We start from the raw sequence: 115,343 nt of genomic DNA, 5'->3' as shown, positions 1-115,343 counted from the left end.
GCGATTGTAACGCCTAAGAAACCAGATGGAACAACTTACCCATCAGGTAGCAGGGTAGAAATTCCAGGAGAAAATGGAACAACAATCACAGTAACAATTGGTGAAAATGGTTCAGGTGAAGTACCAAATGACAACCTTCCTAAGACAAATGTCCCAGGTACAGGAACAGTAACAGAACCTAACAAGAAACCATCACAACCAGTAGATGTAACAACACCAGCTCGTAAGACACCAACAATAGAGTTGGATCAAGATCCTAAGACAGGTGACGTTACAGTAACACCGAAGAAACCAGATGGCTCAACATACCCACCAGGAACTACGGTAGAAATCCCAGGTAAAGATGGAAACCCAATTATCGTTACAATCGATAAAGAAGGTAAAGGTAAAGTACCAAACAGTGAATTACCAGACGGTAAAGTTCCAGGAACAGGTAAGATTACAGAACCAGGTAAACCAGCTGTAGAAGTTCCAGTAGAAACTCCAGCGAAGGTAACACCAGCAACACCAACAGATACAATTCCAGTTGCACCAGTGACATCTGATACGCCAGTCAACCCTGACACTAATGGAGGTTCTGGTCAAGATACACCAGCACCAGCTACTCCAACTCCAAATGCAGTTACTCCGAATGCGGATCAGGTAGATCCTCAGACTACTGTTGATAATGGAGCTAAGTCAAATGATTCTCAAAATGTATTGCCAAATACAGGAACAGAATCAAATGCTGCTCTTGCCTCTCTAGGACTTCTTGGACTATTGAGTGGATTTGGACTTGTAGCTCGCAAGAAAAAAGAAGACTAAAAATTTAGTCAAATGAACATTCATTCTTTTGTATTTTAACAACGAACTAGATTGATTCTGATAGTTGTGTTATCCATAAAATACAAAGAATGTTTAGATAAAGAAAGCGAACAATGCTAGGATTTTGTTAAACGGAATTCTAAGTATTGTTCGCTTTTGTGGTATAATAATTACTATGCAGAAAAAACCAACGTCAGCCTATGTGCACATCCCATTTTGTACCCAGATTTGTTATTATTGTGACTTTTCAAAAGTTTTTATCAAGAATCAGCCGGTAGATAGTTATTTGGAGCATCTGCTGGAAGAGTTTCGTTCTTATGACATTCAAAAGTTACGAACCCTTTACATTGGTGGTGGGACACCGACAGCTTTGTCAGCTCCGCAACTGGAGGTGTTATTGAAGGGCTTGACTAAAAAATTGGACTTGTCTGTCTTAGAGGAGTTGACCATTGAGGCTAATCCAGGCGACTTGGACGCGGATAAGATTGCTGTTTTGAAGAACTCGGCTGTTAATCGTGTTTCGCTAGGTGTGCAAACCTTTGACGACAAGATGCTGAAAAAGATTGGGCGCAGTCATTTGGAGAAGGATATTTATGAAAATATCGACCGTCTGAAACTGGCTGGTTTTGACAATATCTCTATTGATTTGATTTATGCACTGCCTGGTCAGACCATGGAGCAGGTCAAGGAAAATGTGGCTAAGGCCATTGGACTTGATATTCCCCATATGAGTTTGTATAGCTTGATTTTGGAAAATCATACGGTCTTTATGAACCGTATGCGACGAGGGAAATTGCCTCTGCCTAAGGAGGAACTGGAAGCTGAGATGTTTGAGTACATCATCGCAGAGCTAGAGCGAGCTGGTTTTGAACATTATGAGATTTCCAATTTCTCCAAACCCGGTTTTGAAAGTCGTCACAATCTCATGTACTGGGACAATGCTGAATACTATGGTATCGGTGCTGGGGCATCTGGTTATGTAGATGGAGTACGCTATAAGAATCATGGTCCCATTCGTCATTATCTCAGTGCAGTTGAGGAAGGCAACGCTCGCATCACAGAAGAACACCTGAGTCAAAAGGAGCAAATGGAAGAAGAAATGTTCTTGGGCCTCCGCAAGAAATCAGGAGTCTCCATGGTGCGATTTGAGGAAAAATTTGGACGGTCTTTCGATGGACTTTATGGAGAAATTGTCAAGGACTTGGTACAACAAGGTCTCATGCAAATAGAGGGTGACCGAGTTCGTATGACAAAGAGAGGTCTCTTTTTGGGAGACACTGTAGCAGAACGATTTATTTTGGAGTAGGATGATGGGCTTAACTTATCAAATGAAAATGAAAATTCCTTTTGATATGGCTGATATGAACGGTCATATCAAACTTCCAGATGTGATTTTGCTTTCCCTACAAGTTTCAGGGATGCAGTCCATTGAGTTGGGAGTTAGTGATAAGGCTATTTTGGAAGACTATAATCTGGTCTGGATTATCACAAACTATGATATTGAGGTAGCTCGTTTGCCTCGTTTTGCGGAAGAAATCACTATCGAAACGGAAGCCCTGAGCTACAATCGACTCTTTTGCTACCGTCGCTTTACCATTTATGATGAAGCAGGACAGGAACTCGTCCACATGATGGCGACCTTTGTTCTCATGGACCGAGACAGTCGAAAAGTTCATGCAGTAGAACCTGAGATTGTGGCTCCTTACCAGTCTGATTTTGATAAAAAACTTATCCGTGGACCAAAGTATGAGTCCTTGGAAGATTCAATCAGCAAGGATTACCATGTCCGTTTTTACGATTTAGATATGAATGGTCACGTCAATAATAGTAAATACCTGGACTGGATTTTTGAAGTCATGGGAGCTGATTTTTTGACCCACTATGTTCCCAAGAAAATCAACCTCAAGTATGTCAAGGAAGTTCGACCAGGTGGGGTGATTACATCGGCTGTTGAGCGGAGTGGACTCGAAAGTAAGCATGAGATTACAAGCGACGGTGCTACTAATGCACAGGCTATTATTACTTGGCAAGAAATAGAAAAGGATTAGGGAGAAATAGATGAAATATAAAGGCTATTTAATTGATCTAGACGGAACTATTTATAAGGGCAAAGATAGAATTCCAGCAGGAGAGGCTTTTGTTCATGAATTGCAAAAGCGGGACATTCCCTATCTCTTTGTGACCAACAATACAACTCGCACTCCAGAGAGTGTTCAAGAGATGTTGGCTCAGAATTTTAATATTGATACGCCCCTATCGACTGTCTACACAGCTACTTTGGCCACTATCGACTATATGAACGACTTGGGGCTTGAAAAGACCGTCTATGTCATCGGAGAAACAGGGCTCAAGGAAGCCATCAAGGCGGCTGGTTATGTGGAAGACAAGGAAAATCCTGCCTATGTGGTAGTAGGGCTGGACTGGCAGGTCGACTATGAAAAATTTGCGACAGCAACTCTAGCTATCCAAAAGGGAGCTCATTTTATCGGAACCAATCCTGACCTCAATATCCCGACAGAGCGTGGTCTTTTGCCAGGTGCTGGTTCACTGATTACCTTTCTTGAAGTGGCAACACGAGTGAAACCTGTTTATATCGGGAAACCAAATGCCATCATTATGGATAAGGCGGTTGGGCACTTAGGTTTGGAACGTGAAGAGTTGATCATGGTCGGGGACAACTACCTGACAGATATCCGAGCAGGGATTGACAATGGCATTCCAACGCTCTTGGTGACGACAGGTTTTACCAAGGCAGAAGAAGTGGCAGACCTGCCAATCGCACCGACTCATGTGGTTTCTAGCCTTGCGGAGTGGGATTTTGATGAAAATTAAACTGACCTTTTGGGGCTCTATGCTCTTTCTCTTCTCTCTTTCAATCCTTCTGACCATTTATCTGGCTTGGATTTTTTATCCGCTGGAGATTGAGTGGCTGAATTTCACGGATCGGGTCTATTTAAAGCCAGAAACTATTCAGTACAACTTTCATATCTTGATGAATTATCTGACCAATCCTTTTAGTCAGGTCTTGCAGATGCCAGATTTTCGTTCGTCAGCAGCTGGGCTACATCACTTTGCGGTGGTCAAGAATCTCTTTCACTTTGTTCAGCTAGTTGCTCTAGTGACACTACCAAGTTTCTATTTCTTTGTCAAAGGGATTGTGAAAAAAGACTTCTTGTCTCTATTTAGTAAAGGGCTTTTGGCTCTAGTGGTTTTGCCTTTACTGATTGGGCTTGGAGGAGTTTTGATTGGTTTTGACCAATTCTTTACTCTTTTCCATCAAATTCTCTTTGTGGGAGATGATACCTGGCTTTTTGACCCAGCCAAGGATCCTGTTATACTGATTTTGCCAGAGACCTTCTTCCTTCATGCCTTCCTCCTCTTTTTTGCCCTTTATGAAAGCTTCTTTGGCTATCTTTATCTAAAAAGTCGTAGGAAGTGAAACGAAAGATGTTCTTATTTCACATGTATAAATTAGGTGTGTGATTCGAAACTATCGTTAAGAGTGAATTAACTAATTCAGAAATGTATTAATCGTTCGCAAACAGTCTATTTTTCTGGAAAAATAGGCTTTTTTTCTAAAAATCTCTAGTCAAGCGCTTTATTTTTTTGTATAATAGAGGTAGCAAAGTATAGATAAGAAGAGAAAAGCATGATTACACTATTTCTATCACCGAGCTGTACTTCATGTCGTAAGGCAAAGGCCTGGCTAGAAAAACATAAGGTGCCCTTTGAGGAACACAATATTATGACCAGTCCCTTAACAAGAAAAGAATTGCAACACATCCTTTCCTTGACCGAAAATGGTACTGATGACATTATTTCAACTCGTTCAAAAATTTTTCAAAAATTAGATATTGATGTAGAAAGTATTTCGGTATCAGAATTGCTTCATTTGATTGAGCAGTATCCTAGTCTTTTGCGTCGTCCCATTATTATTGATGCCAAACGTATGCAGATCGGTTTTAATGAAGATGAGATTCGTGCTTTTCTCCCTCGTAGTTACCGTAAGCAAGAACTAAAAGAAGCAAGAATGAGAGCTGGTATTAGTTAATGAACAAACAGTATAGTTACCCACTAGATTTGTCGTGGAGCACTGAAGAACTTGCTTCAGTGCTTTCTTTTTTTAATGATGTTGAAGCTGCCTATGAGGGCAAGGTAGAGGCTAAAAAGTTACTGGACTCCTATAAGGGATTCAAGGCGGTCGTGCCAAGTAAGAGTGAAGAGAAACGTTTGGGACGAGAATTTGAAACAGTTAGTGGCTATTCGCTTTACCGAGCTGTTCAGGCTGCCAAGGAAAAAGGGGAAGGAAAGATTTCTCTTGGAAAGTAAATTCGAATTTGCCAAAGAGCTAATTAAGAAAGCAGGCCAGTACATCCTTGACCACATGCAGGAAGACTTGTGTGTTGAAACCAAGTCCTCTCCAACAGATTTGGTGACCAGACTGGACAAGGAAGTTCAGAAACTCTTGGTTAGTGAGATTTTGTCCCATTATCCCGAGGATAAGATTTGTGCTGAAGAAGGGTGTTTGCGAGCCTCGGTTCAAGAGGGAAAGGTTTGGGTTATTGATCCGATTGATGGGACCAATAATTTTGTCGCCCAGCAGGAAGATTTTGCTGTCATGATGGCTTATTTTGAAAATGGTCAGGGACAGTTTGGCCTGATTTATGATGTGGTCAAAGGGGATTGTTACCACGGTGGTGGAGCCTTTCCAGTTTGTCGAAACGATAAGCCCCTAGCTCCTTTTAAAGCAAAACCACTTGGAGATTTTCTCATTGCAGGGAATAGTGGCATGTTGGAAACCAATGAATGGGGGCTGGCTGATTTGAGTCGAGCAGTGCTCGGTGTTCGTGTCTATGGGAGTGCGGCTATTAGTTTTGCCAAGATTTTGTCAGGGCGTTTGTTGACCTATGTCACTTATCTGCAACCATGGGATTATGCTGCGGCTAGTATTTTAGGGGAAAGTCTGGGCTATCGGGTTGTGACCCTATTTGGTGAAGCTCCTGATTTTCAAACCAGACAGCCGGTCATGATGCTACCTCTTGAGATGCAGGAGGAAATTCAGTCCTATATTTACGAAAGGAAAAGAACTTAAATGCAATTTCCAGAAGGATTTGTTGAAAAATATGAAGAGATACTAGGAGATGAGGCAAGAGATTTTCTTGCCTCTTTTGAGGAGGAAGCGGTTTCTGCCTTTCGGGTCAATCCTTTAAAAGAAGAGCAACTTTCCTTTCCTGATGCCATTCCTCAAACCCCTTGGGGCCACTATGGTAAGGTTTCAGGGAAATCGCCTGAACATGCTACTGGTTTGGTTTATTCGCAAGAACCTGCTGCTCAGATGGTTGCTCAGGTAGCCCAACCCAGTCCTGGCATGAAGGTCTTGGACCTAGCTGCTGCACCGGGTGGTAAATCAACTCAACTAGTAGCCTATTTATCAGGAGAAGGTCTCCTGGTTTCCAATGAAATTTCAAGCAAACGGGCTAAGATTTTAGTAGAAAACATGGAGCGCTTCGGAGCGACAAATGTCGTGGTGACCAATGAATCTGCTGACCGTTTGGCCAAGGTCTTTAAAGGCTATTTTGACTTAATCGTTCTTGATGCCCCTTGCTCTGGTGAAGGGATGTTTCGTAAGCAACCAGATGCTATGGACTATTGGAGCTTAGATTATCCAAGTCAATGCGCCAGCTTGCAAAGAGAAATTCTAGCAGATGCAGTGACCATGCTGGCAGAGGGAGGTCGTCTGGTTTATTCAACCTGTACCTGGGCACCTGAGGAAAACGAAGAGATTGTTAATTGGCTGCTGGAAGAGTATGATTTTGACTTGCTACCAGTAGAGCATATCAATGGAATGGTAGCTGGTATTGACTTGCCAGAAACGGCTCGGATGTACCCTCATCATTTTAAGGGAGAGGGGCAGTTTGTCGCCCATTTACAATTTAAGGGTGAAAATCCAGCCCCTAAATGTAAGGCAAGTAAGAGCAATCTCAGCCGAGAACAAGTTGCCTTGTGGCAAGAATTTGCCAAAAAACACTTGAAGGTCAATCTAAGAGGAATCTTGCAGACTTTTGGGGACCAACTCTATCTCTTGCCAGAACTCTTGCCAGATTTAGGTAAACTCAAGATTGCTCGCAATGGACTGCATCTGGGTACCTTCAAGAAGAAACGCTTTGAGCCTAGTTTTGCTCTTGGTCTAGCCTTGAAACCAAGTCAGGTCAAGCAGTCGGTTGAAATTGACCAAGAAGAGTTTGTTAAGTATGCGGCCGGAGAAACCGTTCAGCTGGCGGAAAGTCTGCCAAATGGTTGGTACCAAGTTTTGGTTCAAGGCAATGGTTTGGGCTTTGCTAAGGTGACTGGAAATGTTTTGAAAAATTATTTTCCAAAAGGCCTCAGATTCAAGTGAAAATGCTAGTCAAAGTAGCTTGTCTATGTTATAGTGGAAGTATGGATTTTTTCAAATTGTCTTTTATTTTCAGTCAAAATTGGTGGCGAAAGCAGCTGAGCAAATTTCTAGTAAAATTAAGCTAGCAACTTCAGTTGGCTCCCAATTTTCAAAAGAAAAACATAAATAAATAGTTGAAAAAATTCACAGCATTCACCATTATTTTCAAGGAGAAAAAACAGTGAAAAAAAGGAAAAAACTCGCTCTATCCCTTGCGGCTCTTTTGCTTGCAGGTTCTTTGGCGGGATGTGCTAGCTGGATTGATCGTGGAGAATCCATGACAGCTGTTGGTTCAACGGCTCTTCAGCCCTTGGTCGAAGCAGCAGCGGATGAATTTGGTTCTATGCACGTTGGAAAAACAGTCAACGTCCAAGGTGGAGGATCTGGCACAGGTCTGTCTCAGGTTCAATCTGGAGCTGTTGACGTAGGAAATTCAGACGTATTTGCCGAGGAAAAAGACGGTATCAACGCATCTGCTCTAGTGGACCATAAGGTAGCCGTAGCTGGCTTGGCAGTGATTGTAAACAAAGAAGTTGACGTTGAAAATCTGACAACTGAACAACTCCGTAGCATCTTCACAGGTCAAGTAACCAACTGGAAAGAAGTCGGTGGGAAAGACCTAGCCATTTCCATTATCAACCGCGCGGCAAGTTCTGGTTCGCGTGCAACCTTTGATAGTGTTGTCATGGATGGTCAATCTGCCGTGCAGAGTCAAGAACAGGATTCAAATGGGATGGTCAAAAACATTGTTTCCCAGACACCAGGAGCCATTTCTTACCTAGCCTTTGCCTATGTGGATGACTCAGTTAAACGTATGAAGTTGAATGGCTATGAGCCGATTGCAGAAAATGTTACAAGCAATAACTGGCCTTTGTGGTCTTATGAACACATGTACACCCTAGGTCAACCAAATGAATTGGTGGCAGAATTCCTCAACTTTGTCCTCTCTGATGAAGCGCAAAGTGGAATCGTTAAGGGGATGGGATATATTTCTGTCAAGGAAATGAAGGTTGAAAAAGATGCTGTAGGAACGGTGACAGCACTAGAAGGGAGTCACTAATGAATCAAGAAGAATTAGCTAAAAAATTACTTTCTCCCTCAAAGAACTCCCGTCTAGAGAAATTAGGAAAAGGATTGACCTTTGCCTGTCTGTCTTTGATTGTTATCATTGTGGCTATGATTTTGATTTTCGTAGCCCAAAAAGGTTTGTCGACCTTCTTTGTCAATGGGGTCAATATCTTTGATTTCCTCTTTGGCCAAACATGGAATCCTTCAGGTAAACAATTTGGTGCCCTTCCAATGATTTTGGGTTCCTTTATTGTCACAATCCTATCAGCCCTTATCGCAACTCCTTTTGCCATTGGTGCGGCAGTCTTTATGACTGAAGTCTCGCCAAAAGGTGCTAGAATCTTGCAACCAGCCATTGAATTGCTGGTCGGAATTCCTTCAGTCGTCTATGGATTTATCGGTTTGCAGGTCGTAGTTCCTTTTGTCCGTAGTGTCTTTGGTGGAACTGGTTTTGGAATCTTGTCAGGGATTTTCGTTCTCTTTGTCATGATCTTACCAACTGTAACCTTTATGACAACCGATAGCTTGCGTGCGGTGCCTCGTCACTACCGCGAAGCCAGTTTGGCTATGGGGGCTACTCGTTGGCAAACCATCTGGCGCGTGACCTTGAAGGCAGCGCGTTCAGGGATTTTCACAGCAGTTGTCTTTGGGATGGCGCGTGCCTTTGGAGAGGCTTTGGCCATTCAGATGGTGGTCGGAAACTCAGCCGTTGTCCCAACTTCATTGACAACACCTGCCGCGACCTTGACCTCTGTTTTGACCATGGGTATCGGAAATACCGTTATGGGAACAGTTGATAATAACGTTCTTTGGTCACTGGCCTTAGTCTTGCTCTTGATGAGTTTGGCCTTCAACAGTGTGATTAAATTGATTACGAAAGAAAGAGGAAAGAAAAACTATGCACGCTAAGAAATTAGATAAAATTGCAACAGCTGTCCTCTACTCGATTGCAGGAATTATCGTTGCCATCTTGGCATCCTTGATTCTTTATATCTTGGTTCGTGGTTTGCCCCACATCTCTTGGTCTTTCTTGACTGGCAAATCATCTTCTTACCAAGCAGGCGGAGGGATTGGAATTCAGCTCTATAATTCCTTCTTCCTTTTGGTCATCACCTTGATTATCTCTGTTCCCTTATCTATGGGGGCTGGGATTTTCCTAGCTGAATACGCCAAAAAAGGTCCTGTGACCAATTTTGTCAGAACCTGTATTGAAATCTTGTCTTCACTGCCATCAGTGGTTGTGGGTCTCTTTGGTTACTTGATCTTTGTAGTTCAGTTTGAGTATGGATTTTCAATCATTTCAGGTGCCTTGGCCTTGACGGTCTTTAACCTGCCTCAGATGACGCGTAATGTTGAAGACAGCTTGAAACACGTTCACCATACGCAACGTGAGGCTGGCTTGGCCCTTGGAATTTCTCGTTGGGAGACTGTGGTCCATGTGGTCATTCCAGAAGCCCTTCCAGGGATTGTCACTGGGGTTGTCTTGGCCTCTGGTCGTATCTTTGGTGAGGCGGCTGCTCTTATCTATACAGCAGGACAATCTGCTCCAGCCCTTGACTGGTCTAACTGGAACATTCTCAGTGTGACCAGCCCAATCTCTATCTTCCGTCAAGCAGAAACCTTGGCTGTCCACATCTGGAAAGTCAATAGTGAAGGAACCATTCCAGATGGAACCATCGTATCAGCAGGTTCTGCGGCCGTGCTCCTCATCTTTATCCTCATCTTTAACTTTGGAGCCCGCAAACTCGGAAGCTACCTACATAAGAAATTAACCGCTGCCTAAAGGAGAAGCCATGTCAAAATATAATTGGGATGAAAAGCATATCATCACCTTTCCTGAAGAGAAAGTGGCCCTCTCTACTAAGGATTTACATGTTTACTACGGTAAAAAAGAATCCATCAAGGGCATCGATATGCAATTTGAAAAAAATAAAATTACAGCCTTAATTGGCCCATCTGGATCAGGGAAATCAACCTACCTCCGCAGTCTCAACCGTATGAATGATACCATTGATATTGCCAAGGTCACAGGTCAAATTCTCTACCAAGGGATTGATGTCAACCGTCCAGAAATCAACGTCTATGAGATGCGCAAGCACATCGGAATGGTCTTCCAACGACCAAATCCATTTGCCAAGTCTATCTACCGCAACATCACTTTTGCTCATGAACGTGCAGGGGTTAAGGACAAGCAAGTCTTGGATGAAATTGTGGAAACCTCTCTTCGTCAAGCTGCCCTTTGGGACCAGGTCAAAGACGATTTGCACAAGTCAGCCTTGACCTTATCAGGTGGTCAGCAACAGCGTCTCTGTATCGCTCGTGCTATTTCGGTTAAACCAGATATCCTCTTGATGGATGAACCTGCGTCAGCCTTGGATCCGATTGCGACAGCCCAGCTGGAAGAAACCATGTTGGAATTGAAGAAGGACTTTACTATCATCATCGTGACCCACAGCATGCAGCAGGCTGCGCGTGCTAGTGACTACACAGGATTTTTCTACTTGGGTGACTTGATTGAGTACGATAAGACCTCTAATATTTTCCAAAATGCCAAACTACAGTCAACCAATGACTACGTAACAGGACACTTTGGATAGAAAGGAAACAGTATGACAGAAGCGATTTTACAGGTGTCAGACCTGTCCGTTTACTACAATCAAAAAAAGGCCTTGAATAGTGTTTCCCTATCTTTCCAACCTAAGGAAATTACAGCCTTGATTGGTCCATCTGGATCAGGGAAGTCAACCCTTCTCAAGGCAATCAACCGCATGGGGGATCTTAATCCAGAGGTGACTACAACTGGTTCAGTAGTTTATAACGGTCATAATATTTACAGTCCGCGTACAGATACAGTTGAATTGCGTAAAGAAATCGGTATGGTTTTCCAACAACCAAACCCTTTCCCTATGTCTATCTACGAAAATGTTGTTTACGGGCTTCGTATCAATGGAGTTAAGGATAAGCAGATTCTGGATGAAGCAGTAGAAAAAGCCCTACAACGAGCTTCTATCTGGGATGAGGTCAAGGATCGCCTGCATGATTCAGCTATCGGGCTTTCAGGTGGACAACAGCAACGTGTTTGCGTTGCCCGTGTTTTGGCAACTAGTCCTAAAATCATTCTCTTGGATGAACCGACTTCAGCCTTGGACCCTATCTCTGCTGGGAAGATTGAGGAAACCTTGTATGGTCTAAAAGATAAATACACCATGCTCTTGGTTACACGTTCCATGCAACAAGCCTCTCGTATCTCTGACAAGACAGGATTTTTCCTTGATGGAGATTTGATTGAGTTTAACGATACCAAGAAGATGTTCCTCAACCCACAACACAAGGAAACAGAAGATTATATTTCAGGAAAATTTGGATAAGGAGATAAATGATGTTACGTTCTCAATTTGAAGAAGATTTAGAGAAATTGCACAACCAGTTCTACGCTATGGGACAAGAAGTGCTATCCCAAATCAATCGTACGGTGCGTGCCTTTGTTACGCATGACCGTGATTTGGCCAAAGAAGTCATCGAAGACGATGCAGAAGTAAACGAATATGAAGTGAAATTGGAGAAGAAATCATTTGAAATGATTGCCCTGCAACAACCCGTTTCTCAGGACTTGCGTACAGTTCTAACAGTCTTGAAGGCTGTATCTGACTTGGAACGTATGGGTGACCATGCCGTTTCTATTGCCAAGGCGGCAATTCGTATGAAGGGTGAGCAACGTATCCCAGCTGTTGAAGAAGAAATCAAGAGAATGGGTCGCGATGTTAAGAATTTCGTTGAAGCAGCCCTTGAACTCTATCTGAATGGTTCAGTGGATCAGGCCTATGAAGTAGCAGCCATGGACGAAAAAATCAACCATTATTTTGATAGCATTCGTGACTTGGCTACAGAAGAAATCAAGAAAAATCCAGATGCCATCGTTACAGGTCGTGATTACTTCCAAGTAATTGCCTTCTTGGAACGTATTGGAGACTATGCCAAGAATATCTGTGAATGGGTTGTTTACTTTGAAACAGGTAAGATTGTCGAACTATAAAATAGATTCATTCTGTATAAAAAGGAGCTTGAAATCAACTGATAGCTCCTTTTATTGAATGAAAAAAATATTTTTAAGATAAAAATTCTAAAAACACTTGACAAGTAGCTTGGATAGCGTTATAATTATACAAAATTAACAGAGAGGTTGTTTATTTATGAAATCAAAAAAATGGATATTTGTTTTATGTAGTTTTCTTGCAAGTTTCCTCTTAGTAGCTTGCCAGTCGGGTTCTAATGGTTCTCAGTCAGCTGTTGAGGCCATTAAGCAAAAGGGGAAATTAGTTGTGGCGACTAGTCCTGACTATGCACCTTTTGAATTTCAATCCTTAGTTGACGGAAAAAACCAGGTAGTCGGTGCGGACATTGACATGGCCCAAGCTATCGCTGATGAACTTGGGGTGAAGTTGGAAATTTCAAGCATGAGTTTTGATAATGTCTTGACCAGTCTTCAAACTGGTAAGGCTGACCTAGCAGTTGCGGGAATTAGCGCTACTGACGAGAGAAAAGAAGTCTTTGATTTTTCAATCCCTTACTATGAAAACAAGATTAGTTTCTTGGTTCGTAAGTCTGATGTAGAAAAATACAAGGATTTAACTAGCCTTGAAAGTGCTAATATTGCAGCTCAAAAAGGGACTGTTCCAGAGTCTATGGTTAAGGAACAATTGCCAAAAGCTCAATTGACTTCCCTAACCAATATGGGGGAAGCAGTCAATGAATTGCAGACTGGAAAAGTAGATGCTGTTCACATGGATGAGCCTGTTGCCCTTAGCTATGCTACTAAAAACGCTGACTTAGCTGTCGCAACTGTCAGCTTGAAGATGAAGGACGGCGAAGCTAATGCAGTTGCCCTTAGAAAAAATAGTACTGATTTGAAAGAAGTGGTGGACAAGGTTATCCAAAAACTCAAGGATGACGGCACCTACCAAAAATATCTTGAAAAAGCAGCAAGTCTAACTGAGGTTGAAGAATAATACTCAATGAAAATCAAAGAGCAAACTAGGAAGCTAGCCGCAAGCTGTACTTGAGTACGGTAAGGCGACGCTGACGTGGTTTGAAGAGATTTTCGAAGAGTATAAGAAAAAAGCAGAGTTGGAAGTCATTCCAATTCTGCTTTTAAATAGTTTAAAACATTTTCCAGATTGTCTAAGGATACCTTGGCAAATTGATAAGGGCAGGCGCTCAAATAGGCCTTTTCAAAGAAGTCCAAGTCCAGTTGGCTATGTTTGAGACTGGCAATTTTAGGATACTGTCTCAGATCTAGTAATAAACCATCGTATAGGGGAAAATGAGGAAGGGGACAAGGAGTGTTAGCTAATCTTTCCTCGAGTTGTTTTTGGTAAGATTCCTGATTGGATAAGCGAGCCAGACGGTTTTTCTCAAATAGTTGACTGTCAATATAGAGTGACAGGGCCTTTTGCATGATAAGGTTGCTATCGTAGTCTAGGATATTTTTGTAGGCCACAAAGGCTTCTTTGATAGCATTTGGAAGGATGAGTGCTGTTATCCTCAGGGCTGGAAAGAGGCTGGTTGAGAAGGACTTTATGTAAATAACGCGTTCCTCTGTATCCAGATAGTGGAAGGTCTGGCCCTTTTTAGAGTCCAAATCCCCCAGATAGTCGTCCTCTACGATATAGACTCCATACTTGGCAGCTAAGTCAAGAATAGCCCGTTTGTCCTGTTCTGAATAGGAATGCCCCAGAGGATAGTGAAAACGAGGAATGGTGTAGAAAAACTTAATCTTTCCTGTTTTGAAGTGGCCTTCCAGCTCCTCCAAGTCAATCCCATCAATGCCTCGTTCAATCGTTTGATAGGCTAACCTCTGAGCAATCAAGAGACGATTCATCCGATGGTAGGTCGGCTGTTCCACCAAGATTTCCTTTGCTTGGCTAGGAAAGGATATTTGCGAGAGAATAAAAAGGGCTTGTTGGGTTCCAGAAGTCAGTACCAGTTGGTCAGCCTTGCAGTAGAGAGCTTGGTCAAAGAGGAGTTGGTGAATGGACTGTCTTAGGTCTTCTAAACCTTCTTGATTTTCATAGTAGTTGAAGAGGTAGTTTTCCCGGCCAATCAAGGTTTCATTGACACAGAGTCGGAAATCGTCATAGGCGCTGGCGTGTTCGTCCGTAACCTCAATTTCTAGGTCTTGATGTTGCCCTTGTTCTAGGACATAGTAACCACTCTTGGGCTTGGCATAGAGGTATTGTTCGTGCCGTAATTCCAGTAGGGCGCGTTGAATGGTGTCCTTGCTACAGTGAAAGTCAAGGCTCAGTTGACGGATAGAAGGTAGGCGACTTCCCGTTGGAAAACGTCCAGACTCGATACCGTTTTTCAGATAAGATACGACCTCTTGGTACTTGCTTTGTTTCTTCATTCCAGATCTCCCTTGATTTTGTTACATTGTACTCTTTTTTTTCCTTCTTGGCAATGTATAGAGTGTTTCTCTCGTTCACATCTAGGGGCAAATGTGGTATACTTAGGAGTAACATTTATAGAATAACAGACAAGAAAGTGAATGGATAAGAACGTGCAGGAACCAGTGAAATTATTTCAATACAATACCCTTGGAGCCTTGATGGCAGGCCTTTATGGTGGTACCATGACAGTAGGAGAATTGCTAGAGCATGGTGACCTTGGTTTGGGAACCTTGGATTCCATTGATGGAGAATTGATTGTCTTGGATGGCAAGGCTTATCAAGCCAAAGGCTCAGGAGAGCAACCGGAAATTGTAGAAGTGTCACCAGATGCCCTTATTCCTTACGCAGCAGTGGTACCGCATCAGGCAGAGGTCATTTTCCGCCAGCGCTTTGAGATGACAGACAAGGAATTGGAAGAGCGAATCGAGTCTTATTATGACGGGGAAAATCTTTTTCGCTCAATTAAGATTCGTGGCGAATTTTCACATATGCATGTACGCATGATTCCTAAGTCGACACCAGATACCAAGTTTGCTGAGGTCGCAACCCATCAACCGGAATATAGTCGCGACAATGTAGCAGGGACCATCGTTGGTTTCTGGACGCCAGAGATTTTCCATGGGGTCAGTGTGGCAGGCTATCATCTACACTTCATCTCAGATGATTTGACCTTCGGTGGGCATGTTATGGACTTTGTCATCAAGGAAGGCATTATCGAGGTGGGAGCGGTTGACCAGTTGGACCAACGTTTTCCAGTCCAAGACCGTCAATACTTGTTTGCTAAGTTCAATGTTGACGAGATGAAAAAAGATATTGAAAAGGCAGAATAGGAGAAGAAAATGACCATTCATATTATCATTACCATGGTGCTGTTGCTGGCTTTCTTGATAGGGAGCATTTGGTATGCCAAAAAGAAATACCAGATTAATCTAGCTGTTTTGGGCTTGGGAGCTGTAGCCTTCTTTGTCTCTTCACAGATTTTGGAAAAACTGGTGCATATCTTGGTTTTGCATCCTCAAAAAGACGGTAGTATTGCCCTCTTGCAAGATCATCCAATTGTCTATATCATCTATGGCCTAGCCATGGCAGCATTTTTTGAGGAAACTGCTCGTCTTGTTTTCTTCAAATGGTTGGAGAAAAAGAGAAGTTTGGAAAAGGCAGACGCCTTGGCCTATGGGTTAGGGCATGGTGGTTTGGAATTAATTTTCCTAGGCCTTGCTAGTTTACTCAATCTCTACATCGTGCTTTCGGCGGTTCAAACGCAGGATCCACAGGTCATGCAATTACTGTCTGAAAATATGTTGAAAACTATCCAGTCGCTATCAGTCTGGCAGATTTATTTGCTTGGTTTTGAGAGAATCTTGGCCCTAGGTTTCCAATTACTCTTGACTGTTTGGGTTTACCAAGCTGTTTGCCAGAAGAAATGGATTTATCTCCTAGCAGCCTATGGCCTACATGCCTTCTTTGACTTAGCACCATCTCTAGTCCAAGTTGGCTGGTTGACAAATCCAGTCTTGGTTGAAGTTGTCCTAGTACTAGAGATCGTTCTGGTTGCCTATGGAACAAAGGCTATCTTTTGTAAAAAATCATAAGAAAAGGGGGAAACCTCTTTTTCTTATGCAAAATCCAAACAAGGTCTTTTTAGGGTCGTCAAATGGTCTTAAAAATGGTATAATGGAATGAATTTTGTAAAAGGAAGAGTGACATGTCTGTAAGAGAAAAAATGCTTGAAATCTTAGAAGGAATTGATATCCGTTTTAAGGAACCCTTGCATAGCTATAGTTATACAAAAGTAGGTGGAGAGGCCGATTATTTGGTCTTTCCACGAAATCGTTTTGAGTTGGCGCGCGTTGTTAAATTTGCCAACCAAGAAAATATTCCTTGGATGGTTCTTGGCAATGCTAGTAACATCATTGTTCGTGACGGTGGGATTCGTGGATTCGTCATCTTGTGTGACAAGCTCAATAATGTTTCTGTTGATGGCTATACTATTGAAGCAGAAGCTGGGGCTAATTTGATTGAGACAACTCGCATTGCCCTTCGTCATAGTTTGACTGGTTTTGAATTTGCTTGTGGCATTCCAGGGAGCGTTGGTGGCGCTGTCTTTATGAATGCAGGAGCCTATGGTGGCGAGATTGCCCACATCTTGCAGTCTTGTAAGGTCTTGACCAAGGATGGAGAAATCGAGACCCTGTCTGCCAAAGATTTGGCTTTTGGTTACCGCCATTCAGCCATTCAGGAGTCTGGTGCAGTTGTCTTGTCAGCTAAATTTGCCCTAGCCCCAGGAACCCATCAGGTTATCAAGCAGGAAATGGACCGCTTGACGCACCTACGTGAACTCAAGCAACCTTTGGAATATCCATCTTGTGGTTCGGTCTTTAAGCGTCCAGTAGGGCATTTTGCAGGTCAATTAATTTCAGAAGCTGGCTTGAAAGGCTATCGTATCGGTGGCGTAGAAGTGTCAGAAAAGCACGCAGGATTTATGATCAATGTTGCAGATGGAACGGCTAAAGACTACGAAGACTTGATTGAGTCTGTTATCGAAAAAGTCAAGGAACACTCAGGTATCACGCTTGAGAGAGAAGTCCGTATTTTAGGTGAAAGCAAGTAGGAAGCTTTAGCTAAAAAGCTGCTGCTATGTCATGGAAAGGGGGTGAAAGCCTATCGTTAGTGCAGAAGAATGTAGGCAGTTCAATCTCCTACACGAGGTAGTGGCGGCCTGACAGAGCCCTGATCTGTTAATCTATGAAAAAGAAGGAATAAATGACAATTGAAAAAACCAATTATTGAATTCAAAAACGTCTCAAAAGTTTTTGAAGACAGCAACACCAAGGTTCTCAAAGATATCAACTTTGAGTTGGAAGAAGGGAAATTTTATACCCTTTTAGGCGCATCTGGGTCAGGGAAATCAACCATCCTAAATATTATCGCAGGTCTACTGGATGCGACGACAGGAGATATCATGCTAGACGGTGTCCGAATTAATGATATTCCAACCAACAAGCGAGACGTCCATACGGTCTTCCAATCCTATGCCTTGTTCCCACATATGAATGTGTTTGAAAATGTTGCCTTTCCACTTCGCTTGCGTAAAATTGACAAGAAAGAAATCGAGAAACGCGTAGCGGAAGTTCTCAAGATGGTTCAGTTGGAAGGTTACGAAAAACGTTCTATCCGTAAACTTTCTGGAGGACAACGTCAGCGTGTGGCAATTGCCCGTGCCATCATCAACCAACCCCGTGTGGTCTTGCTGGACGAGCCTCTGTCAGCGCTGGACTTGAAATTAAGAACAGATATGCAGTACGAACTGCGTGAACTGCAACAACGATTGGGCATTACCTTTGTCTTTGTCACTCACGATCAGGAAGAAGCCTTGGCTATGAGTGACTGGATTTTTGTCATGAATGATGGCGAGATTGTCCAGTCTGGAACACCTGTGGACATCTACGATGAGCCGATTAACCATTTTGTTGCGACCTTTATCGGTGAGTCAAATATCTTGCCAGGAATCATGATTGAGGACTACTTGGTTGAGTTCAACGGCAAACGCTTTGAAGCGGTCGATGGTGGGATGAAGCCAAATGAACCTGTTGAGGTCGTGATTCGTCCAGAGGACTTGCGGATTACCCTTCCTGAAGAAGGCAAGCTCCAAGTTAAGGTGGATACCCAGCTCTTCCGTGGGGTTCACTATGAAATTATCGCCTATGACGAACTTGGGAATGAATGGATGATCCACTCGACTCGTAAGGCCATCGTGGGTGAGGAAATCGGTCTGGACTTTGAACCAGAAGACATCCATATCATGCGTCTCAACGAAACTGAAGAAGAGTTCGATGCTCGTATTGAGGAGTACGTAGAAATCGAAGAGCAAGAAGCAGGTCTGATCAATGCAATCGAGGAGGAAAGAGATGAAGAAAACAAGCTCTAAACTCTTTGTAGTGCCCTACATGCTCTGGATCGCCCTCTTTGTGTTGGCACCCTTGGTCTTGATTTTCGGACAATCCTTTTTCAATATTGAAGGACAATTCAGTTTAGAAAACTATAAATCTTACTTTGCGTCACAAAACTTGACCTACCTCAAAATGAGTTTCAACTCAGTGCTTTATGCAGGAATTGTGACCTTTGTGACCTTGCTTATCAGCTATCCGACAGCCCTCTTTTTGACCCGTCTCAAGCACCGTCAACTCTGGCTCATGCTGATTATCCTGCCTACCTGGATCAATTTGCTCCTTAAAGCCTATGCCTTTATCGGAATTTTTGGTCAAAATGGCTCCATTAATCAATTCTTGGAATTTATCGGAATTGGTTCACAACAGTTGCTTTTTACCGATTTCTCCTTTATCTTTGTCGCAAGCTACATCGAGCTTCCCTTTATGATATTGCCAATCTTTAATGTCTTGGATGATATGGACAACAATCTCATCAATGCCAGCTACGACCTCGGTGCGACCAAGTGGGAGACCTTCCGACATGTCATCTTCCCTCTGTCTATGAATGGTGTGCGAAGTGGAGTTCAGTCGGTCTTTATCCCCAGCTTGAGTCTCTTCATGCTGACCCGTTTGATTGGTGGGAACCGTGTTATTACGCTGGGAACGGCTATTGAACAGAATTTCCTAACCAATGACAACTACGGTATGGGTTCAACCATCGGTGTGATTCTCATCCTGACCATGTTCATTACCATGTGGGTGACTAAGGAAAGGAGAGAACGATGAAAAAATTTGCCAACCTTTATCTGGGACTGGTCTTTCTTGTCCTCTACCTGCCGATTTTTTACCTGATTGGTTATGCTTTTAACGCAGGCAACGACATGAATAGCTTTACAGGTTTTAGCTTGAGCCATTTTAAAACCATGTTTGGCGATGGTCGCCTTATGTTGATTGTGACTCAGACCTTTTTCTTAGCATTTTTATCAGCCTTGATAGCGACCATTATCGGGACTTTTGGTGCCATTTACATCTACCAGTCTCGTAAGAAATACCAAGAAGCCTTTCTATCACTCAATAATATCCTCATGGTTGCGCCTGATGTTATGATTGGTGCCAGCTTCTTGATTCTCTTTACCCAACTCAAGTTTTCACTTGGCTTTTTGACCGTTCTTTCTAGTCACGTAGCCTTCTCCATTCCTATCGTGGTCTTGATGGTTTTGCCTCGTCTTAAGGAAATGAACGGTGACATGATTCATGCGGCCTATGACCTTGGTGCCAGTCAATTTCAGATGTTCAAGGAAATCATGCTTCCTTACCTGACTCCGTCTATCATTGCAGGTTATTTCATGGCCTTCACCTATTCGTTAGATGACTTTGCCGTGACCTTCTTTGTGACGGGAAATGGCTTTTCAACCTTGTCAGTCGAGATTTACTCTCGTGCTCGTAAGGGGATTTCCTTAGAAATCAATGCCCTGTCTGCCCTTGTCTTTCTCTTTAGTATTATCCTAGTTGTTGGATATTACTTTATCTCACGTGAGAAGGAGGAGCAAGCATGAAAAAACTCTATTCATTTTTAGCAGGAATTGTAGCCATTATCCTCGTCTTGTGGGGAATTGCGACGCATCTAGACAGTAAAATCAATAGCCGAGATAGTCAAAAACTGGTCATTTACAACTGGGGTGACTATATCGATCCAGAACTCTTGACTCAGTTCACAGAAGAAACAGGAATCCAAGTCCAGTACGAGACTTTTGACTCCAATGAAGCCATGTATACCAAGATCAAGCAGGGTGGAACGACCTACGATATTGCCATTCCTAGTGAATACATGATTAACAAGATGAAGGACGAAGACCTCTTGGTACCGCTTGATTATTCAAAACTTGAAGGTCTTGAAAATATCGGACCAGAGTTTCTCAACCAGTCCTTTGACCCAGGCAATAAATTCTCTATCCCTTACTTCTGGGGAACCTTAGGAATTGTCTACAATGAAACCATGGTAGATGAGGCTCCTGAGCATTGGGACGACCTCTGGAAACCAGAGTATAAGAACTCTATCATGCTCTTTGATGGGGCGCGTGAGGTATTGGGACTGGGTCTCAACTCCCTCGGCTACAGCCTCAACTCCAAGGATACCCAGCAGTTGGAAGAAACAGTGGATAAGCTCTATAAATTGACGCCAAATATCAAGGCCATCGTTGCCGACGAGATGAAGGGTTACATGATTCAGAATAACGCTGCTATCGGAGTGACCTTCTCTGGTGAAGCCAGCCAAATGCTAGAAAAAAATGAAAACCTACGCTATGTGGTACCGACTGAGGCCAGCAACCTTTGGTTTGACAATATGGTCATTCCAAAAACCGTGAAAAACCAAGATGCCGCCTATGCCTTTATCAATTTTATGTTGAAACCTGAAAATGCTCTCAAAAATGCAGAGTATGTCGGCTATTCAACTCCAAACCTACCAGCTAAGGAACTGCTCCCAGAGGAGAAAAAAGAAGACAAGGCCTTCTATCCAGATGCTGAAACCATGAAACACCTAGAAGTTTACGAGAAATTTAACCATAAATGGACAGGCAAATACAGCGACCTCTTCCTACAATTTAAAATGTATCGGAAGTAGGAGTTAGAAGTCACGGAACGAATCAGTCAAGCTGGTTCGTTTTTTTATGTAAAAGGCAATTTTTGTAACTGTATGTTTTTCTATGATAGTTGCTGTGTTTAGTAATATGAAAATTGAGGATAAAAATAGTGATAAGTGAAATAACGGCGCATTTATTTCAAGATTTTTTTATTTGTTGAATTCTATCTCCTTCATTAAAATTGCTTCATTAAAATTTTTAAAATTGACTACTAGCTACATACGCTTTTACCTCCTTTTATGCTATAATATTCTCAATAGAATCTTTAATCTTCAAATAAATATTCCTTATGGAATAATTCCGTTTTATACCGTTTAGAATATTTAAGAGGATACAATGTTTAATAATGATTCTTTTGGAGCTCGTCTTAAGGAACTGAGAAAGATCAAGAAGTTAACTCAGGTACAAATTTCTGAGATGATTGGTGTATAACAAGGTACTTATTTTCGTTGGGAGAATGGAACTTTAGAACCTAATTTAGACGCCGTTATCAAATTAGCAAAATTATTTGATACCACGACAGATTATTTACTAGGAAAAACGATTTATAGTACTCTAGATGGTATTTCTCATCCAATCACTAGAATTGATATGAAGAAGTTAAAAGAGTTTAATAAAACTGAACTTAATGATTTGAAATTTGTGCTTGTTATGAATGGAATAAAAAAACATTTCACTGTATTTAACTATATGGATGAGCTAGTTTCTGAATATAATTTAGACAAAGAAGAGCAAGGAATATTGCCGACACTCTTTAAAGAGGTTTATGATTATTTTAATGCAGATTAATAGTTTATAAGATTAATCCTCAATAGATAGAGAATAATATATTCTTGTTGAGTGATTCTATTTTATGAAGGTTGTTTGTAGTTGAAGGGGGAAATAGATGGACTCTAAAATTGATACAGCTTGGAACTTGTTTCTGGAAGGAAAAATATCAGAAGCTAAAAAGTTAGTTGAACAAGATTTTTCCATTGATACCTGTACGGATTTTAGTCTTTTAAATTTGATGGGATATTTATTGTTAGCAGAAAAAGACTATGTTTCATGTACCCATATCTTTGAGAAATACATTTTATTGGCGCAACAAAATGAAGATAAAGATAATGAACACATTGGCTTACATCAATTAGCTATGATTTACAGAGATCAGGGGGATTTTCATACGGCTTTAAAACTTATTGAAGATGAAGAGAAGATAGTTGAAGAGTATTTTCTAAATGATAATCTAAAGAAAGCTGTGAATAACTACGAACAGGGCTATGTGAGATTTAAATTAAACAATCTTGATGAGGCCCTTACATTCATGAATCTGTCATTGGAACAATCTTTAGAGACTGATGATGTAATTTCTCAAGCTTGTAGCCATAGAGGGTTAGGTGAAATCTATTTAGCCTTGGAAGATACGGAATTATCCAACACACATTTCAAACAAGCTATAGAACTTTTCGAAAGTGCTGGAGAATTTGAAGGGATAAAGGAAATTGAGGAATTGATTAATGAATGATTTTACATTTAGATTTTGTTATTAGTTTGCTTTATCTTAAAGAATGTAGATATGCAATTGACAGTCTAGATAATATTAAAGCGAGAGAGTGATATGTTATTTTGGATTTGTTTAATATCAACAATTATATTGGCTAATTTTGTTCTCCTGAAAGAGTAATCAAAGATACAGGAAATTGCTCTGATTCAACGGAGATGATTTCCAGTTGACGCAAGCTTAAAAAAACGTTATAATAAGAAAGTTGAGAATTGATTTTCAGTTGTCTTAGTCCAGAGAAATGGCGGTGCTGCGAGCCATCTAAGCTAGGAAGTCATGCTACTCAATCATACAATTGCATAAGAATAAGAGAATGACAAGTTCATTGAATGAAGGTGGTACCGCGGTTTTTCGCCCTTCGTGATATGAACTTGTCTTTTGATTTTTTGGAGGTGTTGATGAAAACATTTCTTGTCAAACAAAAGTTTCGTCTTGGGGGCGAACGCTTCACTATCAAGGATGACAGGGGAGAAATCGCCTATCAGGTAGAGGGATCATTTTTTAAAATTCCCAAAACCTTTACTATCTATGATGCATTTGGTAACCAAGTCAGTGAGATTAGTAAAGAGATTTGGACTTTATTTCCTCGTTTTGAGATTCAGCTTCAGGACGGATCGAGTTTTGTCATTCGTAAGAAGTTGACCTTCTGGCGAGATAAGTATGAGTTTGATAATCTGGGGCTTCGTATCGAGGGCAATATCTGGGATTTGAACTTCAAATTGCTGGATGATCGTGATCAGTTGATTGCGGAAATCAGGAAAGAACTCTTCCATCTTACCTCTACCTCTACCTATACCGTAACGGTTCTTGAGGACGCTTATGCAGACCTAGTCATTTCTCTCTGTGTCGCGATTGACTATGTGGAAATGCTGGAAAGCCAATCACATTAAACAAGTAAATAAGGAGACAATATGAAACAACTATCTAGTGCACAAGTACGCCAAATGTGGCTTGATTTCTGGGCGACTAAAGGTCACTCAGTAGAACCATCAGTGAGTTTGGTTCCTGTAAATGATCCAACTCTTTTGTGGATCAACTCTGGGGTAGCAACCCTTAAGAAATACTTTGACGGGACTATTAAACCTGAAAATCCACGTATCACCAATGCGCAAAAAGCTATCCGTACCAACGACATCGAAAATGTCGGAAAAACGGCTCGCCACCATACTATGTTTGAAATGTTGGGGAACTTCTCTATCGGGGATTACTTCCGCGATGAAGCTATCACCTGGGCTTATGAGCTTTTGACAAGCCCAGAATGGTTTGATTTCCCATCTGAAAAACTTTACATGACTTACTATCCAGACGATAAAGATTCTTACAACCGCTGGATTGAAGTGGGAGTGGATCCAAGTCACTTGATTCCTATTGAGGACAACTTCTGGGAAATCGGTGCGGGACCTTCTGGACCTGATACAGAGATTTTCTTTGACCGTGGAGAAGCTTTTGACCCAGAAAATATCGGTCTTCGCCTGCTTGCAGAAGATATTGAAAACGACCGTTATATCGAAATCTGGAACATCGTTTTGTCACAATTTAACGCAGACCCTGCTGTTCCTCGTAGCGAGTACAAGGAATTGCCACACAAGAACATTGATACGGGCGCTGGTTTGGAGCGTTTGGTGGCGGTTATCCAAGGGGCTAAGACAAACTTTGAAACAGACCTCTTCATGCCAATCATCCGTGAAGTTGAGAAATTGTCTGGTAAGGTCTACGATCAAGATGGCGACAACATGAGCTTTAAGGTCATCGCTGACCACATCCGTTCTCTTTCATTTGCTATCGGTGATGGTGCCCTTCCAGGAAATGAAGGTCGTGGTTACGTCCTTCGTCGTTTGCTCCGTCGTGCTTCAATGCATGGTCAAAAATTGGGTATCAACGAGCCTTTCCTTTACAAACTCGTTCCAACTGTTGGAAAAATCATGGAAAGCTACTACCCAGAAGTGCTTGAAAAACGTGACTTTATCGAAAAAATCGTTAAGAGCGAAGAAGAGTCATTTGCTCGTACTCTTCACTCAGGTCAACACTTTGCCCAAGGCATCGTAGCTGACTTGAAAGAAAAAGGTCAATCTGTCATCGCTGGTTCAGATGTATTCAAACTCTATGATACTTATGGATTCCCAGTTGAATTGACTGAAGAAATCGCTGAAGAAGCTGGTATGACTGTAGACCGTGAAGGTTTTGAAGCAGCCATGAAAGAACAACAAGAGCGCGCGCGTGCGTCAGCTGTCAAGGGTGGCTCAATGGGGATGCAAAATGAAACCCTTCAAAACATCACTGTAGAAAGTGTCTTCAACTACAATGCTAGCCAATTGTCTTCTAAATTGGTAGCTATCGTGGCTGACAATGCAGAAGTAGAAGCTGTATCAGAAGGAACTGCCTCACTTATCTTTGCGGAAACGCCATTCTACGCTGAAATGGGTGGACAGGTAGCTGACCACGGACAAATCTTGGATGAGTCAGGTAAGGTTGTGGCTACTGTGACAAATGTTCAAAAAGCACCAAACGGACAAGCTCTTCATACAGTTGAAGTCCTTGCACCACTTGCCTTGAACCAAGAATATACCTTGGCAATTGATACAAATCGTCGTCACCGTGTTATGAAAAACCACACTGCGACTCACTTGCTTCACGCTGCCCTTCACAACATCCTTGGAAACCACGCAACACAAGCAGGATCTCTTAACGAAGTCGAATTCCTTCGCTTTGACTTTACCCACTTCCAAGCAGTAACTGCAGAAGAATTGCGTGCCATTGAACAGCAAGTCAATGAAAAAATCTGGGAAGCTCTTGAAGTGAAGACAGTTGAAACGGATATTGACACTGCCAAGGAAATGGGAGCGATGGCCCTCTTTGGTGAGAAATACGGCAAGGAAGTTCGTGTTGTCACTATCGGTGACTACTCTATCGAGCTTTGTGGTGGTACCCACGTTGGCAACACTTCTGAAATTGGTCTTTTCAAGATTGTCAAAGAAGAAGGGATTGGATCAGGAACTCGCCGTATCTTGGCGGTAACTGGTAAGGAAGCCTTTGAAGCCTACCGTGAACAAGAAGACGCTCTGAAAGCTGTGGCAACAACTCTTAAAGCACCTCAACTTAAGGAAGTTCCTCACAAGGTGGAAGGACTTCAAGAACAACTTCGTCAATTGCAAAAAGAAAATGCTGAGTTGAAAGAAAAAGCCGCAGCTGCAGCCGCAGGCGACATCTTCAAGGATGTTAAGGAAGTCAACGGTCACCGTTACATTGCTAGTCAAGTGTCTGTATCAGATGCCGGTGCCCTTCGTACCTTTGCGGACAACTGGAAACAAAAAGACTACTCTGACTTGCTTGTCCTAGTTGCTGCTATCGGAGACAAAGTCAATGTCCTTGTAGCAAGCAAGACAAAAGACCTTCATGCAGGGAACCTTGTCAAAGAATTGGCACCAATCGTTGATGGACGTGGTGGTGGTAAACCAGACATGGCCATGGCAGGAGGAAGCAATCAAGCTAAGATCCAAGAATTGTTGGATGCAGTAGCAGGTAAATTGTAATTAAGCAAAGATCTATCCATTTGGGTAGGTCTTTTTGTGAATACAAAAAAGCCAAATCCGTTTGGACCTGGCTTAATAATCATTGGCTATTAGATAGTATTGGCTGCCCAGACACTTACCGAAGCAGTTGAGACAGGGAATTGTCCGTAACCTTCCTCATCGATTGTAACTTGACCTTGGTGGTTTCCAAGTAAATCTACAAAGGTTTGGTTAGTCCACTCTTGACCAATAAACATAGACTTGCTGTTTTCTTGGTCATTGGAAATCAAGACTGCGATTGGGGATTGATTTTCAGCACCTGAACGTACCCAACCGATACAGTTAGGGTCATCAAAGTAGTCTTTTTGTTCTCCATAGGCCAAATCTTTTCGGATAGCTAGGAGGCGGTCAAGGACTTCTTTGAAATCTTGTTGAGCATATTGTCCTGAAATACCATAGTAGTCTCCGTAAAAGACACATGGAAGACCATCTTGGCGTAACAGAATGAGGGCATAGGCTGCTGGCTTGAACCATTCTTCAACGGTAGACTCAAGAGCTTGTCCTCGTTGGGTATCGTGGTTGTCGACAAAAGTCACAGCCTTGTCGGGCTTGAGTTCAACCAAGCTATCTGTGAAAATGCCACGAAGGTCGTAGTTGGAACCTGCTCGGCTAGCATCAAAGAGATTTTGGTGGAGACGAACATCGACAAGGTCAAAGCGTTCTTCCGTTTTTTCAAGATAGTCTAGATTGGCTTCCTTGTCTGGATTCCAAAATTCACCAAAAACATAGAAATCTTGACCATATTTTTCCTTCATATCACGGATGAAATTACGCATAAAGAAAGAGTCAATGTGTTTGACGGCATCCAAGCGGAAACCAGCTACACCAGTCGTCTCTATGAACCAGTCAGCCCAGTCATAGATATTTTTGATAACTTCAGGATGTTTAAAGTCTAGGTCGGCATACATGAGGTAGTCGTAGTTTCCGTTTTCGTTATCGACTAATTCCTCATTTGCCCAGCCCTTGTTGTCACCTTGGATCAGATAAATCCCAGACTTACGGCGTTTTGCATCATAGTCAGTACCGGTGAAGTGGTACCAGTGCCAGTGGAAGTCATTGTAGGTATCTTGGCGACCATCGAAGGTAAAACTAGTCCAGCCATTGATGGTGAAGGGTTCCCCAAGTTCAACTGTACGGTCTACAGGGTCCACTTCGATGACCTGAAAGGCTTCCATGTGATCGGCTGCAGCCTTGTGATTGAGCACTACATCGGCCATAGGTTGAATTCCCTGTGCTTTTAGGGCTTGAATGGCTTGAAGATAGTCTTCTTTGAAACCATACTTGGTGCGGATAGTACCTTTTTGGTTAAACTCTCCTAGGTCGAATAAGTCATAGACCCCATAGCCGACATCTTTTTCATTGGTTGCCTTAAAAGCTGGTGGCATCCAGACGTGGCTAATCCCCAGATGAGCTAGGTGTGGAGCATCTTCAGCCAGACGCGTCCAGTGCTGACCGTCGTGGGGCAGATACCATTCAAAGTATTGCATGAGTGTTTGATTTTGCATGATGTTTCCTCTTACTTGTCAATCTTGTTCTTTATTCTATCATAAAGTATTGGTTAGCGCCAACGTTTGCATAAGATAGAAGGAAACTATTTTAACTACTTAAAATAAAGTATTGATTTTTTTGTATCAAAGTGCTAGTATAATAGTATGTAATATAGATAAAGATAGGAGTCATCCCATGATTGAATTTCAAAATGTTAGTAAGTTGTATGGTGATAAAGAGGCTTTGAGCAATCTCAATTTGCAGATTGAAAATGGGGAGATTATGGGCTTGATTGGCCATAATGGGGCTGGGAAATCGACCACCATAAAATCCTTAGTCAGTATCATTTCGCCCAGCAGTGGTCGTATTTTGGTAGATGGTCAGGAGTTATCGGAAAATCGCTTGGCTATTAAACGAAAGATTGGCTACGTAGCAGACTCGCCTGACTTATTTTTACGCTTAACGGCCAATGAATTTTGGGAATTGATTGCTTCATCCTATGATCTGACTAGCTCTGACTTGGAGGCTAGTCTAGCTAGGCTATTGAACGTTTTTGATTTTGCTGAAAATCGCTATCAGGTTATTGAAACCCTTTCTCACGGAATGCGTCAGAAAGTCTTTGTCATCGGAGCACTCTTGTCCGATCCCGATATTTGGGTCTTGGATGAACCCTTGACTGGTTTGGATCCCCAGGCTGCCTTTGATTTGAAGCAAATGATGAAGGAACATGCACAAAAAGGCAAGACAGTCTTGTTTTCAACCCATGTCCTAGAGGTGGCTGAGCAAGTCTGTGATCGGATTGCCATTTTGAAAAAGGGACATTTGATTTATTGTGGTAGCGTAGAGGACTTGAGAAAAGACCACCCAGACCAGTCTTTGGAAAGTATCTATCTTAGCCTTGCCGGTAGAAAAGAGGAGGTTGCGGATGCGTCTCAAAGTCATTAAAAAATTAGTTGATATCAATATCCTCTATTCATCTCAAGAAGCTAATCTGGCTAATCTACGAAAGAAGCAGGCTAAGAATCCTGGGAAAAAAGTAAATGTTTCCGCTAGAGTCCTAAGTTCTTACATTTTTTCTAGTCTCTTGATGCTTTTCATGTTTATAAATATAGCCTTTCGTTTTCCTTTTGAGGAAATGCCAAGTTTTTTTAGTAGCATGGTTGCTATTTTACTGGTGCTTGCCTTTTCAACTTCTTTCACTGCATTTTACAATGTCTTTTATGAGAGTAAGGACTTGGCATCGTATAGGCCCTATGCCTTTAAAGAATCAGAGATTATAATTGCTAAAGGACTGTCTGTTCTCTTGCCAGCTCTAGCTGGAATTGTACCAATCCTAGCTTATTTTCTAGTCCTCTATATTAGGCTAGCTCCTTCTCTTTGGCTGGGCTTGCCTTTGATGTTGCTGTCCTTGGCCTTATTATTTGTCTCTGTTACTTTAGTGATGGTAGTGGCAGTACATTTCTTGGCTCAGACTAGGGTCTTCAGAAAGTATCAGTCTATTTTTTCGAATGTGATGATTGGGATAGGGGTTCTCATACCTTTAATATTTGTCCTCTTTCTACAGTCGACTTTTGGAAGTATTGTTGACAAAGTTAGAGACATTCCATTTCTCCTTTATCCTCTTCATATCTTTTACAAAATAGCAGTGGAGCCTTTTTCGACAGAAGCCATACTGGGTCTGTTAGCTTGGATAGCTTTAACTGTTTTCTTGCTTTACCTGACCAAAAAGAAGGTTCTTCCTCATTTTTATGACGTGATTCTGCTTAACAGTGAGGAGAAGGTCAAGAAAGAACGTCGCAGTAAGGAGAGAATTTCAACTACTAATAAAAAGGGCTTTTTCCGTATGGTTTTACGCTACCACCTCACCCTCTTGGGACAGGGAACTGGCGTGATTACAGTGCTTTTTACAAGTGCCTTTCTTCCTTATCTCATGATGATCGGTCTGATTTCCAAAATTCGAGATTCTCAGATAGTTCCAGACATTCATCCTCCATACTGGTTACCCTTGTTTTTTATAGCTCTCTTTATAGCAGTTGTCAATAACAATATCACCAGCCTGCATTCAATTGCCTTGTCCTTGGAGAGGGAAAATGTTGATTTTCTTAAGAGTTTACCCTTTGACTTTGCTCGTTATGTGAAAGTGAAATTTTGGATTATATTTGCTGTCCAGTCCTTTTTACCAGTTCTGACTTTACTTGGCCTTTCTCTATATCTAGGCTTGCCCATCCTTTCGATGATTTATCTTCTTGTAGTCTGGATCCTTGCCAGTGTCATCCTTTCTTGCCACCATTACCTTAAGGACGTGAAAAATCTGTCAACAAATTGGAGTAACATTACGGACCTGGTGAATCGTTCAAATCGTATAGTAGCAATAGTTTTGATTTTGGTTTATAGTGTAATCTTAATGGCCCTTGTAATAGGGAGCTTATTCTTGGTTCGGTCTCTCGCCCCTGTCCTTGCCATCAGCTTGGGAGTAGGAGTTCTTATCCTCTTGCTTGCTCTTGCTATTTTTGGCTATCATTACTACCTGTCACGCATATTGACAGAAATAGAAAAAAGATGAGCTAGTTGGTCGCCTGCTTGATAAATTTTATAAAAAGAAATGAAGCTGAGCAAAAAACCACTTCTAACTATCAAAAAACGAGTATTTCCGTAGATGGAGATACTCGTTTTTCTAGGTCATTTTTGTTATCATAACAAAAAAACGACTAGAAATTTATAACAATGTATAAATCCTATAGCATCAATTGCTTAAATTTTGGACTAGATTTTATCTATGATGTTTTGAAGGTTAATGGAGCTTGAGATGTTTGCTATTTATGGATAGTGTACAAAGTAAATTGTTACTGGCGAGCTCTCTCATGCTTTTGGGTTTGCCTTTCATCTAGTTATTCTTATAAAAATCCGTTTTATACTCAATGAGAAACAAAGAGCAAACTAGGAAGCTAGCCTCAGGTTGCTCAAAGCACCGCTTTGAGGTTGCAGATAAAGCTGACGTGGTTTGAAGAGTATTAGACTAATTCCCACTTTGGTAAGTCAAGTGGAAGTCACTTTGAGAAATTAGCCTGAAATAATTCCTATTTGTAAAACTCTGATAAGTCTTGGCTGATTTTCCAGAAATGTGGTATAATTTTTCTTATGGAAAAGATTATCATTACAGCAACTGCTGAAAGTATTGAACAAGTTAAACAACTGCTCGAAGCTGGCGTAGACCGTATCTATGTCGGTGAGAAAGATTTTGGCCTTCGTCTGCCAACAACCTTTAGTCATGACCAATTGCGTGAAATCGCTAATCTGGTTCATGATGCTGGTAAGGAATTGATCGTTGCAGTCAATGCCCTTATGCACCAAGACATGATGGACCGTATCAAGCCTTTCCTCGATTTCTTGGAAGAAATCCATACAGACTACATTACGATTGGGGATGCAGGTGTCTTTTATGTGGTCAATCGCGATGGTTATTCCTTTAAGACCATCTACGATGCTTCGACTATGGTAACTAGCAGTCGCCAGATTAACTTCTGGGGACAAAAGGCTGGTGCATCTGAGGCTGTTTTGGCGCGTGAAATTCCATCAGCTGAACTTTTCAAAATGCCAGAAATTTTGGAAATTCCTGCTGAAGTTTTGGTGTATGGTGCTAGTGTTATTCACCATTCCAAACGTCCGCTCTTGCAAAACTACTATAACTTTACGCATATCGATGATGAAAAGACCCGTAAGCGTGACCTTTTCTTGGCTGAGCCAAGTGATCCTGAGAGTCATTACTCTATCTTTGAAGACAATCATGGAACCCACATTTTTGCCAACAATGATCTTGATTTGATGACCAAATTGACAGAATTGGTAGAGCATGGTTTTACTCACTGGAAATTAGAAGGTCTCTATACACCTGGTCAGAACTTTGTTGAGATTGCAAAACTCTTTATCCAAGCGCGTAGCTTGATTCAAGAGGGCAACTTTAGCCATGACCAAGCCTTCTTGCTGGATGAAGAAGTGCGTAAACTTCACCCTAAAAACCGTTTCCTTGATACAGGATTTTATGACTACGATCCTGACATGGTTAAATAAAGTAAATGATTCGTTGAGAGAAGGAAGATGCAAACATTTCTTCTCTCAATTTTTCTTATTTCTTCACTATTTTTAAAAAATCAGTAGGCTATGATGCTTTGTTTGCTGGGATTTTTAAGAAAAGTAACCTTCTTGAGTTTGAAAATTATCCCATGTTTGCAGGTGCCAAATGGCCCTTTTTTTGGTATAATTTTTTATAATGAAAACGATTGGTAATCGCTATGTTGTGGTTGATTTAGAGGCAACTAGCACAGGTAGTAAGGCTAAAATTATCCAAGTGGGAATTGTCGTGATTGAGGACGGAAAAATCGTTGATCACTATACGACGGATGTCAATCCACATGAACCCTTGGATGCTCATATCAAAGAACTGACAGGATTGACAGACCAACGTCTGGCGCAAGCACCTGATTTTTCGCAGGTTGCCAGAAAAATCTTCGACTTGGTGGAGGATGGGATTTTTGTAGCCCACAATGTTCAGTTTGATGCCAATCTTTTGGCGGAAAATTTATTTTTTGAAGGCTATGAACTAAGAAATCCTCGTGTTGACACGGTCGAATTGGCCCAAGTCTTTTTCCCAGAACTGGAAAAGTATAGTTTGCCGATTTTGTGTCGAGAATTAGGAATTCCTCTAAAACACGCTCACACAGCCCTTTCAGATGCCCAAGCTACAGCGGAATTACTCTTATTTCTACGGGAAAAGATGGCCCAGCTTCCTAAAGGTCTCTTGGAACGCTTGCTGGAAATGGCTGACGCTCTCTTATATGAGTCCTACTTGGTTATTGAGGAAATTTATCGCAACCAATCTATCCTGAATTCTTCAGATTTGGTCCAAGTTCAAGGACTATATTTCAAGAAAACTGGAGCTACCCTGGAGCCACGAAAACTATCCCAAGATTTTTCTAAAAATATTTCTCTGTTGAACCTTGAAGTGAGGGAACGACAAGAAAGTTTTGCTAAAGAGGTTGGCTTGCTATTGAAAGATGAGCCTGTCTCTTTGATTCAAGCGCCGACAGGGATTGGGAAAACTTATGGCTATCTCTTACCCGCTTTATCTCAAATGAAAGAGCGTCAAATTGTTCTTAGTGTTCCGACAAAGATTCTTCAAAATCAAATCATGGAAGAAGAAGGTAAACGTCTTGAGGAAGTGTTCCATATAGATATTCATAGTTTAAAGGGGCCTCAAAATTATTTGAAGCTGGATGCTTTTTATCGTTCCTTGCAGGAAAATGATGAAAATCGCTTATTTAGACGCTTTAAGATGCAACTCTTGGTTTGGTTGACAGAGACTGAGACAGGAGATCTGGATGAAATTGGTCAACTTTACCGTTACCAACATTTTCTAGCAGACCTTCGTCATGATGGGAATTTATCATCCCAGAGCTTATTTATGACGGAAGATTTCTGGAAACGTAGTCAAGAAAGAGCACAAACCTGCAAGCTTTTAGTGACCAATCACGCCTATCTTGTAACCAGACTTGAAGATAATCCTGAATTTGTCAGTGACCGTTTATTGATTATTGATGAAGTTCAAAAGATCTTGTTGGCTCTAGAAAATCTGCTTCAAGAGACTCACGATATCCAGTCTATTATTGATTTGCTTGATAAGGCTTTACTGGAGGAGCAAAATAAAGTCCAGCAACGAATACTAGAAAGTATTCGCTTTGAGTGCCTCTACTTGATCGAACAATTTCAGTCTGGAAAATCTAAGAAAAATATCTTAGATTCTCTTGCCAATCTCCACCAGTATTTTTCAGAATTAAAAGTAGAAGGCTTTGAAGAACTGGTTCGCTATTTTACAGCTGAAGGTGATTACTGGCTCGAAACAACTGAAACGAGTCAAAAGAAAATTCAGATTTCTTCTACGAAATCAGGTCGTATTCTTCTGTCCTCTTTAGTTCCTGAGAGTTGCCAAGTCTTGGGAGTATCGGCTACTCTTGAGATTAGTCAGAGAGTTTCTTTGGCCGACCTTTTAGGCTATCCTGAAGCCAAATTTGTCAAGATTGAAGCTGGTAAAAAACAGGACCAAGAAGTGGTCTTGGTCAAAGATTTCCCTCTGGTGACAGAAACTTCCTTAGAAGTCTATGCCAAAGAGGTAGCTGATTTGCTGATGGATGTTCAAGCTTTCCAACAACCGATTTTAGTTCTCTTTACTTCTAAAGACATGCTTCTAGCAGTATCGGATTTACTTCCAGTTAGCCACTTGGCCCAGTATAAAAATGGGGATGTTCATCAGCTTAAGAAACGCTTTGAAAAAGGTGAACAACAAATCTTGCTTGGTGCAGCAAGTTTCTGGGAGGGAGTTGATTTTTCAAGCCATCCTTTTGTGATTCAAGTTGTACCAAGGCTTCCTTTCCAAAATCCCCAAGAACCCTTGACGAAAAAGATTAATCAAGAACTGAATCAAGAAGGAAAAAATGCCTTTTATGATTATCAATTGCCGATGGCTATTATTCGTTTAAAACAGGCTTTGGGAAGAAGTATGAGACGCGAACACCAACGTTCCTTAACTCTCATTTTGGATAGGAGAATTGTCGGAAAGAGATATGGCAAACAAATAGTAGCATCTCTAGCAAAAGAAGCGAGCGTTACAACGATCGCTCAATCTGAAGTTAATGAGGCTATTGATAGATTTTTAAATGAACTTTGATAAATAGTATTGTATGAAAGTATAAGGTTAGTGTATATGAAACGTTCTCTCGACTCTAGAGTCGATTATAGTTTGCTATTGCCAGTATTTTTTCTACTGGTTATTGGCGTGGTGGCTATCTATATAGCCGTTAGTCATGATTATCCAAACAATATTCTGCCCATTTTAGGGCAACAGGTCGCTTGGATTGCCTTGGGGCTTGTGATTGGTTTTGTGGTCATGCTCTTTAATACAGAATTTCTTTGGAAAGTGACCCCCTTTCTGTATATTTTAGGCTTGGGACTCATGGTCTTGCCTATCGTCTTTTATAATCCAAGCCTAGTTGCATCAACGGGTGCCAAAAACTGGGTATCAATAAATGGAATTACCCTATTCCAACCGTCAGAATTTATGAAGATATCCTATATTCTCATGTTGGCTCGTGTGATTGTTCAATTTACAAAGAAACATAAGGAATGGAGACGCACAGTTCCGCTGGACTTTTTATTAATTTTTTGGATGATTGTCTTTACCATTCCAGTCCTAGTTCTTTTGGCACTTCAAAGTGACTTGGGGACGGCTTTGGTTTTTGTAGCCATTTTCTCAGGAATCGTCTTACTATCAGGAGTTTCTTGGAAAATTATTATTCCAGTATTTGTGACTGCTGTAACAGGAGTTGCTGGATTCTTAGCCATTTTTATCAGTAAGGGCGGTCGTGCTTTTCTCCATCAATTGGGGATGCCGACCTACCAAATCAACCGTATTTTGGCTTGGCTCAATCCGTTTGACTTTGCCCAAACAACCACTTACCAGCAGGCTCAAGGGCAAATCGCGATTGGAAGCGGTGGCTTATTTGGTCAGGGGTTTAATGCTTCTAATCTGCTTATTCCAGTTCGAGAGTCGGATATGATTTTCACGGTCATTGCAGAAGATTTTGGCTTTATTGGTTCTGTCCTTGTTATCGCCCTTTATCTCATGCTGATTTACCGTATGTTGAAGATTACTCTTAAATCAAATAACCAGTTCTACACCTATATTTCCACAGGTTTGATTATGATGTTGCTCTTCCACATCTTTGAGAATATCGGCGCTGTGACGGGCTTGCTTCCTTTGACTGGGATTCCCTTGCCATTCATTTCTCAAGGGGGATCGGCTATTATCAGTAACTTGATTGGTGTTGGCTTGCTTTTATCGATGAGTTACCAGACAAACCTAGCTGAAGAAAAGAGTGGAAAAGTCCGATTCAAGCGGAAAAAGGTTGTATTAAAACAAATCAAATAAGGAGAAAATCATGGTTAAAGTAGCCGTTATGTTAGCTCAGGGCTTTGAAGAAATTGAAGCTTTGACAGTTGTAGATGTCTTGCGTCGGGCCAATATCACTTGTGATATGGTTGGTTTTGAAGAGCAAGTAACAGGTTCGCACGAAATCCAAGTAAGAGCAGATCGTGTCTTTGATGGTGATTTATCAGACTATGACATGATTGTCCTTCCTGGAGGGATGCCTGGTTCTGCACATTTGCGCGATAATCAGGCCTTGATTCAAGAATTGCAAAATTTCGAACAAGAAGGGAAGAAACTGGCGGCCATTTGTGCGGCGCCAATTGCCCTCAACCAAGCAGGGCTATTGAAAAATAAGCAGTACACTTGCTATGATGGCGTTCAAGAGCAAATCCTTGATGGTCAATATGTCAAGGAAACAGTAGTGGTAGATGGTCATTTGACAACCAGTCGAGGTCCCTCGACAGCTCTTGCCTTTGCCTATGAGTTGGTGGAGCAACTAGGCGGAGATGCAGAGGGTTTACGAACAGGAATGCTCTATCGAGATGTCTTTTGTAAAAATCAGTAAAACGGGAGTCAAACTCTCGTTTTTTATGTGGAAAACTCAGGGAAATCATCGCTTTTTTCATAAAAAAATGCTATAATGAAGGGTATGAAATATCACGATTATATCTGGGATTTAGGTGGAACTTTACTGGATAATTACGAAACTTCAACAGCTGCATTTGTTGAAACATTGGCACTGTATGGCATCACACAAGATCATGACAGTGTCTATCAGGCTTTAAAGGTTTCTACTGATTTTGCGATTGAGACATTCGCTCCCAACTTAGAGAATTTTTTAGAAAAATACAAGGAAAATGAAGCCAGAGAACTTGAACATCCGATTTTATTTGATGGAGTTTCTGATTTATTGAAAGACATCTCCAATCAAGGTGGGCGTCATTTCTTAGTTTCTCACAGAAATGATCAGGTCTTGGAAATTTTAGAAAAAACCTCTATAGCAGCCTATTTTACAGAAGTAGTGACTTCTAGCTCAGGTTTTAAGAGAAAGCCAAATCCTGAGTCCATGATTTATTTAAGAGAAAAATATCAGATTAGCTCTGGCTTAGTCATCGGTGATCGGCCGATTGATATCGAAGCAGGGCAAGCTGCAGGACTCGATACCCACTTGTTTACCAGTATCGTGAATTTAAGACAAGTATTAGACATGTAAGAAAAAGGAATAAGATGACAGAAGAAATCAAAAATCTGCAGGCACAAGATTATGATGCCAGTCAAATTCAAGTTTTAGAGGGCTTAGAGGCTGTTCGTATGCGTCCAGGGATGTATATCGGGTCAACCTCAAAAGAAGGTCTTCACCATCTAGTCTGGGAAATCGTTGATAACTCAATCGATGAGGCCTTGGCAGGATTTGCCAGCCATATTCAAGTTTTTATTGAACCAGATGATTCGATTACTGTTGTCGATGATGGGCGTGGTATCCCAGTCGATATTCAGGAAAAAACAGGTCGACCTGCCGTTGAGACTGTCTTTACTGTCCTTCATGCTGGAGGAAAGTTTGGCGGTGGCGGATACAAGGTTTCAGGTGGTCTTCACGGAGTGGGGTCCTCAGTTGTTAACGCCCTTTCCACTCAACTAGATGTTCATGTCCACAAAAACGGTAAGATTCATTACCAAGAATACCGTCGTGGTCATGTTGTTGCTGATCTTGAGGTGGTTGGAGATACGGATAAAACTGGAACAACGGTTCATTTTACACCAGACCCAGAAATCTTTACTGAAACAACAACCTTTGATTTTGATAAATTAAATAAACGAATTCAAGAGTTGGCCTTTCTAAATCGTGGTCTTCAAATTTCAATCACAGATAAGCGTGAAGGTTTGGAACAAACCAAGCATTACCACTATGAAGGTGGGATTGCTAGTTATGTTGAATATATCAACGAGAACAAGGATGTAATCTTTGATACACCAATCTATACAGACGGTGAGATGGATGATATCACAGTTGAGGTAGCCATGCAGTACACAACTGGTTACCATGAAAATGTCATGAGTTTCGCCAATAATATTCATACACATGAAGGTGGAACGCATGAACAAGGTTTCCGTACAGCCTTGACACGTGTTATCAACGATTATGCTCGTAAAAATAAGTTACTGAAAGACAATGAGGACAACCTAACAGGGGAAGATGTTCGCGAAGGCTTAACTGCAGTTATCTCAGTTAAACACCCAAATCCACAGTTTGAAGGACAAACTAAGACCAAACTGGGGAATAGCGAAGTGGTCAAGATTACCAATCGCCTCTTCAGTGATGCCTTCTCTGATTTTCTTATGGAAAATCCACAGATTGCCAAACGTATCGTGGAAAAAGGAATTTTGGCTGCCAAGGCTCGTGTGGCTGCCAAGCGTGCGCGTGAAGTTACTCGTAAAAAATCTGGTTTGGAAATTTCCAACCTTCCAGGGAAACTAGCAGACTGTTCTTCTAACAATCCTGCTGAAACAGAACTCTTCATCGTCGAAGGAGACTCAGCTGGTGGATCAGCCAAATCTGGTCGTAACCGTGAATTTCAGGCAATCCTTCCGATTCGCGGTAAGATTTTGAACGTTGAAAAGGCAAGTATGGATAAAATTCTAGCCAACGAAGAAATTCGTAGTCTTTTCACAGCGATGGGAACAGGATTCGGTGCAGAATTTGATGTTTCAAAAGCTCGTTACCAAAAACTCGTTTTGATGACCGATGCTGATGTCGATGGTGCTCACATTCGTACCCTTCTTTTAACCTTGATTTATCGTTATATGAAACCAATTCTAGAAGCTGGTTATGTTTATATCGCCCAACCACCAATCTATGGTGTCAAGGTTGGAAGCGAGATTAAAGAATATATCCAGCCAGGAGCAGATCAAGAAATCAAACTCCAAGAAGCCTTGGCCCGTTATAGTGAAGGTCGTACCAAACCGACTATTCAGCGTTATAAGGGTCTAGGTGAAATGGACGACCATCAGTTATGGGAAACAACCATGGATCCTGAACATCGCTTGATGGCTAGAGTTTCTGTGGATGATGCTGCAGAGGCAGATAAAATCTTTGATATGTTGATGGGGGATCGAGTAGAGCCTCGTCGTGAGTTTATCGAAGAAAATGCCGTCTATAGTACACTTGATGTCTAAAAAATAGGGAGAAGTAGTTCCCTTGGTCTAAAAAATATGATATAATCGTTACGATTGTTTCAAGTAAAAAAGGAGTTTAATATGTCTGCTAGCCTAGTAATTTATTTAATAATTGCAGTTGCAGTTTTATTGGTCATTGCCTATGCTATCGCAATCTATGTAAGGAAGCGCAATGAAAGTAAATTAGCAATTTTAGAAGAGAAAAAAGAAGAGCTTTATAATCTTCCGGTTAATGATGAAGTTGAAGCTGTAAAAAATATGCACTTGATTGGACAAAGTCAGGTGACTTTCCGTGAATGGAACCAAAAATGGGTTGACCTATCTCTTAACTCTTTTGCAGATATCGAAAATAATCTTTTCGAGGCAGAAGGCTATAACAACTCATTCCGTTTTTTCAAAGCCAGTCATCAAATTGATCAAATTGAGAGCCAAATTACCTTGATTGAAGAAGATATTGCGGCAATTCGCAACGCCTTGGCAGATTTGGAGAAACAAGAGTCTAAAAATAGTGGACGTGTTCTTCATACCTTGGACTTGTTTGAAGAGTTGCAACACCGAGTTGCTGATCATTCTGAAGAATATGGACAAGGTTTGTCTGAAATCGAAAAACAATTGGAAAATATCCAATCAGAGTTTTCTCAGTTTGTAACTTTAAATTCGTCTGGTGACCCAGTAGAAGCTGCTGTGATTTTGGATAATGCTGAAAATCATATCTTGGCTTTGACACATATTGTTGATCGTATCCCAGCAATTGTAGCAACATTATCTAAAGATCTACCTGATCAACTGGAAGATTTAGAAGATGGCTACCGTAAGCTTTTAGATGCCAACTATTATTTTGCTGAGACAGATATTGAAGCGCGTTTCCAACTGCTTTATGAAGCTCTCAAGAAAAATCATGAGAATATTGCGAAACTAGAATTGGATAATGCAGAGTACGAAAATACTCAAATCCAAGAAGAGATTAATGCACTTTATGATATCTTTACAAGAGAAATTGCGGCACAGAAAGTAGTAGAAGGTTTAGTAGCAACACTTCCTACTTATCTTCAACACATGAAGGAAAATAATGCTTTATTGATAGAAGACATTGAGCGTTTGAGTAAAAACTATTTACTTTCTGAATCAGATGCAAGTCATGTTCGCCGTTTACAGTCCGAATTAGAAAGCTTTGAGACTGCTATTATTGAAGCGATTTCGGATCAGGATGAAGCAACTCAAGCATATTCAATTCTTGAAGAAAAACTTGAATCTCTGCAGGAAAATCTTAAAAAGATTGAAGATGAACAAATTGCAGTTAGTGAGCGTCTTGCACGAGTTGAGAAAGATGATATCAATGCACGTCAAAAAGCAAATGTATATGTTAATCGTCTCCATACAATCAAGAGATATATGGAAAAACGGAACCTACCTGGTATTCCACAAAGTTTCTTGAAGTTATTCTTTACAGCAAGTAATAATACGGAAGATCTCATGGCTGAATTAGAACAAAACTTAGTCAATATAGAATCAGTTAATCGTATTCTTGAAATTGCAACGAAGGATATGGAGGAGCTTGAGGCGGAAACTTATAATATTGTACAGTATGCAACCTTGACAGAGCAACTCTTGCAATATTCTAACCGCTATCGCTCATTTGATGAACGTATCCAAGAAGCATTTAACGAAGCTTTAGATATTTTTGAAAAAGAATTTGATTATCACGCTTCATTTGACAAGATTTCTCAAGCATTGGAAGTGGCAGAGCCTGGTGTAACTAACCGCTTTGTTAGCTCATATGAGAAAACACGTGAAACGATTCGTTTTTAATAACAGAAAAAGATTTGATTGTGTGAGAAGCAGAATCAAATCTTTTTTATTTATTAATTACCTATAAAATCGTGTATGATAGGATTTTAAGATAAAAAATTGGAGAGATTAAAAAGCTTTTTGAACCTTGTGAAACAAAATTAGGTTTATTTTGCTTTTTAAATCATCTCCAATTTTTTATTTGGTTGGAATCGAAATTCCAATTAATTTCTCTGAGTAGAGTGTCTTGATATTGGCTTCATCAATAGAGTCCTTATTAATTTTACGTCTCAAGAAAAAGTTTTGAATGGCTTCAATTTCAGACTCGCGAATAGCGCGGTGTTTGTTTGAGATGAGGATTTCATAGTGAAGCGGAGCTTGGGTAAAAATAACATCGGTATTCCCTGCAGAATAAACCTCAACAAGGGTTGCATCAGTACTTTCTAGCTGGCTTTTTACAAGTTGCGAGTGTGAGTTTGTCGTATTGATAAGCTTCATAATATTTCCTCCAATTTTCTAATTCTATTATAGCACTTTTTGAATAAAGTAGCTTGATTTAGTCAATCTTATGCTGTTTTTTCCAAGATTGGATTGCCCATTTATGACTACCACGTTTGAGGTTTTCAATAGCCTCGTCAATAGGGAACCAGGCAATATGATTAAAGTCCTCTAGTGGTTTTTGTACCTCTTTGAAAGAAGTCGCTTCATAGAGGTAGGCAGGATTGTAGTAGTAGGTGTCACGATGACGAGAGTAGAAATATTCGTCAGCTTGTCCGTAATAGGTACCAATTTCAGCTGTGAAGCCAAGCTCTTCAATCAATTCACGCCTTAGGGCTTCTTGATGGTTTTCACCTACTTCAATTTCACCACCTGGTAAGAACCAAGCGCCATTAGGTGCTTGAACAAGAACAATTTGTTTTTGCTCAGCGTCAGGGATAACTGCATATACGCCATAACGGTTCTGGTAGGTTACATTCTCTTTTTTTTCTCCAAAAGTTGGGTTTGCCATTGCATTTTCCTCATTATCTAGTATCTTTATTATTATCATAATGGACAAAGGCCGAGCTGTCAAGAACTTATAGTTATTTTAGTAAAAAGGAGCAGAAAATTTTCATTTTCTACTCCTTTTCTATAGGATTTATACTTCTTTTTCAGAAGTTTTAACTTCAGCTTTTTTGGCAGACTTAATTTGAATGTTTCCCTTGCTGGTCATAACTGCCTTGAGATCTTTTTCACTTGGATTTTCAAGGTAGTAGTCAGTGATTGCGTCTTCAATATAGTCTTGAATAGTGCGGCGAAGTGGGCGTGCTCCCATTTTTGGATCATAACCGAGGTCAACTAATTTTTCCTTGACCTTGTCTGTTACATCTAAATGAATGTTGTTGCTAGAGAGGCGCTTGTTAACATCTGCTAGCATAAGCTCGACAATCTGAAGGAGGTTGTCCTTGCTGAGAGCCTTAAATTCGATAATACCATCAAAACGGTTCATAAACTCTGGGCTAAAGAAGTTACCGAGTTCACCGAGGACGGAGTTTGTCCGTCCTTCTCTAGCAGCACCAAATCCAACGCTTGCTTCAGCCTTACCTGTACCTGCATTTGAGGTCATGATAATGATGGCGTCCTTAAAGCTAACAGTTCGACCTTGACCATCCGTTAAACGGCCATCGTCCAAGACTTGAAGGAACATGTGCATAACATCAGGGTGAGCTTTTTCTACTTCATCGAGAAGGATGAGAGAATATGGATTGCGGCGAACTTTTTCCGTTAACTGACCAGCCTCGTCATAGCCAACATAACCTGGAGGGGCACCGACCAACTTAGCCACGCTGTGTTTCTCCATATATTCACTCATATCAAAGCGAATCATGCTATCAGCAGAACCAAAAAGTTCGATAGCTAGTTGTTTGGAAAGTTCTGTCTTACCGACACCCGTTGGCCCGACAAAGAGGAAGCTTCCAATTGGACGGTTAGGCGTACCAAGTCCAACACGATTACGGCGAATAGCCTTGGCAATCTTATCGACTGCATCATCTTGACCAATAACATGAGACTTAAGATCTTCGGCTAAATGGATGAGTTGAGATTGTTCTTTCTCTTTTAAATCACCAACAGGGATATTGGTTTTCTGCTCGATAATGTACTCAATGGTTTTCTCGCTGATGATAGGAGTATCCTGGTCTGTGACCTTTTTCTTTTGCATTTCCTTATACTTGGCAATCTGGTCGCGGAAATAGGCGGCCTTCTCAAAATCTTCCTCCCGTGTAGCTTGAGATTTGAGATTTTCAGCCTCAATCAAGCGTTGATCAATGACTTTAGGATCGACAAAATTCAAGATCAAATTCATCTTAGAACCAGCTTCATCTAGGAGGTCAATGGCCTTGTCAGGTAAGAAGCGATCTTGGATGTAACGATTGGAAAGAGTTGCTGCTGCTTCAATTGCAGCATCGGTATATTGAACGTGGTGGTAGTCTTCGTATTTCTTTTGAATTCCTTTGAGGATAATAATCGTTTCCTCTACCGTTGGTTCATCAACCTTAACAGGCTGCATACGACGTTCTAGGGCAGCATCCTTTTCAATGATACGGTATTCATTGAGGGTAGTAGCACCGACCAGTTGCAGTTCGCCACGAGCAAGGGCGGGCTTGAGGATATTTCCAGCATCCATATTGCCATCGCCTGCAGAACCTGCACCGACAATTTCATGGATTTCATCGATAAAGAGGATAATATCCTCACGTTTGCGAATTTCTTCCATGAGCTTTTGCATGCGTTCTTCAAATTGTCCTCGGATACCTGTTCCTTGAACCAGGCTAACCACATCCAGACGGATAACTTGTTTACCTTGGAGTTTATGGGGAACATCGCCATCAACGATTTTTTGAGCTAGACCTTCGACAACGGCCGTTTTTCCGACACCTGGTTCACCGATAAGAACAGGATTATTCTTAGTTCTACGATTGAGAATTTCGATGACACGGATAATCTCATCATCTCGTCCAATAACGGGGTCGATATCGCCACGACGAGCAATCTCAGTTACATTAATACCAAATTCTTCCAGCAGGCCTTTTTCTTGGCTTGGTGGTGGAGTTTGAGCAGGTCCACGATTTTGGGAACCATAACCGCCGTTACCACCGTAACCTCCACCTGATTGGGTTGGGGGAGTAGGAGGAGTGTTGTTAGAAGGTCTAAAATGGTTTAAGTCATTGAAGAAATCACCAAAAGGATCAAAGTCACGATTATTCAAATCTGTCATACCTTTAAAGAGGCTATTGTTAGGATCTGTTTTGATAATCTTGTAGCAGTTTTGACAGAGGTCAATTTGCTTTTGTTTTCCATTGAGATTGGTATAAAGATGAATTGTTGAGTCGTTGATTTTACAGTTTTGACAAAGCATACATCTACCTCATTTCTTTCTTTAGCTGGACCTATCTAAAGGTCAAAAATAGTCAAATTTCTATACTCTCATTATAACAGGATTGGGGTGTAAAGCAAGTAAAAAGATTGAAGCTTTGAGAAGTTGTTACAATGAAAATCTTCGTGGATTTGGACTATAAAAAAATCCTATTTGTGAGACAAAAAGGATTTTGGTTAGACATGCAGGGTGTAATCCCAGCTTGTTTTGTATTAGTAAAGGAGTTCGTAAATCTCCATTGCAATCAAGTCAATGCTGTCAAACGTATAAGTTTCGCGAGCTTCGACATCACGCAGGGTAAAGATTGAGCCGTTTTCTTCGTCGTGGCTGTATGCAACTTCTGCAACAACAACTCCTTCGCGTTCAAAATTACGTTTTAAATTTCCGCCGTCTTTTGCCATTGCTTCAAGGCGGTTGATGATTCTAACCAAATGTGATTCCATTTTGATTCTCCTTCATTTCTTATCGTTACTATTTTACCATAAAGGAGGCCAACTTGACTAGAAAAAACTAAGATTTCTCGCTAATTCTAGCAGCTGAAAGTTTTTTTTGAATAAATCGGATAAAAAGTTTGAATTTTAATTCAATACATGTTATAATCATACAGTATTCTATTTTAGAAAGCAGTGTGACTATGAATTTTTCTTTTTTACCTAAGTATTTACCTTATTTTAACTATGGGGCTGTTGTGACGGTTCTCATTTCTATCTGTGTTGTCTTTTTGGGAACTATTTTGGGTGTTGTCTTGGCTTTTGGGCAACGTTCAAAGTTTAAACCGCTTGTTTGGCTCGCCAACTTGTACGTTTGGATTTTCCGTGGGACACCGATGATGGTTCAGATTATGATTGCCTTTGCCCTTATGCATATCAATGCTCCGACTATTCAGGTTGGGATTTTGGGTGTTGATCTTTCTCGTCTGATTCCAGGGATTTTGATTATTTCTATGAACAGTGGTGCCTATGTTTCTGAGACTGTGCGTGCCGGAATCAATGCGGTTCCAAAAGGTCAGCTAGAAGCGGCTTATTCTTTAGGGATTCGTCCTAAAAATGCGATGCGATATGTAATTTTGCCACAAGCAATCAAAAATATCTTGCCAGCCTTGGGGAACGAATTTATCACTATTATCAAGGATAGTTCCCTTTTATCAGCTATTGGTGTTATGGAGTTGTGGAACGGGGCTACAACAGTTTCTACAACAACCTATCTACCTTTAACACCACTTTTATTTGCAGCCTTTTATTACTTGATTATGACTTCTATTTTGACAGTAGCCTTGAAAGCTTTTGAAAAACGTATGGGACAAGGAGATAAGAAATAATGACAGAAACCTTGATAAAAATTGAAAATTTACATAAATCCTTTGGAAAGAATAAAGTATTGAAGGGCATCAACCTCGAGATTAAAAGAGGAGAAGTTGTCGTTATCATCGGTCCTTCAGGGAGCGGGAAATCTACCTTGCTTCGCTCTATGAATTTATTGGAAGAAGCGACCAAGGGGAAGGTTATCTTTGAGGGGGTCGATATTACGGACAAGAAGAATGACCTCTTTGCCATGCGTGAGAAGATGGGCATGGTTTTTCAACAATTTAATCTCTTTCCTAATATGACTGTTATGGAAAATATCACCTTGTCTCCTATCAAGACCAAAGGTGAAAGTAAGGAAGTTGCTGAGAAGAGAGCTCAGGAACTTTTGGAAAAAGTTGGTTTACCAGATAAGGCAACTGCTTATCCACAGAGTTTGTCAGGTGGCCAGCAACAGCGGATTGCCATTGCGCGTGGTTTGGCAATGGAACCAGATGTTTTACTCTTTGACGAGCCGACTTCAGCCCTGGACCCTGAAATGGTAGGTGAGGTACTTGCTGTTATGCAAGACCTAGCCAAGTCAGGAATGACTATGGTTATCGTAACACATGAGATGGGATTTGCCCGTGAGGTGGCAGACCGTGTCATCTTTATGGCAGACGGTGTGGTTGTTGAAGACGGAACACCAGAACAGATTTTTGAACAAACCCAAGAACAGCGGACTAAGGACTTCTTGAGTAAGGTTTTATAAGTTAGCTTTGTGGAGCTGTTCGCAGTCAACTTCATATATAAAATATAGATTAGGGAAAAGCTCGATTAGAGCTTTTTCTTATAGTTTGCAACTATAGGCTTTCCTAGGAAAGAAGTGTTAGAGGGGATTAGCAGTTTTTGGTATAATGGAAGATATTTGAAAGAAAAGAGAAGTGATATGACACAGATTATTGATGGGAAAGCTTTAGCGGCCAAATTGCAGGGGCAGTTGGCTGAAAAGACTGCAAAATTAAAGGAAGAAACAGGTCTAGTGCCTGGTTTGGTAGTGATTTTGGTTGGGGACAATCCAGCCAGCCAAGTCTACGTTCGCAACAAGGAGAGGTCAGCTCTTGCGGCTGGTTTTCGTAGCAAAGTAGTGCGAGTTCCAGAGACAATTAGTCAAGAGGAATTGTTAGACTTGATTGCCAAATATAATCAAGATCCAGTTTGGCATGGGATTTTGGTTCAGTTGCCTTTACCAAAACATATCGATGAAGAGGCGGTTTTATTAGCCATTGACCCAGAAAAGGATGTGGATGGTTTTCATCCGCTAAACATGGGGCGTCTTTGGTCAGGTCATCCAGTCATGATTCCTTCGACACCTGCAGGAATTATGGAAATGTTTCATGAATATGGTATTGACTTGGAAGGTAAAAATGCGGTCGTCATCGGTCGTTCCAATATAGTTGGAAAACCTATGGCCCAACTTCTTTTGGCAAAGAATGCGACGGTAACCTTGACTCATTCACGGACTCATAATCTTGCCAAGGTGGCTGCTAAAGCAGATATTCTGGTTGTTGCAATCGGTCGTGCCAAGTTTGTGACTGCTGACTTTGTCAAACGTGGAGCAGTTGTTATTGACGTTGGGATGAACCGAGATGAAAATGGCAAGCTCTGTGGGGATGTGGATTATGAGGCAGTTGCACCACTTGCTAGCCACATCACGCCAGTACCTGGAGGTGTCGGTCCTATGACCATTACTATGCTGATGGAGCAAACTTATCAAGCAGCACTCCGGACATTGGATAGAAAATAAGAGAAAAATCGCTGAAGAGAGTGTATTTTCTATAGCTATATCTGAAATGGCAGAAATGAGTATTAAATTTTAGATATAAGATTACAAAAGGAGGTCTGCGCCTCCTTTTTGTTGTATAATGGAGTGAGGTGATTAGATGATTTTAAAAATTTATAATGGGGAATATAGTTTACAATGGGATGGAATATACTACTTAGCACTAATTGATTATCCAAATATTCAAGAATGGGAATTAGAAAAAATTGCTAAATTTATAGCTTACGAAAAACTTCATAAACGTCAAACAAGTATTGAGTGTGCTGATTCTTGTTTAAAAAAAGAGATTTTAGATTACATCTTTCAGCATCCCTTTCTGCCACCATTTACCCCTACAGATAAAAGAGTAGCCTCGACTTATGATCTACATAAGAGGTTAGTGACTTCAGACTACTGTAGTCATACTACGACTATAGATGCAGCGATTTCTATCTTTAAAACAGGTCAGCTCTTATCTGCTGTGAAAGCCTTTGGGCGAGATGCTGAGGAGTTGGTTTTGGATAGTCGAAATGCTGCATCGGATCCGATAGATTATTTTGACTATGTCATGTTAGGGTGGTCAAATACAAGTTCTGGTTATCGATTAGCGATGGAGCGTTTATTAGGTCGAGCTCCTTCAGAGAAAGAATTACAAGACAAGTTTATTCCTGGAGTGAGCTTTCATTTTATCTATACAGATTTGATTAAACTTACTGGTTATATTTTTGATGGCTACCATGTTGCAAAAATTAAGGACATGTTGAATTTATTTAGTGAGTTGTATATTTGCATTATTCCAACTCATAATAAGAGCCAATTTGAAAATATTATTCCAAGTCAATTACTAGATAGGGTGTATTATCTTGACCATGATGGAGAAGGTTTGGAAGAGTGGAATAAAAAAGTGTATCGGATTGTCTTAAAACAATCAGATAAAGGATAGTTGAGGAAAAAACGATGAAAGTGATTGATCAAACCTTACTAGAAAAAGTCATTATTGAACGTTCTCGTACAAGTCATAAAGGAAACTATGGTCGTTTGCTGTTACTGGGTGGGACTTATCCTTATGGTGGTGCTATCATCATGGCTGCTTTGGCAGCTGTTAAAAGTGGAGCTGGTTTGGTGACCGTTGGAACAGATAGGGAAAATATCCCAGCTTTGCACAGTCATTTACCTGAGGCTATGGCCTTTTCTCTTCAAGACCAACAACTGTTAAAAGAGCAGTTGGAGAAGGCAGAAGTTGTCTTGCTCGGGCCTGGTTTACGAGACGATGCTTTTGGAGAAAGTCTAGTAAAACAGGTCTTTGCTAGCTTAAAAAAGAATCAGATTTTGATTGTGGATGGAGGAGCCTTGACCATTCTTGCTAAGACCAAGTTGTCATTTCCGTCGAGCCAGATTATCCTAACTCCCCACCAAAAAGAATGGGAAAAATTGTCTGGAATTACGATTGAACAGCAAAAGGAAGCTGCAACGGCTAGTACCCTGACTTCCTTTCCTCAAGGAACAATTTTGGTGGAGAAAAGTTCAGCTACTCGTATTTGGCAAGTTGGCCAGTCTGATTATTACCAGTTACAGGTTGGTGGTCCCTATCAGGCGACTGGTGGTATGGGAGATACACTGGCTGGAATGATTGCAGGATTTGCAGGCCAATTTCGACAGGCCAGTCTCTACGAACGTGTGACAGTAGCAACCCATCTTCATTCAGCCATAGCCCAAGAACTATCTCAAGAACATTATGTGGTCTTGCCAACGGAGATTAGTAATTGTCTTCCTAAAGTAATGAATAAAATATCTCAAAAAAGAATGGGATAAAATTCAATTTTAGGAGAAAACGAAGTAAATCTTACCACAATAAAACGCATAATATCAAGTTTTTTTAATACCTGATACTATGCGTTTTTGACTTTAAAGCCTTTTTGCTCTGTCTCTATTTTGGAGCAATCTTTTGCTCAGTATGTTTTATAATTTCTCGTTGATAAATCGGATAAACTGATTCCACCAAACTTTTAAGAAGAAGGCTTTTTCAACTTTCTTTTCTGCTACCATTTCGAAACTAGGACGTTCTGTGGTAATGTAACCTTGACCAATCAAATCCTTGTCTTCGTAAGTCAAATGGCCAACCACTGTTCCAGCTTCAAGTGGTGCGGGGATTGCTTTAGAATCAGGTGTAAATTGAATAGATTGGGAAGATTGATTCCCACCACGTTCAATTAGATAGATATCCTCTGGGGCCACTGCAGTGACCGTATCTTCTTTTCCATCTTGTACAGGGACTTTGCTATCTTGATAGGCATCGCCTTTTTGCACGATTTTACGAAGTGTAAATGTAGAAGAAATATAATCCATTAGTGAAGATGTAGCTGTAAAGCGAGCGTAGGGATTATTGTCTTGATGATCTGCATTTAAAACAACTGTGATAACCCTCATGCCTTTTTCGACAGTAGTACCAACAAAAGACTCTCCAGCCTTATCTGTTGTTCCTGTTTTCAGTCCATCAAAACCACCTCGATAAGCAGGCATGCCTTCTAACATGTAGTTGGTTGAAGTGATTGTCATTCCAGCAAAAGTAGAAGAAGGTTTTTTGGTAATTTCTAAGACTTGTGGGTACTTTTTGATGAGGTTACGGGCAACGATGGCAACGTCATAAGCACTGAGCTTATTTTCATCATCTTTATTAGATCCTGGGTAAATGTTCTCCCCTAGAGTCTCATTGTTAAGACCAGTTGTATTGACAACAGTGGCATCCTGAATTCCCCATTCCAAGAGTTTTGCTCGCATCATATCAACGAAGTTTTTTTCTGAGCCAGCAATTTTCTCAGCTAGGGCAATAGCGGCGCTGTTGGCACTCGATACCAGTGTTGCTTCAAGTAACTCTTCGACAGTATAATTACGAGCTTCCATAGGAACATTACTGGCTTGAGAATTTGTCGTCAATTGATAAGGATAATCAGAAATATCTACTGGGGTGGATAGTGTGATATTTCCATTTTCGAGTGCTTCATAGACCAGGTAAACGGTAAGTAGTTTTGTTATAGAAGCAATTTCGACTGGTTGAGTCGCATCTTTCTCATAGAGAATTTTACCAGTATTTGCTTCAACAGCAATGGCATGTTTAGCAGCAATATTAAAATCTTGAGCAGCAACAGTAGATGCTGAGCCAATAAGGGACAGGCTTAATAGAGTTAAAATTATTTTTTTCATAGTAAGTTTATTCTATCATAAAGAAAAAAATATTCCCAGTTTCATGATAGAAGAAAGAAGCTTTTTTGAAAGTGTGGTAAAATAGATAAATGGAGGTACCCCATGTTTCGTAAGAATAAATTATTTTTTTGGACCAGTGAGATTTTACTATTAACCATCATCTTTTATTTATGGAGACAGATGGGTGGGATTATAACGCCTTTTGTAAGTGTCGCAAATACCATAATGATTCCCTTTCTTCTAGGTAGTTTTTTATATTATTTGACCAATCCTATTGTAAATTTTTTACAAAAGTACTTTAAAATTAATCGTATCATTGGTATTCTACTAACTTTGTGTGCCTTGGTTTGGGGGCTAGTTATTGGGGTAGTCTATCTCTTGCCGATTTTGGTCAATCAGTTGACCAGCTTGATTGCGACTAGCCAGACTATCTACAGTCGTTTACAAGATTTGATTGTGGATTTATCTACTTATCCAGCCTTTCAAAATTTGGATATTCAAGCGAATATTCAACAATTAAATCTTTCTTATGTAGATATTTTACAAAATATACTAAATAGTGTGACGAATAGTGTCGGAAGTATCCTATCAGCTCTTTTTAGTACTGTGTTGATTATTATCATGACCCCTGTGTTTTTGGTTTATTTTTTGTTAGATGGTCACAAGTTCTTGCCGATGCTTGAGCGTACTGTCTTAAAGCGAGATAAGTTGCATATTACAGGTCTGCTAAAAAATTTGAATGCTACAATCGCTCGCTATATTAGTGGAGTTGCCATTGATGCCATTATTATTGGTTGTTTGGCCTTTATCGGATATAGCGTAATTGGTTTGAAATACGCTTTGGTCTTCGCTATCTTTTCAGGATTAGCCAATCTCATTCCTTATGTGGGACCAAGTATTGGCTTGATTCCAATGATTATCGCTAATGTCTTTACTGATCCTCATAGAATGCTGATTGCAGTTGTTTACATGCTAATCATTCAACAAGTGGATGGAAATATCCTCTACCCTCGAATCGTTGGTGGTGTGATGAAGGTTCACCCAATTACGATTTTAGTATTACTTTTGTTATCAAGTAATATCTATGGTGTCATTGGTATGATTGTCGCTGTACCAACTTATTCTATCTTAAAAGAAATTTCTAAGTTCTTATCACGTTTGTATGAAAATCATAAAATAATGAAAGAACGAGAAAGAGAATTAGCTAAGTAAAAGTCAGGAATTCCTGATTTTTCTTTTTGTTTAGCTAAGTGATAGGAGCAGAAGTGTCGTTTAGATTAGTAGATTAAGAATAATTCACAAAAACTTTGTAAAACACTTGCAATTTAGCTGAAATTTGATAAAATAGTAAGGAAAGTTAGACTGTATTGCCTACTGTCTATCTATAAAATATATTTTATTGGAGGCTTTTACTCAAATGGCAAAAGAAAAATACGATCGTAGTAAACCACACGTTAACATTGGTACTATCGGACACGTTGACCACGGTAAAACTACCCTAACTGCAGCTATCACAACTGTTTTGGCACGTCGCTTGCCTTCATCAGTTAACCAACCTAAAGACTATGCGTCTATCGATGCTGCTCCAGAAGAACGCGAACGCGGTATCACAATCAACACTGCGCACGTTGAGTACGAAACTGAAAAACGTCACTACGCTCACATCGACGCTCCAGGACACGCGGACTACGTTAAAAACATGATCACTGGTGCCGCTCAAATGGACGGAGCTATCCTTGTAGTAGCTTCAACTGACGGACCAATGCCACAAACTCGTGAGCACATCCTTCTTTCACGTCAGGTTGGTGTTAAACACCTTATCGTCTTCATGAACAAAGTTGACTTGGTTGACGACGAAGAATTGCTTGAATTGGTTGAAATGGAAATCCGTGACCTATTGTCAGAATACGACTTCCCAGGTGACGATCTTCCAGTTATCCAAGGTTCAGCTCTTAAAGCTCTTGAAGGTGACACTAAATACGAAGACATCGTTATGGAATTGATGAACACAGTTGATGAGTACATCCCAGAACCAGAACGTGACACTGACAAACCATTGCTTCTTCCAGTCGAAGACGTATTCTCAATCACTGGACGTGGTACAGTTGCTTCAGGACGTATCGACCGTGGTATCGTTAAAGTCAACGACGAAATCGAAATCGTTGGTATCAAAGAAGAAACTCAAAAAGCAGTTGTTACTGGTGTTGAAATGTTCCGTAAACAACTTGACGAAGGTCTTGCCGGAGATAACGTAGGTGTCCTTCTTCGTGGTGTTCAACGTGACGAAATCGAACGTGGACAAGTTATCGCTAAACCAGGTTCAATCAACCCACACACTAAATTCAAAGGTGAAGTTTACATCCTTACTAAAGAAGAAGGTGGACGTCACACTCCATTCTTCAACAACTACCGTCCACAATTCTACTTCCGTACTACTGACGTTACAGGTTCAATCGAACTTCCAGCAGGTACTGAAATGGTAATGCCTGGTGATAACGTGACAATCGACGTTGAGTTGATCCACCCAATCGCCGTAGAACAAGGTACTACATTCTCTATCCGTGAGGGTGGACGTACTGTTGGTTCAGGTATGGTTACAGAAATCGAAGCTTAATTCGATTTAGTTCCCAGAAGAACAATTATTTAAGTCAGACACTAAAAGAATCTTGCTTTGCAAGGTTCTTTTTTCGATTTAAAAAGATAGACCTGGTAAAGTCCAGATCTATCTAATGAGTTATTTCCAAGTGACTAGTTCGCTCCAAACACTAACATTCGATATAGTGGAGGTTTCACCAGCTGGAACCCATTTGTTGGTGCCTAAGTATCTAACTTCTAGTTTACGAACGTTTACTGTGTAAGTAGCTTTTAGTCTAATATAACCATAAGTGTAGGGTGGTACGTTATGGGAGACTGAGTGATTTAAACTAAGTCCAGCTCCAGACTCCGGAGCAGAAAAGCTAACACCTGCACCTACAGTCAGAGTAGCTCCAGCTTTTCCACCATAGGCAGTTGAACTTACAGGACCTGATGTGGTGCTTTTCTTGTAAGAGTGAGAGTATTTAGTTCTATAGTCTGCAACACCAGTTGCATTAGAACGAGTCTGATACGTAGATTTAGACTCTAAATAGGCGTCTCTAAGTTCAGTCGTATAAAATGACAATAACTCTCCTGTGTTGATATCTTTTACAATACGATTAGATACAATTTCATAATTTGTACCAGGATAGACATCAGCAAAAACCGTAGATGTTGTGACTAAGAATAATAGACTTGATAGTAGAGAGAAAAACAATAGTTTCAGTTTAATCATAACAAATTTCCTTTCTTCATGAGTAAAAGATTATTTTTTCAATCCTTTGAAAGTTATAATGCAACCCGAAATAATACTGAGAGTTCCTACAGGTCTCCAATATAGTTGCCAAAAGAATAAATTTATTCTTTCTTTCAGTGTCGCATAGGGTTCGGCATAATAGGGGTTGATGTGAAATAATAAAAAACCAAAACATAAAACTATGATTCCAGTTAAGAATAAAATGTCCTTATTTACTTTCCTCATAAAACCTCCTTTTATTTTATTTAAAGCGCTTTCTATTATTAGTATACGTCAAAAAAAGAAAAAAACAAGTCTATTTATTTATTTTTTTATATGGTATAATAGAATAGTTGGAGAGTTTTTATATAGCTTTAAAAGGCTGATATGAATACTTTGTATTTTGCAAAAGAAAAATCTCTCGTTCAAATAAGAGTAATAGAAAAGTGAACTACATCCTCAAAGTTAGATTTTTTGTCTGACTTTGGAGATGCAGTTCATTTTTTACTACAAATATTATGTGGTTTTACAAAAAAGCTCTATACACTTGATGTGCATAGAGCAAAGGGGGCTTCATTTGATATAGAGTTCTTGGTTTTTCAAGACAATTTCACGTACGCTTGCAAACTTTTTGAGTTTTTTAAGCTCTTCAGGATGAGTGATGAGAGTGATAACATAGCCTTCTTTACCCATGCGACCTGTACGGCCAGCACGGTGAGTGTAGGTTTCGATGTCTCTAGGAACATCAAAGTTTACGACACATTCTAAACTATCGATATCAATCCCACGAGCCAGAAGGTCTGTTGCCAGAAGCAGAGTTAGTTGCTTGTCTTTAAACTTTTCTAAGATGACTTTTCTAAATTTAACATTGACGTCACTAGCTAGAGAAACAGCTAGGATATCACGATACTGTAGTTTTTCTTCTGCGCTTCCAAGGTCTGATAGGCTGTTAAAGAAGACCAGACCGCGGAAATCCTCAACATGAGCTAGTTTTCGTAGCATATCCACTCGGTGACGTTGATCTACCTGCATATAGAAGTGTTGGATGTTGTCCAGTTTTTGATCAGAGAGATTAATAGTGCGTGTATTCGACACAATCTTTTCTTGGTCAAACTTGGTTGTCGCACTCATATAGACAAGTTGGTGGTCACGAGGTGCGTAGTGAGTTATTTTCTCAACAAAATGAATTTGAGAATCATCAAGTAATTGGTCGAATTCATCCAGGATGATGGTTTCCACATTCATCATCTTGATTTTTTTCAATTTAATTAGTTCAAAGATACGGCCAGGAGTTCCAATCAGAATTTCTGGTCCTTTTTTTAGGCGTTCAATCTGGCGTTTCTGACTCGAACCTGATAAGAAGAGTTGAGCTGTCAAGCCGATAGCTTCAGCCCACGTTTTACATACATCAAAAATCTGTCCAGCCAGTTCTGTATTAGGCGCTAGAATCAAGAGTTGTTGGGCTTTTTTCTTTTGTAGTCTGAGAAGACTTGGTAGGAGGTAAGCTAGGGTCTTACCAGTTCCTGTTGGGCTCACTCCTAGGAGGTTTTCTCCAGCAAGAAGGGGCTCAAATAGTTGAGTTTGAATGGGGGTAAATTCTTGGAAACCGAGTTGGTCACTCAGTTCTTGCCATTCAGTAGGTAGTTTAGTTTTCATTTTCTGCCTCAAATCTAATGCCAGCAGTCTGGCGCATGGTATATAGTAGCTCATGAACAGAGCCTGCATCATCCAGCCAAGTCTGGTAGAGTGTCTGGTCTGGTTGCTGAATCATGTGTGCAAATGCAGCGACTTCCTCAGTCATCGTATGAGGAGCCTGTTGGATAGGGAGTTGGACTTGATTTCCTTGGTGGTCGGTAAAAATAGCTGAGCTGACATGTTCGATGGTGTTGAGCGTCAAGGTACCATCTGTCGTATAAATCTCGCAAGGGAGATTGGAAGTGATGTTTTTCCCAGCCTTGATATGAACTTGAAAGTCAGGGTAGAAGAGGATTCCGTCACCATTTAGGTCAATGCTATTGTCAAGCTGTTGCCCCTGATAGGTTGCATCCTTAGCTTTTCCAAAGAGGCGAACGGCAGCGTAGAGAGGATAAATCCCCAAATCCATGAGAGCTCCACCAGCAAAACGGTCTGAAAAGACATTTGGTGTCAGTCCAGCCAACAAGTCAGGCATCTTGGAAGAATATTTGGCATAGTTGAAATCTGCTCCCAAAATTTGTTTGTCTGCTAAAAAGTTTTTGATGATAGTGAAAGCTTTTTCATGGTAATTGCGAGCTGCTTCGAATATAAAACAGTGATTTTTCTCAGCTGTATGTCTTAAATCCAGCCATTCTTGTGGCTGAGTGACAGCTGGCTTTTCAAGAATGACGTGTTTACCTGCAGATAATGCAGTTTTTGCCTGAGCAAAATGCAAGGAGTTTGGACTGGCAATATAGACCACATCAAAGGAGCTATTGAAGAAGTCCTCTACTTGATCAAAGAGTTGGATATTCTGATAGCGAGAAGCAAAGGTTGCCGCAGTTTCTAGTTTCCTAGAATAGACTACGGCCAGCTGGTATTTTCCACTAGCATGGGCTGCCTCTATGAAGTGGTGGCTGATAGCGCCAGTGCCAATGATACCTAATTTAAGCATAGATACTCCTTTTCCGATTTTAAATCCTTCTTTCATTATAACATAGATAGACGAGACTATCCAACAGAGGGTAAAAATTTTCAAATAAGCTACTAGGACTTTCCCAAAGAAAGTGGTACAATAATGAGATGAGTAAATGAAATGGGAGGAAAAATGAGGCTATTACCTATAAGAAAAATATCACGTCAGTCTAAGAGGCTAGCGCTTTTTTTGACTTTTTGTGCAGGATATGTAGATGCCTATACTTTTATTGTGCGAGGGAACACTCTTGTGGCTGGACAAACTGGAAATGTCGTCTTTCTATCAGTGGGGCTCATTCAACACAATGTATCAGATGCTAGTGCCAAAGTAATGACCTTGCTAGCTTTTATGATGGGGGTCTTTTTATTAACTGTTTATAAGGAAAAATTGAGAATTGTGAAAAAGCCTATTCTGTCACTGATTCCTTTGGCAATCTTATCAATCATTATTGGTTTTGTGCCGCAAACTGTAGATAATATTTATCTAGTACCTCCCTTGGCCTTCTGTATGGGACTGGTGACAACTGCTTTTGGAGAAGTGTCGGGTATTGCCTATAATAACGCTTTTATGACAGGGAATATCAAACGGACCATGCTGGCTTTTGGAGATTATTTCCGAACCAAGCACACTCCTTTTTTACGTGAAGGGATTATCTTTGTAAGCCTGCTTAGTAGTTTTGTCCTTGGCGTTGTCTTTTCAGCCTATTTGACGATTTTCTATCATGAAAAGACCATTCTTGGTGTTCCTATTATGATGAGCATTTTTTACATTAGCATGCTTTTTGCCTCTTGGCAGAAAAAAGTAAAAGAAAAAGCTTCATTTTAGGTGTTATTACTTGTAAGAAAATAGGAGATATGCTATACTTGAAGAGTTGACTATGCACATTCCTGTGCAACCGCACGAACATCGTTGCTTGATTATTCAAGTTTAAGTGGTTCGTCCCACGATGCTAGGCGAGTCTTCACAAAAAAATCGGGGAAACCCATAAAAATCATAGGAGGTGCATAATGAGCACATACGCAATTATCAAAACTGGCGGAAAACAAGTTAAAGTTGAAGTTGGTCAAGAAGTTTACGTTGAGAAATTGAACGTTGAAGCTGGTCAAGAAGTTACTTTTAACGAAGTTGTTCTTGTTGGTGGTGAAAACACTGTTGTCGGAACTCCACTTGTTGCTGGAGCTACTGTAGTTGGAACTGTTGAAAAACAAGGAAAACAAAAGAAAGTTGTTACTTACAAGTACAAACCTAAAAAAGGTAGCCACCGTAAACAAGGTCACCGTCAACCATATACAAAAGTTGTCATCAACGCAATCAACGCTTAATTTTAAGGAGAACACATGATACAAGCAGTCTTTGAGAGAGCCGAAGATGGCGAGCTGAGGAGTGCGGAAATTACTGGACACGCCGAGAGTGGCGAATACGGCTTAGATGTCGTGTGTGCATCGGTTTCTACGCTTGCCATTAACTTTATCAATTCAATTGAGAAATTTGCAGGCTATGAACCAATCCTAGAATTAAACGAAGATGAAGGTGGCTATCTGATGGTTGAAATTCCAAAAGATCTTCCTTCACACCAGAGAGAAATGACCCAGTTATTCTTTGAATCATTTTTCTTAGGTATGGCAAACTTATCGGAGAACTCTTCTGAGTTCGTCCAAACCAGAGTTATCACAGAAAACTAACACGGAGGAAAACATTATGTTAAAAATGACTCTTAACAACTTGCAACTTTTCGCCCACAAAAAAGGTGGAGGTTCTACATCAAACGGACGTGATTCACAAGCGAAACGTCTTGGAGCTAAAGCAGCTGACGGACAAACTGTAACAGGTGGATCAATCCTTTACCGTCAACGTGGTACACACATCTATCCAGGTGTAAACGTTGGACGTGGTGGAGACGATACTTTGTTCGCTAAAGTTGAAGGCGTAGTACGCTTTGAACGTAAAGGACGCGATAAAAAACAAGTTTCTGTTTACCCAATCGCTAAATAAAAAGGTTCAGTGAACCTTTTTATCCCGAGCCTTGAAATGTAAAGGCGAGGAAGCTAGAAGTAGCATTAAATAAGGCTTTCCGAGTTTTTCGGAGAGCCTGTTTTTTTGAAAAAACTGATTTTTTCTCAAAGTTATTAAGGAGCTAAAGTAATAGCTATTATTATTATAACTTTGTTGGGAATATCTATTCTATCTTCTAGAATATCGTCCAGAGGGTAATATCTTAAACAAAAAGGTTTTATAGGCTTATTTTACCATTGTTTGAAACCGTACAAGAAAGGTGAAAATAAGAAATCTCCGGTATAGAAACTATTATTAAGTTTAATAGTCTAAAGATTTTCGAGTATACCGCGTTATTGGATACTTATGGTGAGGTATTTTGGAAATATTAAAAAGTAGGAGTAGTTAATTTTCGTATTTTCAATGTTGTAGTTGTAAAAAACGAATATTTCAGATATAATTAAATTATTATTATAATCAAAAATAAATCGAGGTAGTCAAAGTGTTTAAGAACTTAAAACATATTAAAGATTGGAATTTTTATGAAAAAATATTCTCATTGATTGCAGATGCCATTATTACTGTATTTGCGATTAATTCTGATATCCCCTTGTTTCTAAAAAATATTGTTTGGATATTTATAATTGGATATTTTATACTTACATTATTAAGAATGATAAAAATATATAATACTCATACAAAAAATATATTTCATAGCGATAATGAAATAAAGAAATATATGAGAAATTGGGTTAATAATGACGGTCATACTGTAATTATTAGTCGTGATTTATCTTGGGTAAGCCTCCATGATGATACGTATAAAATTTTGCTAGATAAGGCCCAAAAACATGAATTAAGTATAATTTTGAAAAAGCATTCAGAATGTGCCTGTGAATTAAAAAAATATGGAGCGGAAATTTATGATTATAGTGATATAGATTATACTCCAGAAACTCGGTTTACTTTTATTCATTATGGCAGATCTAACCCAAGATTAGCCATTGGATATCAAGAAGGAGAAGTTCGAAAAATTAAAGAATTTGACAAAAGTGGTGCAATTGAATATTCTCTTGCTGAGGATTTATGCACTTTATTAAAGAAAGTTAGTAAAAAATGAAAGTATTACAACAAAAATTCAATAAGGATGTAGCAAACGAATGGGATAAAATTGCACTCTTAAGACAAAAACAAATTGAAAGTAAAAAGGATACGAGTTTTCATCAGATTTTACTCCCAAATATTTCTAAACAAATAGAGTTGATTGAAAACGCATCTCAAAAAAAGTTAATTGATTTAGGATGTGGTTCAGGATACTTAACAAATTATCTTTCGTTATCTGTAAAAGAAACAGTTGGTATAGATTTAAGTAAAAAAAATATTGAATTAGCAAAAAATAAGTACACTAAAAACGATTTAAATTTTTACAATTGTTCGATTGAGGATTTTAGTAAAGGCAAATATGAAATTGCTGTAGCTAATATGGTTTTAATGGATGTAGTAAATATTAATGAATGTATCAAAGCAATCAGTAATTTACTTACAAAGGGGGGGAATTTTATATTTTCTATAACTCACCCTTATTTTTGGCCTAAATATTGGAAATATGAAAATGAGAGTTGGTATAATTATTCACAAGAACTTATTATTGAAAGTGAGTTTAAAATAACAAACCAAACTACTTCGTATAAAACAACACATATTCATCGACCACTTAGTATGTATACTAAGTTGTTAAAGCGATTTAATTTTGAAATCGACAGTATTTTAGAAATTCCAAATGATGAAAAATCAAACTATCCAAGATTCTTAATAATAAATTGTAAAAAGAAATGATGCTAGGCAAAAAAGTACTTCTATATATTAAAAAATGAGCATTTCCATAGTTGGAGATGCTCATTTTCTTGTGTCATGGTTTGTAATTAAAATGAGAATAAAATACTTAAAAATTTAGGCATTATATAGAAATTATAACACAACTCAGTTAAGTTTGGAAGTAAATCTGGCTTACGATATTCCAATAACTCACGAATCGAGAATAATTAGTCTATTTGTGAACAGTATCCCTGGTCAAGTGTTAATGGGGAGAGACCTTACACTGCTAGCCTGTACTTTCATTCAATTACACTCATGAAGAGCTTACTTTTCGCTTATGGACGTTAAGTATTCTCTGGGTCTAAAATCGTCAAAATGAACTAAAAAGTAATTCCAATAAAATGTCTGAGACAGGATACATATATTATCTATAAAATAATTAATCAACTCCGTTCCAGTTAATAAGTCAATCGTCTTATAAAAAGTCCTTTATATATTTCACATTACTGATGCGCGAAAGTAGGCTGACTAAAGAAAATATGAGTAAGAGAGATATTGAGAAACATAGAACGACTTTGAATGAGAAAATCTCCTAAGTTTATGATACGGTGATTCAATAGGGAGTAAATCTATCTTTATTTAAAGCAAAGATGAACTTGATCCAGTTAGGAATAGGAATAATTATTTGAAAAAAGGAGATGACATTGGTTGAAATTGATTAAAGAATCTAGTATCTAAAACGTCCATTTTCAAGAACTACACAGTATTTCTTTAAGCTTGATAGTATTGAAGACTGAAATTACTATGTAATTTTAGTTGGAATCTAGTTGTTGTCCAGACTCCGGTGTAAATCATAATTATTCTAGCGTAGTTTGTGTTGGATTTCTACTGCTACTTTTTTCCTTTTTGGAAAACTTCTAAAATATGGTATAATGAAAAGATAAAGAAGTTGGGGGTAGAAGATGAACATTCAACAATTACGCTATGTTGTGGCTATTGCCAATAGCGGTACTTTCCGTGAAGCTGCTGAAAAGATGTATGTTAGTCAGCCGAGTCTGTCCATTTCTGTTCGTGATTTGGAAAAAGAGTTGGGCTTTAAGATTTTCCGTCGGACCAGCTCAGGGACTTTCTTGACTCGTCGTGGTATGGAATTCTATGAAAAAGCGCAAGAATTGGTTAAAGGATTTGATATTTTTCAAAATCAGTATGCTAATCCTGAAGAAGAGAAAGATGAATTTTCCATTGCTAGTCAGCACTATGACTTCTTGCCACCAACCATTACGGCCTTTTCAGAGCGCTATCCTGATTATAAAAATTTCCGTATTTTTGAGTCTACTACAGTTCAAATACTTGATGAAGTAGCTCAGGGGCACAGTGAGATTGGGATTATCTACCTCAACAATCAAAATAAAAAGGGGATCATGCAGCGGGTTGAAAAGCTAGGCCTGGAGGTCATTGAGTTGATTCCCTTTCATACCCACATTTATCTTCGTGAAGGGCATCCTTTAGCCCAGAAAGAGGAATTGGTCATGGAGGATTTAGCTGATCTACCAACGGTTCGTTTCACTCAAGAAAAAGACGAGTACCTTTATTATTCAGAGAACTTTGTCGATACCAGTGCTAGTTCACAGATGTTTAATGTGACAGACCGTGCTACTTTGAATGGTATTTTGGAGCGGACGGACGCCTATGCAACAGGATCTGGATTTTTAGATAGTGATAGTGTCAATGGTATCACAGTTATTCGTCTCAAGGATAATTTGGATAATCGCATGGTTTATGTTAAACGTGAGGAAGTGGAGCTCAGTCAAGCTGGGACCCTCTTTGTAGAAGTCATGCAAGAATATTTTAATCAGAAGAGGAAATCATGAAAAAAAGAGGAATAGTGGCAGTCATTGTACTGCTTTTGATTGGGCTGGATCAGTTGGTCAAATCCTATATCGTCCAGCAGATTCCACTGGGTGAAGTGCGCTCTTGGATTCCCAATTTCGTTAGCTTGACCTACCTGCAAAATCGAGGGGCAGCCTTTTCTATCTTACAAGATCAGCAGTTGTTATTCGCTGTCATTACTCTGGTTGTCGTGGTAGGTGCCGTTTGGTATTTACATAAACATATGGAGGACTCATTCTGGATGGTCTTGGGTTTGACTCTGATAATCGCGGGTGGTCTTGGAAACTTTATTGACAGGATCAGTCAGGGTTTTGTTGTGGATATGTTCCACCTTGACTTTATCAATTTTGCAATTTTCAATGTGGCAGATAGCTATTTGACGGTTGGAGTGATTATTTTGTTGGTTGCAATGCTAAAAGAGGAAATAAATGGAAATTAAAATTGAAACTGGTGGCCTGCGTTTGGATAAGGCTTTGTCGGATTTGACAGAATTATCACGCAGTCTCGCGAATGAACAAATCAAATCAGGACAGGTCTTGGTGAATGGCCAAGTCAAGAAAGCTAAATACACTGTCCAAGAGGGCGATGTCGTCACCTACCATGTGCCAGAGCCAGAGATCTTAGAGTATGTAGCTGAGAATCTTCCGCTAGAAATCATCTACCAAGATGAGGATGTGGCCGTCGTTAACAAGCCTCAGGGGATGGTTGTGCATCCGAGTGCTGGTCATACTAGTGGAACCCTAGTAAATGCCCTTATGTATCATATTAAGGACTTATCTGGTATCAATGGGGTTTTGCGTCCGGGAATTGTTCACCGTATTGATAAGGATACGTCAGGTCTTCTTATGATTGCTAAAAATGATGAGGCGCATCTAGCACTTGCTCAAGAACTCAAGGATAAAAAGTCTCTCCGCAAATATTGGGCGATTGTTCATGGAAATCTGCCCAATGATCGCGGTGTGATTGAAGCACCGATTGGCCGCAGTGAAAAAGATCGTAAGAAACAGGCTGTGACTGCCAAAGGTAAGCCTGCAGTGACCCGTTTTCACGTCTTGGAACGCTTTGGTGATTACAGCTTAGTGGAGTTGCAGCTGGAGACAGGTCGCACTCATCAGATTCGTGTCCATATGGCTTATATTGGCCATCCAGTCGCTGGGGATGAAGTTTATGGTCCACGTAAGACACTTAAGGGGCATGGACAGTTTCTCCATGCCAAGACGCTAGGATTTACTCATCCTAGAACAGGTGAGACCATGGAATTTACAGCAGATATCCCAGAGATTTTTAAGGAAACATTGGAGAGATTGAGAAAGTAAGAATGAAAAAGAAATTAACTAGTTTAGTACTTGCAGGCGCTTTTTTAGGTTTGTCATGGCACGGGAATGTTCAAGCTCAAGAAAGTTCAGGAAATAAAATCCACTTTATAAATGTTCAAGAAGGTGGAAGTGATGCGATCATTCTTGAAAGTAATGGACATTTTGCTATGGTGGATACAGGAGAAGATTATGATTTCCCTGATGGAAGTGATTCTCGTTATCCATGGAGAGAAGGAATTGAAACGTCTTATAAGCATGTTCTGACAGACCGTGTCTTTCGTCGTTTGAAGGAATTGGGTGTCCAAAAACTTGATTTTATTTTAGTGACCCATACCCACAGTGATCATATTGGAAATGTTGATGAATTACTGTCTACCTATCCAGTTGACCGAGTCTATCTTAAAAAATATAGTGATAATCGTATTACTAATTCTGAACGTTTATGGGATAATCTGTACGGTTATGATAAGGTTTTACAGACTGCCGCAGAAAAAGGTGTTTCAGTGATTCAAAACATCACACAAGGAGATGCTCATTTTCAGTTTGGGGACATGGATATTCAACTCTATAATTATGAAAATGAAACTGATTCATCAGGTGAATTAAAGAAAATTTGGGATGATAATTCCAATTCCTTGATTAGTGTAGTGAAAGTCAATGGAAAGAAAATTTACCTTGGGGGCGACTTAGACAATGTTCATGGAGCAGAAGACAAGTATGGTCCTCTCATTGGAAAAGTTGATTTGATGAAGTTTAATCATCACTATGATACTAATAAATCAAACACCAAGGATTTCATTAAAAATTTGAGTCCGAGTTTGATTGTTCAAACTTCAGATAGTCTACCTTGGAAAAATGGTGTTGATAGTGAGTATGTCAATTGGCTCAAAGAACGAGGAATTGAGAGAATTAATGCAGCCAGCAAAGACTATGATGCGACAGTTTTTGATATTCGAAAAGATGGGTTTGTCAATATTTCAACATCCTACAAGCATATCCCAAGTTTTCAAGCTGGTTGGCATAAGAGTGCATATGGGAATTGGTGGTATCAAGCGCCTGATTCTACAGGAGAGTATGCTGTCGGTTGGAATGAAATCGAAGGTGAATGGTATTACTTTAACCAAACGGGTATCTTGTTACAGAATCAATGGAAAAAATGGAACAATCGTTGGTTCTATTTGACAGACTCTGGTGCTTCTGCTAAAAATTGGAAGAAAATTGATGGAATCTGGTATTATTTCAACAAAGAAAATCAGATGGAAATTGGTTGGGTAAATACTGGAAGTCAGAACTATTATTTATCAAACGATGGCTCTATGAAGACAGGTTGGCTTCAATATAAGGGTCAATGGTATTACTTTGCTCAATCAGGAGAAATGAAAACGGGCTGGGTAAAAGATAAAGAAACCTGGTACTATATGGATTCTGCTGGTATCATGAAGACAGGTGAGATAGAAGTTGCTGGTAACCATTATTATCTAGAAGATTCAGGAGCTATGAAGCAAGGTTGGCTTAAAAAGGCAAATGCTTGGTATTTCTACAAGGAAGATGGTTCACGAGCTGTTGGTTGGATTAAAGACAAGGATAAATGGTACTTCTTGAAAGAAAATGGTCAATTACTTGTGAGCGGTAAGACACCAGAAGGCTATACTGTTGATTCAAGTGGTGCCTGGTTAGTGGATGTTCCGGTCGAGAAATCTACTTTAACTAGAGCTACAAGTAATTCAGAAATAAAAGAAGCCAAAGAAGTAGTGAAAAAAGATCTTGTAAATAAAGAAACGAGCCAACATGAAAGTGTTACTGGTTCTTCAACTAGTCAAGATTTGACTTCAGTAACTTCACAAAGCTCTGAAACGCGTGCAAACAAATCAGAATCAGAACAGTAGTAAAAAAGAAGGTTTTAGGGCCTTCTTTTTCCTATCAACTCTTTTCTATTTCCTGCCATTCATGTTATAATGGATAAATATGAAGAATCGGAGTGAGACTATGAAATACAAACGGATTGTCTTTAAGGTGGGGACTTCTTCTCTGACAAATGAGGATGGAAGTTTATCACGTAGTAAGGTAAAGGCTATTACCCAGCAGTTGGCTATGCTGCACGAGGCTGGTCATGAATTGATTTTGGTGTCGTCAGGTGCCATTGCTGCTGGTTTTGGAGCCTTAGGATTTAAAAAGCGTCCGACTAAGATTGCTGATAAACAGGCTTCAGCAGCGGTAGGGCAAGGGCTTTTGTTGGAAGAATACACGACCAATCTTCTCTTGCGCCAAATCGTTTCTGCACAAATCTTGCTGACCCAGGATGATTTTGTGGATAAGCGCCGTTATAAAAATGCCCATCAGGCTTTGTCAGTTCTACTTAGCCGTGGGGCAATTCCTATCATCAATGAGAATGACAGTGTCGTTATTGATGAGCTCAAGGTTGGGGACAATGATACTCTAAGTGCTCAGGTAGCAGCCATGGTCCAAGCAGACCTTTTGGTCCTCTTGACAGACGTAGACGGTCTTTATACTGGAAATCCTAATTCAGATCCAAGAGCCAAACGCTTGGAGCGAATCGAGACTATCAATCGTGAGATTATTGATATGGCCGGTGGTGCCGGTTCTTCAAATGGAACTGGGGGCATGCTCACAAAAATCAAAGCTGCTACCATTGCGACGGAATCAGGAGTTCCTGTTTATATCTGCTCATCTTTGAAGACGGATGCCATGATTGAAGCAGCGGAGAAGACCAAGGATGGTTCCTACTTTGTTGCGCAAGAGAAGGGACTTCGTACCCAGAAACAATGGCTGGCCTTCTATGCTCAGAGTCAAGGTTCTATTTGGGTTGATAAAGGGGCTGCAGAAGCTCTCTCTCTACATGGAAAGAGTCTCCTTTTATCTGGTGTTGTTGATGCAGAAGGAGCCTTTTCTTACGGTGATATTGTGACAGTATGTGACAAGGAAAGTGGAAAATCACTTGGAAAAGGACGCGTGCAATTTGGAGCATCTGCTTTGGAGGATATGTTGCGTTCTCAAAAAGCCAAGGGTGTCTTGATTCATCGTGACGACTGGATTTCCATTACTCCTGAAATCCAACTACTCTTTACAGAATTTTAGAGGTAAACTATGGTAAGTACACAAGAACAATTTGAACAGGTACAGGCTGTTAAAAAATCGATCAACACAGCTAGTGAAGAGGTGAAAAATCAAGCCTTGCTAGCCATGGCTGATCATTTATTAGCAGCTACTGAGGAGATTTTAGCGGCCAATGCCCTCGATATGGAAGCGGCTAAGGGGAAAATCTCAGATGTGATGCTGGATCGTCTTTATTTGGATGCAGGACGTATAGAAGCGATGGCAACTGGGATTCGTGAAGTGGTTGCTTTACCAGATCCAATCGGTGAAGTTTTAGAAACCAATCATCTTGAAAATGGCTTAGTGATCACCAAAAAACGTGTGGCTATGGGCGTTATCGGTATAATCTATGAAAGTCGTCCAAATGTGACGTCTGATGCGGCTGCTCTGGCTCTCAAGAGTGGAAATGCAGTTGTTCTTCGTAGTGGGAAGGATGCCTATCAAACAGCCCATGCCATTGTCACAGCTTTGAAGAAGGGTTTGGAGACGACTACTATTCACCCAGATGTGATTCAACTGGTGGAAGATACCAGCCGTGAAAGTAGCTATGCCATGATGAAGGCCAAGGGCTATCTAGACCTTCTTATTCCTCGTGGAGGGGCTGGTTTGATCAATGCAGTGGTTGAAAATGCTATTGTACCAGTCATTGAGACAGGGACTGGGATTGTCCATGTTTATGTCGATAAGGACGCAGATGAGGACAAGGGTCTGTCTATCATCAACAATGCCAAAACAAGTCGTCCTTCTGTCTGCAATGCCATGGAGGTTCTGCTGGTTCATGAAGACAAGGCAGCAAGCTTCCTTCCTCGCTTGGAGCAAGTGCTGGTTGCAGATCGAAAAGAATCTGGTCTGGAACCAATTCAATTCCGCTTAGATGAGAAAGCAAGTCAGTTTGTTTCAGGCCAAGCAGCTGAAGCACAAGACTTCGACACCGAGTTTTTAGACTATGTATTAGCTGTTAAGGTTGTGAGCAGTTTAGAAGAAGCTGTTGCCCATATTGAGGCTCACAGTACCCATCATTCGGATGCCATTGTGACGGAAAATGCTGAAGCTGCAGCTTACTTTACAGATCAAGTGGACTCTGCAGCGGTTTATGTCAATGCCTCAACTCGTTTCACCGATGGTGGCCAATTTGGTCTGGGTTGTGAAATGGGGATTTCAACTCAGAAATTGCACGCGCGTGGTCCAATGGGCTTGAAAGAGTTGACCAGTTACAAGTATGTGGTTGCTGGTGATGGGCAGATAAGGGAGTAAGAGATGAAGATTGGATTTATCGGTTTGGGGAATATGGGAGCTAGCTTGGCTAAGGCTGTTTTGAAGGCCAAGACGGGCGATGACCTTCTTCTTGCCAATCGTAGCCAAGCCAAGGTGGATGCTTTCATCGCCAACTTTGGTGGTCAGGCTTCCAGCAATGAAGAAATTTTTGCAGAAGCAGATGTGATTTTTCTAGGAGTAAAGCCAGCCCAGTTTTCTGAATTGCTTGCTCAATACCAGTCTATCCTTGAAAAAAGAGAAAGTCTTCTTTTGATTTCCATGGCAGCTGGATTGACTTTAGAAAAAATAGCAAGTCTTATCCCAAGTCAACACCGAATTATTCGTATGATGCCAAATACTCCTGCTTCTATCGGTCAAGGAGTGATTAGCTATGCCTTGTCTCCTAATTGCAGGGCTAAGGACAGTGAGCTCTTTTGTCAGCTTTTAACCAAGGCTGGTCTCTTGGTTGAACTAGGAGAAGGCTTAATCGACGCAGCGACAGGTCTTGCAGGCTGTGGACCGGCTTTTGTCTATCTCTTTATTGAGGCCTTGGCAGATGCAGGTGTTCAGACGGGATTGCCACGAGAAACGGCATTGAAAATGGCGGCTCAAACTGTGGTAGGAGCTGGGAAATTGGTCCTAGAAAGCCAAGAGCATCCTGGGGTCTTGAAAGACCAAGTTTGTAGCCCAGGAGGTTCGACTATCGCCGGTGTAGCGAGCCTAGAAGCGCATGCTTTTCGAGGAACAGTCATGGATGCAGTTGGTCAAGCCTACAAACGAACACAAGAATTAGGTAAATAAGAGGTGGCTTTGACTGCCTCTTTTATGGTGGTTGATACTCTTGGAAAATCTCTTCAAACCACGTCAGCTTCCATCTACAACCTCAAAACAGTGTTTTGAGCAACCTGCGGCTAGCTTCCTAGTTTGCTCTTTGATTTTCATTGAGTATGAAATGAGAAGACAAAAAGATTGTCACAAACCCCCATTTTTTTGATAGAATAGAAGTAGTAAAAAAGAAATGAGTTAGACATGTCAAAAGGATTTTTAGTCTCTCTTGAGGGACCAGAGGGAGCAGGCAAGACAAGTGTTTTAGAGGCTCTGCTACCAATTTTAGAGGAAAAAGGAGTAGAGGTGCTGACGACCCGTGAGCCAGGTGGAGTCTTGATTGGGGAGAAGATTCGTCAAGTGATTTTGGACCCAAGTCATACTCAGATGGATCCTAAAACAGAGCTCCTTCTCTATATCGCCAGTCGTAGACAGCACTTGGTGGAAAAAGTTCTTCCAGCACTTGAAGCTGGCAAGTTGGTCATTATGGACCGCTTCATCGATAGTTCCGTTGCCTATCAGGGATTTGGTCGTGGCTTGGATATTGACGCCATTGATTGGCTCAATCGGTTTGCGACAGATGGCCTTAAACCCGATTTGACACTCTATTTTGACATCGAGGTGGAAGAAGGACTGGCTCGCATTGCTGCTAATAGTGACCGCGAGGTCAATCGTTTGGACTTGGAAGGGTTGGACTTGCATAAAAAAGTCCGTCAAGGTTACCTTTCTCTTCTGGACAAAGAAGGAAATCGCATTGTCAAGATTGATGCGAGTCTTCCATTGGAGCAAGTTGTGGAAACAACCAAGGCTGTCTTGTTTGACAGAATGGGCTTGGTCAAATGAAACAAGATCAACTAAAGGCTTGGCAACCAGCCCAGTTTGACAGTTTTGTCCGTATCTTAGAACAAGACCAGCTCAATCATGCCTATCTCTTTTCAGGTTTCTTTGGAAGCTTGGAAATGGCGCAATTTTTAGCTAAGAGCCTCTTTTGTACAGATAAAGTAGGTGTTTTACCATGTGAGAAATGCCGAAACTGCAAGCTGATTGAACAGGGAGAGTTTCCCGATGTCACCTTGATTAAGCCAGTCAATCAGGTTATTAAGACAGAACGCATTCGGGAATTGGTGGGACAGTTTTCTCAAGCAGGGATTGAAAGCCAGCAACAGGTCTTTATTATCGAGCAAGCTGAGAAAATGCATCCTAACGCAGCCAATTCTCTGCTCAAGGTCATCGAAGAACCCCAGAGTGAGGTTTACATTTTCTTCTTGACTAGCGATGAGGAAAAGATGTTACCGACAATTCGAAGTCGGACTCAGATTTTCCACTTTACAAAGCAAGAAGAAAAGCTCATCTTGCTCTTAGAACAAATGGGACTGGTTAAGAAAAAAGCGACTCTTTTAGCCCAGTTTAGTCAATCGCGAGCTGAAGCAGAAAAGTTGGCCAATCAGGCAAGTTTTTGGACCTTGGTCGATGAAAGTGAACGCCTGCTGACTTGGTTAGTGGCTAAGAAAAAAGAAAGTTACCTACAGGTTGCTAAATTAGCGAACTTAGTAGATGACAAGGAAAAACAAGATCAGGTTTTACGGATTCTTGAAGTCCTCTGTGGGCAAGATATCCTACAAGCAAGAGTAAGAGTGATTCTACAAGATTTGCTAGAAGCTAGAAAAATGTGGCAAGCTAATGTCAGCTTTCAAAATGCCATGGAATATCTGGTCTTGAAAGAAATATGAACTCAAAAATGAACGATAAAGAAAGGAAAGGGCTGTTTTATGGACAAAAAAGAATTATTTGACGCGCTGGATGATTTTTCCCAACAGTTATTGGTAACCTTGGCCGATGTGGAAGCTATCAAGAAAAATCTAAAGAGCCTGGTAGAGGAAAATACAGCTCTTCGTTTGGAAAATAGTAAGTTGCGAGAACGCTTGGGTGAGGTGGAAGCAGACGCTCCCGTCAAGGCTAAGCATGTTCGTGAAAGTGTCCGTCGAATTTATAAAGATGGTTTTCACGTATGTAATGATTTTTATGGACAACGTCGAGAGCAGGACGAGGAATGTATGTTCTGTGACGAGTTGTTATACAGGGAGTAAGCATGCAGATCCAAAAAAGTTTTAAGGGGCAGTCTCCCTATGGCAAGCTGTATCTAGTGGCAACGCCGATTGGCAATCTAGACGATATGACCTTTCGAGCTATTCAGACCTTGAAAGAAGTGAACTGGGTTGCTGCTGAGGACACGCGCAATACAGGGCTTTTGCTCAAGCATTTTGACATTTCGACCAAGCAGATCAGTTTTCATGAGCACAATGCTAAGGAAAAGATTCCTGATTTGATTGGTTTCCTGAAAGCAGGACAAAGCATTGCACAGGTATCCGACGCGGGTCTGCCTAGCATCTCAGACCCTGGTCATGATTTGGTTAAGTCGGCGATTGAGGAAGAGATTGCAGTTGTCACAGTTCCGGGTGCCTCTGCAGGGATTTCTGCCTTGATTGCCAGTGGTTTAGCGCCACAGCCACATATCTTTTACGGCTTTTTACCCAGGAAATCAGGCCAGCAAAAGCAATTTTTCGACTCGAAAAAAGACTATCCTGAAACACAAATTTTCTATGAATCGCCCCATCGTGTGGCAGATACGTTGGAAAATATGCTAGAAGTCTACGGTGATCGCTCGGTCGTCTTGGTCAGGGAATTGACTAAAATCTATGAGGAATACCAAAGAGGAAAGATCTCTGAATTGCTGGAAAGCATCTCTGAAACGCCACTTAAGGGAGAATGCCTTCTCATCGTTGAAGGTGCCAGTCAGGATATGGAAGAAAAGGACGAGGAGGACTTGTTTTCAGAAATCCAAGCCCGCATCCAGCAAGGCATGAAGAAAAATCAAGCTATTAAGGAAGTCGCTAAGATTTACCAGTGGAATAAGAGTCAACTCTACGCTGCCTATCACGACTGGGAAGAAAATCAAGAAAATGACTAAACAGGGAAGTTTGCCTTCTTCCCTTTTTTTGTTATACTAGTAGAAGAAAAAATTAGAAAGATTTGTGGGAGTGAAAAAGTCCGGGGGACTTTTTCAGCCTGAGCCAGGAAATTCGAAAGCGAAGTAAGTCCTGTGGACTTTTTCAGCCTGAGCCAAGAAAGTCGAAAGCGAGTAAGTTCGGTTGGCTTTTTCAATGTGAAGCTTGTCTTTACACTCCCAAAGAGGTATTAGTGTCGTGTCTCAATCTTATATCAATGTTATCGGTGCTGGTTTGGCAGGTTCTGAAGCAGCCTATCAAATCGCAGAGCGTGGTATTCCAGTTAAACTTTATGAAATGCGTGGTGTCAAGTCGACACCTCAGCACAAAACAGACAATTTTGCTGAATTGGTTTGTTCCAATTCCTTGCGTGGGGATGCTTTGACAAACGCTGTAGGGCTTCTCAAGGAAGAAATGCGTCGCTTGGGTTCTGTTATCTTGGAATCTGCTGAAGCTACACGTGTTCCCGCAGGCGGAGCCCTTGCCGTGGACCGTGATGGTTTCTCCCAAATGGTGACCGAAAAAGTTGCCAACCATCCCTTGATTGAAGTGGTTCGTGATGAAATTACAGAATTGCCAACAGATGTTATTACAGTTGTTGCGACTGGTCCGTTGACCAGCGATGCTCTGGCTGAAAAGATTCATGCCCTTAATGACGGTGATGGTTTTTATTTCTACGACGCGGCAGCGCCTATTATCGACGTCAACACCATCGATATGAGCAAGGTCTATCTCAAATCACGTTATGATAAGGGAGAAGCTGCCTACCTAAATGCTCCAATGACCAAGCAAGAATTTATGGATTTCCATGAAGCTTTGGTCAATGCAGAAGAAGCTCCGCTTAATTCTTTCGAAAAAGAAAAGTACTTTGAAGGATGTATGCCTATCGAAGTTATGGCCAAACGTGGCATTAAAACTATGCTTTATGGTCCTATGAAACCAGTCGGTTTGGAGTATCCAGACGACTATACTGGACCTCGTGATGGCGAATTCAAAACACCTTATGCTGTGGTTCAACTTCGTCAGGACAATGCGGCTGGTAGCCTATACAATATCGTCGGTTTCCAAACCCATCTCAAATGGGGAGAACAAAAGCGCGTCTTCCAAATGATTCCAGGTCTTGAAAATGCGGAGTTTGTTCGTTATGGTGTTATGCACCGCAATTCTTACATGGATTCACCAAATCTTCTGGAGCAGACTTACCGTTCTAAGAAACAACCAAATCTCTTCTTTGCTGGTCAGATGACGGGTGTGGAAGGCTATGTTGAATCAGCAGCGTCAGGATTAGTTGCGGGAATTAATGCAGCTCGTCTTTTCAAGGGAGAAAGTCCAGCTATTTTCCCAGAGACGACAGCGATTGGCAGTCTGGCTCATTACATCACCCATGCGGACAGCAAACATTTCCAACCAATGAATGTCAATTTTGGAATTATCAAGGAGTTGGAAGGTGAGCGTATTCGTGATAAGAAGGCTCGTTATGAAAAAATTGCAGAGCGTGCTCTTACTGACTTAGAGAAATTTTTGACTGTCTAATTTTTTTGAAAGAATTGTTCATGACACTATAAAAATCTTAGAAATTGTGATAAAATAGGTAGGATAAAAGAAGGAGAGTGAAAATGGCGAATCCCAAGTATAAACGTATTTTAATCAAGTTATCAGGTGAAGCCCTTGCCGGTGAACGTGGCGTAGGGATTGATATCCAAACAGTTCAAACAATCGCAAAAGAGATTCAAGAAGTTCATAGCTTAGGTATCGAAATTGCCCTTGTTATTGGTGGAGGAAATCTCTGGCGTGGTGAACCTGCAGCAGAAGCAGGAATGGACCGAGTTCAGGCAGATTATACAGGAATGCTTGGGACTGTTATGAATGCTCTTGTGATGGCAGATTCATTGCAACAAGTTGGGGTTGATACGCGTGTGCAAACTGCCATTGCCATGCAACAAGTGGCAGAGCCTTATGTCCGTGGACGTGCCCTTCGTCACCTTGAAAAAGGCCGTATCGTTATCTTTGGTGCCGGAATTGGTTCACCTTACTTCTCAACAGATACCACAGCGGCTCTTCGTGCAGCTGAAATCGAAGCAGATGCTATCCTTATGGCTAAAAATGGTGTAGATGGTGTTTACAATGCCGATCCTAAGAAGGACAAGACAGCTGTTAAGTTTGAAGAATTGACCCACCGTGACGTTATCAATAAAGGTCTTCGTATCATGGACTCAACTGCTTCAACCCTCTCAATGGACAACGACATTGACTTGGTTGTCTTCAACATGAACCAACCAGGCAACATCAAACGTGTCGTATTTGGTGAAAATATCGGAACAACAGTTTCAAATAATATCGAAGAAAAGGAATAAGAAAGATTATGGTTAACGCAATTATTGAAAAAGCTAAAGAGAGAATGACCCAGTCTCACCAATCACTTGCTCGTGAATTTGGTGGTATCCGTGCCGGTCGTGCCAATGCAAGCTTGCTTGACCGTGTACATGTAGAATATTATGGAGTAGAAACTCCTCTTAACCAAATCGCTTCAATCACCATTCCAGAAGCACGTGTTTTGTTGGTAACACCATTTGACAAGTCTTCATTGAAAGACATCGAACGTGCCTTGAACGCTTCTGATCTTGGTATTACACCAGCTAACGACGGTTCTGTGATTCGCTTGGTTATCCCTGCTCTTACAGAAGAAACTCGTCGTGACCTTGCTAAAGAAGTGAAGAAGGTCGGCGAAAATGCTAAAGTAGCTGTTCGTAATATCCGTCGCGATGCTATGGACGAAGCTAAGAAACAAGAAAAAGCAAAAGAAATCACTGAAGACGAATTGAAGACTCTTGAAAAAGACATTCAAAAAGTAACAGACGATGCTGTTAAACACATCGACGACATGACTGCCAACAAAGAGAAAGAACTTTTGGAAGTCTAAAAATAAACAGAAAAACTCAGTTGGCATTGCTGGCTGAGTTTTATTCGAAAGAAGGAAATATGAATACAAATCTTGCAAGTTTTATCGTTGGACTGATCATCGATGAAAATGACCGTTTTTACTTTGTTCAAAAGGATGGTCAAACCTATGCTCTTGCTAAGGAAGAAGGTCAACATACAGTAGGGGACACGGTTAAAGGTTTTGCCTACGCGGATATGAAGCAAAAACTGCGCCTGACAACCATAGAAGTAACTGCCACTCAGGACCAATTTGGTTGGGGAACTGTAACGGAAGTTCGTAAAGACTTGGGTGTCTTTGTGGATACAGGCCTTCCTGACAAGGAAATCGTTGTGTCACTCGATATTCTCCCTGAGTTCAAGGAACTCTGGCCTAAGAAAGGCGACCAACTCTACATCCGTCTTGAAGTGGACAAGAAAGATCGTATCTGGGGCCTCTTGGCTTATCAAGAAGACTTCCAACGTCTGGCTCGTCCTGCTTACAACAACATGCAGAACCAAAACTGGCCAGCCATTGTATACCGTCTCAAGTTGTCAGGAACTTTTGTTTATCTGCCAGAAAATAACATGCTTGGTTTTATCCATCCTAGCGAGCGTTACGCAGAACCACGTTTGGGGCAAGTTTTAGATGCGCGTGTTATTGGCTTCCGTGAAGTGGACCGTACTCTGAATCTCTCTCTCAAACCACGTTCTTTTGAGATGTTGGAAAATGATGCCCAGATGATTTTGACCTACTTGGAAAGCAATGGTGGTTTCATGACCTTAAATGATAAGTCATCTCCAGACGACATCAAGGCAACCTTTGGTATCTCTAAAGGTCAGTTCAAGAAAGCACTCGGTGGCTTGATGAAGGCTGGTAAAATCAAACAAGACCAGTTTGGGACAGAGTTGATCTAGGGAGATATATGAGAAAATCATTTTACACTTGGCTCATGACCGAGCGCAATCCTAAAAGTAACATTCCCAAGGCTATCTTGGCAGACCTAGCATTTGAAGAATCAGCCTTTCCAAAACACACAGATGATTTTGATGAGGTGAGTCGCTTTTTGGAGGAGCATGCCAGCTTCTCTTTTAACCTAGGAGACTTTGACGCTATCTGGCAAGAATACTTAGAACACTAGCATGATTCACTGGGTTTGGGCTAGTAATTTCTCCATCCCTTTGCTATAATAAAAAGAAATAAAAGGATTAGAGAGGTTCTTTATTTGAAGGAACATTCAATTGACATTCAACTGAGTCATCCAGATGACCTGTTTCATCTTTTTGGTTCCAATGAACGCCATCTTCGTTTGATGGAAGAAGAGCTTGATGTGGTGATTCATGCCCGTACGGAGATTGTGCAGGTTTTGGGCGAAGAGACTGCCTGCGAGGAAGCTCGTCAGGTTATTCAAGCTCTCATGGTCTTGGTAAACCGTGGGATGACCATTGGTACGCCAGATGTAGTGACTGCGATTAGCATGGTCAAAAACGATGAAATTGACAAGTTTGTCGCCCTTTATGAAGAAGAAATCATTAAAGATAATACAGGGAAGCCTATTCGTGTCAAAACCTTGGGTCAAAAACTGTATGTTGACAGTGTTAAACAGCATGATGTAACCTTTGGAATTGGGCCTGCAGGGACAGGGAAGACTTTTCTTGCAGTGACCTTGGCAGTGACTGCCCTTAAACGTGGGCAGGTCAAGCGGATTATCCTGACACGTCCAGCGGTGGAAGCAGGAGAGAGTCTAGGTTTTCTTCCGGGTGATCTCAAGGAGAAGGTGGATCCTTACCTTCGACCTGTTTATGATGCCTTGTATCAGATTCTGGGAAAAGACCAAACAACTCGTCTCATGGAGCGTGAAATTATCGAGATTGCGCCCCTTGCCTATATGCGTGGACGGACCTTGGATGATGCCTTTGTCATTCTCGATGAGGCACAAAATACAACCATTATGCAGATGAAGATGTTTTTGACGCGTTTAGGCTTTAATTCTAAGATGATTGTCAATGGAGATATCAGTCAGATTGACCTGCCACGCAATGTCAAGTCTGGTCTGATTGATGCTCAGGAGAAACTCAAGAACATTCACCAAATCGACTTTGTTCACTTTTCAGCCAAGGATGTGGTTCGCCATCCTGTTGTTGCTCAGATTATCAGAGCTTATGAACCAGTACCAGTTAAAAATGAAGAGAGTGAATAATTAGATCCTCAACATCTGTCTGAAGGATAGTTTTTTGTACTTAAAGTTATCTCAATACAATGTTTCATTCAATATCCTTGTATTAGATTAGAAAGGTTTCAAGTGGTGGAATCCTATGGAATCAATCTTTTTAAAACTAGCTCAGTATCCGATAGTGGAGACAGAGCGTTTATTGCTTAGACCTGTAACCTTGGATGATTCGGAAGCAATGTTTGACTATGCCTCGGACAAGGATAATACACGTTACACTTTTCTAACCAATCAAAATTTAGAAGAAACCAAAAATAATATTGCTCAGTTTTATCTTGCCAATCCATTAGGGCGTTGGGGAATAGAACTAAAAAGCAATGGCAAATTTATTGGAACCATTGACTTGCACAAGATTGATCCTGTTCTTAAGAAGGCAGCTATTGGCTACATTATCAATAAAAAGTATTGGAATCAAGGATTAACGACAGAAGCCAATCGTGCTGTGATTGAGCTAGCTTTTGAGAAGATAGGGATGAATAAGTTGACCGCTCTTCATGATAAGGATAATCCCGCATCTGGAAAGGTCATGGAGAAATCAGGCATGCGTTTTTCACATGCAGAACCATATGCTTGTATGGACCAGCATGAAGAAGGCCGAATCGTGACAAGAGTTCACTATGTCTTGACCAAGGAAGACTATTTTGCAAATAAATAAGCAGTTGAAAAGAAATTTTCGACTGTTTTTTCTTCCTCTTACGAATAATCTAAGAGAGGAGAAAATATGGAAGCAATTATCGAGAAAATCAAAGAGTATAAAATCATTGTCATCTGTACTGGTCTGGGGTTACTTGTCGGAGGATTTTTCCTGCTAAAGCCAGCTCCACAAACACCTATAAAGGAAACGAATTTACAGGCAGAAGTCGCAGCTATTTCCAAGGATTCGGTGTCCGAAAAGGAAGTGAAGAAGGAAAAAAATGCAGAACCCCTTGAACAAGATCTAATCACAGTAGATGTGAAGGGTGCTGTTAAAGCGCCAGGAATTTATGATTTGCCAGTAGGGAGTCGGGTCAATGACGCCGTTCAGAAAGCAGGTGGTTTGACAGAGCAAGCAGACAGCAAGTCGCTCAATCTAGCTCAGAAAGTCAGTGATGAGGCTCTGGTTTACGTTCCAACTAAGGGAGAAGAAGTAGCTAGTCAACAGACTACTTCGGGGACAGCTTCTTCGACGAGCAAGGAAAAAAAGGTCAATCTCAACAAGGCCAGTCTGGAAGAACTCAAGCAGGTCAAGGGACTGGGAGGAAAACGAGCTCAGGACATTATCGATCATCGTGAGGCAAATGGGAAATTTAAGTCGGTTGATGAACTCAAGAAAGTCTCTGGAATTGGTGCCAAGACCATAGAAAAGCTAAAAGACTATGTTACAGTGGATTAAAAACATCCCTATTCCCCTCATTTACCTGAGTTTTCTGTTACTATGGCTTTACTATGCCATTTTTTAAGCGTCCTATCTTGCTTTGTTGGGCTTTATTTTTTTGCTAGTCTGTCTCTTTGTACAATTTCCTTGGAAATCTGCAGGCAAAGTTCTAGTGCTTTGCGGAATCTTTGGCTTCTGGTTTCTGTTTCAAAATTGGCAACAGAGTCAAGCGAGTCAAAATTTGGCGGATTCTGTTGAAAGGTTACGGATTTTGCCTGACACTATTAAGGTCAATGGTGACAGCCTATCCTTTCGTGGCAAGTCTGATGGGCGCACTTTTCAAGTCTATTATAAACTCCAGTCCGAGGAGGAGAAAGAAGCCTTTCAAGATTTAACAGCCCTTCATGAGATAGGACTAGAAGGAAAGCTTTCGGAGCCAGAAGGGCAGAGAAATTTTGGTGGCTTTGACTACCAAGCTTATCTGAAGACTCAGGGAATTTACCAGACTCTCAATATCAAAAAAATCCAGTCATTTCAAAAGGTTGGCAGTTGGGATATAGGTGAAAACCTGTCCAGTTTACGTCGAAAGGCTGTAGTTTGGATTAAGGCGCATTTTCCAGATCCTATGCGCAATTACATGACGGGGCTTATATTAGGACATCTGGATACAGACTTTGAGGAGATGAATGAGCTTTATTCTAGTCTAGGAATTATCCACCTATTTGCCTTGTCGGGCATGCAGGTAGGATTTTTCATGGATGGCTTTAAGAAACTACTCTTGCGATTGGGCTTGACCCAAGAAAAGTTGAAATGGCTGACCTATCCCTTTTCTCTTATCTATGCAGGGCTGACAGGATTTTCAGCTTCGGTCATTCGCAGTCTCTTGCAAAAGTTACTGGCTCAACATGGTGTTAAGGGCTTGGACAATTTTTCCCTGACGGTGCTTGTCCTCTTTATCATCATGCCTAACTTTTTCCTGACTGCAGGAGGAGTATTGTCCTGCGCTTATGCTTTTATCTTGACTATGACCAGCAAAGAAGGGGAGGGACTCAAGGCTGTTGCCAGAGAAAGTCTAGTCATCTCCTTGGGCATCTTGCCCATTCTATCCTTCTATTTTGCAGAATTTCAACCTTGGTCCATCCTTTTGACCTTTGTCTTTTCCTTTCTATTTGACTTGGTCTTCTTACCGCTCTTGTCTATCTTATTTGCCCTTTCCTTTCTCTATCCAGTCATTCAGCTGAATTTTATCTTTGAATGGTTGGAGGGCATTATTCGCTTGGTCTCGCAGGTGGCAAGTAGGCCGCTTGTCTTTGGACAACCCAATGCATGGCTTTTAATTTTATTGTTAATTTCCTTGGCTTTAATTTATGATTTGAGGAAAAACATTAAAAGGCTAACAGTATTGAGCTTATTGATTACAGGTCTCTTTTTCCTAACCAAGTATCCACTGGAAAATGAAATCACTATGCTGGATGTGGGGCAAGGCGAAAGTATTTTCCTACGGGATGTAACTGGTAAGACCATTCTCATAGATGTAGGTGGCAAGGCAGAATCTGATAAGAAAATCGAAAAATGGCAAGAAAAGACGACGACCAGCAATGCCCAGCGAACCTTGATTCCCTACCTCAAAAGTAGAGGAGTGGCCAAGATTGATCAGCTAATTTTGACCAATACAGATAAGGAGCATGTTGGAGATTTGTTGGAGGTGACCAAGGCTTTCCATGTAGGCGAAATTTTAGTGTCCAAAGGCAGTTTGAAACAGAAGGAATTTGTAGCAGAACTACAAGCGACTCAAATCAAAGTACGCAGTGTGACAGAAGGTGAGAATTTACCCATTTTTGGAAGTCAGCTAGAAGTCCTATCTCCAAGGAAAATTGGAGATGGAGGTCATGAAGATTCACTGGTTCTGTATGGGAAACTCTTGGATAAGCACTTTCTCTTCACAGGAAATTTGGAGGAGAAAGGAGAGAAGGACATGCTGAAGCAATATCCTGACTTAGAGGTGAATGTGTTGAAAGCTGGCCAACATGGTTCTAAAAATTCATCAAGTTCAGCCTTTCTAGAAAAACTCAAACCAGAGATGACTCTCATTTCAGTTGGAAAGAATAATCGAACGAAACTCCCTCATCAGGAAACCTTGACCCGACTGGAAGGTATCAATAGCAAAGTATATCGAACTGACCAGTATGGAGCTATACGCTTTAAAGGGTGGAGAAGTTGGAAAATCGAAACGGTTGGTTAATGAGCAGAAACTTTTCAAAAAAATAACTTTTTATCTTGACAAGGGCTAGAAAACTTGGTATCATATAAAAGTTGAGAAAAGCAGAAGTGAGAGCTTCTCGCCTTGTGACATTAAGTTGCCTGGCCCTACGGATGAAAAGTTTCTAAGAAACGCTATCATAACGTGCGGGCTTGTATATTTACGAGTCCGCTATTGTTTTTCTCTAATAAAACAAAAGAGGTGAAAACCATAGCAAAGCAAGACTTATTCATCAATGATGAGATTCGTGTACGTGAAGTTCGCTTGATTGGTCTTGAAGGAGAACAGCTAGGCATCAAGCCACTCAGTGAAGCGCAAGCTTTGGCTGATAACGCTAATGTTGACCTAGTCTTGATTCAACCCCAAGCCAAACCGCCTGTTGCAAAAATTATGGACTATGGTAAGTTCAAATTTGAGTACCAGAAGAAGCAAAAAGAACAACGCAAAAAACAAAGTGTTGTTACTGTGAAAGAAGTTCGTCTAAGTCCAACTATTGACAAGGGTGACTTTGATACAAAACTTCGCAATGCACGCAAATTCCTTGAAAAAGGAAATAAAGTTAAGGTATCTATTCGCTTTAAGGGTCGTATGATTACCCATAAAGAGATTGGTGCAAAAGTTTTAGCCGAGTTTGCTGAAGCAACTCAAGATATTGCAATCATCGAACAACGTGCTAAAATGGATGGACGTCAAATGTTCATGCAATTGGCGCCAGCGACTGACAAAAAATAATTGTCAGAAAGTTAAATAAAGGAGAAAAAATCATGCCAAAACAAAAAACACACCGCGCATCAGCTAAACGTTTCAAACGTACAGGTTCTGGTGGACTTAAACGTTTCCGTGCTTACACTTCTCACCGTTTCCACGGAAAAACTAAGAAACAACGTCGTCATCTTCGTAAAGCATCTATGGTTCATTCAGGAGATTACAAACGTATCAAAGCAATGCTTACTCGCTTGAAATAATAGCTTGACTGTAAGTAAACAATTCTAGGAAATATTTGGAGGAAATAAAACATGGCACGTGTTAAAGGTGGCGTTGTATCACGCAAACGTCGTAAACGTATTCTTAAATTAGCAAAAGGTTACTATGGAGCTAAACACATCTTGTTCCGTACTGCAAAAGAACAAGTAATGAACTCTTACTACTATGCATACCGTGACCGTCGTCAGAAAAAACGTGACTTCCGCAAATTGTGGATCACTCGTATCAACGCGGCAGCTCGTATGAACGGACTTTCATACTCACAATTGATGCATGGTTTGAAATTGGCTGAGATCGAAGTTAACCGTAAAATGCTTGCTGACTTGGCTGTTAACGATGCAGCAGCTTTCACAGCTCTTGCAGATGCAGCTAAAGCAAAACTTGGTAAATAATAACTGATGAGACTGGAACAGGATTGTCCCAGTCTTTTTAGAAATAAAGGAGAAAAATATGGCTTCAAAAATGCTACACACTTGCTTGCGAGTAGAAAATCTTGAAAAATCAATCGCATTTTATCAAGATGCTTTTGGTTTTAAAGAATTGCGTCGCAGAGATTTTCCAGATCATGCCTTCACGATTGTCTACCTAGGACTTGAAGGTGACGACTATGAGTTGGAGTTGACTTATAACTACGATCACGGTCCTTATGTGGTTGGAGATGGGTTTGCCCATATCGCCCTCAGTACACCTGATCTTGAAGCTCTTCATCAAGAGCACAGTGCAAAAGGTTATGAAGTGACTGAGCCAAGTGGTCTACCAGGAACTGTACCAAACTATTACTTTGTCAAAGACCCTGATGGATACAAGGTCGAAGTCATTCGTGAAAAATAATTTCGTGAAGTCAAGTGGAATGTTCGTTTTCTACTTGACTTTTTTTGGTTGAAAGAGTATACTAGTAAAAATTTAACCTTTAAGGGGAGTCCAGAGAGACTCACAAGGTGTCAGATAAAAGAATAGTACAATTTTCTAGAGGGGACTTTTTGAGTGTGCTCTCTTGTGTTGTACGATTTTAACTGAGGCCTTGCACTAGCAAGGTCTTTTCTTTGTCTGGTCCCCTTAAAATTTAAGGAGGAAAAGTCATGAATCCCACATGTAAGAAACGCTTGGGTGCCATTCGATTGGAAACCATGAAGGTGGTTGCACAAGAGGAAATCGCGCCAGCAATTTTTGAATTAGTCCTAGAAGGGGAAATGGTTGAAGCTATGAGAGCAGGCCAATTTCTTCATCTACGTGTGCCTGATGATGCCCATCTCTTGCGCCGTCCTATTTCAATTTCGTCTATTGATAAGGTAAACAAGCAGTGTCACCTCATTTATCGGATTGAGGGAGCTGGGACTGCTATTTTTTCAACCTTAAGTCAGGGAGATACTCTTGATGTGATGGGACCTCAGGGGAATGGTTTTGACTTGTCTGACCTAGGCAGTCAGAGCCAAGTTCTCCTTGTTGGTGGGGGGATTGGTGTTCCGCCCTTGCTTGAGGTGGCTAAGGAATTGCATGCGCTTGGGGTGAAAGTAGTGACAGTTCTCGGTTTTGCCAACAAGGATGCTGTTATTTTAGAGACGGAATTAGCTCAATATGGTCAAGTCTTTGTAACGACAGATGATGGTTCTTATGGTATCAAGGGAAATGTTTCCGTTGTTATCAAGGATTTAGATAGTCAGTTTGATGCTGTTTACTCATGTGGGGCACCTGGAATGATGAAGTATATCAATCAAACCTTTTATGACCATCCAAGGGCCTATTTGTCTCTGGAATCTCGTATGGCTTGTGGGATGGGGGCCTGCTATGCCTGTGTCCTAAAAGTGCCAGAAAGCGAGACGGTCAGCCAACGCGTCTGTGAAGATGGCCCTGTTTTCCGTACAGGAACAGTTGTATTATAAGGAGAAAATCATGACTACAAATCGTTTACAAGTTTCTCTACCTGGCTTGGATTTGAAAAATCCCATCATTCCAGCATCAGGCTGTTTTGGTTTTGGCCAAGAGTATGCCAAGTACTATGATTTAGACCTTTTGGGCTCCATTATGATTAAGGCGACGACCCTTGAACCTCGTTTTGGCAATCCTACTCCAAGGGTGGCAGAGACGCCTGCAGGTATGCTCAATGCAATCGGTTTGCAAAATCCTGGTTTGGAAGTTGTTTTGGCTGAAAAATTACCTTGGCTAGAAAGAGAGTATCCAAATCTTCCTATTATCGCCAATGTAGCTGGTTTTTCAAAACAAGAGTATGCAGTTGTTTCTAGTGGTATTTCCAAGGCAGCTAATGTAAAGGCTATTGAGCTCAATATTTCTTGCCCTAACGTAGATCACTGTAATCATGGACTCTTGATTGGTCAAGACCCTGATCTGGCTTATGATGTGGTGAAAGCAGCTGTGGAAGCCTCTGATGTACCAGTTTATGTCAAACTAACTCCTAGTGTGACCGATATCGTTACTGTCGCAAAGGCAGTAGAGGATGCAGGAGCAAGTGGCTTAACCATGATCAATACTCTGGTTGGAATGCGTTTTGACCTCAAAACCAGAAAACCAATCTTGGCCAATGGAACAGGTGGAATGTCTGGTCCAGCAGTCTTTCCAGTAGCCCTCAAACTCATCCGACAAGTTGCCCAAACAACAGACCTGCCTATCATTGGAATGGGGGGAGTGGATTCAGCAGAAGCTGCCCTAGAAATGTATCTGGCTGGTGCCTCTGCTATCGGAGTTGGAACAGCCAACTTTACCAATCCTTATGCCTGTCCTGATATTATTGAAAATCTGCCCAAAGTCATGGACAAATACGGCATTAGTAGTCTAGAAAATCTACGCAAGGAAGTAAAAGAGTCTCTGAAGTAAACTGCAATCAATCTGTTCTTGATTTTTTTAATGATTAGTAAGTAAACAAGTTAAAAATCCTGATTTCAAGTAAAATCAGGATTTTTTCATGGATGCAATTTTTTCTGGATCTGGTGTGACACGGAGGGTCTTTTGTCCTGTGTAAGTGACAAAGCCAGGTTTTCCACCGGTTGGTTTATTGAGTTTTTTGACTTCAATCATATCTACCTGAACCAGATTTGACAGGCGACCTTGAGAGAAATAGGCGGCCAGCTCTGCTGCGTCTGTCTTGACTTCATCAGATGGGTCAAGATTGCCTGAGATGACAACATGGCTTCCAGGAATGTCTTTGGCATGGAACCAAAGTTCCTCCTTGCGGGCCATTTTAAAGGTTAGTTCCTCATTTTGCAGGTTATTGCGGCCAACATAGATGATGGTTTTGCCATCGCTCGCCAGATACTGTTCTGGTTTTTTTCGTTTCTGGATTTTTTCTCGCTGTCTTCTACGGATAAAGCCAGTTTGAATCAATTCTTCACGAATTTCAGCGATTTCTTCCAGTCCAGCTTGGTTGAGGACAGTTTCGACACTTTCCAGATAGAGAATGGTTGCCTTTGTTTCTTCAATCAGATCAGTCAAGTATTTGACAGCTTCTTTGAGTTTCTGGTAACGTTTAAAATAGCGTTGGGCATTCTGGTTGGGAGTCAGGGCCTTATCAAGCGCAATGGTGATAGGTTGATTAGTGTAGTAATTGTCTAGGATAACCTGGTCTTGGTCGTTAGGCACTTGGTGGAGGAAGGTTGTCAGCAATTCTCCTTTTTGGCGAAATTCTTCAGCATTGTCTGTCGCTAGTAACTCTTTTTCTTGTTTTTTTAGCTTATGTCGATTTTTTTGAAGTTCATTTTCAACACGACGAATGAGTTCACTGGCTTGCTGTTTGACGCGGTCGCGTTCAGCCTTATCCTTATAGTAGGTGTCCAATAAATCAGAAAGACTGGCAAAAGGCTCTCCCATCTGATTTGCAAAAGGAACTGGACTGAAGGAAGTCTCAGTCAAGCATGGTTTGGTTTCTTGATTGAAAAAATTTCGGAAAGTAGATAGTTTATCAGTAATCAGAATGCTTTCCAATTCATTTGCCGTATCGCGTCCCAGACCTTGAAAGAGGTTTTGAAGATTTTTAGCTGTCGTTTCCTGTGTTTGTAGGATTTCAAAGAGCTTTTCATCCTTGATGGTGAAAGGATTGAGAGATTCCGTACTTGGCGGAGCGATATAGGTCGATCCAGGAAGCAAGGTGCGGTAACTATTTTGTGAAAAGCCGACGTGTTTAATAACTTCGAGAATTTTATGACTACTTTTATCAACCAGTAGAATGTTACTGTGTTTACCCATGATTTCGATAATCAAGGTAGCCTGGATATGGTCTCCAATCTCGTTTTTATTGGAAACTGTAATTTCCACAATTCGGTCATTTTCCACTTGCTCAATCGACTCAATCAGGGCACCCTGCAAATACTTTCTCAAAACCATGATAAAGGTAGAAGGTTGGGCTGGATTTTCAAAAGTCGTCTGGGTCAGCTGAATGCGTCCAAAAACAGGATGGGCAGAGAGGAGCAGGCGATGGCTTTGGCGATTGCTACGGATTTGCAAGACCAACTCTTGTTCAAAAGGTTGATTGATTTTCTGAATGCGACCGTTCACTAACTCTCTTCGCAATTCCTCAACCATGTGGTGTAAAAAAAATCCGTCAAATGACATCGTTCTCTCCTTGTGATTGTATTCCATAGTATTATATCAAAAAGGTAGAATAAAATCATGGAAATGTGGTATAATAAAGCCAAGTAAAGAGAAACGAGAAGCACATGTATATTGAAATGGTAGATGAAACTGGTCAAGTTTCAAAAGAAATGTTGCAACAAACCCAAGAAATTTTGGAATTTGCAGCCCAAAAATTAGGCAAAGAAGACAAGGAGATGGCAGTCACCTTTGTGACCAATGAGCGTAGTCATGAACTCAATCTGGAGTACCGTGACACGGACCGTCCGACAGATGTTATCAGCCTTGAATATAAACCAGAGTTGGAAATTGCCTTTGACGAAGAGGATTTACTTGAAAATCCAGAATTGACAGAGATGATGTCTGAGTTTGATGCCTATATTGGGGAACTCTTCATCTCTATCGATAAGGCTCATGAGCAGGCCGAGGAATATGGCCACAGCTTTGAGCGTGAGATGGGCTTCTTGGCAGTGCACGGCTTTTTACATATTAACGGCTATGATCACTACACTCCGGAAGAAGAAGCGGAGATGTTCGGTTTACAAGAAGAAATTTTGACAGCCTATGGACTCACAAGACAATAAACGAAAATGGAAAAATCGTGACCTGATATCCAGTTTAGAATTTGCTCTCACAGGGATATTTACTGCTATCAAGGAAGAACGTAATATGCGAAAACATGCAGTGACGGCTCTAGTGGTCATCTTCGCAGGTTTTGTTTTTCAGGTGTCACGAATCGAATGGCTCTTTCTCCTATTGAGTATTTTCTTGGTAGTAGCCTTTGAAATTATCAATTCTGCTATCGAAAATGTGGTGGATTTAGCCAGTCACTATCACTTTTCCATGCTGGCTAAAAATGCCAAGGATATGGCGGCTGGCGCGGTATTAGTGGTCTCTCTTTTCGCAGCCTTAACAGGCGCATTGATTTTTCTCCCACGAATCTGGGATTTATTATTTTAAACAGTAAGAGGAAATTATGACTTTTAAATCAGGCTTTGTAGCCATTTTAGGACGTCCCAATGTTGGGAAGTCAACCTTTTTAAATCACGTTATGGGGCAAAAGATTGCAATTATGAGTGACAAGGCGCAGACAACGCGCAACAAAATCATGGGAATTTACACGACCGATAAGGAGCAAATCGTCTTTATCGACACGCCAGGGATTCACAAGCCTAAAACAGCTCTAGGAGATTTCATGGTCGAATCTGCCTATAGTACCCTTCGTGAAGTGGATACTGTTCTTTTTATGGTGCCCGCTGATGAAGCACGTGGTAAGGGAGACGACATGATTATCGAGCGTCTCAAGGCAGCCAAGGTTCCTGTTATTCTAGTGGTGAACAAGATTGATAAGGTTCACCCAGACCAGCTTTTGTCTCAGATTGATGATTTCCGTAATCAAATGGACTTCAAGGAAATTGTTCCTATCTCAGCCCTTCAGGGCAATAACGTGTCTCGTCTAGTTGATATTTTGAGTGAAAATCTGGACGAAGGTTTCCAATATTTCCCGTCTGATCAAATCACAGACCATCCAGAACGTTTCTTGGTTTCAGAAATGGTTCGCGAGAAAGTCTTGCACCTAACTCGTGAAGAGATTCCTCACTCAGTTGCTGTAGTGGTTGATTCTATGAAACGAGATGAAGAGACAGACAAGGTCCACATCCGTGCAACCATCATGGTCGAGCGCGATAGTCAGAAAGGGATCATCATCGGTAAAGGTGGCGCTATGCTTAAGAAAATTGGTAGTATGGCCCGTCGTGATATTGAACTCATGCTAGGAGACAAGGTTTTCCTAGAAACATGGGTCAAGGTCAAGAAAAACTGGCGCGATAAAAAACTAGATTTGGCTGACTTTGGCTATAATGAAAAAGAATATTAAGTAGAGGTGGGCTCATGCCTGCTTCTTGTTTTTACAGAAGGAGGACTTATGCCTGAATTACCAGAGGTTGAAACGGTTCGTCGTGGCTTAGAAAAATTGATTTTGGGAAAGAAGATTTCGAGTATAGAAATTCGCTATCCCAAGATGATTAAAACGGATTTGGACTAATTTCAAAAGGAAGTGCCTGGTCAAGTTGTTGAGTCAATGGGACGGCGTGGAAAATACTTGCTTTTTTACTTGACAGACAAGGTCTTGATTTCCCATTTGCGTATGGAGGGCAAGTATTTTTATTATCCGGACCAGGTTCCTGAACGCAAGCATGCCCATGTTTTCTTCCAGTTTGAAGATGGGGGCACGCTTGTTTATGAGGATGTACGCAAGTTTGGTACTATGGAACTCTTGACTCCTGACCTTTTAGACGCCTACTTTATTTCTAAAAAATTAGGTCCTGAACCAAGCGAACAAGACTTTGATGTGCAGGTCTTTCAAGCTGCCCTAGCTAAGTCCAAAAAGCCTATCAAATCCCACCTCCTAGACCAGACCTTGGTAGCTGGCCTTGGCAATATCTATGTGGATGAGGTTCTATGGCGAGCTCAGGTTCATCCAGCTAGACCTTCCCAGACTTTGACTGCAGCTGAAGCGTCAGCCATTCATGACCAGACCATTGCTGTATTGGGCCAGGCTGTTGAAAAAGGTGGTTCCACCATTCGGACCTATACCAATGCCTTTGGGGAAGATGGAACCATGCAGGATTTTCATCAAGTCTATGACAAGGCTGGTCAAGAATGTTCACGTTGTGGTACCATCATTGAGAAAATCCAACTAGGTGGACGAGGAACTCACTTTTGTCCAAACTGTCAAAGGAGGGGCTGATGGGAAAAATCATTGGAATCACTGGGGGAATTGCCTCTGGTAAGTCAACTGTGACAAATTTTCTAAGAAAGCAAGGTTTTCAAGTAGTGGATGCCGACGCAGTCGTCCACCAACTACAGAAACCTGGTGGTCGTCTGTTTGAGGCTCTAGTCAAGCACTTTGGGCAAGAAATCATCCTTGAAAACGGAGAACTTAATCGCCCTATCCTAGCTAGTCTTATCTTTTCAAATCCTGAAGAACGGGAATGGTCTAGGATAACTCAAGGGGAGATTATTCGTGAGGAGCTAGCTACGTTGAGAGACCAGTTGGCTCAGACAGAAGAGATTTTCTTCATGGATATTCCCCTACTTTTTGAGCAGGCCTACAGCGCTTGGTTTGATGAGACTTGGTTGGTCTATGTGGATAGAGATGTCCAAGTAGAACGTCTAATGAAAAGAGACCACTTGTCCAAAGATGAAGCTGAGTCTCGTCTGGCAGCCCAGTGGCCTTTAGAGAAAAAGAAAGATTTGGCCAGCCATGTTTTAAACAACAATGGAAATCAGGACCAGCTTCTTACTCAGGTGTTCTCCCTGCTTGAGGGAGGTAGGCAAGATGAAAGAGATTAACTGGAAGGATAATCTGCGCATTGCCTGGTTTGGTAATTTTCTGACTGGAGCCAGTATTTCTTTGGTTGTGCCTTTTATGCCCATCTTTGTGGAAAATCTAGGTGTAGGGAGTGAGCAAGTCGCTTTTTATGCAGGTTTAGCTATTTCTGTCTCTGCCATTTCTGCAGCACTTTTCTCTCCTATCTGGGGCATTCTTGCTGATAAATACGGCCGAAAACCCATGATGATTCGTGCTGGTATGGCCATGACTATTACTATGGGAGGCTTGGCCTTTGTCCCAAATATTTATTGGTTAATCTTTCTTCGTTTACTGAATGGTGTATTTGCGGGTTTTGTTCCCAATGCAACAGCCTTGATAGCCAGTCAGGTTCCCAAGGAGAAATCAGGCTCTGCCTTAGGTACTTTGTCTACAGGCGTAGTTGCAGGTACTCTAACTGGTCCCTTTATTGGTGGCTTTATTGCAGAATTATTTGGCATTCGTACTGTCTTTTTACTGGTTGGTAGTTTTCTATTCTTAGCTGCTGTTTTGACTATTTGCTTTATTAAGGAAGATTTTCAACCAGTAGCCAAGGAAAAGGCCATCACAACAAAGGAATTATTTACATCAGTTAAATATCCCTATCTCTTAGTCAACCTCTTTCTGACCAGTTTTGTCATCCAATTTTCAGCCCAATCAATCGGCCCTATCTTAGCTCTGTATGTACGCGACTTAGGCCAGACAGAGAATCTTCTTTTTGTATCTGGTTTGATTGTATCCAGTATGGGCTTTTCCAGTATGATGAGTGCAGGAGTCATGGGCAAGCTAGGTGACAAGGTGGGTAATCATCGCCTCTTGGTTGTAGCCCAGTTTTATTCAGTCATCATCTATCTCCTCTGTGCCAATGCCTCTAGCCCCCTTCAACTATGACTCTATCGATTCCTTTTTGGACTGGGAACCGGTGCCTTGATTCCCGGGGTTAATGCCCTACTCAGCAAAATGACTCCCAAAGCCGGCATTTCGAGGGTCTTTGCCTTCAATCAGGTATTCTTTTATCTGGGAGGTGTCGTTGGTCCCATGGCAGGTTCTGCAGTAGCAGGTCAATTTGGCTACCATGCAGTATTTTATGCGACAAGCCTTTGTGTTGCCTTTAGTTGTCTCTTTAACCTTCTTCAATTTCGAACATTATTAAAAGTAAAGGAAATCTAGTGCGAGTAAAAATTAATCTAAAATGCTCCTCTTGTGGCAGTATCAATTACCTAACCAGTAAAAATTCAAAAACTCATCCAGACAAGATTGAGGTTTTAAAGTATTGTCCCAAGGAAAGAAAAGTAACCCTACATCTTGAATCTAAGTAGATTTTATGGTAAAATAATAAGGATTTTAAGGAGTTTGATATGTATAACCTATTATTAACCATTTTATTAGTATTATCTGTTGTGATTGTGATTGCGATTTTCATGCAACCAACCAAAAATCAATCCAGCAATGTATTTGATGCCAGCTCAGGTGATTTGTTTGAACGCAGTAAAGCACGCGGTTTTGAAGCTGTAATGCAGCGTTTGACAGGGATTTTAGTCTTTTTCTGGCTAGCCATTGCCTTAGCATTGACGGTATTATCAAGTAGATAAGAAAATAATGGGCAGGACTAGGTCTTTGCCTGTTTTTATTTTTAAATGATGTTTGAGAAGGTTTTACAGTAAAAGGAAATTAAAAAATCTAGAAAGAAAATATGAAAGATAGAATAAAAGAATATTTGCAAGATAAGGGAAAGGTGACGGTCAATGACTTGGCTCAGGCTTTGGGAAAAGACGGGTCCAAGGATTTTCGTGAGTTGATTAAAACCTTGTCCCTAATGGAAAGAAAGCATCAGATACGCTTTGAGGAAGATGGTAGTCTGACTTTGGAAGTCAAGAAAAAACATGAGATTACTCTAAAGGGGATTTTTCATGCCCATAAAAATGGCTTTGGCTTTGTCACCCTAGAAGGAGAAGAGGAGGACCTTTTTGTAGGAAAAAACGATGTCAACTATGCTATTGATGGTGATACCGTTGAGGTCGTCATCAAGAAAGTCGCTGACCGAAACAAGGGAACAGCAGCTGAAGCCAAAATTATTGATATCCTAGAGCACAGTTTGACAACTGTTGTCGGCCAAATCGTTCCAGATCAGGAAAAGCCTAAGTATGCTGGCTACATCCGTTCGAAAAATCAGAAAATCAGTCAACCGATTTATGTTAAGAAACCAGTCCTAAAACTAGAAGGAACAGAAGTTATCAAGGTAATTATCGATAAATACCCAAGCAAGAAACATGATTTCTTTGTCGCTAGTGTCCTCGATGTGGTGGGGCACTCGACGGATGTTGGGATTGATGTCCTTGAGGTTTTGGAGTCTATGGACATTGTATCCGAGTTTCCAGAGGCTGTTGTCAAGGAAGCAGAAAGTGCGCCTGATGTTCCGTCTCAAAAGGATATGGAAGGTCGTCTGGACCTGAGAAATGAGATTACTTTTACCATTGATGGTGCGGATGCCAAGGACTTGGACGATGCGGTGCATATCAAGGCCTTGAAAAATGGCAATCTGGAACTCGGGGTTCACATAGCAGATGTTTCCTATTATGTGACTGAGGGTTCTGCTCTTGACAAGGAAGCCCTTAACCGCGCAACTTCTGTCTATGTGACAGACCGTGTGGTCCCAATGCTTCCAGAACGACTGTCAAATGGTATCTGCTCTCTCAATCCTCAAGTTGACCGCCTGACCCAGTCAGCTATTATGGAGATTGATAAAGATGGTCGTGTGGTCAACTACACCATTACTCAAACGGTTATCAAGACAAGCTTCCGTATGACTTATAGTGATGTCAATGATATCCTGGCAGGCGACGAGGAAAAGAGACAAGAATATCATAAAATTGTACCAAGTATTGAACTTATGGCTAAGCTCCATGAAACTCTAGAAAACATGCGTGTGAAACGTGGAGCCCTCAATTTCGATACCAATGAAGCCAAGATTTTAGTGGATAAACAAGGTAAGCCTGTTGATATCGTTCTTCGTAAGCGTGGCATTGCCGAGCGCATGATTGAGTCCTTTATGTTGATGGCCAATGAAACAGTTGCCGAGCACTTTAGCAAGTTGGAGCTACCTTTTATTTATCGTATCCATGAGGAGCCAAAGGCTGAAAAAGTTCAGAAGTTTATTGATTATGCTTCGAGTTTTGGCTTGCGCATTTATGGAACTGCCAGTGAGATTAGCCAGGAGGCCCTCCAAGACATCATGCGTACTGTTGAGGGAGAACCTTATGCAGATGTCTTGTCCATGATGCTTCTTCGCTCTATGCAGCAGGCACGCTATTCAGAGCACAATCACGGGCATTATGGTCTAGCGGCTGATTATTACACTCACTTTACCAGTCCGATTCGTCGTTATCCAGACCTTCTTGTTCACCGTATGGTTCGGGATTACGGCCGTTCTAAGGAAATAGCAGAGTATTTTGAGCAAGTGATTCCAGAGATTGCGACCCAGTCTTCCAACCGTGAACGTCGTGCCATTGAGGCTGAACGTGAAGTCGAAGCCATGAAAAAGGCTGAGTACATGGAAGAATACGTGGGCGAAGAGTACGATGCGGTTGTGTCTAGCATCGTTAAATTCGGTCTCTTTGTTGAATTGCCGAATACAGTTGAGGGCTTGATTCACATCACTAATCTACCTGAATTTTATCATTTCAATGAACGTGATTTGACTCTTCGTGGGGAAAAATCGGGGACAACCTTCCGTGTAGGTCAACAGATTCGTATTCGGGTTGAAAGAGCGGATAAGATGACAGGTGAAATTGACTTCTCTTACATTCCAAGTGAATTTGATGTGATTGAAAAAGGCTTGAAACAGTCTAGTCGAAATGACAGAGGGCGTGGTTCAAGTCGTCGTTCAGATAAGAAGGAAGATAAGAGAAAATCAGGACGCTCAAATGATAAGTGCAAGCATTCACAAAAAGACAAGAAGAAAAAAGGGAAGAAACCCTTTTACAAAGAAGTAGCTAAGAAAGGAGCCAAGCATGGCAAAGGGCGAGGGAAAGGTCGTCGCACAAAATAAAAAGGCACGCCACGACTATACAATCGTAGATACGCTAGAGGCAGGGATGGTCCTGACTGGAACTGAAATCAAGAGTGTACGAGCTGCTCGAATCAATCTCAAGGATGGCTTTGCTCAAGTGAAAAATGGAGAAGTTTGGTTGAGCAATGTCCATATCGCGCCTTACGAAGAGGGTAATATCTGGAATCAAGAACCAGAACGCCGTCGCAAACTCTTACTCCATAAAAAGCAAATCCAAAAGTTGGAGCAAGAGACTAAAGGTACAGGAATGACCCTGGTTCCCCTTAAAGTCTATATCAAAGATGGTTACGCTAAACTCCTTTTAGGTCTAGCTAAAGGGAAGCATGACTATGATAAACGGGAGTCTATCAAACGTCGTGAGCAGAATCGCGATATTGCGCGCGTGATGAAAGCTGTTAATCAGCGATAAAAAGAGGAAATGAAAATGGAAAAATTAGTTGCCTATAAACGTATGCCCTTGTGGACTAAAGAAACCATGCCAGAGGCGGTTCAACAGAAACACAATACCAAGGTCGGGACTTGGGGCAAGATTACTGTTTTGAAAGGAACTCTCAAGTTTATTGAATTGACAGAGGATGGTGAGGTTCTAGCTGAGCATCTCTTTGAAGCAGGAGCTGACAATCCCATGGCACAACCACAAGCTTGGCACCGAGTGGAGGCTGTAACAGATGATGTGGAGTGGTACTTGGAATTTTATTGTAAACCTGAGGATTATTTCCCTAAGAAATACAGTACCAATCCTGTTCATTCAGAGGTCTTAGAGGCTATGCAGACAGTAAAACCAGGGAAAGCCTTGGATTTGGGCTGTGGTCAAGGCCGTAATTCTCTCTTTTTAGCCCAACAAGGTTTTGATGTGACAGCTGTGGATCAAAATGAACTGGCCCTTGAAATCTTACAAAGCATTGTGGAGCAGGAAGACCTGGATATGCCTGTTGGTCTTTACGATATCAATTCAGCTAGCATCGGGCAAGAGTATGATTTTATCGTATCAACTGTTGTTCTCATGTTTCTACAAGCAGACCGTATTCCAGCTATTATTCAAAATATGCAGGAGCAAACTAGTATTGGTGGCTACAACCTTATCGTCTGTGCCATGGACACGGAAGATTATCCTTGCTCAGTGAACTTCCCATTCACATTTAAAGAAGGGGAATTGGCAGACTATTACAAGGACTGGGAATTGGTTAAGTACAATGAAAATCCAGGCCATTTGCACCGTCGTGACGAAAATGGCAATCGTATTCAACTACACTTTGCGACCATGCTAGCTAAAAAAATCAAATAAACATGAATGAAGATTAGGGAATTTCCTGATCTTTTTTCTTTTTTTACGAATAATATAGAAAAGGAGGGAAATCATGTTTGTTGCGAGAGATGCTAGGGGGCAGCTGGTAAATGTGTTAGAGGATAAGCTGGAGAAGCAAGCCTACACTTGCCCATCTTGTGGAGGTCAACTCCGTTTGCGGCAAGGACCAAGTGTCCGGACCCATTTTGCCCATAAAACCTTAAAAGACTGTGATTTTTCCTCTGAAAATGAAAGCACAGAACACCTGGCAAATAAAGAATCACTTTATCACTGGTTGGAAAAAGAGGCAGAGGTGCAATTAGAATACCCGCTTCCAGAGCTTAAACAGATTGCGGATGTATTTGTAAATGGCAATCTAGCTTTAGAGGTTCAATGTAGTCTCTTGCCTCAAAAAGTTCTTAAAGAGCGTAGTGAGGGCTATCGTAGTCAGGGTTACCAAGTACTGTGGTTGCTGGGGGAAAAACTTTGGCTCAAGGAGCGGTTGACTCGTCTGCAACAAGGTTTTCTCTATTTCAGTCAAAACATGGGATTTTATGTTTGGGAATTGGACAAGGAAAAACAGCTTTTAAGACTCAAATACCTCATTCACCAGGATCTCCGCGGCAAACTCCATTATCAGATTAAGGAATTTCCCTATGCTCACGGTAGTCTACTGGAGATATTACGTTTTCCCTATAAGAAACAAAAAATATCTCATTTTACAGTTTCTCAGGACAAGGACATCTGTCGCTATATCAGGCAACAACTGTACTATCAAAATCCCTTTTGGATGAAAGAACAAGCAGAAGCCTATCAAAAGGGAAAAAATCTCCTGAATTATGGGCTGAAAGAATGGTATCCACAAATTCGACCACTAGTAGGTGATTTTTGCCAAATTGAGCAAGATTTGACTAGCTATTATAAGCATTTTCAAACCTATTATCAACAAAATCCTCAAAATGATTGGCAAAAGCTCTATCCACCAGCCTTTTATCAGCAATATTTCTTAAAAAATATGGTAGAATAGAAAGGATGGAGGAATCTAATGGTATTACAAAGATATGAAATAAATGAAAAAGATACATGGGATCTATCAACGATTTACCCAACTGACCAGGCTTGGGAAGAAGCCTTAAAAGATTTAACAGAACAACTGGAGAAAGTAAGCCAGTATGAAGGCCATCTCCTAGATAGTGCGGATAGCCTACTAGAAATTACTGAATTTTCTCTTGAAATGGAACGCCAAATAGAGAAGCTTTACGTTTATGCTCATATGAAGAATGACCAAGACACACGTGAAGCCAAGTACCAAGAGTACTATGCCAAGGCCATGACTCTCTACAGTCAGCTAGATCAAGCTTTTTCATTCTATGAGCCTGAATTTATGGATATTAGTGAAAAGCAGTATGCTGACTTTTTAGAAGCTCAACCAAAATTGCAGGTTTATAAACACTATTTTGATAAGCTTTTGCAAGGCAAGGAACACGTTCTTTCACAACGTGAAGAAGAATTATTAGCTGGGGCTGGAGAAATATTTGGTTCGGCAAGTGAAACCTTCGCTATTTTAGATAATGCAGATATCGTCTTTCCATTTGTTAAAGATGAAGATGGTAACGAAGTACAATTATCACATGGCGTTTATATGCGTTTGATGGAGTCTAAAAACCGTGAGGTGCGTCGTGGTGCCTATCAAGCTCTTTATGCGACTTATGAACAATTCCAACATACCTATGCCAAAACCTTGCAAACCAATGTTAAGGTTCAAAACTACCGTGCCAAAGTTCGCAACTACAAGAGTGCGCGTCATGCAGCCCTAGCGGCCAATTTTGTTCCAGAGAGTGTTTATGACAATTTGGTGGCAGCAGTTCGCAAGCATTTGCCACTCTTGCATCGTTACCTTGAGCTTCGTTCAAAAATCTTGGGAATTTCAGACCTCAAGATGTACGATGTCTACACACCACTTTCATATGTTGAATATAGTTTTACCTACCAAGAAGCCTTGAAAAAAGCAGAAGATGCTTTGTCAGTCTTGGGTGAGGATTACTTGAGCCGTGTTAAACGTGCCTTCAGTGAGCGTTGGATTGATGTTTATGAAAATCAAGGCAAGCGTTCAGGGGCTTACTCTGGTGGTTCTTACGATACAAATGCCTTTATGCTTCTTAACTGGCAGGATAATCTAGACAATCTCTTTACTCTTGTTCATGAAACAGGTCATAGTATGCATTCAAGCTATACTCGTGAAACGCAGCCTTATGTTTACGGAGATTACTCTATCTTCTTGGCTGAGATTGCTTCAACTACCAATGAAAATATCTTGACGGAGAAATTATTGGAAGAAGTGGAAGATGATGCAACGCGCTTTGCTATTCTCAATAACTTCCTAGACGGTTTCCGTGGAACAGTTTTCCGCCAAACTCAATTTGCTGAGTTTGAACACGCCATTCACCAAGCGGATCAAAATGGTGAAGTCTTGACAAGCGATTTCCTAAATAAACTCTACGCAGACTTGAACCAAGAGTATTACGGTTTGAGTAAGGAAGACAATCCTGAAATCCAATACGAGTGGGCACGCATTCCACACTTCTACTATAACTACTATGTATACCAATATTCAACAGGCTTTGCAGCAGCCTCAGCCTTGGCTGAAAAGATTGTCCATGGTAGTCAAGAAGACCGTGACCGCTATATCGATTATCTCAAGGCAGGTAAATCTGACTACCCACTTAATGTCATGAGAAAAGCTGGTGTTGATATGGAGAAGGAAGACTATCTCAACGATGCCTTTGCAGTCTTTGAACGCCGTTTAAATGAGTTTGAAGCCCTAGTTGAAAAATTGGGATTGTCATAAGATGGTTGAATCGTATAGTAAGAATGCCAACCATAACATGCGTCGCCCTGTCGTCAAGGAAGAAATTGTAGACTTGATGCGTCAGCGCCAAAAGCAAGTCACAGGTTCTTTGAAAGAATTGGAAGACTTTGCCCGTAAGGAAAATATTCCCATCATTCCCCATGAAACAGTTGCTTATTTCCGTTTTCTCATGGAAACCATGCAACCAAAAAACATTCTGGAAATTGGGACGGCTATCGGTTTTTCAGCCCTCTTGATGGCGGAACATGCGCCAAATGCCAAGATTACAACGATTGATCGCAATCCAGAAATGATTGGTTTTGCTAAGGAAAATTTTGCCCAGTTTGATAGTCGCAAGCAAATCACTCTCCTGGAGGGAGATGCGGTAGATATATTATCTACACTGACAGAGTCCTATGATTTCGTCTTTATGGACTCTGCTAAGTCTAAATACATCGTCTTTCTGCCAGAAATCCTCAAACATTTGGACGTTGGAGGCGTGGTTGTCTTGGATGATATTTTCCAAGGTGGTGATGTTGCCAAGGATATTATGGAAGTCCGTCGTGGCCAGCGAACTATATACAGAGGACTTCAAAGACTATTTGATGCAACTTTAGACAATCCAGGACTCACCGCAACACTAGTACCTCTGGGAGACGGCATTCTCATGCTTCGTAAAAATGTAGCAGATGTTCAATTGCCTGATAGCGAATGATTTTCAGAAAAATTTAAGAAAATATAGTAAAATAGATAGGGTAACACTTATCTCAAAGGAGTAGACATGAAGAAAAAATTATTGGCAGGAGCCATTACACTATTATCAGTAGCAACTTTAGCAGCTTGTTCCAAAGGTTCAGAAGGAGCAGATCTTATCAGCATGAAAGGAGATGTTATCACAGAACATCAATTTTATGAGCAAGTGAAAAGCAACCCTTCAGCTCAACAAGTCTTGTTGAACCTGACCATCCAAAAAGTATTTGAGAAACAATACGGTTCAGAGGTAGATGACAAAGAAGTCAATGACACTATTGCCGAAGAAGAAAAACAATACGGTGATAACTACCAACGTGTCTTGTCACAAGCAGGTATGACTCTTGAAACACGTAAAGCTCAAATTCGTACAAGTAAATTGGTTGAGTTAGCAGTTAAAAAAGCAGCAGAAGCTGAATTGACAGAGGATGCATACAAGAAGGCCTTTGACGAGTACACTCCAGATGTAACGGCTCAAATCATCCGTCTTGATAATGAAGATAAGGCCAAAGAAGTTCTCGAAAAAGCCAAGGCAGAAGGTGCTGACTTTGCTCAATTAGCCAAAGATAATTCAACTGATGAGAAAACGAAAGCGAATGGTGGAGAAATCACCTTTGATTCTGCTTCAACAGAAGTACCAGAACAAGTTAAAAAAGCTGCTTTTGCTTTAGATGTAAACGGTGTTTCTGATGTGATTAGTGTTACTGGTACACAAGCCTACAGCAGCCAATATTACATTGTAAAACTCATTAAGAAAACAGAAAAATCATCTAATATTGATGACTACAAAGAAAAATTGAAAACTGTTATCTTGACTCAAAAACAAAATGATTCAACATTTGTTCAAAGCATTATCGGAAAAGAATTGCAAGCAGCCAATATCAAGGTTAAGGACCAAGCCTTCCAAAATATCTTTACCCAATATATTGGTGGCGGAGATTCAAGCTCAAGCAGTTCATCAAAAGAATAAAACAGAAAAGGGCCAAGTGCTCTTTTTCTTATGACAAAAATGGTCTATCTGATGGATAAGAGTTTTTTTCTTTCGGAAAAAATGGTATAATAGCAATCAAAACTAGAAAACAAACGGAATTTGGGAAGCAATTGTGTTGTTCTCATTAGATTGGTGATACTATGAAGATTAGTAAAAGGCACCTATTAAACTATTCTATTCTAGTTCCTTACTTACTTTTATCAATTTTGGGCTTGATTGTAGTTTATTCGACAACCAGTGCTATTCTTATCGAAGAAGGTAAAAGTGCCCTCCAATTGGTTCGAAGTCAGGGAATGTTTTGGATATTTAGTTTAATATTGATTGCCTTGATATATAAGCTGAAACTGAATTTTTTAAGAAATGAACGTCTTTTATTTATCGTTATGTTCGTTGAGCTGATTCTTTTAGTTTTGGCTCGTTTGATTGGTATTCCTGTCAATGGAGCCTATGGCTGGATTTCTGTAGGACCTTTGACCATTCAGCCAGCCGAATATTTGAAAATTATTATTATTTGGTATTTAGCAAATAGATTTTCCAAACAACAAGAGGATATAGCTATTTATGATTTTCAAGTTTTGACACAAAATCAGTGGCTTCCTCGTGCTTTTAATGACTGGCGCTTTGTCCTCTTTGTACTGATTGGGAGCCTTGCTATTTTCCCAGATTTGGGGAATGCTTCTATCTTAGCTTTGGTTGCCTTGATTATGTATACAATTAGTGGTATCGCTTATAGATGGTTTATTGCATTTTTGGGAATTTTGGTTGGTATTTCAGCCCTATCCTTATCAGCTATCTCTATGATCGGGGTTGATAAATTTTCAAAAGTTCCAGTATTTGGCTATGTGGCCAAGCGTTTCAGTGCTTATTTTAACCCTTTTGCTGATTTGGCAGGAGCAGGTCACCAACTCGCCAATTCCTACTTTGCCATGGTGAATGGTGGGTGGTTTGGTCTAGGCTTAGGAAATTCAATCGAAAAACGAGGTTATTTACCAGAGGCCCATACAGATTTTGTATTTTCAATTGTCATTGAAGAGTTTGGATTTGTGGGAGCCGGCTTGATTTTAGCACTTGTCTTTTTCCTTATTTTGCGAATTATTCTAGTAGGAATTCGAGCTAAGAATCCCTTTAATTCCATGATGGCGATTGGGGTTGGAGGGATGATGTTGGTACAGGTATTTGTCAATATCGGCGGAATTTCTGGTATTATTCCTTCGACAGGAGTAACCTTCCCCTTCTTATCGCAAGGAGGGAACAGTCTCCTGGTCTTGTCTGTAGCCATCGCCTTTGTCTTAAATATTGATGCAAGTGAAAAGCGTGCTCAATTGTATGAGGAGTTAGAAGCTCACTCCTCAAACTATATGTAGAGCTGATAGTGGAAAGGATTACCTATGTCTCTTCAAAAATTAGAAAACTATAGTAATAAAGCTGTCGTGCAAGAAGAAGTACTGATTTTAACAGAATTGTTAGAAGATATCACTAAAAACATGCTTGCCCCAGAGACTTTTGAAAAAATCATGCAGTTGAAAGAACTGTCAACTCAAGAAGATTATCAAGGCTTGAACCAATTGGTTACGAGTCTGTCAAATGATGAAATGGCTTATATTTCACGCTATTTTTCTATCTTACCTCTTTTGATTAATATTTCAGAAGACGTGGATTTGGCTTATGAAATCAACCACCAAAATAATATCGATCAAGATTATCTTGGGAAATTGTCAGCAACGATTAAAATGGTTGCAGAAAAAGAAAATGCGGTTGAAATTCTCGAACACTTGAATGTTGTCCCTGTTTTGACAGCCCATCCAACACAAGTGCAACGTAAGAGTATGTTGGATTTGACTAACCATATCCATACCCTCTTGCGTAAGTACCGTGATGTGAAATTAGGCTTGATTAATAAGGAAAAATGGCATAATGATCTCCGTCGTTACATTGAGATTATCATGCAGACAGATATGATTCGTGAGAAGAAATTGAAAGTAACCAATGAAATCACGAATGTTATGGAATACTACAATAGTTCATTCTTGAAGGCAGTTCCTCATTTGACTGCTGAGTACAAGCGTCTGGCTAAAAAACACGGCTTGGAGTTGAAACATCCTAAACCAATTACCATGGGAATGTGGATTGGTGGAGACCGTGATGGGAATCCTTTTGTTACAGCAGATACCTTAAAACAATCTGCTATGACCCAGTGTGAAGTCATCATGAACTACTATGATGAAAAGATTTACCAACTTTATCGTGAGTTCTCTCTCTCAACCAGTATTGTCAATGTAAGCAAGCAAGTCAGAGAAATGGCTCGTCAATCTAAGGATAACTCAATCTACCGTGAAAAAGAGCTGTATCGCCGTGCCTTGTTTGATATTCAATCAAAAATCCAAGCAACAAAAACCTATCTGATTGAGGATAAGGAAGTTGGGGCTCGCTATGAAACGGCCAATGATTTTTATAAGGATTTAATTACTATTCGTGATTCCCTCTTGGAAAATAAGGGTGAAGCACTGATTTCTGGTGATTTTGTTGAGTTAATTCAGGCAGTTGAAATTTTTGGTTTCTATTTGGCATCTATTGACATGCGTCAAGATTCTAGTGTTCATGAGGCCTGTGTAGCAGAACTCTTGAAATCAGCAGGTATTCATTCTCATTATAGTGAATTAAGTGAAGAAGAAAAATGCCAGCTTCTTTTGAAAGAATTAGAAGAAGATCCACGTATTCTTTCTGCCACTCACGTTGAAAAATCAGAGTTACTTGAAAAAGAATTAGCAATCTTTAAGGCTGCTCGTAAGTTGAAAGATAAGTTGGGAGATGATGTTATTCGTCAGACTATCATTTCACATGCAACCAGTGTATCAGACATGTTGGAATTGGCTATCTTGCTAAAAGAAGTAGGGCTAGTTGATAAAGAAAGAGCCCGTGTCCAAATCGTTCCTCTCTTTGAAACAATCGAGGACTTGGACCACTCAGAAGAAACCATGAGAGAATACCTTTCTCTTCCTCTTGCTAAGAAATGGATTGCTTCACGCAATAACTATCAAGAAATCATGCTGGGCTACTCTGACAGTAATAAAGATGGTGGTTACTTATCATCATGTTGGACTCTCTACAAGGCTCAACAACAATTGACTGCTATTGGAGATGAATTTGGCGTTAAGGTTACTTTCTTCCATGGTCGCGGTGGGACTGTCGGTCGTGGTGGTGGACCAACCTATGAAGCCATCACATCTCAACCGCTCAAGTCTATCAAGGATCGTATCCGTTTGACGGAGCAGGGTGAAGTAATTGGGAATAAATACGGTAATAAAGATGCGGCCTACTATAACCTTGAAATGTTAGTATCTGCAGCCATTAACCGTATGATTACTCAGAAGAAGAGTGATACCAATACCTCAAATCGTTATGAAGCCATTATGGACCAAGTAGTGGACCGTAGTTACGATATCTACCGTGATTTGGTCTTTGGTAATGATCATTTCTATGATTATTTCTTCGAGTCAAGTCCAATCAAGGCTATTTCAAGCTTTAACATTGGTTCTCGTCCAGCCGCTCGTAAGACGATTACTGAAATCGGTGGTTTGCGAGCTATCCCTTGGGTATTCTCATGGTCGCAAAGTCGTGTTATGTTCCCTGGCTGGTATGGAGTTGGTTCAAGCTTCAAAGAATTTATCGATAAAAATCCAGAGAATATCGCTATCTTACGAGATATGTACCAAAATTGGCCTTTCTTCCAATCGCTTCTTTCAAATGTAGACATGGTCTTGTCAAAATCAAATATGAATATTGCTTTTGAATATGCCAAACTTTGTGAGGATGAAGAAGTAAAAGCAATCTATGAGACTATTCTAAATGAATGGCAAGTTACCAAGGAAGTCATCTTGGCTATCGAAGGTTACGATGAACTCTTGGCTGAAAATCCATATCTAAAAGCAAGTTTGGATTACCGTATGCCTTACTTTAATATCCTTAACTATATCCAGTTGGAGTTGATTAAACGTCAACGTCGAGGAGAATTATCAAGCGATCAAGAAAAATTAATCCATACAACCATCAACGGAATTGCGACAGGATTGCGTAATTCAGGCTGATACCTATCAAGCTTCCTCTTTTCCACAGGGGAAGTTTTTGATATTTCAAAAAAATGCTAAAAGAGTCTTGACAAGTAGTTGAAAAATGATATAATTTAACCATTCAGAAAAGTAATCATTCAAACTTTTTAGAGAGTCTGTGGTAGCTGAAAACAGATAAGTGGTGATGATGAAAATTGGGCTGAATGTTATTTAGAATTTGAAATCATAAAAATTCGGTGAGCACACCTTACAGTGCATCTCGTTATTGCGAGACAGAGCGATAGGGAAATTCCCTATAATTGAGGTGGTACCGCGCATCGACGTCCTCACACAAGTTTTTTGTGTGAGGACTTTTTTGATGGAGGTTAGTATGGAAAGAAAACGATGGCGTCGCTTGTTTATACTCAATGAAAATCAAAGTACAAACTAGGAAGCTAGCCGCAGGTTGCTCAAAGCACTGCTTTGAGGTTGTGGATAGAACTGACGAAGTCAGTAACCATAGCTACGGCAAAGTGAAGCTGAAGTGGTTTGAAGAGATTTTCGAAGATTATTAGATAAGTGAAGTATTTTAAAGGAATAAAAAAGGAGAAATAGAATGAAAAATAAACGTTTAATTGGAATTATCGCTGCATTAGCAGTCTTAGTAGCAGGAAGCTTGATTTACTCTTCAATGAATAAACCAGAAGCTAAGAATGAGAAGAAAGTTGCCAAAGTTGGTGTCCTTCAGTTTGTGAGCCATCCATCTCTTGACTTGATTTATAAAGGGATTCAAGATGGACTTGCAGAAGAAGGTTATAAAGATGACCAGTTGAAGATTGACTTTATGAACTCAGAAGGTGACCAAAGTAAGGTTGCGACAATGAGTAAACAATTGGTTGCAAATGGGAATGACCTTGTGGTTGGTATTGCAACGCCAGCTGCTCAAGGTTTGGCAAGCGCCACAAAAGACCTACCTGTTATCATGGCTGCTATTACAGACCCAATCGGTGCTAACTTGGTCAAAGATTTGAAAAAACCAGGTGGCAACATTACAGGGGTATCTGACCACAATCCAGCTCAACAACAAGTTGAACTCATCAAAGCTTTGACACCAAATGTGAAAACAATCGGAGCTCTTTACTCAAGTAGCGAAGACAATTCAAAAACTCAAGTTGAAGAATTTAAGGCTTATGCTGAAAAAGCAGGTTTGACAGTGGAAACATTTGCAGTTCCTTCAACAAATGAAATTGCTTCAACAGTTAATGTTATGACTAGCAAGGTCGATGCTATCTGGGTTCCAATCGACAACACCATTGCATCAGCTTTTTCAACAGTTGTATCAAGCAACCAATCAGCTAAAAAACCAATCTACCCAAGTGCGACTGCCATGGTAGAAGCAGGTGGTTTGGCATCAGTTGTAGTTGACCAACATGACCTTGGTGTGGCAACTGGTAAAATGATTGCTCAAGTTCTGAAAGGAGCAAAACCAGCTGATACACCAGTGAATGTCTTTTCAACTGGTAAATCAGTGATCAATAAAAAATTGGCACAAGAACTTGGTATTACTATTCCTGAATCTGTTCTAAAAGAAGCAGGACAAGTGATTGAATAATCTGTAATGGAGGAGTTGGGGACATCTCCTCCAATTTTTTACAATAGAAATCATATAGAAAAGGTTAAGAAACAGATGATATTATCTATTATTTCTCAAGGATTTGTCTGGGCTATTTTAGGTCTGGGAATCTTTATGACATTTAGGATTTTGAACTTTCCAGATATGACGACAGAAGGTTCCTTCCCTCTTGGGGGAGCTGTTGCTGTCACTCTGATAACCAAAGGTGTGAATCCTTTTTTAGCGACACTTGTTGCTGTAGGAGCAGGTTGTTTGGCTGGTATGGCAGCAGGCCTTCTTTATACAAAAGGGAAGATTCCAACCTTGTTATCAGGGATTTTGGTGATGACTTCTTGTCACTCAATCATGCTCTTGATTATGGGACGTGCGAATTTAGGCCTGCTTGGAACCAAGCAAATTCAGGATGTTTTGCCTTTTGATTCGGATTTGAATCAACTCTTGACAGGTCTCATCTTTGTGAGTATTGTTATTGCTCTCATGCTCTTTTTCTTGGATACCAAACTAGGACAAGCCTATATTGCTACAGGTGACAATCCTGATATGGCTAGAAGTTTCGGGATTCATACTGGGCGCATGGAGCTTATGGGCTTGGTTTTATCAAATGGTGTGATTGCCCTTGCAGGAGCTCTCATTGCTCAGCAAGAAGGCTATGCCGATGTATCTCGAGGAATCGGAGTTATCGTTGTGGGGCTTGCAAGTTTGATTATTGGAGAAGTTATCTTCAAGAGTTTGAGCTTGGCAGAACGTCTGGTTACCATTGTTGTAGGTTCTATCGCTTATCAATTCTTAGTGTGGGCAGTTATTGCGCTTGGCTTTAATACAAGTTACCTTCGTTTGTACAGCGCCGTGATTTTAGCAGTCTGCCTCATGATTCCAACATTTAAGCAAACAATCTTGAAAGGAGCCAAATTAAGCAAATGACAGCAATTGTAGAATTAAACAATGCAACCAAAGTCGTTAAAAATGGCTTTGATGAAGAAAAGATTATTTTAAACGATGTTTCCTTAGAAATTTTTGAACAGGATTTCATCACGATTTTAGGTGGAAATGGTGCTGGGAAATCAACTCTCTTTAATACTATTGCAGGAACCTTATCACTAACCAGTGGAACCATCCGTATTTTAGGTGAAGATGTTACCAAGTTTTCACCAGAGAAGCGCGCTAAGTATCTGTCTCGTGTCTTCCAAGATCCAAAGATGGGGACAGCTCCTCGTATGACAGTGGCAGAGAATCTCTTGATTGCCAAGTTTCGTGGTGAAAAGCGTGGATTGTTACCACGACGCTTGACTAGCTATAAGGATGAGTTTCAGGCAACCATTGAAAAAGTAGGAAATGGTCTTGAGAAACACTTGAATACACCGATTGAGTTCTTGTCAGGTGGGCAAAGACAGGCTTTGAGTCTCTTGATGGCAACCTTGAAGCGACCTGAATTACTCTTGTTAGATGAGCATACTGCGGCCCTTGATCCAAAGACAAGTGTCGCACTCATGGAGTTGACAGATGAATTTGTCAAGAAAGATCAGCTGACAGCCTTGATGATTACCCACCATATGGAGGATGCGTTGAAGTACGGAAACCGTCTGATTGTCATGAAGGAAGGTCGTATAATTCAAGATCTTAATAATGAAGAAAAAGCTAAGATGAAAATCTCAGACTACTATCAATTGTTTGAATAGATGAACTTTATTTTAATCAAAAAATAGAGAAGAAAAACTTAGAAGCATTAAAGTGTTTCTGAGTTTTTTAACTTTCTTTTCTATCTAGAAAAATAAGGCAAAGATAATTACGGAAAGCGTATGAAATGGTTTACTTTTTTTCAGAAATAAGCTATACTAGTTTACGTGAAACTATGATAAGATGGAGGTATTGTGTATGGTTGACAAACAAGTCATTGAAGAAATCAAAAACAATGCCAACATTGTGGAAGTCATAGGAGATGTGATTTCTTTACAAAAGGCAGGACGGAACTATCTAGGGCTCTGTCCTTTTCATGGTGAAAAAACACCTTCTTTCAACGTTGTAGAGGACAAGCAGTTTTACCACTGTTTTGGTTGTGGTCGCTCAGGTGATGTCTTTAAGTTCATCGAGGAGTACCAAGGGGTTCCCTTTATGGAGGCTGTCCAAATCTTAGGTCAGCGTGTTGGGATAGAAGTGGAAAAACCGCTTTATAGTGAGCAGAAGCCAGCCTCCCCCCACCAAGCTCTTTATGATATGCACGAAGATGCAGCAAAATTTTACCATGCTATTCTCATGACAACGACCATGGGGGAAGAGGCCAGAAACTATCTCTATCAGCGTGGTTTGACAGATGAAGTGCTCAAGCATTTTCGGATTGGTTTAGCACCTCCAGAACGAAACTATCTCTATCAACGTTTGTCTGCTCAGTATCGTGAAGAAGATTTCCTGGATTCAGGACTGTTTTATCTCTCGGATGCTAATCAATTTGTAGACACCTTTCACAATCGGATTATGTTTCCTCTGACAAATGACCAGGGAAAGGTCATTGCCTTCTCAGGTCGTATCTGGCAGAAAACGAATTCACAAACTTCTAAGTATAAAAATAGCCGATCGACTGCAATTTTTAACAAAAGTTACGAATTATATCATATGGATAGGGCAAAAAAATCTTCTGGTAAAGCCAGTGAGATTTACCTGATGGAAGGGTTCATGGATGTTATTGCAGCCTATCGGGCTGGAATCGAAAATGCTGTGGCGTCTATGGGAACAGCCTTGAGTCGTGAGCATGTTGAGCATCTGAAAAGGTTAACTAAGAAGTTGGTTCTTGTTTACGATGGCGATAAGGCTGGACAAGCTGCGACATTGAAAGCCTTGGATGAAATTGGCGATATGCCTGTGCGGATCGTCAGCATGCCTGATAACTTAGATCCAGATGAGTATCTACAAAAAAATGGTCCAGAAGACTTGGCCTATCTATTAACGAAAACTCGTATTAGTCCGATTGAGTTTTACATTCACCAGTACAAGCCTGAAAATAGTGAAAATCTGCAGGCCCAGATTGAGTTTATTGAAAAAATAGCTCCCTTGATTGTTCAAGAAAAGTCTATCACTGCTCAAAACAGTTATATTCATATTTTAGCAGATAGTCTGGCGTCTTTTGATTATGCCCAGATTGAGCAGATTGTGAATGAGAGCCGTCAAGCACAAAGGCAGAATCGCATGGAAGGAATTTCCAGACCGACGCCAATCACTATGCCTGTCACCAAGCAGTTATCGGCTATTATGAGGGCGGAAGCCCATCTACTTTATCGAATGGTGGAATCCCCTCTTGTTTTGAACGATTACCGCTTGCGAGAAGACTTTGCATTTGATACACCTGAATTTCAGGTCTTATATGACTTGCTTGGTCAGTATGGCAATCTTCCTCCAGAAGTTCTAGCAGAACAGACAGAGGAAGTTGAAAGAGCTTGGTACCAAGTCTTAGCTCAGGATTTGCCTGATGAGATGTCACCGCAGGAATTAAGTGAAGTAGAAATGACTCGAAACAAGGCTCTCTTGAATCAGGACAATATGAGAATCAAAAAGAAGGTGCAGGAAGCTAGCCATGTAGGAGATACAGATACAGCCCTAGAAGAATTGGAACGTTTAATTTCCCAAAAGAGAAGAATGGAGTAATAATGGTAACAAAACAAAAAGAAGTAACAACATTTGATGTACAAGTAGCAGAATTTATCCGTAATCATAAGCAAAAAGGGACAGCAACAGATGATGAAATCAATGCTAGTCTTGTCGTTCCTTTTACCTTGGACGCTGATGGGATTGAAGATCTCTTGCAACGGATTCAGGACGCAGGAATTTCTATCACAGATAATGAAGGAAATCCAAGTGCGCGTGTTCTTAGTGCTGAAGAAGAACCAGAACTCAGCGATGAGGACTTGATTGGTTCAACTTCTGCTAAGGTTAATGACCCTGTCCGTATGTACTTGAAAGAAATCGGGGTCGTTCCTCTCTTGACCAATGAAGAGGAAAAAGAATTGGCACTAGCAGTTGAAGCTGGTGATATCGAAGCCAAACAACGTCTTGCGGAAGCCAACCTTCGTTTGGTTGTTTCTATTGCCAAACGCTATGTTGGCCGTGGTATGCAGTTCCTTGACTTGATTCAAGAAGGGAATATGGGCTTGATGAAGGCGGTTGACAAGTTTGACTATTCTAAAGGGTTCAAGTTCTCAACTTATGCAACTTGGTGGATTCGTCAGGCTATCACTCGTGCTATTGCGGACCAAGCTCGTACCATCCGTATCCCAGTTCACATGGTTGAAACCATCAATAAATTGGTTCGTGAACAGCGTAACCTCCTTCAAGAATTGGGTCAAGACCCAACACCAGAGCAAATCGCTGAACGTATGGATATGACTCCTGATAAGGTTCGTGAAATCTTGAAGATCGCTCAAGAACCGGTATCTCTTGAAACACCAATCGGTGAAGAGGATGATAGCCACCTTGGGGACTTTATCGAAGATGAAGTGATTGAAAATCCAGTGGACTATACAACTCGTATCGTCTTGCGTGAGCAGTTGGATGAGGTCTTGGATACTCTTACAGACCGTGAAGAAAATGTTTTGCGTCTGCGTTTTGGGCTAGATGATGGTAAAATGCGTACCCTTGAAGATGTTGGTAAAGTCTTTAACGTGACTCGCGAGCGAATTCGTCAGATTGAAGCTAAGGCTTTGAGAAAACTACGCCAACCAAGTCGCAGCAAACCGCTTCGTGATTTTATTGAAGACTAAGAGTGAGGATGAATATGGCTTATACAGAAGAGCAAATTGAAAACATCAAAACACGAATTTTATCAGCCTTGGAAGAAGTTATTGACCCTGAGTTGGGAATCGATATTGTCAATCTTGGTTTGATCTATGAGATTCGTTTTGATGGCGACACAGGACAAACAGAGATTGATATGACTTTGACAACTATGGGTTGTCCCCTAGCAGACCTTTTGACGGATCAGATTTATGATGCCATGACAGAGGTACCAGAAGTAACGGATACAGAGGTTAAATTAGTCTGGTATCCAGCCTGGACTGTTGAAAAAATGAGTCGCTATGCACGCATTGCCCTAGGAATTAAATAAACATATAAAAGCATGTGAGAGACCGTTGGAAAAGTGAGGAAATTTCCCCCTCTTTTCCTCCAGTCTCTCCTTTCTTTTGCTGATTTTATTCCAAGAAAATGATATAATGGTAGTTATGGAAAAAAAGAAATTACGCATCAATATGTTGAGTTCAAGTGAGAAAGTAGCAGGACAAGGAGTTTCGGGCGCTTACCGTGAATTAGTTCGTCTTCTTCACCGAGATGCAAAGGATCAATTGATTGTTACAGAAAATCTTCCAATAGAGGCAGATGTGACTCACTTTCATACAATTGATTTTCCCTATTATTTATCAACATTCCAAAAGAAACGCTCAGGGAGAAAAATTGGCTATGTGCATTTTTTACCTGATACACTTGAGGGGAGTTTGAAAATTCCATTTTTCTTAAAGGGAATTGTCAAACGCTATGTATTTTCTTTTTACAACCGGATGGAGCACTTGGTTGTGGTTAATCCTATGTTTATCGAGGATTTGGTGGCAGCTGGTATTCCACGTGAAAAAGTGACCTATATTCCTAACTTTGTCAATAAGGAAAAATGGCATCCACTTCCACAAGAAGAGGTAGCGAGACTGAGAACAGAGCTAGGTATTAGTGAGAATCAGTTTATCGTAGTAGGTGCTGGTCAAGTTCAGAAACGCAAAGGGATTGATGATTTTATCCATCTGGCTGAGGAATTGCCTCAGATTACCTTTATCTGGGCTGGTGGTTTCTCATTTGGTGGCATGACAGATGGTTATGAACGTTACAAGAAAATCATGGAGAATCCCCCTAAAAATTTGATTTTTCCAGGTATTGTATCGCCAGAGCGGATGCGCGAATTGTATGCCCTAGCGGACCTTTTCTTGTTGCCTAGTTACAATGAACTCTTTCCGATGACGATTTTAGAGGCTGCTAGTTGTGAAGCTCCTATTATGTTACGTGATTTGGATCTTTATAAGGTGATTTTGGAGGGAAATTATCGGGCGACAGCAGATAGAGAAGAGATGAAAGAAGCTATTCTGGAATATCAAGCGAATCCTGCTGCCTTAAAAGATTTGAAAGAAAAAGCTAAGAATATTTCTAGAGAGTATTCTGAAGAGCATCTGTTGCAAATCTGGTTGGACTTTTATGAGAAACAAGCCGCTTTAGGGAGAAAGTAAAAAGTGAGGTAATCTATGCGAATTGGTTTATTTACAGATACCTATTTTCCTCAGGTTTCTGGTGTTGCGACCAGTATTCGAACTCTGAAAACAGAACTTGAAAAGCAGGGGCATGTTGTTTTTATCTTTACGACGACGGATAAGGATGTCAATCGCTATGAAGATTGGCAAATTATCCGCATTCCAAGTGTTCCTTTTTTTGCTTTTAAAGACCGTCGTTTTGCCTATCGAGGTTTCAGCAAGGCGCTTGAAATTGCTAAACAGTATCAACTGGATGTTATCCATACTCAGACAGAATTTTCTCTTGGCTTGTTGGGGATTTGGATTGCGCGTGAATTGGAAATTCCCGTCATTCATACCTATCACACCCAGTATGAAGACTATGTCCATTATATTGCCAAGGGGATGTTGATTCGTCCTAGCATGGTCAAGTATCTGGTCAGAGGTTTCCTGCACGATGTGGATGGGGTTATTTGCCCTAGTGAGATTGTCCATGACTTGCTATCTGACTATAAGGTTAAGGTTGAAAAACGAGTCATTCCAACAGGGATTGAATTAGCCAAGTTTGAGCGTCCAGAAATCAAGCAAGAAAATCTAAAAGAACTACGTAGTAAACTAGGGATTCAAGATGATGAAAAGATGTTGCTTAGCCTTTCCAGAATTTCCTATGAAAAAAATATTCAAGCAGTATTAGCAGCCTTTGCAGAAGTTCTGAAAGAAGAAGACAAGGTTAAACTGGTGGTAGCTGGGGATGGTCCTTATCTGGATGACCTCAAAGAGCAAGCCCAGAAACTAGAGATTCAAGACTCTGTTGTCTTTACAGGGATGATTGCTCCTAGTGAGACAGCTCTTTACTATAAGGCGGCGGATTTCTTCATCTCGGCATCGACAAGTGAAACCCAAGGCTTGACCTACTTGGAAAGCTTAGCCAGTGGAACGCCTGTCATTGCTCATGGAAATCCTTATCTGGACAATCTTATCAGTGATAAAATGTTTGGAACCTTGTACTATGGGGAACATGATTTGGCCGGAGCTATTTTGGAAGCCCTGATTGCAACTCCAGATATGGATGAGCATACCTTATCAGAGAAATTGTACGAGATTTCAGCTGAGAACTTTGGAAAACGAGTGCATGAGTTTTATCTGGATGCCATTATTTCAAATAACTTCCAGAAAGATTTATCAAAAGATGATACGGTCAGCCAGCGTATCTTTAAGACAGTTTTGTATTTACCGCAACAGGTGGTTGCTGTGCCTGTAAAAGGCTCTAGACGCATGCTGAGGGCTTCAAAAACACAGTTAATCAGCATCAGAGATTATTGGAAAGACCATGAAGAATAGAAAGAGGAATAGCTATGAAAAAACAATTGATGAGAAGTGGTAGTGATCAAAAAATTGCTGGAGTATGTGCTGGGGTCGCAAATTATTTTGATATTGATCCGACTATTGTTCGTGTAATATGGGGTGTTCTTGCATTTTGTTATGGGGCAGGAATTGTAGCCTATATCATTTTATGGATTATTGCACCAGTAGCAACTGACTATTGAAAACTAGCTAAATTCATGCTAAGATAATAGAAAATAGAATGTAACGAAGGAGAAAAAAATGGCATTTGGAGATAATGGAAATCGTAAAAAAACTATGTTTGAGAAAATAACCTTGTTTATCGTGATTATCATGCTAGTAGCAAGTTTATTGGGAATTTTTGCAACTGCAATTGGTGCCCTCAGTAATCTATAAAATAGATTCAAGAAAATTTAGTGACTGGGATTTCCCAGCCCTTTTTTAAAGTGAGAAGAAAAAATGAGTATGTTTTTAGATACAGCCAAGATTAAGGTTAAGGCTGGTAATGGTGGTGATGGCATGGTTGCCTTTCGCCGTGAAAAATATGTCCCTAATGGCGGTCCTTGGGGTGGTGACGGAGGTCGTGGAGGTAATGTGGTCTTCGTTGTAGACGAAGGACTACGGACTTTGATGGATTTCCGCTACAATCGCCATTTCAAGGCTGATTCTGGTGAGAAAGGAATGACCAAAGGGATGCATGGTCGTGGTGCTGAAGACCTTAGAGTTCGAGTACCACAAGGTACGACTGTTCGTGATGCAGAGACTGGCAAGGTTTTGACAGATTTGATTGAACATGGTCAAGAATTTATCGTTGCCCACGGTGGTCGTGGTGGACGTGGAAACATCCGCTTTGCGACACCAAAAAATCCTGCACCGGAAATCTCTGAAAATGGAGAACCAGGTCAGGAACGTGAGTTACAATTGGAACTAAAAATCTTGGCGGATGTTGGTTTAGTAGGTTTCCCATCTGTTGGGAAATCAACACTTTTAAGTGTTATCACATCTGCTAAACCCAAAATCGGTGCCTACCACTTTACCACTATTGTGCCAAATTTAGGAATGGTTCGTACCCAATCAGGTGAATCCTTTGCAGTAGCTGATTTACCAGGTTTGATTGAAGGTGCTAGTCAAGGTGTTGGTTTGGGAACTCAGTTCCTCCGTCACATTGAGCGTACACGTGTCATCCTTCACATCATTGATATGTCAGCTAGCGAAGGGCGTGATCCATATGAGGATTATCTTGCCATCAATAAAGAGCTGGAATCATACAATCTCCGTCTCATGGAGCGTCCACAGATTATTGTAGCCAATAAGATGGATATGCCTGAGAGTCAGGAAAATCTTGAAGAATTCAAGAAAAAATTAGCTGAAAACTATGATGAATTTGAAGAGTTACCAGCTATCTTCCCAATATCTGGTTTGACCAAGCAAGGTTTGGCTACGCTTTTGGATGCTACAGCTGAATTGTTAGACAAGACACCAGAATTCTTGCTCTACGACGAGTCAGATATGGAAGAAGAAGCCTACTATGGATTTGACGAGGAAGAAAAAGCCTTTGAAATTAGTCGTGATGACGATGCAACATGGGTACTTTCTGGTGAAAAACTGATGAAACTCTTTAATATGACCAACTTTGATCGTGACGAATCAGTCATGAAATTTGCTCGCCAGCTTCGTGGTATGGGGGTTGATGAAGCCCTTCGTGCGCGTGGTGCTAAAGATGGTGACTTGGTCCGAATTGGTAAATTTGAGTTTGAATTTGTAGACTAGGAGATTGATATGGGAGATAAACCGATATCTTTCCGAGATGCGGATGGCAATTTTGTTTCTGCCGCAGACGTTTGGAATGAAAAGAAATTGGAAGAACTATTTAATCGTCTCAATCCAAATCGTGCCCTGAGATTGGCACGAACTAAAAAAGAAAATCCATCTTAAATACGTAAGATAAAACTCCAATTATCAGTCAAGTTAACTGTAACAAATAGAAGCTAAGATCTAGAAAGGGCAAAATTTGTCCTTTCTTTTCACTTATAAATTATAATATATTGAAATGGAATATAAACAAATAGACTAGGAAATTCAAATCAAATGACTAACAAGGCTTTATAAGTCGTGTTGTCCTATTCTACCTTCAAGACACTGATTTTTTCTATTGAAAAAGAATTTTTTTACAAAAATAGTTGGTTATTTAGTTTATTTATGCTATAATAGGAGCAATTATTTTTAGGAGGTGTCAGTATGTCTTATTTGTTTGAGATATTACCGAGTTTATTGAGCGGTGCAAGCATGACTTTACAGGTTTTTGCACTTGTCTTGATTTTTTCTATTCCCTTGGGCGTTTTGATTGCCTTTGCCTTGCAAGTCCATTGGAAGCTCCTCCATCATCTGATTAACATTTATATCTGGATCATGCGGGGGACACCCTTGCTCTTGCAATTGATCTTTATCTATTATGTGTTACCAAGCATTGGGATTCGTTTGGATCGTCTTCCTGCTGCTATCATTGCCTTTGTTTTGAATTATGCAGCTTACTTTGCTGAAATCTTCCGTGGGGGGATTGATACCATTCCTAAAGGTCAATATGAGGCTGCCAAGGTCTTGAAGTTTAATCCTTTTGATACAGTGCGCTATATTATTTTGCCTCAGGTGACCAAGATTGTTCTCCCTAGTGTATTTAATGAG

Annotated in this window: 113 protein-coding genes, 4 pseudogenes and 3 other annotated features (2 of these 120 only partly in view); of the genes and pseudogenes, 105 read left to right on the top strand and 12 right to left on the bottom strand. The window is 40.7% G+C overall.

The window, feature by feature from the left end:
* The 16 genes from ACAM22_RS06535 to ACAM22_RS06460 form a co-directional block, all read left to right on the top strand.
* Nucleotides 1-804, top strand: partial view of a sialoglycan-binding domain-containing protein gene (locus ACAM22_RS06535; protein WP_369606539.1) — the final stretch only. The gene continues 6,528 nt to the left of window position 1, outside the view; only the last 804 of its 7,332 coding nucleotides appear in the window; its start codon lies off the left edge, out of view; it ends in the stop codon at nt 802-804.
* Nucleotides 805-979: 175 nt separating this feature from the next.
* On the top strand, nt 980-2,110 hold the full coding sequence (gene hemW / locus ACAM22_RS06530; protein WP_369606538.1) for a radical SAM family heme chaperone HemW: 1,131 nt from the start codon (nt 980-982) through the stop codon (nt 2,108-2,110).
* 4 nt (nt 2,111-2,114) lie between these two features.
* Entirely contained in the window at nt 2,115-2,852 is a 738-nt protein-coding gene (locus tag ACAM22_RS06525) for an acyl-ACP thioesterase domain-containing protein (RefSeq protein ID WP_369606537.1), read from the top strand.
* A gap of 10 nt (nt 2,853-2,862) precedes the next feature.
* A complete protein-coding gene (locus tag ACAM22_RS06520; protein WP_369606536.1) occupies nt 2,863-3,636 on the top strand; it encodes a TIGR01457 family HAD-type hydrolase in 774 nt (257 codons plus the stop codon).
* Nucleotides 3,626-4,243: a TIGR01906 family membrane protein gene (locus ACAM22_RS06515; protein ID WP_369606535.1), complete on the top strand. Its 618-nt coding sequence runs from the start codon at nt 3,626-3,628 to the stop codon at nt 4,241-4,243. Before ACAM22_RS06520 ends, ACAM22_RS06515 begins: the two co-directional genes overlap by 11 nt.
* 210 nt (nt 4,244-4,453) lie before the next feature.
* Complete coding sequence (locus ACAM22_RS06510; RefSeq protein WP_000631254.1) at nt 4,454-4,855, top strand: Spx/MgsR family RNA polymerase-binding regulatory protein; 402 nt, start codon at nt 4,454-4,456, stop codon at nt 4,853-4,855.
* The gene (locus ACAM22_RS06505) at nt 4,855-5,133 is read left to right on the top strand and encodes a UPF0223 family protein (protein ID WP_001041974.1); all 279 of its coding nucleotides are present in this window, start codon (nt 4,855-4,857) and stop codon (nt 5,131-5,133) included. Before ACAM22_RS06510 ends, ACAM22_RS06505 begins: the two co-directional genes overlap by 1 nt.
* Nucleotides 5,123-5,896, top strand: a complete 774-nt coding sequence (locus ACAM22_RS06500; protein ID WP_369606534.1) for an inositol monophosphatase family protein — start codon at nt 5,123-5,125, stop codon at nt 5,894-5,896. The genes ACAM22_RS06505 and ACAM22_RS06500 overlap by 11 nt, the downstream gene beginning before the upstream one ends.
* The gene (locus ACAM22_RS06495) at nt 5,897-7,201 is read left to right on the top strand and encodes an RsmF rRNA methyltransferase first C-terminal domain-containing protein (RefSeq protein WP_369606533.1); all 1,305 of its coding nucleotides are present in this window, start codon (nt 5,897-5,899) and stop codon (nt 7,199-7,201) included.
* Between the two features lie 220 nt (nt 7,202-7,421).
* A complete protein-coding gene (locus ACAM22_RS06490; RefSeq protein WP_101786434.1) occupies nt 7,422-8,300 on the top strand; it encodes a phosphate ABC transporter substrate-binding protein PstS family protein in 879 nt (292 codons plus the stop codon).
* A complete protein-coding gene (gene pstC / locus ACAM22_RS06485) occupies nt 8,300-9,217 on the top strand; it encodes a phosphate ABC transporter permease subunit PstC (RefSeq protein WP_001070903.1) in 918 nt (305 codons plus the stop codon). The genes ACAM22_RS06490 and pstC overlap by 1 nt, the downstream gene beginning before the upstream one ends.
* Nucleotides 9,207-10,091, top strand: a complete 885-nt coding sequence (gene pstA, locus ACAM22_RS06480; protein WP_000543046.1) for a phosphate ABC transporter permease PstA — start codon at nt 9,207-9,209, stop codon at nt 10,089-10,091. Before pstC ends, pstA begins: the two co-directional genes overlap by 11 nt.
* 10 nt (nt 10,092-10,101) lie before the next feature.
* Nucleotides 10,102-10,905 carry a phosphate ABC transporter ATP-binding protein PstB gene (pstB, locus tag ACAM22_RS06475; protein ID WP_020900241.1) on the top strand — a complete coding sequence of 268 codons (804 nt, stop codon included), beginning with the start codon at nt 10,102-10,104 and terminating at the stop codon, nt 10,903-10,905.
* Nucleotides 10,906-10,917: 12 nt separating this feature from the next.
* A complete protein-coding gene (gene pstB, locus ACAM22_RS06470; protein WP_000133482.1) occupies nt 10,918-11,676 on the top strand; it encodes a phosphate ABC transporter ATP-binding protein PstB in 759 nt (252 codons plus the stop codon).
* Nucleotides 11,677-11,687: 11 nt separating this feature from the next.
* Nucleotides 11,688-12,341, top strand: coding sequence for a phosphate signaling complex protein PhoU (gene phoU / locus ACAM22_RS06465; protein ID WP_000946458.1), 654 nt, complete (start codon nt 11,688-11,690; stop codon nt 12,339-12,341).
* Between the two features lie 157 nt (nt 12,342-12,498).
* Complete coding sequence (locus tag ACAM22_RS06460) at nt 12,499-13,314, top strand: ABC transporter substrate-binding protein (RefSeq protein ID WP_369606532.1); 816 nt, start codon at nt 12,499-12,501, stop codon at nt 13,312-13,314.
* A 125-nt stretch (nt 13,315-13,439) separates the two neighbouring features.
* Here ACAM22_RS06460 and ACAM22_RS06455 read toward each other — a convergent pair whose 3' ends face one another.
* Nucleotides 13,440-14,711: a PLP-dependent aminotransferase family protein gene (locus ACAM22_RS06455; RefSeq protein WP_261050389.1), complete on the bottom strand. Its 1,272-nt coding sequence runs from the start codon at nt 14,709-14,711 to the stop codon at nt 13,440-13,442.
* Between the two features lie 141 nt (nt 14,712-14,852).
* Here ACAM22_RS06455 and budA point away from each other — a divergent pair, with 141 nt between their 5' ends.
* The 11 genes from budA to alaS all read left to right on the top strand — a co-directional run bounded on the left by budA (nt 14,853) and on the right by alaS (nt 26,398).
* Entirely contained in the window at nt 14,853-15,584 is a 732-nt protein-coding gene (budA, locus tag ACAM22_RS06450) for an acetolactate decarboxylase (RefSeq protein WP_000360314.1), read from the top strand.
* Between the two features lie 9 nt (nt 15,585-15,593).
* Nucleotides 15,594-16,346 carry a YhfC family intramembrane metalloprotease gene (locus ACAM22_RS06445; protein WP_369606531.1) on the top strand — a complete coding sequence of 251 codons (753 nt, stop codon included), beginning with the start codon at nt 15,594-15,596 and terminating at the stop codon, nt 16,344-16,346.
* A 113-nt stretch (nt 16,347-16,459) separates the two neighbouring features.
* Nucleotides 16,460-17,365, top strand: a complete 906-nt coding sequence (gene murB, locus ACAM22_RS06440) for a UDP-N-acetylmuramate dehydrogenase (RefSeq protein ID WP_000116175.1) — start codon at nt 16,460-16,462, stop codon at nt 17,363-17,365.
* Nucleotides 17,366-17,524: 159 nt separating this feature from the next.
* Entirely contained in the window at nt 17,525-18,682 is a 1,158-nt protein-coding gene (locus tag ACAM22_RS06435; protein WP_369606530.1) for an ABC transporter ATP-binding protein, read from the top strand.
* Nucleotides 18,663-19,469 (top strand): ABC transporter permease, encoded by an 807-nt coding sequence (locus ACAM22_RS06430; protein WP_000753801.1) that lies wholly within the window; start codon nt 18,663-18,665, stop codon nt 19,467-19,469. The genes ACAM22_RS06435 and ACAM22_RS06430 overlap by 20 nt, the downstream gene beginning before the upstream one ends.
* Nucleotides 19,466-20,239, top strand: a complete 774-nt coding sequence (locus ACAM22_RS06425; protein WP_000712740.1) for an ABC transporter permease — start codon at nt 19,466-19,468, stop codon at nt 20,237-20,239. Before ACAM22_RS06430 ends, ACAM22_RS06425 begins: the two co-directional genes overlap by 4 nt.
* A complete protein-coding gene (locus ACAM22_RS06420; protein ID WP_023946326.1) occupies nt 20,236-21,306 on the top strand; it encodes an ABC transporter substrate-binding protein in 1,071 nt (356 codons plus the stop codon). Before ACAM22_RS06425 ends, ACAM22_RS06420 begins: the two co-directional genes overlap by 4 nt.
* Before the next feature lie 610 nt (nt 21,307-21,916).
* Complete coding sequence (locus ACAM22_RS06415) at nt 21,917-22,114, top strand: hypothetical protein (protein ID WP_261050383.1); 198 nt, start codon at nt 21,917-21,919, stop codon at nt 22,112-22,114.
* 97 nt (nt 22,115-22,211) lie between these two features.
* Nucleotides 22,212-22,832 (top strand): tetratricopeptide repeat protein, encoded by a 621-nt coding sequence (locus tag ACAM22_RS06410; protein WP_261050382.1) that lies wholly within the window; start codon nt 22,212-22,214, stop codon nt 22,830-22,832.
* 434 nt (nt 22,833-23,266) lie between these two features.
* A complete protein-coding gene (locus tag ACAM22_RS06405; RefSeq protein WP_261050368.1) occupies nt 23,267-23,758 on the top strand; it encodes an LURP-one-related family protein in 492 nt (163 codons plus the stop codon).
* Nucleotides 23,759-23,779: 21 nt separating this feature from the next.
* Nucleotides 23,780-26,398, top strand: coding sequence for an alanine--tRNA ligase (gene alaS / locus ACAM22_RS06400; RefSeq protein WP_261050367.1), 2,619 nt, complete (start codon nt 23,780-23,782; stop codon nt 26,396-26,398).
* An 89-nt stretch (nt 26,399-26,487) separates the two neighbouring features.
* Here the strand turns inward: alaS and ACAM22_RS06395 are convergent, their stop codons facing one another.
* Nucleotides 26,488-27,942, bottom strand: a complete 1,455-nt coding sequence (locus ACAM22_RS06395; RefSeq protein ID WP_369606529.1) for an alpha-amylase — start codon at nt 27,940-27,942, stop codon at nt 26,488-26,490.
* A gap of 178 nt (nt 27,943-28,120) precedes the next feature.
* Here ACAM22_RS06395 and ACAM22_RS06390 point away from each other — a divergent pair, with 178 nt between their 5' ends.
* The 9 genes from ACAM22_RS06390 (at nt 28,121) to ezrA (ending at nt 40,886) form a co-directional block, all read left to right on the top strand.
* Nucleotides 28,121-28,870, top strand: a complete 750-nt coding sequence (locus ACAM22_RS06390; protein WP_219966522.1) for an ABC transporter ATP-binding protein — start codon at nt 28,121-28,123, stop codon at nt 28,868-28,870.
* A complete protein-coding gene (locus tag ACAM22_RS06385) occupies nt 28,851-30,488 on the top strand; it encodes a hypothetical protein (RefSeq protein WP_261074365.1) in 1,638 nt (545 codons plus the stop codon). The genes ACAM22_RS06390 and ACAM22_RS06385 overlap by 20 nt, the downstream gene beginning before the upstream one ends.
* A gap of 575 nt (nt 30,489-31,063) precedes the next feature.
* The gene (locus tag ACAM22_RS06380; RefSeq protein ID WP_060805587.1) at nt 31,064-31,993 is read left to right on the top strand and encodes a peptidase U32 family protein; all 930 of its coding nucleotides are present in this window, start codon (nt 31,064-31,066) and stop codon (nt 31,991-31,993) included.
* 199 nt (nt 31,994-32,192) lie between these two features.
* Complete coding sequence (locus tag ACAM22_RS06375) at nt 32,193-34,643, top strand: bifunctional DnaQ family exonuclease/ATP-dependent helicase (RefSeq protein ID WP_369606528.1); 2,451 nt, start codon at nt 32,193-32,195, stop codon at nt 34,641-34,643.
* Nucleotides 34,644-34,679: 36 nt separating this feature from the next.
* Nucleotides 34,680-35,903, top strand: coding sequence for an FtsW/RodA/SpoVE family cell cycle protein (locus tag ACAM22_RS06370; RefSeq protein ID WP_101782168.1), 1,224 nt, complete (start codon nt 34,680-34,682; stop codon nt 35,901-35,903).
* A 10-nt stretch (nt 35,904-35,913) separates the two neighbouring features.
* Nucleotides 35,914-36,468, top strand: a complete 555-nt coding sequence (locus ACAM22_RS06365; protein ID WP_369606527.1) for a DJ-1 family glyoxalase III — start codon at nt 35,914-35,916, stop codon at nt 36,466-36,468.
* Nucleotides 36,469-36,552: 84 nt separating this feature from the next.
* Complete coding sequence (locus tag ACAM22_RS06360) at nt 36,553-37,116, top strand: HAD family hydrolase (RefSeq protein WP_369606526.1); 564 nt, start codon at nt 36,553-36,555, stop codon at nt 37,114-37,116.
* A gap of 14 nt (nt 37,117-37,130) precedes the next feature.
* Nucleotides 37,131-39,077, top strand: coding sequence for a DNA topoisomerase (ATP-hydrolyzing) subunit B (gene gyrB / locus ACAM22_RS06355; RefSeq protein WP_000134041.1), 1,947 nt, complete (start codon nt 37,131-37,133; stop codon nt 39,075-39,077).
* A gap of 81 nt (nt 39,078-39,158) precedes the next feature.
* Nucleotides 39,159-40,886 (top strand): septation ring formation regulator EzrA, encoded by a 1,728-nt coding sequence (ezrA, locus tag ACAM22_RS06350; RefSeq protein ID WP_369606525.1) that lies wholly within the window; start codon nt 39,159-39,161, stop codon nt 40,884-40,886.
* Nucleotides 40,887-41,063: 177 nt separating this feature from the next.
* Here the strand turns inward: ezrA and ACAM22_RS06345 are convergent, their stop codons facing one another.
* From ACAM22_RS06345 to ACAM22_RS06330, 4 genes are all read right to left on the bottom strand, one after another.
* The gene (locus ACAM22_RS06345) at nt 41,064-41,363 is read right to left on the bottom strand and encodes a DUF1827 family protein (protein ID WP_369606524.1); all 300 of its coding nucleotides are present in this window, start codon (nt 41,361-41,363) and stop codon (nt 41,064-41,066) included.
* A gap of 58 nt (nt 41,364-41,421) precedes the next feature.
* Nucleotides 41,422-41,874 (bottom strand): NUDIX hydrolase, encoded by a 453-nt coding sequence (locus ACAM22_RS06340; protein ID WP_153196233.1) that lies wholly within the window; start codon nt 41,872-41,874, stop codon nt 41,422-41,424.
* A gap of 129 nt (nt 41,875-42,003) precedes the next feature.
* A complete protein-coding gene (locus ACAM22_RS06335) occupies nt 42,004-44,262 on the bottom strand; it encodes an AAA family ATPase (protein WP_369606523.1) in 2,259 nt (752 codons plus the stop codon).
* Between the two features lie 230 nt (nt 44,263-44,492).
* Complete coding sequence (locus ACAM22_RS06330) at nt 44,493-44,723, bottom strand: DUF1797 family protein (RefSeq protein ID WP_000443570.1); 231 nt, start codon at nt 44,721-44,723, stop codon at nt 44,493-44,495.
* Nucleotides 44,724-44,914: 191 nt separating this feature from the next.
* Here ACAM22_RS06330 and ACAM22_RS06325 point away from each other — a divergent pair, with 191 nt between their 5' ends.
* The 5 genes from ACAM22_RS06325 (at nt 44,915) to ACAM22_RS06305 (ending at nt 49,194) form a co-directional block, all read left to right on the top strand.
* Nucleotides 44,915-45,598, top strand: coding sequence for an amino acid ABC transporter permease (locus ACAM22_RS06325; protein WP_001011642.1), 684 nt, complete (start codon nt 44,915-44,917; stop codon nt 45,596-45,598).
* Nucleotides 45,598-46,332, top strand: a complete 735-nt coding sequence (locus tag ACAM22_RS06320; RefSeq protein WP_369606522.1) for an amino acid ABC transporter ATP-binding protein — start codon at nt 45,598-45,600, stop codon at nt 46,330-46,332. The genes ACAM22_RS06325 and ACAM22_RS06320 overlap by 1 nt, the downstream gene beginning before the upstream one ends.
* Before the next feature lie 177 nt (nt 46,333-46,509).
* A complete protein-coding gene (locus ACAM22_RS06315; RefSeq protein ID WP_369606521.1) occupies nt 46,510-47,367 on the top strand; it encodes a bifunctional methylenetetrahydrofolate dehydrogenase/methenyltetrahydrofolate cyclohydrolase in 858 nt (285 codons plus the stop codon).
* A gap of 136 nt (nt 47,368-47,503) precedes the next feature.
* Nucleotides 47,504-48,325, top strand: coding sequence for a phosphate ABC transporter ATPase (locus ACAM22_RS06310; RefSeq protein WP_261050320.1), 822 nt, complete (start codon nt 47,504-47,506; stop codon nt 48,323-48,325).
* Between the two features lie 14 nt (nt 48,326-48,339).
* On the top strand, nt 48,340-49,194 hold the full coding sequence (locus ACAM22_RS06305; protein ID WP_261050317.1) for an NAD(P)H-hydrate dehydratase: 855 nt from the start codon (nt 48,340-48,342) through the stop codon (nt 49,192-49,194).
* 147 nt (nt 49,195-49,341) lie between these two features.
* Here ACAM22_RS06305 and pbp3 read toward each other — a convergent pair whose 3' ends face one another.
* Nucleotides 49,342-50,583 (bottom strand): D-alanyl-D-alanine carboxypeptidase PBP3, encoded by a 1,242-nt coding sequence (pbp3, locus tag ACAM22_RS06300; RefSeq protein ID WP_261050315.1) that lies wholly within the window; start codon nt 50,581-50,583, stop codon nt 49,342-49,344.
* Nucleotides 50,584-50,685: 102 nt separating this feature from the next.
* Here pbp3 and ACAM22_RS06295 point away from each other — a divergent pair, with 102 nt between their 5' ends.
* Together ACAM22_RS06295 and tuf are read left to right on the top strand one after the other, a co-directional pair.
* Nucleotides 50,686-51,795, top strand: coding sequence for an AI-2E family transporter (locus tag ACAM22_RS06295; protein WP_261050305.1), 1,110 nt, complete (start codon nt 50,686-50,688; stop codon nt 51,793-51,795).
* A gap of 205 nt (nt 51,796-52,000) precedes the next feature.
* Nucleotides 52,001-53,197, top strand: a complete 1,197-nt coding sequence (gene tuf, locus ACAM22_RS06290) for an elongation factor Tu (RefSeq protein WP_001040726.1) — start codon at nt 52,001-52,003, stop codon at nt 53,195-53,197.
* A gap of 120 nt (nt 53,198-53,317) precedes the next feature.
* Here tuf and ACAM22_RS06285 read toward each other — a convergent pair whose 3' ends face one another.
* From ACAM22_RS06285 to ACAM22_RS06275, 3 genes are all read right to left on the bottom strand, one after another.
* A complete protein-coding gene (locus tag ACAM22_RS06285; RefSeq protein WP_261050304.1) occupies nt 53,318-53,893 on the bottom strand; it encodes a hypothetical protein in 576 nt (191 codons plus the stop codon).
* Between the two features lie 573 nt (nt 53,894-54,466).
* Nucleotides 54,467-55,549: a DEAD/DEAH box helicase gene (locus ACAM22_RS06280; protein ID WP_261050303.1), complete on the bottom strand. Its 1,083-nt coding sequence runs from the start codon at nt 55,547-55,549 to the stop codon at nt 54,467-54,469.
* Nucleotides 55,539-56,522, bottom strand: a complete 984-nt coding sequence (locus ACAM22_RS06275; protein ID WP_265471415.1) for a Gfo/Idh/MocA family oxidoreductase — start codon at nt 56,520-56,522, stop codon at nt 55,539-55,541. Before ACAM22_RS06275 ends, ACAM22_RS06280 begins: the two co-directional genes overlap by 11 nt.
* 141 nt (nt 56,523-56,663) lie before the next feature.
* On the opposite strand from ACAM22_RS06275, the gene ACAM22_RS06270 reads away from it, so the two are divergent.
* From ACAM22_RS06270 to ACAM22_RS06245, 6 genes are all read left to right on the top strand, one after another.
* Entirely contained in the window at nt 56,664-57,368 is a 705-nt protein-coding gene (locus ACAM22_RS06270; RefSeq protein WP_261050301.1) for a YoaK family protein, read from the top strand.
* A gap of 58 nt (nt 57,369-57,426) precedes the next feature.
* Nucleotides 57,427-57,514: a sequence feature (ribosomal protein L21 leader region), on the top strand.
* Nucleotides 57,515-57,550: 36 nt separating this feature from the next.
* A complete protein-coding gene (gene rplU / locus ACAM22_RS06265; protein WP_261050300.1) occupies nt 57,551-57,865 on the top strand; it encodes a 50S ribosomal protein L21 in 315 nt (104 codons plus the stop codon).
* A 15-nt stretch (nt 57,866-57,880) separates the two neighbouring features.
* Complete coding sequence (locus ACAM22_RS06260) at nt 57,881-58,225, top strand: ribosomal-processing cysteine protease Prp (RefSeq protein WP_000613699.1); 345 nt, start codon at nt 57,881-57,883, stop codon at nt 58,223-58,225.
* Nucleotides 58,226-58,241: 16 nt separating this feature from the next.
* A complete protein-coding gene (gene rpmA / locus ACAM22_RS06255) occupies nt 58,242-58,535 on the top strand; it encodes a 50S ribosomal protein L27 (protein WP_000916509.1) in 294 nt (97 codons plus the stop codon).
* A gap of 502 nt (nt 58,536-59,037) precedes the next feature.
* The gene (locus tag ACAM22_RS06250) at nt 59,038-59,655 is read left to right on the top strand and encodes a hypothetical protein (protein ID WP_261050299.1); all 618 of its coding nucleotides are present in this window, start codon (nt 59,038-59,040) and stop codon (nt 59,653-59,655) included.
* On the top strand, nt 59,652-60,371 hold the full coding sequence (locus tag ACAM22_RS06245) for a class I SAM-dependent methyltransferase (protein WP_261050297.1): 720 nt from the start codon (nt 59,652-59,654) through the stop codon (nt 60,369-60,371). The genes ACAM22_RS06250 and ACAM22_RS06245 overlap by 4 nt, the downstream gene beginning before the upstream one ends.
* An 874-nt stretch (nt 60,372-61,245) precedes the next feature.
* On the opposite strand, the pseudogene ACAM22_RS06240 reads toward ACAM22_RS06245, so the two are convergent.
* A pseudogene (locus ACAM22_RS06240) lies at nt 61,246-61,320 on the bottom strand (AraC family transcriptional regulator); the annotation flags it as partial.
* Here ACAM22_RS06240 and ACAM22_RS06235 point away from each other — a divergent pair.
* The 26 genes and pseudogenes from ACAM22_RS06235 to ACAM22_RS06110 all read left to right on the top strand — a co-directional run bounded on the left by ACAM22_RS06235 (nt 61,313) and on the right by ACAM22_RS06110 (nt 84,328).
* Entirely contained in the window at nt 61,313-62,221 is a 909-nt protein-coding gene (locus tag ACAM22_RS06235; RefSeq protein ID WP_001025694.1) for a LysR family transcriptional regulator, read from the top strand. The pseudogene ACAM22_RS06240 and the gene ACAM22_RS06235 overlap by 8 nt on opposite strands.
* On the top strand, nt 62,218-62,679 hold the full coding sequence (gene lspA, locus ACAM22_RS06230) for a signal peptidase II (RefSeq protein ID WP_261050295.1): 462 nt from the start codon (nt 62,218-62,220) through the stop codon (nt 62,677-62,679). The genes ACAM22_RS06235 and lspA overlap by 4 nt, the downstream gene beginning before the upstream one ends.
* Nucleotides 62,669-63,556 (top strand): RluA family pseudouridine synthase, encoded by an 888-nt coding sequence (locus ACAM22_RS06225; protein WP_261050289.1) that lies wholly within the window; start codon nt 62,669-62,671, stop codon nt 63,554-63,556. The genes lspA and ACAM22_RS06225 overlap by 11 nt, the downstream gene beginning before the upstream one ends.
* 2 nt (nt 63,557-63,558) lie before the next feature.
* Complete coding sequence (cbpE, locus tag ACAM22_RS06220; protein WP_369606520.1) at nt 63,559-65,442, top strand: phosphorylcholine esterase CbpE; 1,884 nt, start codon at nt 63,559-63,561, stop codon at nt 65,440-65,442.
* A gap of 100 nt (nt 65,443-65,542) precedes the next feature.
* Nucleotides 65,543-66,652 (top strand): glutamate 5-kinase, encoded by a 1,110-nt coding sequence (proB, locus tag ACAM22_RS06215; protein WP_261050280.1) that lies wholly within the window; start codon nt 65,543-65,545, stop codon nt 66,650-66,652.
* Nucleotides 66,653-66,661: 9 nt separating this feature from the next.
* Nucleotides 66,662-67,924 carry a glutamate-5-semialdehyde dehydrogenase gene (locus ACAM22_RS06210; protein ID WP_261050278.1) on the top strand — a complete coding sequence of 421 codons (1,263 nt, stop codon included), beginning with the start codon at nt 66,662-66,664 and terminating at the stop codon, nt 67,922-67,924.
* A gap of 3 nt (nt 67,925-67,927) precedes the next feature.
* Entirely contained in the window at nt 67,928-68,725 is a 798-nt protein-coding gene (gene proC, locus ACAM22_RS06205) for a pyrroline-5-carboxylate reductase (protein ID WP_261027793.1), read from the top strand.
* Between the two features lie 228 nt (nt 68,726-68,953).
* Nucleotides 68,954-69,592, top strand: coding sequence for a dTMP kinase (gene tmk, locus ACAM22_RS06200; protein ID WP_033679933.1), 639 nt, complete (start codon nt 68,954-68,956; stop codon nt 69,590-69,592).
* Nucleotides 69,589-70,479: a DNA polymerase III subunit delta' gene (locus ACAM22_RS06195; RefSeq protein WP_261050276.1), complete on the top strand. Its 891-nt coding sequence runs from the start codon at nt 69,589-69,591 to the stop codon at nt 70,477-70,479. The genes tmk and ACAM22_RS06195 overlap by 4 nt, the downstream gene beginning before the upstream one ends.
* 39 nt (nt 70,480-70,518) lie before the next feature.
* Nucleotides 70,519-70,836: a DNA replication initiation control protein YabA gene (gene yabA, locus ACAM22_RS06190; protein WP_000358227.1), complete on the top strand. Its 318-nt coding sequence runs from the start codon at nt 70,519-70,521 to the stop codon at nt 70,834-70,836.
* A gap of 2 nt (nt 70,837-70,838) precedes the next feature.
* Nucleotides 70,839-71,717, top strand: a complete 879-nt coding sequence (gene rsmI, locus ACAM22_RS06185) for a 16S rRNA (cytidine(1402)-2'-O)-methyltransferase (RefSeq protein ID WP_369606519.1) — start codon at nt 70,839-70,841, stop codon at nt 71,715-71,717.
* A 235-nt stretch (nt 71,718-71,952) separates the two neighbouring features.
* A complete protein-coding gene (gene trmFO, locus ACAM22_RS06180) occupies nt 71,953-73,287 on the top strand; it encodes a methylenetetrahydrofolate--tRNA-(uracil(54)-C(5))-methyltransferase (FADH(2)-oxidizing) TrmFO (protein ID WP_369606518.1) in 1,335 nt (444 codons plus the stop codon).
* Nucleotides 73,288-73,370: 83 nt separating this feature from the next.
* On the top strand, nt 73,371-74,108 hold the full coding sequence (pyrH, locus tag ACAM22_RS06175; protein WP_000002996.1) for a UMP kinase: 738 nt from the start codon (nt 73,371-73,373) through the stop codon (nt 74,106-74,108).
* Nucleotides 74,109-74,116: 8 nt separating this feature from the next.
* The gene (frr, locus tag ACAM22_RS06170) at nt 74,117-74,674 is read left to right on the top strand and encodes a ribosome recycling factor (protein ID WP_175913643.1); all 558 of its coding nucleotides are present in this window, start codon (nt 74,117-74,119) and stop codon (nt 74,672-74,674) included.
* A 59-nt stretch (nt 74,675-74,733) separates the two neighbouring features.
* Nucleotides 74,734-75,588: an RNA-binding virulence regulatory protein CvfB gene (cvfB, locus tag ACAM22_RS06165; RefSeq protein ID WP_369606517.1), complete on the top strand. Its 855-nt coding sequence runs from the start codon at nt 74,734-74,736 to the stop codon at nt 75,586-75,588.
* An 8-nt stretch (nt 75,589-75,596) separates the two neighbouring features.
* A complete protein-coding gene (locus ACAM22_RS06160) occupies nt 75,597-75,812 on the top strand; it encodes a YozE family protein (protein WP_261050267.1) in 216 nt (71 codons plus the stop codon).
* 84 nt (nt 75,813-75,896) lie between these two features.
* Nucleotides 75,897-76,871 carry a PhoH family protein gene (locus ACAM22_RS06155; protein ID WP_261050265.1) on the top strand — a complete coding sequence of 325 codons (975 nt, stop codon included), beginning with the start codon at nt 75,897-75,899 and terminating at the stop codon, nt 76,869-76,871.
* A gap of 115 nt (nt 76,872-76,986) precedes the next feature.
* Nucleotides 76,987-77,556, top strand: coding sequence for a GNAT family N-acetyltransferase (locus ACAM22_RS06150; RefSeq protein ID WP_261050264.1), 570 nt, complete (start codon nt 76,987-76,989; stop codon nt 77,554-77,556).
* A 66-nt stretch (nt 77,557-77,622) separates the two neighbouring features.
* A complete protein-coding gene (locus tag ACAM22_RS06145; protein WP_265471425.1) occupies nt 77,623-78,273 on the top strand; it encodes a helix-hairpin-helix domain-containing protein in 651 nt (216 codons plus the stop codon).
* Nucleotides 78,257-80,497 (top strand): annotated as a pseudogene (locus ACAM22_RS06140) (DNA internalization-related competence protein ComEC/Rec2). Before ACAM22_RS06145 ends, ACAM22_RS06140 begins: the two are co-directional and overlap by 17 nt.
* A 72-nt stretch (nt 80,498-80,569) precedes the next feature.
* Nucleotides 80,570-80,701 (top strand) — a sequence feature (ribosomal protein L20 leader region).
* Between the two features lie 15 nt (nt 80,702-80,716).
* Nucleotides 80,717-81,247, top strand: coding sequence for a translation initiation factor IF-3 (gene infC, locus ACAM22_RS06135; protein ID WP_000848180.1), 531 nt, complete (start codon nt 80,717-80,719; stop codon nt 81,245-81,247).
* A 32-nt stretch (nt 81,248-81,279) separates the two neighbouring features.
* Nucleotides 81,280-81,480 (top strand): 50S ribosomal protein L35, encoded by a 201-nt coding sequence (rpmI, locus tag ACAM22_RS06130; RefSeq protein WP_001125943.1) that lies wholly within the window; start codon nt 81,280-81,282, stop codon nt 81,478-81,480.
* Nucleotides 81,481-81,531: 51 nt separating this feature from the next.
* Nucleotides 81,532-81,891, top strand: coding sequence for a 50S ribosomal protein L20 (gene rplT / locus ACAM22_RS06125; protein WP_000124834.1), 360 nt, complete (start codon nt 81,532-81,534; stop codon nt 81,889-81,891).
* Nucleotides 81,892-81,949: 58 nt separating this feature from the next.
* Nucleotides 81,950-82,330, top strand: coding sequence for a VOC family protein (locus ACAM22_RS06120; RefSeq protein WP_153226519.1), 381 nt, complete (start codon nt 81,950-81,952; stop codon nt 82,328-82,330).
* Between the two features lie 248 nt (nt 82,331-82,578).
* Nucleotides 82,579-83,379, top strand: coding sequence for a dihydroorotate dehydrogenase electron transfer subunit (locus tag ACAM22_RS06115; protein ID WP_153226520.1), 801 nt, complete (start codon nt 82,579-82,581; stop codon nt 83,377-83,379).
* A complete protein-coding gene (locus tag ACAM22_RS06110) occupies nt 83,342-84,328 on the top strand; it encodes a dihydroorotate dehydrogenase (RefSeq protein ID WP_369606516.1) in 987 nt (328 codons plus the stop codon). The genes ACAM22_RS06115 and ACAM22_RS06110 overlap by 38 nt, the downstream gene beginning before the upstream one ends.
* A 75-nt stretch (nt 84,329-84,403) precedes the next feature.
* Here ACAM22_RS06110 and pavA read toward each other — a convergent pair whose 3' ends face one another.
* Nucleotides 84,404-86,059: an Rqc2 family fibronectin-binding protein PavA gene (gene pavA / locus ACAM22_RS06105; RefSeq protein ID WP_101782199.1), complete on the bottom strand. Its 1,656-nt coding sequence runs from the start codon at nt 86,057-86,059 to the stop codon at nt 84,404-84,406.
* A gap of 104 nt (nt 86,060-86,163) precedes the next feature.
* On the opposite strand from pavA, the gene ybeY reads away from it, so the two are divergent.
* From ybeY to ACAM22_RS05955, 30 genes and pseudogenes are all read left to right on the top strand, one after another.
* A complete protein-coding gene (ybeY, locus tag ACAM22_RS06100) occupies nt 86,164-86,661 on the top strand; it encodes an rRNA maturation RNase YbeY (protein ID WP_000275158.1) in 498 nt (165 codons plus the stop codon).
* On the top strand, nt 86,642-87,037 hold the full coding sequence (locus tag ACAM22_RS06095) for a diacylglycerol kinase family protein (protein ID WP_101782200.1): 396 nt from the start codon (nt 86,642-86,644) through the stop codon (nt 87,035-87,037). The genes ybeY and ACAM22_RS06095 overlap by 20 nt, the downstream gene beginning before the upstream one ends.
* 16 nt (nt 87,038-87,053) lie before the next feature.
* Nucleotides 87,054-87,953, top strand: coding sequence for a GTPase Era (gene era, locus ACAM22_RS06090; RefSeq protein ID WP_000143264.1), 900 nt, complete (start codon nt 87,054-87,056; stop codon nt 87,951-87,953).
* Nucleotides 87,954-88,001: 48 nt separating this feature from the next.
* Nucleotides 88,002-88,826 (top strand): annotated as a pseudogene (gene mutM / locus ACAM22_RS06085) (DNA-formamidopyrimidine glycosylase).
* A complete protein-coding gene (coaE, locus tag ACAM22_RS06080; protein ID WP_140833247.1) occupies nt 88,826-89,431 on the top strand; it encodes a dephospho-CoA kinase in 606 nt (201 codons plus the stop codon). The pseudogene mutM and the gene coaE overlap by 1 nt, the downstream one beginning before the upstream one ends.
* Nucleotides 89,418-90,617: pseudogene (locus ACAM22_RS06075) on the top strand (multidrug efflux MFS transporter). The gene coaE and the pseudogene ACAM22_RS06075 overlap by 14 nt, the downstream one beginning before the upstream one ends.
* On the top strand, nt 90,617-90,766 hold the full coding sequence (gene rpmG, locus ACAM22_RS06070; protein ID WP_001809104.1) for a 50S ribosomal protein L33: 150 nt from the start codon (nt 90,617-90,619) through the stop codon (nt 90,764-90,766). The pseudogene ACAM22_RS06075 and the gene rpmG overlap by 1 nt, the downstream one beginning before the upstream one ends.
* 39 nt (nt 90,767-90,805) lie before the next feature.
* Entirely contained in the window at nt 90,806-91,039 is a 234-nt protein-coding gene (gene secG / locus ACAM22_RS06065) for a preprotein translocase subunit SecG (protein ID WP_000282517.1), read from the top strand.
* Between the two features lie 101 nt (nt 91,040-91,140).
* Nucleotides 91,141-93,495, top strand: a complete 2,355-nt coding sequence (gene rnr / locus ACAM22_RS06060; protein ID WP_369606515.1) for a ribonuclease R — start codon at nt 91,141-91,143, stop codon at nt 93,493-93,495.
* Nucleotides 93,458-93,925: an SsrA-binding protein SmpB gene (gene smpB, locus ACAM22_RS06055; protein ID WP_001051750.1), complete on the top strand. Its 468-nt coding sequence runs from the start codon at nt 93,458-93,460 to the stop codon at nt 93,923-93,925. The genes rnr and smpB overlap by 38 nt, the downstream gene beginning before the upstream one ends.
* Before the next feature lie 15 nt (nt 93,926-93,940).
* Entirely contained in the window at nt 93,941-94,801 is an 861-nt protein-coding gene (tehB, locus tag ACAM22_RS06050) for an SAM-dependent methyltransferase TehB (RefSeq protein WP_369606514.1), read from the top strand.
* 73 nt (nt 94,802-94,874) lie between these two features.
* Nucleotides 94,875-95,828 (top strand): competence protein CoiA family protein, encoded by a 954-nt coding sequence (locus ACAM22_RS06045; protein WP_261050244.1) that lies wholly within the window; start codon nt 94,875-94,877, stop codon nt 95,826-95,828.
* An 18-nt stretch (nt 95,829-95,846) separates the two neighbouring features.
* Nucleotides 95,847-97,649 (top strand): oligoendopeptidase F, encoded by a 1,803-nt coding sequence (gene pepF / locus ACAM22_RS06040; protein WP_369606513.1) that lies wholly within the window; start codon nt 95,847-95,849, stop codon nt 97,647-97,649.
* A gap of 1 nt (nt 97,650) precedes the next feature.
* Nucleotides 97,651-98,364, top strand: coding sequence for an O-methyltransferase (locus ACAM22_RS06035; protein ID WP_369606512.1), 714 nt, complete (start codon nt 97,651-97,653; stop codon nt 98,362-98,364).
* A gap of 66 nt (nt 98,365-98,430) precedes the next feature.
* Nucleotides 98,431-99,369, top strand: a complete 939-nt coding sequence (prsA, locus tag ACAM22_RS06030) for a peptidylprolyl isomerase PrsA (RefSeq protein ID WP_369606511.1) — start codon at nt 98,431-98,433, stop codon at nt 99,367-99,369.
* A gap of 161 nt (nt 99,370-99,530) precedes the next feature.
* Nucleotides 99,531-100,754 (top strand): FtsW/RodA/SpoVE family cell cycle protein, encoded by a 1,224-nt coding sequence (locus ACAM22_RS06025; protein ID WP_369606510.1) that lies wholly within the window; start codon nt 99,531-99,533, stop codon nt 100,752-100,754.
* 24 nt (nt 100,755-100,778) lie between these two features.
* Nucleotides 100,779-103,475: a phosphoenolpyruvate carboxylase gene (ppc, locus tag ACAM22_RS06020; protein ID WP_078228389.1), complete on the top strand. Its 2,697-nt coding sequence runs from the start codon at nt 100,779-100,781 to the stop codon at nt 103,473-103,475.
* A 95-nt stretch (nt 103,476-103,570) separates the two neighbouring features.
* Nucleotides 103,571-103,788, top strand: a binding site (T-box leader).
* A gap of 264 nt (nt 103,789-104,052) precedes the next feature.
* Nucleotides 104,053-105,048, top strand: a complete 996-nt coding sequence (gene trpX / locus ACAM22_RS06015; protein WP_004259575.1) for a tryptophan ABC transporter substrate-binding protein — start codon at nt 104,053-104,055, stop codon at nt 105,046-105,048.
* Nucleotides 105,049-105,123: 75 nt separating this feature from the next.
* Nucleotides 105,124-105,990: an ABC transporter permease gene (locus ACAM22_RS06010; protein WP_045612545.1), complete on the top strand. Its 867-nt coding sequence runs from the start codon at nt 105,124-105,126 to the stop codon at nt 105,988-105,990.
* A complete protein-coding gene (locus ACAM22_RS06005) occupies nt 105,987-106,745 on the top strand; it encodes an ABC transporter ATP-binding protein (RefSeq protein WP_023942765.1) in 759 nt (252 codons plus the stop codon). Before ACAM22_RS06010 ends, ACAM22_RS06005 begins: the two co-directional genes overlap by 4 nt.
* A gap of 196 nt (nt 106,746-106,941) precedes the next feature.
* Entirely contained in the window at nt 106,942-108,702 is a 1,761-nt protein-coding gene (gene dnaG / locus ACAM22_RS06000; RefSeq protein ID WP_369606509.1) for a DNA primase, read from the top strand.
* A 2-nt stretch (nt 108,703-108,704) separates the two neighbouring features.
* Entirely contained in the window at nt 108,705-109,814 is a 1,110-nt protein-coding gene (gene rpoD, locus ACAM22_RS05995) for an RNA polymerase sigma factor RpoD (protein ID WP_000256769.1), read from the top strand.
* Between the two features lie 14 nt (nt 109,815-109,828).
* On the top strand, nt 109,829-110,158 hold the full coding sequence (locus ACAM22_RS05990; protein ID WP_000331925.1) for a metal-sulfur cluster assembly factor: 330 nt from the start codon (nt 109,829-109,831) through the stop codon (nt 110,156-110,158).
* Between the two features lie 115 nt (nt 110,159-110,273).
* Nucleotides 110,274-111,317, top strand: a complete 1,044-nt coding sequence (cpoA, locus tag ACAM22_RS05985) for an alpha-galactosylglucosyldiacylglycerol synthase (protein WP_369607018.1) — start codon at nt 110,274-110,276, stop codon at nt 111,315-111,317.
* A gap of 15 nt (nt 111,318-111,332) precedes the next feature.
* Nucleotides 111,333-112,658, top strand: coding sequence for a glycosyltransferase family 4 protein (locus ACAM22_RS05980; RefSeq protein WP_369606508.1), 1,326 nt, complete (start codon nt 111,333-111,335; stop codon nt 112,656-112,658).
* A gap of 14 nt (nt 112,659-112,672) precedes the next feature.
* Entirely contained in the window at nt 112,673-112,864 is a 192-nt protein-coding gene (locus tag ACAM22_RS05975) for a PspC domain-containing protein (RefSeq protein WP_162489588.1), read from the top strand.
* Nucleotides 112,865-112,922: 58 nt separating this feature from the next.
* Nucleotides 112,923-113,057: a DUF4044 domain-containing protein gene (locus ACAM22_RS05970; RefSeq protein WP_000863859.1), complete on the top strand. Its 135-nt coding sequence runs from the start codon at nt 112,923-112,925 to the stop codon at nt 113,055-113,057.
* A gap of 63 nt (nt 113,058-113,120) precedes the next feature.
* Nucleotides 113,121-114,431 carry a GTPase ObgE gene (gene obgE, locus ACAM22_RS05965; protein WP_000061642.1) on the top strand — a complete coding sequence of 437 codons (1,311 nt, stop codon included), beginning with the start codon at nt 113,121-113,123 and terminating at the stop codon, nt 114,429-114,431.
* A gap of 9 nt (nt 114,432-114,440) precedes the next feature.
* Nucleotides 114,441-114,596: a hypothetical protein gene (locus ACAM22_RS05960; RefSeq protein WP_000502582.1), complete on the top strand. Its 156-nt coding sequence runs from the start codon at nt 114,441-114,443 to the stop codon at nt 114,594-114,596.
* Nucleotides 114,597-114,899: 303 nt separating this feature from the next.
* Nucleotides 114,900-115,343 carry the 5' portion of an amino acid ABC transporter permease gene (locus tag ACAM22_RS05955; RefSeq protein WP_049539187.1) on the top strand. The gene runs 198 nt beyond the window's last position, so only the first 444 of its 642 coding nucleotides appear in the window; the start codon lies at nt 114,900-114,902; its stop codon lies beyond the right edge, outside the window.

This window comes from Streptococcus sp. SN-1 (assembly GCF_041154385.1).
GTDB classification, from domain to species: Bacteria; Bacillota; Bacilli; order Lactobacillales; family Streptococcaceae; genus Streptococcus; species Streptococcus mitis_CT.
The sequence above is the reverse complement of the archived record's forward strand: the minus strand, read 5'-3'. Positions and strand labels throughout refer to the sequence as shown.

Coding starts and splice junctions, on each gene's coding strand:
- hemW (WP_369606538.1), top strand. CDS start 980: ATGCAGAAAAAACCAACGTCAGCCTATGTGCACATCCCATTTTGTACC.
- ACAM22_RS06525 (WP_369606537.1), top strand. CDS start 2,115: ATGGGCTTAACTTATCAAATGAAAATGAAAATTCCTTTTGATATGGCT.
- ACAM22_RS06520 (WP_369606536.1), top strand. CDS start 2,863: ATGAAATATAAAGGCTATTTAATTGATCTAGACGGAACTATTTATAAG.
- ACAM22_RS06515 (WP_369606535.1), top strand. CDS start 3,626: ATGAAAATTAAACTGACCTTTTGGGGCTCTATGCTCTTTCTCTTCTCT.
- ACAM22_RS06510 (WP_000631254.1), top strand. CDS start 4,454: ATGATTACACTATTTCTATCACCGAGCTGTACTTCATGTCGTAAGGCA.
- ACAM22_RS06505 (WP_001041974.1), top strand. CDS start 4,855: ATGAACAAACAGTATAGTTACCCACTAGATTTGTCGTGGAGCACTGAA.
- ACAM22_RS06495 (WP_369606533.1), top strand. CDS start 5,897: ATGCAATTTCCAGAAGGATTTGTTGAAAAATATGAAGAGATACTAGGA.
- pstC (WP_001070903.1), top strand. CDS start 8,300: ATGAATCAAGAAGAATTAGCTAAAAAATTACTTTCTCCCTCAAAGAAC.
- pstA (WP_000543046.1), top strand. CDS start 9,207: ATGCACGCTAAGAAATTAGATAAAATTGCAACAGCTGTCCTCTACTCG.
- pstB (WP_020900241.1), top strand. CDS start 10,102: ATGTCAAAATATAATTGGGATGAAAAGCATATCATCACCTTTCCTGAA.
- pstB (WP_000133482.1), top strand. CDS start 10,918: ATGACAGAAGCGATTTTACAGGTGTCAGACCTGTCCGTTTACTACAAT.
- phoU (WP_000946458.1), top strand. CDS start 11,688: ATGTTACGTTCTCAATTTGAAGAAGATTTAGAGAAATTGCACAACCAG.
- ACAM22_RS06460 (WP_369606532.1), top strand. CDS start 12,499: ATGAAATCAAAAAAATGGATATTTGTTTTATGTAGTTTTCTTGCAAGT.
- ACAM22_RS06455 (WP_261050389.1), bottom strand. CDS start 14,711: ATGAAGAAACAAAGCAAGTACCAAGAGGTCGTATCTTATCTGAAAAAC.
- budA (WP_000360314.1), top strand. CDS start 14,853: ATGGATAAGAACGTGCAGGAACCAGTGAAATTATTTCAATACAATACC.
- ACAM22_RS06445 (WP_369606531.1), top strand. CDS start 15,594: ATGACCATTCATATTATCATTACCATGGTGCTGTTGCTGGCTTTCTTG.
- murB (WP_000116175.1), top strand. CDS start 16,460: ATGTCTGTAAGAGAAAAAATGCTTGAAATCTTAGAAGGAATTGATATC.
- ACAM22_RS06430 (WP_000753801.1), top strand. CDS start 18,663: ATGAAGAAAACAAGCTCTAAACTCTTTGTAGTGCCCTACATGCTCTGG.
- ACAM22_RS06425 (WP_000712740.1), top strand. CDS start 19,466: ATGAAAAAATTTGCCAACCTTTATCTGGGACTGGTCTTTCTTGTCCTC.
- ACAM22_RS06420 (WP_023946326.1), top strand. CDS start 20,236: ATGAAAAAACTCTATTCATTTTTAGCAGGAATTGTAGCCATTATCCTC.
- ACAM22_RS06415 (WP_261050383.1), top strand. CDS start 21,917: ATGAAGAAGTTAAAAGAGTTTAATAAAACTGAACTTAATGATTTGAAA.
- ACAM22_RS06410 (WP_261050382.1), top strand. CDS start 22,212: ATGGACTCTAAAATTGATACAGCTTGGAACTTGTTTCTGGAAGGAAAA.
- ACAM22_RS06405 (WP_261050368.1), top strand. CDS start 23,267: ATGAAAACATTTCTTGTCAAACAAAAGTTTCGTCTTGGGGGCGAACGC.
- alaS (WP_261050367.1), top strand. CDS start 23,780: ATGAAACAACTATCTAGTGCACAAGTACGCCAAATGTGGCTTGATTTC.
- ACAM22_RS06395 (WP_369606529.1), bottom strand. CDS start 27,942: ATGCAAAATCAAACACTCATGCAATACTTTGAATGGTATCTGCCCCAC.
- ACAM22_RS06390 (WP_219966522.1), top strand. CDS start 28,121: ATGATTGAATTTCAAAATGTTAGTAAGTTGTATGGTGATAAAGAGGCT.
- ACAM22_RS06385 (WP_261074365.1), top strand. CDS start 28,851: ATGCGTCTCAAAGTCATTAAAAAATTAGTTGATATCAATATCCTCTAT.
- ACAM22_RS06380 (WP_060805587.1), top strand. CDS start 31,064: ATGGAAAAGATTATCATTACAGCAACTGCTGAAAGTATTGAACAAGTT.
- ACAM22_RS06375 (WP_369606528.1), top strand. CDS start 32,193: ATGAAAACGATTGGTAATCGCTATGTTGTGGTTGATTTAGAGGCAACT.
- ACAM22_RS06370 (WP_101782168.1), top strand. CDS start 34,680: ATGAAACGTTCTCTCGACTCTAGAGTCGATTATAGTTTGCTATTGCCA.
- ACAM22_RS06365 (WP_369606527.1), top strand. CDS start 35,914: ATGGTTAAAGTAGCCGTTATGTTAGCTCAGGGCTTTGAAGAAATTGAA.
- ACAM22_RS06360 (WP_369606526.1), top strand. CDS start 36,553: ATGAAATATCACGATTATATCTGGGATTTAGGTGGAACTTTACTGGAT.
- gyrB (WP_000134041.1), top strand. CDS start 37,131: ATGACAGAAGAAATCAAAAATCTGCAGGCACAAGATTATGATGCCAGT.
- ezrA (WP_369606525.1), top strand. CDS start 39,159: ATGTCTGCTAGCCTAGTAATTTATTTAATAATTGCAGTTGCAGTTTTA.
- ACAM22_RS06345 (WP_369606524.1), bottom strand. CDS start 41,363: ATGAAGCTTATCAATACGACAAACTCACACTCGCAACTTGTAAAAAGC.
- ACAM22_RS06340 (WP_153196233.1), bottom strand. CDS start 41,874: ATGGCAAACCCAACTTTTGGAGAAAAAAAAGAGAATGTAACCTACCAG.
- ACAM22_RS06335 (WP_369606523.1), bottom strand. CDS start 44,262: ATGCTTTGTCAAAACTGTAAAATCAACGACTCAACAATTCATCTTTAT.
- ACAM22_RS06330 (WP_000443570.1), bottom strand. CDS start 44,723: ATGGAATCACATTTGGTTAGAATCATCAACCGCCTTGAAGCAATGGCA.
- ACAM22_RS06325 (WP_001011642.1), top strand. CDS start 44,915: ATGAATTTTTCTTTTTTACCTAAGTATTTACCTTATTTTAACTATGGG.
- ACAM22_RS06320 (WP_369606522.1), top strand. CDS start 45,598: ATGACAGAAACCTTGATAAAAATTGAAAATTTACATAAATCCTTTGGA.
- ACAM22_RS06315 (WP_369606521.1), top strand. CDS start 46,510: ATGACACAGATTATTGATGGGAAAGCTTTAGCGGCCAAATTGCAGGGG.
- ACAM22_RS06310 (WP_261050320.1), top strand. CDS start 47,504: ATGATTTTAAAAATTTATAATGGGGAATATAGTTTACAATGGGATGGA.
- ACAM22_RS06305 (WP_261050317.1), top strand. CDS start 48,340: ATGAAAGTGATTGATCAAACCTTACTAGAAAAAGTCATTATTGAACGT.
- pbp3 (WP_261050315.1), bottom strand. CDS start 50,583: ATGAAAAAAATAATTTTAACTCTATTAAGCCTGTCCCTTATTGGCTCA.
- ACAM22_RS06295 (WP_261050305.1), top strand. CDS start 50,686: ATGTTTCGTAAGAATAAATTATTTTTTTGGACCAGTGAGATTTTACTA.
- tuf (WP_001040726.1), top strand. CDS start 52,001: ATGGCAAAAGAAAAATACGATCGTAGTAAACCACACGTTAACATTGGT.
- ACAM22_RS06285 (WP_261050304.1), bottom strand. CDS start 53,893: ATGATTAAACTGAAACTATTGTTTTTCTCTCTACTATCAAGTCTATTA.
- ACAM22_RS06280 (WP_261050303.1), bottom strand. CDS start 55,549: ATGAAAACTAAACTACCTACTGAATGGCAAGAACTGAGTGACCAACTC.
- ACAM22_RS06275 (WP_265471415.1), bottom strand. CDS start 56,522: ATGCTTAAATTAGGTATCATTGGCACTGGCGCTATCAGCCACCACTTC.
- ACAM22_RS06270 (WP_261050301.1), top strand. CDS start 56,664: ATGGGAGGAAAAATGAGGCTATTACCTATAAGAAAAATATCACGTCAG.
- rplU (WP_261050300.1), top strand. CDS start 57,551: ATGAGCACATACGCAATTATCAAAACTGGCGGAAAACAAGTTAAAGTT.
- ACAM22_RS06260 (WP_000613699.1), top strand. CDS start 57,881: ATGATACAAGCAGTCTTTGAGAGAGCCGAAGATGGCGAGCTGAGGAGT.
- rpmA (WP_000916509.1), top strand. CDS start 58,242: ATGTTAAAAATGACTCTTAACAACTTGCAACTTTTCGCCCACAAAAAA.
- ACAM22_RS06245 (WP_261050297.1), top strand. CDS start 59,652: ATGAAAGTATTACAACAAAAATTCAATAAGGATGTAGCAAACGAATGG.
- ACAM22_RS06235 (WP_001025694.1), top strand. CDS start 61,313: ATGAACATTCAACAATTACGCTATGTTGTGGCTATTGCCAATAGCGGT.
- lspA (WP_261050295.1), top strand. CDS start 62,218: ATGAAAAAAAGAGGAATAGTGGCAGTCATTGTACTGCTTTTGATTGGG.
- ACAM22_RS06225 (WP_261050289.1), top strand. CDS start 62,669: ATGGAAATTAAAATTGAAACTGGTGGCCTGCGTTTGGATAAGGCTTTG.
- cbpE (WP_369606520.1), top strand. CDS start 63,559: ATGAAAAAGAAATTAACTAGTTTAGTACTTGCAGGCGCTTTTTTAGGT.
- proB (WP_261050280.1), top strand. CDS start 65,543: ATGAAATACAAACGGATTGTCTTTAAGGTGGGGACTTCTTCTCTGACA.
- ACAM22_RS06210 (WP_261050278.1), top strand. CDS start 66,662: ATGGTAAGTACACAAGAACAATTTGAACAGGTACAGGCTGTTAAAAAA.
- proC (WP_261027793.1), top strand. CDS start 67,928: ATGAAGATTGGATTTATCGGTTTGGGGAATATGGGAGCTAGCTTGGCT.
- tmk (WP_033679933.1), top strand. CDS start 68,954: ATGTCAAAAGGATTTTTAGTCTCTCTTGAGGGACCAGAGGGAGCAGGC.
- ACAM22_RS06195 (WP_261050276.1), top strand. CDS start 69,589: ATGAAACAAGATCAACTAAAGGCTTGGCAACCAGCCCAGTTTGACAGT.
- yabA (WP_000358227.1), top strand. CDS start 70,519: ATGGACAAAAAAGAATTATTTGACGCGCTGGATGATTTTTCCCAACAG.
- rsmI (WP_369606519.1), top strand. CDS start 70,839: ATGCAGATCCAAAAAAGTTTTAAGGGGCAGTCTCCCTATGGCAAGCTG.
- pyrH (WP_000002996.1), top strand. CDS start 73,371: ATGGCGAATCCCAAGTATAAACGTATTTTAATCAAGTTATCAGGTGAA.
- frr (WP_175913643.1), top strand. CDS start 74,117: ATGGTTAACGCAATTATTGAAAAAGCTAAAGAGAGAATGACCCAGTCT.
- cvfB (WP_369606517.1), top strand. CDS start 74,734: ATGAATACAAATCTTGCAAGTTTTATCGTTGGACTGATCATCGATGAA.
- ACAM22_RS06160 (WP_261050267.1), top strand. CDS start 75,597: ATGAGAAAATCATTTTACACTTGGCTCATGACCGAGCGCAATCCTAAA.
- ACAM22_RS06150 (WP_261050264.1), top strand. CDS start 76,987: ATGGAATCAATCTTTTTAAAACTAGCTCAGTATCCGATAGTGGAGACA.
- ACAM22_RS06145 (WP_265471425.1), top strand. CDS start 77,623: ATGGAAGCAATTATCGAGAAAATCAAAGAGTATAAAATCATTGTCATC.
- rpmI (WP_001125943.1), top strand. CDS start 81,280: ATGCCAAAACAAAAAACACACCGCGCATCAGCTAAACGTTTCAAACGT.
- rplT (WP_000124834.1), top strand. CDS start 81,532: ATGGCACGTGTTAAAGGTGGCGTTGTATCACGCAAACGTCGTAAACGT.
- ACAM22_RS06120 (WP_153226519.1), top strand. CDS start 81,950: ATGGCTTCAAAAATGCTACACACTTGCTTGCGAGTAGAAAATCTTGAA.
- ACAM22_RS06115 (WP_153226520.1), top strand. CDS start 82,579: ATGAATCCCACATGTAAGAAACGCTTGGGTGCCATTCGATTGGAAACC.
- ACAM22_RS06110 (WP_369606516.1), top strand. CDS start 83,342: ATGGCCCTGTTTTCCGTACAGGAACAGTTGTATTATAAGGAGAAAATC.
- pavA (WP_101782199.1), bottom strand. CDS start 86,059: ATGTCATTTGACGGATTTTTTTTACACCACATGGTTGAGGAATTGCGA.
- ybeY (WP_000275158.1), top strand. CDS start 86,164: ATGTATATTGAAATGGTAGATGAAACTGGTCAAGTTTCAAAAGAAATG.
- ACAM22_RS06095 (WP_101782200.1), top strand. CDS start 86,642: ATGGACTCACAAGACAATAAACGAAAATGGAAAAATCGTGACCTGATA.
- era (WP_000143264.1), top strand. CDS start 87,054: ATGACTTTTAAATCAGGCTTTGTAGCCATTTTAGGACGTCCCAATGTT.
- coaE (WP_140833247.1), top strand. CDS start 88,826: ATGGGAAAAATCATTGGAATCACTGGGGGAATTGCCTCTGGTAAGTCA.
- secG (WP_000282517.1), top strand. CDS start 90,806: ATGTATAACCTATTATTAACCATTTTATTAGTATTATCTGTTGTGATT.
- rnr (WP_369606515.1), top strand. CDS start 91,141: ATGAAAGATAGAATAAAAGAATATTTGCAAGATAAGGGAAAGGTGACG.
- smpB (WP_001051750.1), top strand. CDS start 93,458: ATGGCAAAGGGCGAGGGAAAGGTCGTCGCACAAAATAAAAAGGCACGC.
- tehB (WP_369606514.1), top strand. CDS start 93,941: ATGGAAAAATTAGTTGCCTATAAACGTATGCCCTTGTGGACTAAAGAA.
- ACAM22_RS06045 (WP_261050244.1), top strand. CDS start 94,875: ATGTTTGTTGCGAGAGATGCTAGGGGGCAGCTGGTAAATGTGTTAGAG.
- pepF (WP_369606513.1), top strand. CDS start 95,847: ATGGTATTACAAAGATATGAAATAAATGAAAAAGATACATGGGATCTA.
- ACAM22_RS06035 (WP_369606512.1), top strand. CDS start 97,651: ATGGTTGAATCGTATAGTAAGAATGCCAACCATAACATGCGTCGCCCT.
- prsA (WP_369606511.1), top strand. CDS start 98,431: ATGAAGAAAAAATTATTGGCAGGAGCCATTACACTATTATCAGTAGCA.
- ACAM22_RS06025 (WP_369606510.1), top strand. CDS start 99,531: ATGAAGATTAGTAAAAGGCACCTATTAAACTATTCTATTCTAGTTCCT.
- ppc (WP_078228389.1), top strand. CDS start 100,779: ATGTCTCTTCAAAAATTAGAAAACTATAGTAATAAAGCTGTCGTGCAA.
- trpX (WP_004259575.1), top strand. CDS start 104,053: ATGAAAAATAAACGTTTAATTGGAATTATCGCTGCATTAGCAGTCTTA.
- ACAM22_RS06010 (WP_045612545.1), top strand. CDS start 105,124: ATGATATTATCTATTATTTCTCAAGGATTTGTCTGGGCTATTTTAGGT.
- ACAM22_RS06005 (WP_023942765.1), top strand. CDS start 105,987: ATGACAGCAATTGTAGAATTAAACAATGCAACCAAAGTCGTTAAAAAT.
- dnaG (WP_369606509.1), top strand. CDS start 106,942: ATGGTTGACAAACAAGTCATTGAAGAAATCAAAAACAATGCCAACATT.
- rpoD (WP_000256769.1), top strand. CDS start 108,705: ATGGTAACAAAACAAAAAGAAGTAACAACATTTGATGTACAAGTAGCA.
- ACAM22_RS05990 (WP_000331925.1), top strand. CDS start 109,829: ATGGCTTATACAGAAGAGCAAATTGAAAACATCAAAACACGAATTTTA.
- cpoA (WP_369607018.1), top strand. CDS start 110,274: ATGGAAAAAAAGAAATTACGCATCAATATGTTGAGTTCAAGTGAGAAA.
- ACAM22_RS05980 (WP_369606508.1), top strand. CDS start 111,333: ATGCGAATTGGTTTATTTACAGATACCTATTTTCCTCAGGTTTCTGGT.
- ACAM22_RS05975 (WP_162489588.1), top strand. CDS start 112,673: ATGAAAAAACAATTGATGAGAAGTGGTAGTGATCAAAAAATTGCTGGA.
- ACAM22_RS05970 (WP_000863859.1), top strand. CDS start 112,923: ATGGCATTTGGAGATAATGGAAATCGTAAAAAAACTATGTTTGAGAAA.
- obgE (WP_000061642.1), top strand. CDS start 113,121: ATGAGTATGTTTTTAGATACAGCCAAGATTAAGGTTAAGGCTGGTAAT.
- ACAM22_RS05960 (WP_000502582.1), top strand. CDS start 114,441: ATGGGAGATAAACCGATATCTTTCCGAGATGCGGATGGCAATTTTGTT.